Source organism: Sanguibacter suaedae, assembly GCF_016342785.1.
GTDB classification, from domain to species: domain Bacteria; phylum Actinomycetota; class Actinomycetes; order Actinomycetales; family Cellulomonadaceae; genus Sanguibacter; species Sanguibacter suaedae.
In genome coordinates, this window is sequence record NZ_JAEINH010000001.1 from 1 (window position 1) to 112,437 (window position 112,437).

The 112,437-nt window shown below is 72.2% G+C and carries 110 protein-coding genes, 1 tRNA gene and 1 riboswitch (1 of these 112 only partly in view); of the genes, 54 read left to right on the forward strand and 57 right to left on the reverse strand.

What is annotated here, in order from left to right:
• Positions 1–40 precede the first annotated feature (40 nt).
• From JAV76_RS00005 to JAV76_RS00020, 4 genes are all read right to left on the reverse strand, one after another.
• Complete coding sequence (locus JAV76_RS00005) at positions 41–772, reverse strand: efflux RND transporter periplasmic adaptor subunit (protein ID WP_198731974.1); 732 nt, start codon at positions 770–772, stop codon at positions 41–43.
• The gene (locus JAV76_RS00010) at positions 769–2,577 is read right to left on the reverse strand and encodes a glycosyltransferase family 2 protein (protein WP_307843926.1); all 1,809 of its coding nucleotides are present in this window, start codon (positions 2,575–2,577) and stop codon (positions 769–771) included. Before JAV76_RS00010 ends, JAV76_RS00005 begins: the two co-directional genes overlap by 4 nt.
• 511 nt (positions 2,578–3,088) lie before the next feature.
• Positions 3,089–4,012, reverse strand: coding sequence for an LLM class F420-dependent oxidoreductase (locus JAV76_RS00015; protein ID WP_198731975.1), 924 nt, complete (start codon positions 4,010–4,012; stop codon positions 3,089–3,091).
• Positions 4,013–4,052: 40 nt separating this feature from the next.
• Complete coding sequence (locus tag JAV76_RS00020; RefSeq protein WP_198731976.1) at positions 4,053–5,345, reverse strand: hypothetical protein; 1,293 nt, start codon at positions 5,343–5,345, stop codon at positions 4,053–4,055.
• A 107-nt stretch (positions 5,346–5,452) separates the two neighbouring features.
• Between JAV76_RS00020 and JAV76_RS00025 the strand changes: the two genes are divergently transcribed.
• Positions 5,453–6,967, forward strand: coding sequence for a dihydrolipoyl dehydrogenase family protein (locus tag JAV76_RS00025; RefSeq protein WP_198731977.1), 1,515 nt, complete (start codon positions 5,453–5,455; stop codon positions 6,965–6,967).
• Between the two features lie 6 nt (positions 6,968–6,973).
• On the opposite strand, the gene JAV76_RS00030 is transcribed toward JAV76_RS00025, so the two are convergent.
• The 3 genes from JAV76_RS00030 to JAV76_RS00040 all read right to left on the reverse strand — a co-directional run bounded on the left by JAV76_RS00030 (position 6,974) and on the right by JAV76_RS00040 (position 9,457).
• Positions 6,974–7,987, reverse strand: a complete 1,014-nt coding sequence (locus JAV76_RS00030) for a glycine betaine ABC transporter substrate-binding protein (RefSeq protein WP_198731978.1) — start codon at positions 7,985–7,987, stop codon at positions 6,974–6,976.
• Between the two features lie 97 nt (positions 7,988–8,084).
• On the reverse strand, positions 8,085–8,795 hold the full coding sequence (locus JAV76_RS00035; RefSeq protein WP_198731979.1) for an ABC transporter permease: 711 nt from the start codon (positions 8,793–8,795) through the stop codon (positions 8,085–8,087).
• The gene (locus JAV76_RS00040; RefSeq protein ID WP_198731980.1) at positions 8,795–9,457 is read right to left on the reverse strand and encodes an ABC transporter permease; all 663 of its coding nucleotides are present in this window, start codon (positions 9,455–9,457) and stop codon (positions 8,795–8,797) included. The genes JAV76_RS00035 and JAV76_RS00040 overlap by 1 nt, the downstream gene beginning before the upstream one ends.
• 66 nt (positions 9,458–9,523) lie before the next feature.
• Between JAV76_RS00040 and JAV76_RS00045 the strand changes: the two genes are divergently transcribed.
• Positions 9,524–10,546, forward strand: coding sequence for an ABC transporter ATP-binding protein (locus JAV76_RS00045; protein WP_198731981.1), 1,023 nt, complete (start codon positions 9,524–9,526; stop codon positions 10,544–10,546).
• A gap of 80 nt (positions 10,547–10,626) precedes the next feature.
• The gene (locus JAV76_RS00050) at positions 10,627–11,586 is read left to right on the forward strand and encodes a DUF2207 family protein (RefSeq protein ID WP_198731982.1); all 960 of its coding nucleotides are present in this window, start codon (positions 10,627–10,629) and stop codon (positions 11,584–11,586) included.
• 7 nt (positions 11,587–11,593) lie between these two features.
• Here the strand turns inward: JAV76_RS00050 and JAV76_RS00055 are convergent, their stop codons facing one another.
• On the reverse strand, positions 11,594–12,175 hold the full coding sequence (locus JAV76_RS00055) for a WHG domain-containing protein (protein WP_198731983.1): 582 nt from the start codon (positions 12,173–12,175) through the stop codon (positions 11,594–11,596).
• A 54-nt stretch (positions 12,176–12,229) separates the two neighbouring features.
• Here JAV76_RS00055 and JAV76_RS00060 point away from each other — a divergent pair, with 54 nt between their 5' ends.
• Positions 12,230–12,673 carry a DoxX family protein gene (locus JAV76_RS00060; protein ID WP_198731984.1) on the forward strand — a complete coding sequence of 148 codons (444 nt, stop codon included), beginning with the start codon at positions 12,230–12,232 and terminating at the stop codon, positions 12,671–12,673.
• A gap of 22 nt (positions 12,674–12,695) precedes the next feature.
• Here the strand turns inward: JAV76_RS00060 and JAV76_RS00065 are convergent, their stop codons facing one another.
• Both JAV76_RS00065 and JAV76_RS00070 read right to left on the reverse strand, forming a co-directional pair.
• Complete coding sequence (locus JAV76_RS00065; RefSeq protein WP_198731985.1) at positions 12,696–13,361, reverse strand: 8-oxoguanine DNA glycosylase OGG fold protein; 666 nt, start codon at positions 13,359–13,361, stop codon at positions 12,696–12,698.
• Between the two features lie 313 nt (positions 13,362–13,674).
• Positions 13,675–14,151 carry a hypothetical protein gene (locus JAV76_RS00070; protein WP_198731986.1) on the reverse strand — a complete coding sequence of 159 codons (477 nt, stop codon included), beginning with the start codon at positions 14,149–14,151 and terminating at the stop codon, positions 13,675–13,677.
• Between the two features lie 77 nt (positions 14,152–14,228).
• On the opposite strand from JAV76_RS00070, the gene JAV76_RS00075 reads away from it, so the two are divergent.
• Positions 14,229–16,736, forward strand: coding sequence for a DUF4268 domain-containing protein (locus JAV76_RS00075; RefSeq protein ID WP_230401672.1), 2,508 nt, complete (start codon positions 14,229–14,231; stop codon positions 16,734–16,736).
• A gap of 38 nt (positions 16,737–16,774) precedes the next feature.
• Here JAV76_RS00075 and JAV76_RS00080 read toward each other — a convergent pair whose 3' ends face one another.
• The 3 genes from JAV76_RS00080 to JAV76_RS00090 all read right to left on the reverse strand — a co-directional run bounded on the left by JAV76_RS00080 (position 16,775) and on the right by JAV76_RS00090 (position 18,908).
• Entirely contained in the window at positions 16,775–17,686 is a 912-nt protein-coding gene (locus tag JAV76_RS00080) for a hypothetical protein (protein ID WP_230401673.1), read from the reverse strand.
• Positions 17,625–18,596, reverse strand: a complete 972-nt coding sequence (locus JAV76_RS15170) for a type IV toxin-antitoxin system AbiEi family antitoxin (RefSeq protein WP_198731988.1) — start codon at positions 18,594–18,596, stop codon at positions 17,625–17,627. Before JAV76_RS15170 ends, JAV76_RS00080 begins: the two co-directional genes overlap by 62 nt.
• A 225-nt stretch (positions 18,597–18,821) precedes the next feature.
• Positions 18,822–18,908, reverse strand: a tRNA-Ser gene (locus JAV76_RS00090).
• Between the two features lie 226 nt (positions 18,909–19,134).
• Here JAV76_RS00090 and JAV76_RS00095 point away from each other — a divergent pair.
• From JAV76_RS00095 to JAV76_RS00105, 3 genes are all read left to right on the forward strand, one after another.
• Positions 19,135–20,772, forward strand: coding sequence for a family 43 glycosylhydrolase (locus tag JAV76_RS00095; protein WP_198731989.1), 1,638 nt, complete (start codon positions 19,135–19,137; stop codon positions 20,770–20,772).
• A 223-nt stretch (positions 20,773–20,995) separates the two neighbouring features.
• Positions 20,996–22,792, forward strand: coding sequence for an arabinan endo-1,5-alpha-L-arabinosidase (locus JAV76_RS00100; RefSeq protein ID WP_198731990.1), 1,797 nt, complete (start codon positions 20,996–20,998; stop codon positions 22,790–22,792).
• A gap of 91 nt (positions 22,793–22,883) precedes the next feature.
• The gene (locus JAV76_RS00105) at positions 22,884–23,750 is read left to right on the forward strand and encodes an NAD-dependent protein deacetylase (protein WP_198731991.1); all 867 of its coding nucleotides are present in this window, start codon (positions 22,884–22,886) and stop codon (positions 23,748–23,750) included.
• Here the strand turns inward: JAV76_RS00105 and tadA are convergent.
• Positions 23,722–24,183, reverse strand: coding sequence for a tRNA adenosine(34) deaminase TadA (tadA, locus tag JAV76_RS00110; protein WP_230401674.1), 462 nt, complete (start codon positions 24,181–24,183; stop codon positions 23,722–23,724). The two genes, JAV76_RS00105 and tadA, sit on opposite strands and share 29 nt — an antisense overlap.
• Positions 24,184–24,227: 44 nt before the next feature.
• Between tadA and upp the strand changes: the two genes are divergently transcribed.
• Positions 24,228–24,866: a uracil phosphoribosyltransferase gene (gene upp / locus JAV76_RS00115; RefSeq protein WP_198731992.1), complete on the forward strand. Its 639-nt coding sequence runs from the start codon at positions 24,228–24,230 to the stop codon at positions 24,864–24,866.
• Positions 24,867–24,897: 31 nt separating this feature from the next.
• Here the strand turns inward: upp and JAV76_RS00120 are convergent, their stop codons facing one another.
• On the reverse strand, positions 24,898–29,328 hold the full coding sequence (locus JAV76_RS00120; RefSeq protein WP_198731993.1) for a sigma-70 family RNA polymerase sigma factor: 4,431 nt from the start codon (positions 29,326–29,328) through the stop codon (positions 24,898–24,900).
• Between the two features lie 197 nt (positions 29,329–29,525).
• Here JAV76_RS00120 and JAV76_RS00125 point away from each other — a divergent pair, with 197 nt between their 5' ends.
• Positions 29,526–30,293, forward strand: coding sequence for a hypothetical protein (locus tag JAV76_RS00125; RefSeq protein ID WP_198731994.1), 768 nt, complete (start codon positions 29,526–29,528; stop codon positions 30,291–30,293).
• Positions 30,294–30,315: 22 nt separating this feature from the next.
• Here the strand turns inward: JAV76_RS00125 and JAV76_RS00130 are convergent, their stop codons facing one another.
• Positions 30,316–30,621 (reverse strand): DUF1540 domain-containing protein, encoded by a 306-nt coding sequence (locus JAV76_RS00130; RefSeq protein WP_198731995.1) that lies wholly within the window; start codon positions 30,619–30,621, stop codon positions 30,316–30,318.
• 258 nt (positions 30,622–30,879) lie between these two features.
• Between JAV76_RS00130 and JAV76_RS00135 the strand changes: the two genes are divergently transcribed.
• Positions 30,880–31,632, forward strand: a complete 753-nt coding sequence (locus tag JAV76_RS00135; RefSeq protein ID WP_198731996.1) for a phosphotransferase — start codon at positions 30,880–30,882, stop codon at positions 31,630–31,632.
• 45 nt (positions 31,633–31,677) lie between these two features.
• Here the strand turns inward: JAV76_RS00135 and JAV76_RS00140 are convergent, their stop codons facing one another.
• The 4 genes from JAV76_RS00140 to dnaK form a co-directional block, all read right to left on the reverse strand.
• On the reverse strand, positions 31,678–32,151 hold the full coding sequence (locus JAV76_RS00140) for a heat shock protein transcriptional repressor HspR (protein WP_307843927.1): 474 nt from the start codon (positions 32,149–32,151) through the stop codon (positions 31,678–31,680).
• A 3-nt stretch (positions 32,152–32,154) separates the two neighbouring features.
• Positions 32,155–33,168, reverse strand: coding sequence for a DnaJ C-terminal domain-containing protein (locus JAV76_RS00145; protein WP_198731997.1), 1,014 nt, complete (start codon positions 33,166–33,168; stop codon positions 32,155–32,157).
• A 156-nt stretch (positions 33,169–33,324) separates the two neighbouring features.
• Positions 33,325–33,909: a nucleotide exchange factor GrpE gene (locus tag JAV76_RS00150; protein WP_198731998.1), complete on the reverse strand. Its 585-nt coding sequence runs from the start codon at positions 33,907–33,909 to the stop codon at positions 33,325–33,327.
• Positions 33,906–35,774: a molecular chaperone DnaK gene (gene dnaK / locus JAV76_RS00155; protein ID WP_198731999.1), complete on the reverse strand. Its 1,869-nt coding sequence runs from the start codon at positions 35,772–35,774 to the stop codon at positions 33,906–33,908. The genes JAV76_RS00150 and dnaK overlap by 4 nt, the downstream gene beginning before the upstream one ends.
• Before the next feature lie 272 nt (positions 35,775–36,046).
• Here dnaK and JAV76_RS00160 point away from each other — a divergent pair, with 272 nt between their 5' ends.
• Positions 36,047–36,895: a hypothetical protein gene (locus JAV76_RS00160; RefSeq protein WP_198732000.1), complete on the forward strand. Its 849-nt coding sequence runs from the start codon at positions 36,047–36,049 to the stop codon at positions 36,893–36,895.
• A 65-nt stretch (positions 36,896–36,960) separates the two neighbouring features.
• Here JAV76_RS00160 and JAV76_RS00165 read toward each other — a convergent pair whose 3' ends face one another.
• Complete coding sequence (locus JAV76_RS00165) at positions 36,961–37,572, reverse strand: hypothetical protein (protein ID WP_198732001.1); 612 nt, start codon at positions 37,570–37,572, stop codon at positions 36,961–36,963.
• Positions 37,573–37,654: 82 nt separating this feature from the next.
• Between JAV76_RS00165 and JAV76_RS00170 the strand changes: the two genes are divergently transcribed.
• A complete protein-coding gene (locus JAV76_RS00170) occupies positions 37,655–38,059 on the forward strand; it encodes a GNAT family N-acetyltransferase (RefSeq protein ID WP_198732002.1) in 405 nt (134 codons plus the stop codon).
• A 68-nt stretch (positions 38,060–38,127) separates the two neighbouring features.
• Here the strand turns inward: JAV76_RS00170 and JAV76_RS00175 are convergent, their stop codons facing one another.
• From JAV76_RS00175 to JAV76_RS00185, 3 genes are all read right to left on the reverse strand, one after another.
• A complete protein-coding gene (locus JAV76_RS00175; protein WP_198732003.1) occupies positions 38,128–38,886 on the reverse strand; it encodes a hypothetical protein in 759 nt (252 codons plus the stop codon).
• Positions 38,887–38,960: 74 nt separating this feature from the next.
• Positions 38,961–39,419: a hypothetical protein gene (locus tag JAV76_RS00180; protein ID WP_198732004.1), complete on the reverse strand. Its 459-nt coding sequence runs from the start codon at positions 39,417–39,419 to the stop codon at positions 38,961–38,963.
• A gap of 132 nt (positions 39,420–39,551) precedes the next feature.
• Complete coding sequence (locus JAV76_RS00185) at positions 39,552–40,487, reverse strand: mechanosensitive ion channel family protein (protein WP_198732005.1); 936 nt, start codon at positions 40,485–40,487, stop codon at positions 39,552–39,554.
• Between the two features lie 95 nt (positions 40,488–40,582).
• Between JAV76_RS00185 and JAV76_RS00190 the strand changes: the two genes are divergently transcribed.
• The 6 genes from JAV76_RS00190 (at position 40,583) to JAV76_RS00215 (ending at position 45,341) form a co-directional block, all read left to right on the forward strand.
• On the forward strand, positions 40,583–41,101 hold the full coding sequence (locus JAV76_RS00190) for a MarR family winged helix-turn-helix transcriptional regulator (RefSeq protein WP_198732006.1): 519 nt from the start codon (positions 40,583–40,585) through the stop codon (positions 41,099–41,101).
• A gap of 10 nt (positions 41,102–41,111) precedes the next feature.
• Positions 41,112–41,555, forward strand: a complete 444-nt coding sequence (locus JAV76_RS00195; protein ID WP_198732007.1) for a DoxX family protein — start codon at positions 41,112–41,114, stop codon at positions 41,553–41,555.
• Between the two features lie 176 nt (positions 41,556–41,731).
• Positions 41,732–42,424, forward strand: coding sequence for a hypothetical protein (locus tag JAV76_RS00200; protein WP_198732008.1), 693 nt, complete (start codon positions 41,732–41,734; stop codon positions 42,422–42,424).
• A gap of 150 nt (positions 42,425–42,574) precedes the next feature.
• Positions 42,575–42,877, forward strand: a complete 303-nt coding sequence (locus JAV76_RS00205) for a GlsB/YeaQ/YmgE family stress response membrane protein (RefSeq protein WP_307843928.1) — start codon at positions 42,575–42,577, stop codon at positions 42,875–42,877.
• A gap of 127 nt (positions 42,878–43,004) precedes the next feature.
• Complete coding sequence (locus JAV76_RS00210; RefSeq protein ID WP_198732010.1) at positions 43,005–44,120, forward strand: GNAT family N-acetyltransferase; 1,116 nt, start codon at positions 43,005–43,007, stop codon at positions 44,118–44,120.
• Between the two features lie 261 nt (positions 44,121–44,381).
• On the forward strand, positions 44,382–45,341 hold the full coding sequence (locus JAV76_RS00215; RefSeq protein ID WP_198732011.1) for a hypothetical protein: 960 nt from the start codon (positions 44,382–44,384) through the stop codon (positions 45,339–45,341).
• 150 nt (positions 45,342–45,491) lie between these two features.
• Here JAV76_RS00215 and JAV76_RS00220 read toward each other — a convergent pair whose 3' ends face one another.
• The 5 genes from JAV76_RS00220 to JAV76_RS00240 all read right to left on the reverse strand — a co-directional run bounded on the left by JAV76_RS00220 (position 45,492) and on the right by JAV76_RS00240 (position 49,627).
• On the reverse strand, positions 45,492–46,016 hold the full coding sequence (locus tag JAV76_RS00220) for a GNAT family N-acetyltransferase (protein ID WP_198732012.1): 525 nt from the start codon (positions 46,014–46,016) through the stop codon (positions 45,492–45,494).
• A 42-nt stretch (positions 46,017–46,058) separates the two neighbouring features.
• Entirely contained in the window at positions 46,059–46,874 is an 816-nt protein-coding gene (locus JAV76_RS00225; RefSeq protein ID WP_198732013.1) for a PP2C family protein-serine/threonine phosphatase, read from the reverse strand.
• On the reverse strand, positions 46,871–48,214 hold the full coding sequence (locus JAV76_RS00230) for an RDD family protein (protein ID WP_198732014.1): 1,344 nt from the start codon (positions 48,212–48,214) through the stop codon (positions 46,871–46,873). Before JAV76_RS00230 ends, JAV76_RS00225 begins: the two co-directional genes overlap by 4 nt.
• A 55-nt stretch (positions 48,215–48,269) precedes the next feature.
• Positions 48,270–49,076 carry a cytochrome c oxidase assembly protein gene (locus JAV76_RS00235; RefSeq protein WP_198732015.1) on the reverse strand — a complete coding sequence of 269 codons (807 nt, stop codon included), beginning with the start codon at positions 49,074–49,076 and terminating at the stop codon, positions 48,270–48,272.
• Positions 49,077–49,144: 68 nt separating this feature from the next.
• Complete coding sequence (locus tag JAV76_RS00240) at positions 49,145–49,627, reverse strand: DUF2243 domain-containing protein (protein WP_198732016.1); 483 nt, start codon at positions 49,625–49,627, stop codon at positions 49,145–49,147.
• Between the two features lie 212 nt (positions 49,628–49,839).
• On the opposite strand from JAV76_RS00240, the gene JAV76_RS00245 reads away from it, so the two are divergent.
• The 6 genes from JAV76_RS00245 (at position 49,840) to JAV76_RS00270 (ending at position 54,457) form a co-directional block, all read left to right on the forward strand.
• Positions 49,840–50,115: an SAV_915 family protein gene (locus JAV76_RS00245; protein ID WP_198732017.1), complete on the forward strand. Its 276-nt coding sequence runs from the start codon at positions 49,840–49,842 to the stop codon at positions 50,113–50,115.
• A gap of 8 nt (positions 50,116–50,123) precedes the next feature.
• Positions 50,124–50,408: a hypothetical protein gene (locus JAV76_RS00250; RefSeq protein ID WP_198732018.1), complete on the forward strand. Its 285-nt coding sequence runs from the start codon at positions 50,124–50,126 to the stop codon at positions 50,406–50,408.
• Positions 50,408–51,634, forward strand: a complete 1,227-nt coding sequence (locus JAV76_RS00255) for a hypothetical protein (RefSeq protein WP_198732019.1) — start codon at positions 50,408–50,410, stop codon at positions 51,632–51,634. The genes JAV76_RS00250 and JAV76_RS00255 overlap by 1 nt, the downstream gene beginning before the upstream one ends.
• Positions 51,634–52,521 carry a hypothetical protein gene (locus JAV76_RS00260; protein WP_198732020.1) on the forward strand — a complete coding sequence of 296 codons (888 nt, stop codon included), beginning with the start codon at positions 51,634–51,636 and terminating at the stop codon, positions 52,519–52,521. The genes JAV76_RS00255 and JAV76_RS00260 overlap by 1 nt, the downstream gene beginning before the upstream one ends.
• A 141-nt stretch (positions 52,522–52,662) precedes the next feature.
• Positions 52,663–53,712 (forward strand): bile acid:sodium symporter family protein, encoded by a 1,050-nt coding sequence (locus tag JAV76_RS00265; RefSeq protein WP_307843929.1) that lies wholly within the window; start codon positions 52,663–52,665, stop codon positions 53,710–53,712.
• A 100-nt stretch (positions 53,713–53,812) separates the two neighbouring features.
• The gene (locus tag JAV76_RS00270; protein WP_198732021.1) at positions 53,813–54,457 is read left to right on the forward strand and encodes a hypothetical protein; all 645 of its coding nucleotides are present in this window, start codon (positions 53,813–53,815) and stop codon (positions 54,455–54,457) included.
• Here JAV76_RS00270 and JAV76_RS00275 read toward each other — a convergent pair.
• From JAV76_RS00275 to JAV76_RS00295, 5 genes are all read right to left on the reverse strand, one after another.
• The gene (locus JAV76_RS00275) at positions 54,454–54,861 is read right to left on the reverse strand and encodes a YbaB/EbfC family nucleoid-associated protein (protein WP_198732022.1); all 408 of its coding nucleotides are present in this window, start codon (positions 54,859–54,861) and stop codon (positions 54,454–54,456) included. The genes JAV76_RS00270 and JAV76_RS00275 overlap by 4 nt on opposite strands.
• Positions 54,858–55,784, reverse strand: coding sequence for a WXG100 family type VII secretion target (locus tag JAV76_RS00280; protein ID WP_198732023.1), 927 nt, complete (start codon positions 55,782–55,784; stop codon positions 54,858–54,860). The genes JAV76_RS00275 and JAV76_RS00280 overlap by 4 nt, the downstream gene beginning before the upstream one ends.
• On the reverse strand, positions 55,781–56,101 hold the full coding sequence (locus tag JAV76_RS00285) for a type VII secretion target (RefSeq protein ID WP_198732024.1): 321 nt from the start codon (positions 56,099–56,101) through the stop codon (positions 55,781–55,783). The genes JAV76_RS00280 and JAV76_RS00285 overlap by 4 nt, the downstream gene beginning before the upstream one ends.
• Positions 56,098–56,463, reverse strand: a complete 366-nt coding sequence (locus JAV76_RS00290; protein WP_198732025.1) for a YbaB/EbfC family nucleoid-associated protein — start codon at positions 56,461–56,463, stop codon at positions 56,098–56,100. The genes JAV76_RS00285 and JAV76_RS00290 overlap by 4 nt, the downstream gene beginning before the upstream one ends.
• A 124-nt stretch (positions 56,464–56,587) precedes the next feature.
• Positions 56,588–56,845 carry a DUF4235 domain-containing protein gene (locus JAV76_RS00295; protein ID WP_198732026.1) on the reverse strand — a complete coding sequence of 86 codons (258 nt, stop codon included), beginning with the start codon at positions 56,843–56,845 and terminating at the stop codon, positions 56,588–56,590.
• Between the two features lie 99 nt (positions 56,846–56,944).
• Positions 56,945–57,047: riboswitch (TPP riboswitch) on the forward strand.
• Positions 57,048–57,102: 55 nt separating this feature from the next.
• On the opposite strand from JAV76_RS00295, the gene JAV76_RS00300 reads away from it, so the two are divergent.
• From JAV76_RS00300 to JAV76_RS00310, 3 genes are read left to right on the forward strand one after another with little or no spacing between them, the layout of a single operon-like run.
• Positions 57,103–58,191, forward strand: coding sequence for a thiamine ABC transporter substrate-binding protein (locus JAV76_RS00300; RefSeq protein WP_198732027.1), 1,089 nt, complete (start codon positions 57,103–57,105; stop codon positions 58,189–58,191).
• Positions 58,155–59,864, forward strand: a complete 1,710-nt coding sequence (locus JAV76_RS00305) for an ABC transporter permease (protein ID WP_372402926.1) — start codon at positions 58,155–58,157, stop codon at positions 59,862–59,864. Before JAV76_RS00300 ends, JAV76_RS00305 begins: the two co-directional genes overlap by 37 nt.
• Positions 59,864–60,907, forward strand: a complete 1,044-nt coding sequence (locus JAV76_RS00310; RefSeq protein ID WP_198732028.1) for an ABC transporter ATP-binding protein — start codon at positions 59,864–59,866, stop codon at positions 60,905–60,907. The genes JAV76_RS00305 and JAV76_RS00310 overlap by 1 nt, the downstream gene beginning before the upstream one ends.
• Before the next feature lie 53 nt (positions 60,908–60,960).
• Here the strand turns inward: JAV76_RS00310 and JAV76_RS00315 are convergent, their stop codons facing one another.
• Positions 60,961–61,473, reverse strand: a complete 513-nt coding sequence (locus tag JAV76_RS00315) for an ASCH domain-containing protein (RefSeq protein ID WP_198732029.1) — start codon at positions 61,471–61,473, stop codon at positions 60,961–60,963.
• A gap of 94 nt (positions 61,474–61,567) precedes the next feature.
• Between JAV76_RS00315 and JAV76_RS00320 the strand changes: the two genes are divergently transcribed.
• Positions 61,568–62,989: a serine hydrolase gene (locus JAV76_RS00320; RefSeq protein WP_198732030.1), complete on the forward strand. Its 1,422-nt coding sequence runs from the start codon at positions 61,568–61,570 to the stop codon at positions 62,987–62,989.
• Between the two features lie 42 nt (positions 62,990–63,031).
• Here the strand turns inward: JAV76_RS00320 and JAV76_RS00325 are convergent, their stop codons facing one another.
• The gene (locus tag JAV76_RS00325; RefSeq protein ID WP_198732031.1) at positions 63,032–65,116 is read right to left on the reverse strand and encodes a beta-galactosidase; all 2,085 of its coding nucleotides are present in this window, start codon (positions 65,114–65,116) and stop codon (positions 63,032–63,034) included.
• 227 nt (positions 65,117–65,343) lie between these two features.
• Between JAV76_RS00325 and JAV76_RS00330 the strand changes: the two genes are divergently transcribed.
• The 5 genes from JAV76_RS00330 to JAV76_RS00350 all read left to right on the forward strand — a co-directional run bounded on the left by JAV76_RS00330 (position 65,344) and on the right by JAV76_RS00350 (position 70,700).
• Positions 65,344–66,645: an ABC transporter substrate-binding protein gene (locus JAV76_RS00330; RefSeq protein ID WP_198732032.1), complete on the forward strand. Its 1,302-nt coding sequence runs from the start codon at positions 65,344–65,346 to the stop codon at positions 66,643–66,645.
• 86 nt (positions 66,646–66,731) lie between these two features.
• Entirely contained in the window at positions 66,732–67,676 is a 945-nt protein-coding gene (locus JAV76_RS00335; RefSeq protein ID WP_372402927.1) for a carbohydrate ABC transporter permease, read from the forward strand.
• Between the two features lies 1 nt (position 67,677).
• The gene (locus tag JAV76_RS00340) at positions 67,678–68,592 is read left to right on the forward strand and encodes a carbohydrate ABC transporter permease (RefSeq protein WP_198732033.1); all 915 of its coding nucleotides are present in this window, start codon (positions 67,678–67,680) and stop codon (positions 68,590–68,592) included.
• 69 nt (positions 68,593–68,661) lie between these two features.
• Positions 68,662–69,675, forward strand: a complete 1,014-nt coding sequence (locus JAV76_RS00345; RefSeq protein WP_198732034.1) for a LacI family DNA-binding transcriptional regulator — start codon at positions 68,662–68,664, stop codon at positions 69,673–69,675.
• Between the two features lie 146 nt (positions 69,676–69,821).
• Positions 69,822–70,700 (forward strand): hypothetical protein, encoded by an 879-nt coding sequence (locus JAV76_RS00350; protein WP_198732035.1) that lies wholly within the window; start codon positions 69,822–69,824, stop codon positions 70,698–70,700.
• 37 nt (positions 70,701–70,737) lie between these two features.
• On the opposite strand, the gene JAV76_RS00355 is transcribed toward JAV76_RS00350, so the two are convergent.
• The 4 genes from JAV76_RS00355 to JAV76_RS00370 all read right to left on the reverse strand — a co-directional run bounded on the left by JAV76_RS00355 (position 70,738) and on the right by JAV76_RS00370 (position 73,741).
• The gene (locus tag JAV76_RS00355; protein ID WP_198732404.1) at positions 70,738–71,631 is read right to left on the reverse strand and encodes a VOC family protein; all 894 of its coding nucleotides are present in this window, start codon (positions 71,629–71,631) and stop codon (positions 70,738–70,740) included.
• 174 nt (positions 71,632–71,805) lie between these two features.
• Positions 71,806–72,357, reverse strand: a complete 552-nt coding sequence (locus JAV76_RS00360) for a pyridoxamine 5'-phosphate oxidase family protein (RefSeq protein ID WP_198732036.1) — start codon at positions 72,355–72,357, stop codon at positions 71,806–71,808.
• 47 nt (positions 72,358–72,404) lie between these two features.
• Positions 72,405–73,073 carry a maleylpyruvate isomerase family mycothiol-dependent enzyme gene (locus tag JAV76_RS00365; protein ID WP_198732037.1) on the reverse strand — a complete coding sequence of 223 codons (669 nt, stop codon included), beginning with the start codon at positions 73,071–73,073 and terminating at the stop codon, positions 72,405–72,407.
• Entirely contained in the window at positions 73,070–73,741 is a 672-nt protein-coding gene (locus JAV76_RS00370) for a maleylpyruvate isomerase family mycothiol-dependent enzyme (protein ID WP_198732038.1), read from the reverse strand. Before JAV76_RS00370 ends, JAV76_RS00365 begins: the two co-directional genes overlap by 4 nt.
• 89 nt (positions 73,742–73,830) lie before the next feature.
• Here JAV76_RS00370 and JAV76_RS00375 point away from each other — a divergent pair, with 89 nt between their 5' ends.
• The 4 genes from JAV76_RS00375 to JAV76_RS00390 are packed head-to-tail and all read left to right on the forward strand — an operon-like array spanning position 73,831 to position 76,708.
• Positions 73,831–74,544, forward strand: a complete 714-nt coding sequence (locus tag JAV76_RS00375) for a winged helix-turn-helix transcriptional regulator (protein ID WP_198732039.1) — start codon at positions 73,831–73,833, stop codon at positions 74,542–74,544.
• 9 nt (positions 74,545–74,553) lie between these two features.
• Positions 74,554–75,786 (forward strand): molybdopterin molybdotransferase MoeA, encoded by a 1,233-nt coding sequence (locus JAV76_RS00380; RefSeq protein WP_198732040.1) that lies wholly within the window; start codon positions 74,554–74,556, stop codon positions 75,784–75,786.
• Positions 75,783–76,409, forward strand: a complete 627-nt coding sequence (gene mobA, locus JAV76_RS00385) for a molybdenum cofactor guanylyltransferase (protein WP_198732041.1) — start codon at positions 75,783–75,785, stop codon at positions 76,407–76,409. Before JAV76_RS00380 ends, mobA begins: the two co-directional genes overlap by 4 nt.
• A complete protein-coding gene (locus JAV76_RS00390; protein ID WP_198732042.1) occupies positions 76,406–76,708 on the forward strand; it encodes a DUF6457 domain-containing protein in 303 nt (100 codons plus the stop codon). The genes mobA and JAV76_RS00390 overlap by 4 nt, the downstream gene beginning before the upstream one ends.
• A gap of 33 nt (positions 76,709–76,741) precedes the next feature.
• Here the strand turns inward: JAV76_RS00390 and JAV76_RS00395 are convergent, their stop codons facing one another.
• Both JAV76_RS00395 and JAV76_RS00400 read right to left on the reverse strand, forming a co-directional pair.
• Positions 76,742–79,114, reverse strand: coding sequence for an ATP-binding cassette domain-containing protein (locus tag JAV76_RS00395; RefSeq protein WP_198732043.1), 2,373 nt, complete (start codon positions 79,112–79,114; stop codon positions 76,742–76,744).
• 69 nt (positions 79,115–79,183) lie between these two features.
• The gene (locus tag JAV76_RS00400) at positions 79,184–79,996 is read right to left on the reverse strand and encodes a CPBP family intramembrane glutamic endopeptidase (RefSeq protein ID WP_198732044.1); all 813 of its coding nucleotides are present in this window, start codon (positions 79,994–79,996) and stop codon (positions 79,184–79,186) included.
• 116 nt (positions 79,997–80,112) lie between these two features.
• Here JAV76_RS00400 and JAV76_RS00405 point away from each other — a divergent pair, with 116 nt between their 5' ends.
• Complete coding sequence (locus JAV76_RS00405) at positions 80,113–81,918, forward strand: SpoIIE family protein phosphatase (protein WP_230401675.1); 1,806 nt, start codon at positions 80,113–80,115, stop codon at positions 81,916–81,918.
• Positions 81,915–83,198 carry an APC family permease gene (locus tag JAV76_RS00410; RefSeq protein WP_198732045.1) on the forward strand — a complete coding sequence of 428 codons (1,284 nt, stop codon included), beginning with the start codon at positions 81,915–81,917 and terminating at the stop codon, positions 83,196–83,198. The genes JAV76_RS00405 and JAV76_RS00410 overlap by 4 nt, the downstream gene beginning before the upstream one ends.
• Here the strand turns inward: JAV76_RS00410 and JAV76_RS00415 are convergent.
• From JAV76_RS00415 to JAV76_RS00430, 4 genes are all read right to left on the reverse strand, one after another.
• On the reverse strand, positions 83,128–83,502 hold the full coding sequence (locus JAV76_RS00415; RefSeq protein ID WP_198732046.1) for a GntR family transcriptional regulator: 375 nt from the start codon (positions 83,500–83,502) through the stop codon (positions 83,128–83,130). The genes JAV76_RS00410 and JAV76_RS00415 overlap by 71 nt on opposite strands.
• A complete protein-coding gene (locus tag JAV76_RS00420; RefSeq protein WP_198732047.1) occupies positions 83,499–84,452 on the reverse strand; it encodes a hypothetical protein in 954 nt (317 codons plus the stop codon). The genes JAV76_RS00415 and JAV76_RS00420 overlap by 4 nt, the downstream gene beginning before the upstream one ends.
• A 74-nt stretch (positions 84,453–84,526) precedes the next feature.
• Positions 84,527–86,470 (reverse strand): sigma-70 family RNA polymerase sigma factor, encoded by a 1,944-nt coding sequence (locus JAV76_RS00425; protein WP_198732048.1) that lies wholly within the window; start codon positions 86,468–86,470, stop codon positions 84,527–84,529.
• Positions 86,471–86,597: 127 nt separating this feature from the next.
• Entirely contained in the window at positions 86,598–87,920 is a 1,323-nt protein-coding gene (locus tag JAV76_RS00430; RefSeq protein ID WP_198732049.1) for an MFS transporter, read from the reverse strand.
• Between the two features lie 144 nt (positions 87,921–88,064).
• On the opposite strand from JAV76_RS00430, the gene JAV76_RS00435 reads away from it, so the two are divergent.
• The gene (locus tag JAV76_RS00435; protein ID WP_198732050.1) at positions 88,065–89,000 is read left to right on the forward strand and encodes a 1-phosphofructokinase family hexose kinase; all 936 of its coding nucleotides are present in this window, start codon (positions 88,065–88,067) and stop codon (positions 88,998–89,000) included.
• Between the two features lie 43 nt (positions 89,001–89,043).
• Positions 89,044–89,811, forward strand: coding sequence for a 5'/3'-nucleotidase SurE (gene surE, locus JAV76_RS00440; RefSeq protein ID WP_198732051.1), 768 nt, complete (start codon positions 89,044–89,046; stop codon positions 89,809–89,811).
• A gap of 78 nt (positions 89,812–89,889) precedes the next feature.
• Here surE and JAV76_RS00445 read toward each other — a convergent pair whose 3' ends face one another.
• Entirely contained in the window at positions 89,890–90,552 is a 663-nt protein-coding gene (locus JAV76_RS00445) for a DsbA family oxidoreductase (protein ID WP_198732052.1), read from the reverse strand.
• A gap of 61 nt (positions 90,553–90,613) precedes the next feature.
• Here JAV76_RS00445 and JAV76_RS00450 point away from each other — a divergent pair, with 61 nt between their 5' ends.
• Positions 90,614–91,099, forward strand: a complete 486-nt coding sequence (locus tag JAV76_RS00450) for a DoxX family protein (protein WP_230401676.1) — start codon at positions 90,614–90,616, stop codon at positions 91,097–91,099.
• Here JAV76_RS00450 and JAV76_RS00455 read toward each other — a convergent pair.
• Positions 91,090–91,767, reverse strand: a complete 678-nt coding sequence (locus JAV76_RS00455) for a DUF2510 domain-containing protein (protein ID WP_198732053.1) — start codon at positions 91,765–91,767, stop codon at positions 91,090–91,092. The genes JAV76_RS00450 and JAV76_RS00455 overlap by 10 nt on opposite strands.
• Positions 91,768–91,967: 200 nt before the next feature.
• On the opposite strand from JAV76_RS00455, the gene JAV76_RS00460 reads away from it, so the two are divergent.
• The 4 genes from JAV76_RS00460 to JAV76_RS00475 all read left to right on the forward strand — a co-directional run bounded on the left by JAV76_RS00460 (position 91,968) and on the right by JAV76_RS00475 (position 94,824).
• Entirely contained in the window at positions 91,968–92,654 is a 687-nt protein-coding gene (locus JAV76_RS00460) for a biliverdin-producing heme oxygenase (protein ID WP_198732054.1), read from the forward strand.
• A 106-nt stretch (positions 92,655–92,760) separates the two neighbouring features.
• The gene (locus JAV76_RS00465) at positions 92,761–93,384 is read left to right on the forward strand and encodes an AIM24 family protein (protein ID WP_307843930.1); all 624 of its coding nucleotides are present in this window, start codon (positions 92,761–92,763) and stop codon (positions 93,382–93,384) included.
• 1 nt (position 93,385) lies between these two features.
• Positions 93,386–94,060, forward strand: a complete 675-nt coding sequence (locus JAV76_RS00470) for an AIM24 family protein (protein ID WP_198732055.1) — start codon at positions 93,386–93,388, stop codon at positions 94,058–94,060.
• 11 nt (positions 94,061–94,071) lie between these two features.
• Positions 94,072–94,824, forward strand: coding sequence for an AIM24 family protein (locus JAV76_RS00475; RefSeq protein WP_198732056.1), 753 nt, complete (start codon positions 94,072–94,074; stop codon positions 94,822–94,824).
• A gap of 31 nt (positions 94,825–94,855) precedes the next feature.
• Here the strand turns inward: JAV76_RS00475 and JAV76_RS00480 are convergent, their stop codons facing one another.
• Positions 94,856–95,035 carry a hypothetical protein gene (locus tag JAV76_RS00480; protein ID WP_198732057.1) on the reverse strand — a complete coding sequence of 60 codons (180 nt, stop codon included), beginning with the start codon at positions 95,033–95,035 and terminating at the stop codon, positions 94,856–94,858.
• 227 nt (positions 95,036–95,262) lie between these two features.
• Between JAV76_RS00480 and JAV76_RS00485 the strand changes: the two genes are divergently transcribed.
• On the forward strand, positions 95,263–96,819 hold the full coding sequence (locus tag JAV76_RS00485) for a LamG domain-containing protein (protein WP_198732058.1): 1,557 nt from the start codon (positions 95,263–95,265) through the stop codon (positions 96,817–96,819).
• Positions 96,820–96,916: 97 nt separating this feature from the next.
• On the opposite strand, the gene JAV76_RS00490 is transcribed toward JAV76_RS00485, so the two are convergent.
• The 3 genes from JAV76_RS00490 to JAV76_RS00500 are packed head-to-tail and all read right to left on the reverse strand — an operon-like array spanning position 96,917 to position 102,569.
• A complete protein-coding gene (locus tag JAV76_RS00490; RefSeq protein ID WP_198732059.1) occupies positions 96,917–100,399 on the reverse strand; it encodes an ATP-binding protein in 3,483 nt (1,160 codons plus the stop codon).
• Positions 100,399–101,013, reverse strand: a complete 615-nt coding sequence (locus JAV76_RS00495; RefSeq protein ID WP_198732060.1) for a DUF4194 domain-containing protein — start codon at positions 101,011–101,013, stop codon at positions 100,399–100,401. Before JAV76_RS00495 ends, JAV76_RS00490 begins: the two co-directional genes overlap by 1 nt.
• The gene (locus tag JAV76_RS00500) at positions 101,010–102,569 is read right to left on the reverse strand and encodes a DUF3375 domain-containing protein (RefSeq protein WP_198732061.1); all 1,560 of its coding nucleotides are present in this window, start codon (positions 102,567–102,569) and stop codon (positions 101,010–101,012) included. Before JAV76_RS00500 ends, JAV76_RS00495 begins: the two co-directional genes overlap by 4 nt.
• Positions 102,570–102,749: 180 nt before the next feature.
• Between JAV76_RS00500 and JAV76_RS00505 the strand changes: the two genes are divergently transcribed.
• Complete coding sequence (locus JAV76_RS00505) at positions 102,750–104,045, forward strand: ADP-ribosylglycohydrolase family protein (protein ID WP_198732062.1); 1,296 nt, start codon at positions 102,750–102,752, stop codon at positions 104,043–104,045.
• 43 nt (positions 104,046–104,088) lie between these two features.
• Here JAV76_RS00505 and JAV76_RS00510 read toward each other — a convergent pair whose 3' ends face one another.
• Positions 104,089–104,238: a hypothetical protein gene (locus JAV76_RS00510; protein ID WP_198732063.1), complete on the reverse strand. Its 150-nt coding sequence runs from the start codon at positions 104,236–104,238 to the stop codon at positions 104,089–104,091.
• A gap of 112 nt (positions 104,239–104,350) precedes the next feature.
• Entirely contained in the window at positions 104,351–105,232 is an 882-nt protein-coding gene (locus JAV76_RS00515; protein ID WP_198732064.1) for a manganese catalase, read from the reverse strand.
• 268 nt (positions 105,233–105,500) lie between these two features.
• Here JAV76_RS00515 and JAV76_RS00520 point away from each other — a divergent pair, with 268 nt between their 5' ends.
• The 5 genes from JAV76_RS00520 (at position 105,501) to JAV76_RS00540 (ending at position 109,760) form a co-directional block, all read left to right on the forward strand.
• Complete coding sequence (locus JAV76_RS00520) at positions 105,501–105,650, forward strand: hypothetical protein (RefSeq protein ID WP_198732065.1); 150 nt, start codon at positions 105,501–105,503, stop codon at positions 105,648–105,650.
• Between the two features lie 70 nt (positions 105,651–105,720).
• A complete protein-coding gene (locus JAV76_RS00525) occupies positions 105,721–106,971 on the forward strand; it encodes a zinc-dependent alcohol dehydrogenase (RefSeq protein ID WP_198732066.1) in 1,251 nt (416 codons plus the stop codon).
• The gene (locus JAV76_RS00530) at positions 106,968–108,044 is read left to right on the forward strand and encodes an NAD-dependent epimerase/dehydratase family protein (RefSeq protein WP_198732067.1); all 1,077 of its coding nucleotides are present in this window, start codon (positions 106,968–106,970) and stop codon (positions 108,042–108,044) included. Before JAV76_RS00525 ends, JAV76_RS00530 begins: the two co-directional genes overlap by 4 nt.
• Before the next feature lie 250 nt (positions 108,045–108,294).
• On the forward strand, positions 108,295–108,906 hold the full coding sequence (locus JAV76_RS00535; protein WP_198732068.1) for a DUF6318 family protein: 612 nt from the start codon (positions 108,295–108,297) through the stop codon (positions 108,904–108,906).
• A 5-nt stretch (positions 108,907–108,911) separates the two neighbouring features.
• On the forward strand, positions 108,912–109,760 hold the full coding sequence (locus JAV76_RS00540) for a PKD domain-containing protein (RefSeq protein ID WP_198732069.1): 849 nt from the start codon (positions 108,912–108,914) through the stop codon (positions 109,758–109,760).
• On the opposite strand, the gene JAV76_RS00545 is transcribed toward JAV76_RS00540, so the two are convergent.
• The 3 genes from JAV76_RS00545 to JAV76_RS00555 form a co-directional block, all read right to left on the reverse strand.
• A complete protein-coding gene (locus JAV76_RS00545) occupies positions 109,754–110,698 on the reverse strand; it encodes an HNH endonuclease (RefSeq protein WP_198732070.1) in 945 nt (314 codons plus the stop codon). The two genes, JAV76_RS00540 and JAV76_RS00545, sit on opposite strands and share 7 nt — an antisense overlap.
• A 101-nt stretch (positions 110,699–110,799) precedes the next feature.
• A complete protein-coding gene (locus JAV76_RS00550) occupies positions 110,800–111,198 on the reverse strand; it encodes a hypothetical protein (protein WP_198732071.1) in 399 nt (132 codons plus the stop codon).
• Between the two features lie 437 nt (positions 111,199–111,635).
• Positions 111,636–112,437, reverse strand: the 3' portion of a protein-coding gene (locus JAV76_RS00555) for an alpha/beta fold hydrolase (RefSeq protein WP_198732072.1). The gene runs 47 nt beyond the window's last position; the window shows 802 of its 849 coding nt (coding positions 48–849); its start codon lies off the right edge, out of view; the stop codon is at positions 111,636–111,638.

Sequence of the window (112,437 nt, forward strand, 5' to 3'; positions counted from 1 at the left end):
GCCGCCGTGGCCGTGCGGAGCGTGGGACGTGTCGTGAGCATCAGACCCCGATCTTGCGGAGGAAGGCGGTGGCGCTCTCCTCGAGGCCGGCCATGATCCCGTCGTCGCGGAGCTCGACGCTCGCGACGACGGGCGCGCCGGGCATCATGAGCCCGTTGCTGTTCCCGCGGACGAGCTCGTCGCTGGTGACGCGGATCATGGACTCGGCGCGTCCTGCGGTGGTCCGCACGTCGATGCGGTCCACGGTCCCGACGATCTCCTGCTGGTCGGGCAGCACGACCGTGACCGTCGCGCCGGTCTCGATGCGCTCGTAGTCCGTGGGGTCCAGGGAGAACTCGGCGCTCACGTAGAGCGAGTCCTCGCGCTCGACGGTGGCGAGGACGGCCCCGGCCTGGACGAACGCTCCCTGGTCGGCGACGAGGTCGGTGACGATGCCGGACTCGGGTGCCACGAAGGTCATGGTGCCGTCGGTCTCGACGCTGAAGGGTGCGGCGTCGGCGCGGACGAGCCCGATGGCGAGGTCGTGGGCGAGCGCCTGGCTCTGGACGGAGACGATGGCGTCACCGGCGGTGACGGTGTCGCCTTCCTGGACGAACTGCTCGACGACGGTCCCTGCGTAGTCGGTGCCGACCTGGACCTCGAGGGCGGCGATGGAGGCGCTGGCGGAGGACACCTGGGTGATGCGCCGGTTGAGGACGATCGTGAAGGCGGCGACGACCGCCAGGACGAGGACGAGGCCGATGGCCACGCGCAGACGGTTGGGCCAGGTCATCGGGCACCTCCGGTGGGGGAAAGGTCGGACGAGGCCGTGGCCTCGGTGGGGGCGGGTCGGTCGCCGAGGACGCGGCGGGCGCGGCGCGACGCGCGCTTCTCGGCGCGGGCGGCCTGGGCGATCTCGCGGGCCTCGCGAGTCGCGGAGAGCAGGAAACCACCGAGGATCAGGGTGTTGGTGGCGTTCCAGGCGAGCGCGAGGCTGAAGGTCCCGTCGTTCCAGTCCTTCCAGCCGCCGACGGCGGTGGTGAGGAGCAGGAACCAGAAGAACAGCACCTGCGGGACCATGTAGTTGAACGGTGAGGTGGCGCGGCCGGCGCGGCCGGTGACGTGCCAGCTCTGCTCCTTGCGGCAGATCGCGTTCCACAGGGCCTTCGTGTAGATGGGGAAGGACACGGTGGCGAGCATGAGGACCTCCCACCGGAAGGATCCGAGCGTGAAGAACGCGATGGCGATCTGCATGACGTAGAACCCGGCGTAGTAGAGGAACCAGGTCCCGGTCCCGATGGTGAGGTTCATCGGGGTGAGGTCGAAGAAGATCTGCAGCGGTGGCACGAGGAGCAGGAGGAGCGGGCAGATTCCGGCGAGGTAGTGGGTCGCGGTGACCGTGTACTGGAGCCGCTGGTCCATGGTGAGGTTGCGTCGCGGGGACAGCGGGTTGTGCTGGAGCATGATCTCGAACCCGCCGGTGGCCCAGCGCAGCTGCTGCTTGGCGTAGGCCTCGACGGTCTCGGGGGTGTCCCCGACGGCGAGCTCCATGGGGATGTAGATGGAGCGCCAGCCGCGTTCGTGGAGCATGAGCGACGTCCACACGTCCTCGGACTTGGAGTCGGTGTGCATGCCGCCGATGTCGTTGATGGCCTTGCGGCGGAAGATGACGTTGGTCCCGACGCAGAACGCGGCGTTGAACCTGTTGCGGCCCGGCTGGATGAACCGGTAAAAGACGGCCTGCATGTAGCCGGCGCCGCGGGAGATGACGTTGTTGAGGTTGCCATACACCTGGGGTGTCTGGACGAAGGCGACGCGCTCGTCGACGAAGAAGGGCACGGTCTCGACGAGGAAGCTCGGCTTGGGCACGAAGTCGGCGTCGAAGATGACGAAGTAGTCGCCGCGGCTCAGGGCGAGGGCGTGGTTGACGTTCCCGGCCTTGGCGCCGTTGCTGGACAGGCGGCGCACGTAGCGGGCGCCGAGCTCTGCGGCGAGGTCGCGGACGTCGTCGGACCGGCCGTCGTCGAGGACCCACACGGTGTGCCGTCCGCGCATGGCGACGGCTGCGGTGACGGTCTTGCGGATGGTCTCGAGCGGCTCGCCGTAGGTGGTGATGAAGACGTCGACGACGACGGGCTTGTCCTGGAGGAACAGCGTCCAGTCCTGGGGCCGGTCCTCGGTGCCGTCGCGGATGATGTCCGCGACGTCGTGGAGGCGGTCCTGCGCGTGGTAGAAGGCGAAGTCCCGAGGGTTGTAGCTGCTCGAGAGGATGGTCCACATGGCGAGGAGCGCCTGGACCACGAGGATGGTCTCCGCGGTGATGACGAGCGCGTAGGGCAGCGGGTCGCCGATGTTGCGCGGGTTGAGGAGGAAGACGGAGTAGGCGAGGACGCCGAGGGTCGCGAGGAGCACGAGCATCATGAGCGACGGCGAGTGTCCGCCGGGCGCGGTGGTGCTGTCCTCGGGCGCGGCGGAGCTGGGCTGGGCGTCGTCGACACCGAGGGCGACCCGGAGACGCTCCTGGTCGGCCATGGTCTTGGACGTCAGCTCGCTGCGGCGCGGCGTGACGACGAGTCTTTCGAATTCTGAGATGGCCACTGTGGCCCCCCTGACTGGATCGGGCTCCCGGGGGAGCGAGACAGCGGGTGGGGACGGCGGCGGCACTGGCGACGTCTGGACGGCGGGGGGCGCTTCCCGGTCTTGCGGATCGGCGCCCGACCGCGTGCGGTCGAGGGTGAACTTGCGGACGGATGGCCCGGACGGAGTGCGCCCTGAGCCGGACCACTTCAACGTAGCCGCGTTATTCGCGGCGATCTCCGGGACAGCATGTGACGACGCGCACGTGGAGCACAAGGGGGTGCTCCTGTTAACCTTCGCCCGCTCCGAGCCACCTGGTCACCCGCTGGCGGCGCTCCCGGGGCCGGTCGTGAACACGATTCCAGGGGCAGTGACCAGGGACTTCACCCGGATGAAAAAGGGCCCGGGTCCGCTGCTCCGCGGACCCGGGCCCACCCTCGACGGGGCCTTGAAGGCGTTCTCATGACTGACAGGATTTACGTGGTGTTCACGTGATGATGTGGAAAACCGTCCACCTGATGGACTGGTGACGTCATCCCAGCTGTGGTATGACGCTCTCCGCGACGAGGTCGAGATGCTCGAGGTCGGCCAGATCGAGCACCTGGAGATAGACGCGCGACGCCCCCTGGGCGGCGACGCGACGCAGCGTCTCGGCCGCCTCGTCGACCGTCCCGGCGACCCCGTGCTCGCGGAGCTCCTGCGGGTCCCGCCCGATGGCCTCCGCGCGACGCACGAACTCGGCCTCGTCCCGTCCGACGCACAGGACGAGCGCGGCGGAGTACACGAGCTCGTCGGCGGGCCGCCCCGCCTCCTCGCACACCGCCCGGACGCGCCCGAACATGCCGCCGATCTCGTCGATCTCGGGGAACGCCGCGTTGTACTCCGTCGCGAAGCGGGCGGCGAGCGCCGGGGTGCGGCGCGGTCCGTTGCCGCCGACGATGACGGGCACGCGCGGCTGGACGGGCTTGGGCAGGGCCGGGGAGTCGGTGAGCGTGTAGTGGGTCCCCTCGAAGGTGTATCTCTCCCCCACGGGTGTGCCCCACAGGCCGGTGATGACCTCGAGCTGTTCCTCGAGGATCCCGAACCGCTTGGCGGGGAACGGCACGCCGTAGGCCTCGTGCTCGCGGGCGAACCACCCGGCGCCGAGACCGAGCTCGGCGCGGCCGCCGCTCATCTGGTCGACCTGGGCGACCTGCACGGCGAGCAGACCGGGGTGGCGGAACGTCGCGGACGTGACGAGGGTGCCGAGCTTGATGGTGCTGGTCTCGCGGGCGAGCCCGGCGAGGGTGAGCCAGGCGTCGGTGGGGCCGGGGAGGCCTTCGCCGTCGCCCATGGCGAGGAAGTGGTCGGAGCGGAAGAACGCGTCGAACCCGAGGCGCTCGGTGGCCTGGGCGACGGCGAGGAGCTGGTCGTACGTGGCGCCCTGCTGGGGCTCGGTGAAGATCCTGAGGTCCATGGCTCCACCCTAGGCACGCCGGGCGGGGTGCGCCGCGTGCTCAGCGGGGGTCGAGGCCTCGCATGCGTCGGGGGACGGCCATGTCGGCGACCGTGACGACGGCCGCCACCACGCCGGCCCAGCCGGCGGCGCGGCGCACGAGGTGGGTGCCCCTGCCCGTGCGGGCCGTTGCACCACCCGTCGTCGTCCCCGGGTGCCGCAGGAGCACGGCGGCCGCCGCGACGGACAGCGCGAGCTCGGCGGCGGACAGCACCCAGTAGGCGGCGGGGCGGTGGATCCACAGGCGCTGGAGGTCGTTGAGGCGCCCGGGTTCCGTGGGGTCGGTGGTGAGGGTGGACCACACGGTCCGGGCGAACGGCTGCGGCTCGACGCGCCGGGCTCCGGGGAGCTCGGCGGCGCTGAGCCACCCCTCGGCGACCTCGGCGGCCTCCTCGGGCAGGCCGAGGATGCGCAGGACGGTGGTGAAGGGGTCGTCGGCGTCGGGAGCGCGGAGGAGCCGGGCGAGGGCGACCGCCTCCTCCTGACCGAGACCGAAGGCCTCGACGATCGCGTCGGTGTCGGCCTGGGGCGGTTCGAACCGGTCGAACACGAGGGAGAACACCTCGGCGTCAGGGGCCTGCCCGGCGGACGGGTCCACGCGGGACCATGCGGGTCCCCACTCGTGGGCGGCGACGACCTCACCGTCGCGGACCACCCCGAGGCGCCGCCACGGGCCGTGCCGCTCCAGTCCGAGGGTGGGTGTGCTCGACGTGTAGGCGGCGACGTCGGCGAGGTCCGCGGACGGGTCGACGCCCGCCACGACGGACACGCCGTCGACCTGCGCGAACCACAGCGCCTCCTGGGTGAGGTGCGCGAGGTGGGGTGCGTCGGTGGAGCGCAGGCCGGCGCTCACCACGGCGCCGCACCGGCTCTCGATGACGAGCCCGATCTCCTCCGCGCCGGGCGTCTCGGCGGGGATGTCGAAGTCCTCGCCGACGAGGCACTCGACGTCGATGGCACGCGACAGGTACGTGGCGACGTCCTCGCCGGGGAGCGTGGGGAACGGACCACGGACGGGGTTCTCGTCGGGCGCCCAGCGCAGGACACGCCCGTCGTTCCAGCCGACCGTGCGGGCGACGACCCAGCCGGGGGCACCCAGGACGGCCCCGTCGATGGCCTCGGCGGGGACACCGAGCTGGACGAGGACGTCGGACACCTCCTCGACGGTGGCGGCCGGCACGTGCCGGATGGCCTCGTCGGACAGACGCCGTTCACCGCGCGGGTCGCGGGGAGCGACCGCGATGTACATGGGGACGAGCGTCAGCAGGTCGGGGTCGGTGGAGACGTCGTGCATGAGACGAGTCTCACACAGGGTGGGCCGCGAGGGGCAAAGGTCCCGGTCAGGGCGCGGCGCGCGTCGTCCGCGGTGCGGCTCGCGCCACGCGCGAGCACCATGGGTGCATGACACACGAGGCACGGACGGACCAGACCGACGAGCTCACCTACGACGTGGTCGTCGTCGGGGCGGGAGCCGTCGGCGAGAACGCGGCGGACAGGGCGGGGCGCACGGGGCTGAGCGTCGCCGTCGTCGAGGACGAGCTGGTGGGTGGGGAGTGCTCGTACTGGGCGTGCATGCCGTCCAAGGCGCTGCTGCGGCCGGGCGCGGTGCTCGAGGCGGCGCGGCGCGTGCCCGGGGCCGCGGGGCTCGTGCCGCAGGACCGCGTCCCGCGGGTCGACGTCGCGTCGACCCTCGGACGGCGCGACTCCTTCGCGTCGCAGTGGGACGACGCGAGCCAGGTCGAGTGGCTCGACGGCGCGGGCATCACGCTGGTGCGGGGGCGTGCCCGCCTCGTCGGACCGCGACGGCTCGAGGTCACCGGGGCCGACGGCAGCACGCGCACGCTCGTGGCGCGGTGCGCGGTGGTCCTCGCGACGGGGAGCGTCCCCACCATCCCCGACGTCGACGGCCTCGCTGCTGCCCTGCCGTGGACGAGCCGGGAGGCCACGGCGGCGCAGGACGTCCCGCGGCGCCTGGCGATCATCGGTGGCGGGGTGGTGGCCGTGGAGATGGCCACGGCGTTCAGCGACCTCGGGAGCGCGGTGACGCTGCTCGTGCGGGGCGACCGCCTGCTGCCGGGCACGGAACCGTTCGTGAGCGACGCCCTCGTCGCGTCGCTGCGCGACCTGGGGGTCGACGTCCGGCTGGGCACGCAGGCCACCTCGGTGCGGCGCGAGACGACGGCGGAGGCCGGGCCCGCCGGGGAGGTGCACCTGCGGCTCGACGGGTCGGGGTCGGTGCTCGTGGCCGACGAGGTCCTCGTCGCAGCGGGTCGCCGGCCGGCGACCGCGGGCCTGGGGCTGGACACGGTGGGGCTGACCGCGGACGACCCCGACGCCGGTCCGCACCTCGAGGTGGACGACGCGATGCAGGTGCAGGGCGTCGACGGCGGGTGGCTCTTCGCAGCTGGTGACGCCGCGGGGCGTGTAGCGACCACGCACCAGGGCAAGTACGAGGCGCGCGTCGTCGGCGACGTCATCGCGGCCCGCTTCGGGGACTCCGACGAGGCGGCGGAGGACGGCGCAAGGGCGTGGTCGAGGTTCCGGGCGACGGCGGACCACGAGGCCGTCCCCCAGGTCGTGTTCACACGCCCCGAGGTGGCGGCGGTGGGGCTCACGGAGGCCGCGGCCCGCGATGCCGGGTACACGGTGCGCACGGTGCGGTACGACCTCGGCTCGGTGGCGGGCACGGCCGTCAACGGCGACGGGACGGAGGGCACGGCGCAGCTGGTCCTCGACGAGGACCGCGGCGTGGTGCTGGGTGCGACGTTCGTGGGCCCGGACGTCGCCGAGCTCCTCCACGCGGCGACGATCGCCGTCGTCGGGCAGGTCCCGCTCGACCGGCTGTGGCACGCCGTGCCCGCCTACCCCACGGTCTCCGAGGTGTGGTTGAGACTCCTGGAGACCGCGGGGCTCTGAGCCGGGTCAGCCGAGGGCGGAGTCCGACGAGAAGACGAGGCCCAGGGTGATGGTCCCGTCGGCCAGCGCCTGCTTGGTGAGGGGGCCTCCGGCGTCGAGCGACGTGAACTCCGCGACGTCGATGCCGTAGGTCTCCTCGAGACCGAGCCCGCAGAAGGTGCGCTCGGGGCACTCCGGCGGGCCGCCCAGGACGATCCCGCCGCAGCTCGCGGCGAGGTCGGAGAGGGTCGCGACGTCGTGCTCCTCCGCGAAACCGGCGGTGACCGCGAAGGCGTTCTGGTTCTGCGCGTCGGACGGGGTGCCGACGGCGATCCCTGCGGCGTCGGTGAGGAGGGTCAACCCGGACATCGTCGCGGTGAGGTCCGTCGTGGCGACCGTCTCGGCGTCGGGGCCGTTCTCCCGGAGGTTGAGGAACTCGGTGAGGGTGCTCACGTACTCGGGGACGACGGTGACGGCGCCCGACTCGAGGTCCGCGAGGTACAGCTCCCGGTTCCCGACGTCCTGGACGGTGGCGTCGAACCCGGCGCTGTCGAGGACCTCGGCGTAGATGGCGGCGAGGGTGGCGCCCTCGGTGAAGTTCTGCGACCCGACGACGACGGACGCACCGCCGCCGACGTCGGCCGGGGAGTCGAGGCCCTGCTCGGCGACGAACGCCTCCGCGGCCTGCGCGGACGTCTGGCGGTCCACCTCGACGGCGGCGTTGAGCGCCACGAGCGCGGGGGTGTCGAGGACGGCGGAGACGGTGTCGAGGACCTCGAGCAGCTCGGGGTTCTCGGCGACGGCCTCGGCGTTCACGGCAGGGATGACGTTCTCGGGGTTCTGGAGGTTCATGTCGTCCTCGAGGGCGACGAGGCCCTCGCCGGGCACCGCCTCGCAGGTCTCGAGGTCCGAACCGCCCGCGGACGCGGTGGTGGGTGCGGGGCCGCCGGAGGAGCCGGGGTCGCCGCAGGAGGACAGGACGAGCGCGAGCCCCAGGGCCGCGGACGCGACCGCGAGGGACTGTGGACGGTGGGTGCGCATGATGGCTCCAGACGTGAGGTCGACGACTCGTATTCGATCCTGGTCCACCCTCGTCGGCAACCGGTGGAGGGCGCGCGGAGGACCGCGGTGTGCGACGTCACGCGACGCGGACGCCTCGCAGGGGCCTGGGCGTCACGACGCGCTGGGCGACGGCGAGCACTCCTTCGAGGAGGAGGCAGAGGACGGCGATGAGGATTCCGCCGGCGATGACCTGCCCGTACCGCTGCAGCCCGAAGCCCTGGACGACGACCGTGCCGAGCCCGCCGCCGCCGACGAGGGCGGCGAGGGGGATGGTCGCGACGACCTGCACGGCGGCGGTGCGCAGCCCGGCTGCGACGAGCGGCAGCGCCAGGGGCAGCTCCACGGACGTCAGGACGCGCAGGCCGGACATGCCCATGCCACGGGCCGCGTCGCGGACGTCGGGCGGCACGCCGCGGACCCCGGCGTAGGTGTTGGCGAGGATGACGGGCAGCGCGAAGATCGCGGCCGCGAGGACGGTGGGCCGGTTGCCGAAGCCGACGCCCGTCGTCGCGAAGATGGTGAGGAGCGCGAAGGTGGGCAGCGCGCGGGAGACGTTCGCCGCGAGGACCGCGGCCGGGCCCGCCTGGATGCGGGGCCGCCTGCCCGTCGTCGACCCCTGCTCGCGGTGGCCGAGCCACACGCCGAGCGGGAGAGCGACGAGCGCCGCGAGCAGGACGGCGACGAGCGTCATGGTGAGGTGCTCGACGGTGCGGTCGAGGATGCCACCGCCACGCGTCCAGTTCCACGGGTCGTTGAGCCACACGACGGCTGCTGAGACGTCGTCCATCAGCGTCCCCTCGCCCAGGGCGTGAGCGCTCGTCCGAGGAGCGTGAGGAGGAGGTCGAGGACGAGCGCGAGGGCCAGGCACAGGAGGGTCGCGGTCATGATCTGCGCCCGGTAGCCGCTACCGAGGCCACGCACCATGAGCTGCCCCAGCCCCCCGTACCCGATGACCACGCCGACGGTCGCGAGCGCCACCGTGCTCACCGTCGCGAGGCGGACGCCGGTGAGGACGCTGGGCAGGGCGTTGGGCAGCTCGACGGTGAAGAGCGTCCGGGCCCGGCTGTACCCGAGGCCCCGTGCCGCGTCCGTGACGTCCGGGTCTACCCCGCGCAGACCCACGAGGGTGTTGCGGACCACGAGGAGCAGCGCGTAGAGCACGAGGCCGAGGAGGACGGTGCTGCGGCGGTCGCGGAGCAGCGGGTAGACGACGGCGAAGAGGGCGAGCGACGGGATGGTGTACAGCACCCCCGTCGTGCCCAGGAGGGGGCCCGCGAGGCGGGGGCGCAGGTGCGCGAGGGCCGCGAGCGGGACGGCGACGAGGACCGCGATGAGCACGGCCAGGACTGTCAGGGAGGTGTGCTGGCCGAGGGCCCGGAGGATCTCCGAGGAGTTGTCCTGGACGTACGACCAGGACAGCCAGGGGTTGGCGGGGGGCTCGGGTTCCACCCCAGGAGGCTATCGGGGTGCTCTGGTGACGGCGCGCGCAGGGTGGCCCACGGGTAGTGTCGCCGCATGGCTCCCACCACGGACTCCGACTCCTCGACGGCGGAGCCGCTCATCCGTTTCCGTGCCGCGCGCAAGGAGTTCGCCAGCGGCGCGGTGGCCGTGGAGGGCCTGGACCTCGACGTCCTGCCCCACGAGCTCCTCGCCCTCGTCGGGCCGTCCGGGTGCGGCAAGTCGACCACGCTGCGCATGGTGAACCGCCTCGTCGAACCGTCGTCCGGTCAGGTGCTCCTCGAGGGCGAGGACGTCATGAGCGTCGACGCCGTGGCCCTGCGGCGCCGCATCGGGTACGTCATCCAGCACGTCGGGCTCTTCCCCCACCGCACGGTCACGCAGAACGTCACCACCGTCCCGCGCCTCCTCGGGTGGGACAAGCGCCGCGCGGCCGCGCGCGTCGAGGAGCTCCTCGACCTCGTCGGTCTCGACCCCGCGACGTACGGCCGCCGCTACCCGCACGAGCTGTCCGGCGGCGAGCGCCAACGCGTCGGGGTGGCGCGGGCGCTGGCCGTCGACCCGCCGGTGCTCCTCATGGACGAGCCCTTCGGGGCCGTGGACCCGGAGGGTCGCCGCCGCCTCCAGGTCGAGTTCCGCCGCATCCAGCAGACCCTCGGGACGACGGTCATGCTCGTCACGCACGACATCGACGAGGCCGTGAGCCTTGCAGACCGCGTGGTCGTGCTCAGCCGGGGCGGCGTGGTCGAGCAGGTCGCCGACCCGGTGACCCTCCTCGCGCGGCCGGCGAACGCGTTCGTGGAGCAGTTCATCGGTACCGGGCGGGAGACGCGGCTCCTCGGGTTCGGGCGCGTGGAGCGGCGGGACCTCGAGGCGGTCGACGGCGGGTTCGGGCTCGTGAAGGACGGTGCGGCTGCGGGGTCGGTCGCGCTCGGGGCGTCGCTGGACGACGCGCTCGCGGCGCTCTCGGGTGCGGGGCCTGCGGGAGTCACGGTCGTGGACGACGGTGGCGCGGTCGTCGGGCGCCTCACCGCGGACGGCCTCCTCGCCGCCCTGCGCCGGGTGACCTCCCCCTCCTGAGGGTTGTCCCGCGCGGCGGGTCACCTGGGCGTCGACCTCCCGTCACCTCCCGTTCGTGGGCGCGTGGTGTGCTGTGCCCGATGACAGCGTCGGAGGGTTCCGGGATCGGGGTCGCCGTCCTGCTGGTGGCGGTGGGGTTCGTCCTCACGACGGTGCACCTGGTCGTCCAGGACCGTGGACGTCACGCCCCACCCGGGAGGTACGCGCCCGAGCGGCGGGTGCCTCCCGAGGGTGTGAGTGTCCTCGTCGCGGCGCACTGCGCGGGGATGCGCGCCCGGAGCACGAGCGCCCAGCTGGTGGACCTCGTCCAGCGCGGAGCCCTGGACCTGGGCCGGGACGACGACGGCTGGTGGGTCGAGGTCCGTGACGTGGACGGGTTGGACCACGTGGAGGGCAGCTTCGTGACGGCCCTGGTGGGTGTGCCCGCCTCCGCGGGGATGCGGGCGCGGGTGTCGCGGTCGGACGGGGCGCTGCGGCATCGGGTCCGGACCGTCCAGGCGTTGGTGAACGACGTCGTCGTGCGGGACGGTCTGCGGGCCGTGGTGCCGCTGCCCGTCCACCGGTGGCCGTTGCTCGCCGGGCTGGTCGCGCTCACGCTCGTGGCGATCCGACGGGTCGCGGAGCACCCGCAGACGGCGTTCGCGGTGGTGTCGCTGGCGATCATGACGGTCGTGGTGCTCCTGCCGCCCCGGCACCGGTGGCACGCGCTCACCGACACGGGCATGGCGGTGCGGGAGCAGGTCCTGGGGATCGACCGGTTCCTCACGCCTGGGGGCTGGGTGTCCCTCGTCGACCCGCCTGCGCCTCCGAGCCCGGAGCAGCTGCGGGCGCTCCTCCCCTGGGCCGTCGTCGTCGGCCTGGAGCGGCACACGGCAGGCGTGCTGCCCGACGACGGTCCCCTCAAGGACTTCATCGCGGAGTTCGCAGCACGACCCACGAGCGATGCCGACAGCGACCACGTCCCCGGCGACGCGTGGGACCGCGTCGCCACCGGTGGCAGCCCCGCTCTGCACGACGGGGCGACCTACGCGAAGGACTGAGCGCTCGTCAGGTCTCGTCGGACCGTTCCGCGAAGAGGACCCGCGCGGCGCGGCGCGTCAGGTCCCCGACGTCCGCGCCCGGGTGGGTGGCGCGGAGGGCTCCCGACATGACGAGCGTGGCGAGGCCGTGGACGAGCGCGAAGGCTGCCAGCGGTGCATCGGCAGACCGGGGCTCGACGGTCCCGGTGCCGTCGAGGAGGACCTGCCCCGCGGCGGTGCGAGCGGCCTCGAGGTCAGGGTCCCGCGGGTCGGTGCGCGAGCTGTCGAACATCACGGCGTAGTGACCGCGCCCGGCCCCGGTGGCGAACTCCACGTACGCGACGGCCGTCTCCAGGAACGTCGGCGCTGATCGCATCGCGCGCTCGAGCCGGACGAATCCTTCGGTCGCGAGGGCGGTCAGCAGCCCGCGCCGGTCCCGGAAGTGGTGCGCGGGCGCCGCGTGGGAGACACCGGCCCGTCGGGCCAGGCCACGGAGGGTGAGCGCATCAGGTCCGTCGGCTGCGACGACGGATGCGGCCTCGCTCAGCAGCACCGCTCGCAGGTCGCCGTGGTGGTAGGGCACGGTCCATGCTAACCGCAATCTTGTCATTGACAAGATGGTCGGCGGCGCAGAGGATCGAGTCCCGACCCTGGAGGAGTCCACGTGGCACCGTTCGTCGCCCTCGTCGTCACGACCTGCATCGCGCGCGCGTTGGGCGCAGGGGTCCCGAGCCTGAGCACCCTGAGCTCGTGGTCCACGGCCACCGCGGTGGGTGTCGCCGCGATGTTCACCCTCGCCTCAACCGCGCACTTCCGCCAGCCCCGTCGCGCTGGGCTCGTCGCCATCGTCCCGACAGGGGTTCCCCGCCCCGAGCTCGCGGTGACCGTCACGGGCGTCCTCGAGATCGTCGGTGCGCTCGGGGTGCTCGTGCCGGCCACGCGCACCGTCGCAGCCGTCTGCCTCGCACTCCTGCTCGTCGCGATGTTCCCGGCCAACGTCCGGGCGGCGTCGGGGCCCGTCCACCCGTCCGCACCGACGACGCCCCTGGCTCTGCGGACCGCGCTCCAGGTCGTCTTCATCACGGCGTGCGTGGTCGCCGCGACCTGAGTCGGACCTCAGCAGGCCATGCCTACCGTGCCAGCCGGAGGATGCGTTCCTCGACCTCCACCGGGGCCAGTCCGCTCGACGTCGCCCAGCCGGCCACCATCTCGACGTACCGGGCGTAGTCGTCGGGGTGGTCGCCCCGGACCGAGATGGCGTGGACGGCGAGCCACCTGCTGATCCTCGGGTCGAGGACCGGAGCAGCGAATTGCGACCGCGCCTCACCCCGAGCGGTGATCAGGGATATCCACACGGTGATGAATGCGGGACCGAACCTGTCGACCTTTCCCTCCCTCGCATTCAGGAATAGCCTCGCCGCCACGGCGCCCTTCTTCAGCGCGATGTCAGCAGATTCTCGGAGGCGGCGGCGGACGTCCACCCGGACGAGCTCCTCCTTGGGGCGCTTGGACCCGGTGAGGATCCTCGCCGTCCGGAAGGGGCCGTGCCCCGAGGGGCCGTGGCCCCACATCATCGCGACGGTGAACGCCCCGGTCACGTCGCCCGGCAGCAGGTCACGGACGAGCCGTGCCGCGTCCGTCCGGTCCAGCTCGGCGGGCAGGTCGTCGAGCACGAGGGCGTTCTGGTCGAGGTGTCCCGTCCACTCCCGCCAGCGCTCCCTCTGATAGCAGAAAGCACGGTCCGCAGCGCTCTCCTCCTCGAGGAGAGCGGCGAGCGAAGAGGGCGGGGAGAGCATTCCTCGACAGTCCCACACGCACCTGTCGGCTCCACGCACCTTCCGGGGTGAATGTTCCCGCAGGGACTCGTTGTCCGGGATTCCTGCATTCTTCACCCGCTGCAGGCTGAGAACGAGGTGGGCGCCCATCGCGCCCGCAGCGCGAGGGCACCTCACGGACCCGGCCCGGCTCGAACGGGCAGCCACCCTCTCCGACTGCGGGCTGAGTGCGCCTTTACCGGATGGGCGCACCTTGGGCGAGGTAGGACGAGGCTACCCGTCCCCTTCCACGATGTCGCTGGCATATTCGATCACGCAGCCATGCAGATCTCCACTAAAGGACATGCCTCGGCCGTCCGAGCTGGGCGCCCAGGATGCACGACACGGTCAATGAGACTCCCAGCAGGAGCCAGAGCGCAGAGACGAGTGCACCGACGGCAAGCCCGACGTTCACGACGAGCGCGACCCACAGCACCCAGGACGCCGTATCAGGCTGGCGCCCAGGATCGAAGGATCCCTTCATCACCACGATCGCCGCCGACGCGAGGACCAGCCCTGAAAGAAGCCCGACGACGGTCACGACCCCAGAGAGCTGAGGCTGCGGCTCTCCGTCGAACGCGCGCATCGACGCGGCGAAACCACCTACGACGACGACCAGGCCGACTACATAGAGAGCTTCCAGTCCGAGAATCACGGAGGTGACTCGTCGCACGGTCTTCTCGTGGACCACGAGCACTCCGATCGGTGTGACGACTCGAGGCACCCCTCTCCTGAGGAGGCTGGCGACCTCTGTGGCCGGCAGCCACGCCACCGGCAGTGCCAACGGTAACGCTACGGTGAGGCAGTCACAGGTCGGGCACAAGGCGGGGGTCACACGTGGTCAAAGCGATGGAGACGAGCCTCGCCGGGATGCTCGAGGGCAAGAAGCAGTACCAGGTCCCGCTGTACCAGCGGGTCTACTCCTGGGGCGCGAAGCATCTTGACCAGCTCTGGGACGACGTCGTCGAGCTCGCGGCGACGCGGCGCGAGGCGCCGGGGTCGAACCACTTCATCGGGTCGCTCGTGCTGGCCACCAGCCCTGACTTCAACGCCGTCGGACTGGCCAAGCTGCTCGTCGTCGACGGCCAGCAGCGCCTGACCACGCTCACCCTTCTCCTCGCAGCGCTGCGCGACCACCTCGCCGAGACCGGCCGCACCGACCGGGCCGAAGGCATCCACGCCCAGTACCTCGTGAACGTCTACGACACCGGCAAGCCGACCAAGGTGCTACCCACCCAGGCCGACCGGGACGCGTACAAGGCGGTGCTGACGTCATCCCCCGAGGCCGGCGGGTCCGATGCGATCGGGACCGCCTACAACCACTTCCGAGCCAAGCTCGCCCTGGCGGACGGCCCCGACGACCCTCGCGATCTCGACGAGATCGAGAACGCCGTCGTCCACGGACTGACCGTCGTCGTGGTGACCGCGGAACCGGGCGACAACGCGCACCGCATCTTCGAGTCGCTCAACAACACCGGTCTCCAGCTCAGCCAGTCCGACCTCCTGAAGAACTACCTCTTCATGCGGCTCGGGCCGCGCTCCGAGGACGTCTACGACGCCGTGTGGCTGCCGCTCGAGAAGAAGCTCTCCTCCGACAACCTGGAGCTGCTCTTCTGGCTCGACCTCGCCCGACGCGACGAGCGGGTCAAGCAGTCCGACACCTACGCCGGACAGCAGAAGCGGCTGGAGAAGCTCACCACGCCCGACCAGATCGAGTCCGAGGTCCGACGCATCGCTGCTCTCGGTGACGTCCTGGCCACGATCCTCGATCCCTCCCGGGAGACCGACCCGGCCATCCGAACGCGTCTCGACCACATCAGGGCGTGGGGCTCGACCACCGCTTACCCGGTCGTCATGGCGATCCTTGCACGCCGAGCCGCAGGCACAGCGACACCCACCCAGGCCGCTCACGCGCTCCTGACGCTCGAGTCGTACTTCGTGCGTCGCATCGTCGCCGGGCGAGCGACCACCGGACTCAACCGCACCCTCCTCCTAGCAGTGAACATCGTCGCCGACGCCGAAGCGGTCGACATCGCACTGAGGGACTATCTGTCCCGTGGGCGCAAGCACTTCGCCACCGACACGCAGGTGCGCGCGGCCGTCGGAGCAGTGCCCTTCTACTGGCAGGGCCGTGCCTCGCAGAAGAAGCTCATCCTGCGGTGGCTCGAGGAGTCCTACGCCTCCAAGGAAGCCGTGGACCCCACGAACCTCACCATCGAGCACGTGCTGCCGCAGACGTTGACCGACACGGTGCGCCGGGACTTCGCCGCCGGGCTTTCCGACGACGCCGACGTGACCGCCGAGCACGAACGCCTCGTCCACACGATCGGCAACCTGACGCTCACCGCCTACAACAGCGAGCTGAGCAACCGCCCCTTCGCCGAGAAGCGGGCCATGCTCGGGGAGTCCGGGCTCCGCATGAACCAGGAGATTGCCGCTCACGAGACATGGAGCCTGACCGAGATCCACGCACGTGGTGCCGCGTTGGCCGAGAAGATCATCTCCCTGTGGCCCGGACCGGACGAGACGCTCACGAGCACCGGCGACGAGGAGTCGTCGGAGACCGGCCGCATCGTCTCCTCGATCGTCGCCGAGATCCCCGCAGGGCGTTGGACCTCCTACGGTGAGGTCGCGCTCATCGCAGGCTCCTACCCCCAGCCCGTCGCGGCGATCATCACCACCCGCCTCATGCACGGGTTCTGGCGGGTGCTCCAGCGCGGCGGGACCATCTCTCCCGGGTTCCGCTGGCCGGACCCGGATCGCGCCGACGACCCCCGCACCTACCTGGAATCCGAGGGCCTGACCTTCGACGACGACGGACGCGCGGATCCTGCGCAGTTCGTCGCCGCCCGTGAGCTCGCAAAGCTCGCCGGCCTCGAGGTCGGCGACACGCCCTCCTGGCGCACATCGAGCACCAGACCGCTGCTGGCACAGCGCCAGGCGTTCTTCGAGACCGTCCGCGAGCTCGGCACGTCCACCGGAACCCTCATCACGTCATGGCCCAAGGGCTCGACGCAGGACTCGGTAGGCGTCGCCATCGGTCTGCCCGGGTGCAGCGTCGCCCTGTCCCTCGCCACCCGTGAGCCTGCCGTCTCGTGCGCCTTCTACGTCCGCGACGACAAGGACCTCTTCGCTCACCTTCACCGACACCGCGAAGAGATCGAAGCTTCGCTCGGCGCCCACCTGGAGTGGCGCGACAACCCCGAGCACAAGGCGAGCCAAGCGATCCTGCGGCACGACGGCGACTGGCGCGACGCGGCCGTGGGGCCGGACCTCGCACAGTGGTTGGTCCGCACCACCGAGACCTTCGCGGCAATCTTCGCCGCGTACGTGCAGGAATACCGTCAGCACACCTGAGTCCTCGTGGTTGCGTGAGGACTCCGCGCTCTTACCACTCAGCGAAGAGTGGGACCATCAATGCCACGCCGAAGAGCCAGGACCCTCTCGTCGAGACGACCGGTCCGGGGTCCTCGAGGCAAGGCACGACGTGGTGCCAGATCCGTCGCGAGAAGGTCGTCGTCGACCGACTGCCACAGCCTGCGAAGCTCAGCGTGCCGGTTTGCCCCGATCACTGACATCGCGTCTCGGGCCAAGAGCTCGACCGCACCGAGCGCCGGGTCGAAGTCCGCGGCCTCCAGCACACCAGCGGCTGCTGCATCGTTGTCATCCGGCTCATAGAGTCGATCAATCACCTGAGGTGACTGCTCGTACCAGGACATCACCGTGCCGAGGTCTCGACCGTCCTTCGACTCGTGGTGAGCGCGCCTGTCCACCCAAGCCTTCAGCTTGAGCGCGGCATAGCCTGCCGGCGTCGGGAGCCGAACAGCAGCTCCGCCCGCGAGCGTGACCCGACTCGCGGCAGCGAACACCTCCTGGAAGCCGAAGACGCTCATCATGCTGGTCTCGTGAGGAAGTCGAACCTCTCCCACCGGCTCTTCGACATCGCCGAAGGGAACGAGATCCACCAGAGTTCCCGCGACCCGATACCTGATGTTCGATCCCGAGCCCGCGACACTCTCCAGCCTCGACGTGAGCGCCCGGTACTGCTCCCAGCCCTTCACCCCGAAGGCCAGATCCAGATCACCCGTGGCGGTGAGCTGCTCACTCATACCCAGTGCCGCATGCAAGACGTCCCGACAAACCGCGCCCACGACCATCACGCCAGAGTCGGGGTCCACGAGAGGCCAGAGCGTTCTGAGCACCTCGCCGGCAGCGTGCTCCAGGTGCACCGCTGCGACGTCTACGTCATACAAGACGTTCTCGCAGGTGTGAGGCGACTTCTCGTTGACGGGGCTCTCCGGAAGCAAGAAGATCCGCGTACACCAAGAGCTCGGGTGCTGTCAACACCTTCCCTCGCCCGTCGTCGCCCGAGTTCTCGGCCGACGTCCAGAAGCGTCGTCTCACCACGATGTTCGCCACCTCACCGTTCACTATCTGCGGTGTGCGCCATCGAGATGCCATGACCGCCTTGGCATCGACTCTCTCGACGTAGATGGTCATCCCCTTCCCGTTGATACCTTCTGCTGCATACACGCCGCTGGCATGGACGACATGCCCCGCCTCGGCCCATACCTCCGGGGTCGGATCTCCCACGAAGCTCGCGAGCTCGAGCCTTCGGCCCAATCCTGCCGGGAAGGCCGTCGCCCACTGGTCCAAGAGCTCACCCCGCCGGGTCAGGCGGGTCCGCCCGACCGTCAGATGGCGTTCCTCGTCGAGCGCGGAGAGCGTGCCCTGCGCGGAACCGACGGACACCCCAGCAGTCGCTGCCAGCACGCGCACGGATTCGTGCAACAGCTCCGGCCACTGGAGCAGGCAGAAGACGACCTTGGCGCGGGCAGCACTCATGAGGTTCGACGACGTCGGAGCCGAGCGGAGGCCCCGAGCCGCCGGCGGGCGCCTACCCCGCACGTCCACGAGCAACCCAGGCGCACGCGCGTAGACGGTTCCGAGAGCATCGGCGCCCGCTGCTCCCGCTCGGCGAATGCTGGCCGTGGCCGCGGGCGAGAGGCGTTCCGCCAAGATGAACGCACCCTTCTGGATGCGTGCTGGTACGTCCCTCGTGCCGGTCGTCCACACAGCGGGCCAGTCGTACGTCTGACCGTCGAGCTCTACGAGGACCGTGCTGTCACTGATCCGCAGCGTGACATGGTTCTCGCGGGCGCTCTCGACTATCTGAGCTGCCAGATCCTGGCGCCCTCTCCCCGGTGCGGTGTCCACACGAGGACCGTACAGTATTTTTGAACGTTCAGCATTCCTGAACGTTCAAGAATCTTGAACGCCACGCGACGGCATCTGTCTCGACACAAGTTCGGCAGATCGCACGCACCCGTCGGCAACGACCGACGCCCACAGCGGTCAGACACGACAGAACCCCTGCGCCAGGCCCTCTTGGGCCCCGAACAGGGGTTCTCGTCGTACATGGGCCTGAGACAGACCCGAGAGCGGTAGCGGTGAGATTCGAACTCACGGTGGACTTTCACCCACACACGCTTTCGAGGCGTGCTCCTTAGGCCGCTCGGACACGCTACCTCGCCCAGAAGAGTACCTGGCGAACCGTCGAAGCTCCCAATCGGACGCCCCCTTGCCCGTTTCGGATCCGTTCGCTAGGTTCGTCCCCACGTTCTACATCGATGCACACTGGGCAGGTGTGCGTCAGTCCACCCATCGAGCCCAGTCAACGGCGACTGGCATCGAGCACGGACCGACGGTCCGATGCGCGACGCCTTCTCGGCGAACGAGAGAACAGGACCCACCAGTGAGACCCATCAGACAGCACATCCCTGCTCGCCCGGGCACGGCACGTCCGTCCCGACGCGCCGGCTTCCGCACGGCAGCGAGCATCGCGCTCGCCGCCTGCCTCGCGCTCGGCGCGACCGCGACCACCACCGCGGCGACCGCTGCCGTCGCGCCCGCGACCCAGCCCGTGAGCGCGACCGCAACGGTCACCACCGGGGTACCCGCACCGACCGCCGCGAGCGCGCCCGACGCCGCCCTCGCGGGTGGCACCCAGGGCACCAAGCCCCAGGCCGCCGCAGCGGCGGCGCGGATCGCCGAGCAGATGGCCGCCCTGCCCGTCACCGGTGACACCACGCCCATCCACGACCCGGCGCTCATCGTCGCCAGGGACGGCACGTGGTGGGTGTACGGGACCGGCCGTGTGAAGCGCGAGAACGGTGGCACCATCCAGATGTGGTCGTCGTCCGACGGCGGCACCACGTGGCGGTACCGCGGCACCGTGTGGAACAAGATCCCCACGTGGATCGACCAGCACTTCGCCGGGGGTGAGCTCCCGGAGAACCTCTGGGCGCCGGAGGTCTACGAGCACGGCGGCACCTACTACCTGTACTACTCGGCGTCCCGGTTCGGCACCAACACGTCCGTCACGGCGCTGGCCACGAACACGACGCTCGACCCGAACGACCCCGCGTACCGGTGGGTCGACCAGGGCCTCGTGGTCGCGTCCCCGGCCACGGGCCTGCCCGGCGGCGCGAACTTCAACGCGATCGACGCGGGCATCGTCGAGTCGGGCGGCAAGCCGTACATGTCGATCGGGTCGTTCTTCGACGGGATCTTCCTCGTGCCGCTCCAGTGGCCCAGCGGGAAGGTCGCCGTCGCCGACTGGGCGCCGCAGACCGTGCAGCTCGCGCACCGTCGCGTCAGCGGCAACCCCATCGAGGCCCCGTACATCAAGGAGCGCGGCGGGTACTTCTACCTCTTCACGTCGTTCGACTCGTGCTGCAAGGGCACCAGCTCCACCTACAAGATCGCCGTCGGACGCTCGCGCTCCGTGACGGGCCCGTACCTGGACCGCTCCGGGAAGTCCATGCTCAACGGTGGCGGCACCATCCTCCTCCAGAGCTCCGGGACACGGATCGGCCCCGGTGGGCAGTCCGTGTTCGGTGACGACCTCGCGTACCACTACTACGACTCCACCAAGAACGGCACACCCACCCTGGCCATCGACCGCATGACGTGGACCAACGGGTGGCCCACCATCGGCGCCCAGACGTCCGGGACCAGCACCCTGCGCAACGTCCACACGGGCACCTGCCTCGACGTCGCCGCGGCGACGGCCGGCACCCCTGCGACCGCGTGGTCGTGCAACGGCCTCGCCAACCAGCGCTGGACCGCCACGGCCTCCGACGAGCTGCGGGTCTTCGGATCCCTGTGCCTCGACGCGAAGGACCGCCGGACCACTCCCGGCACCGCCGTCATCGTGTGGAGCTGCACGGGCGGCACCAATCAGAAGTGGGTGGCCCAGCCGGACGGCACCATCCGCGGTACCCAGTCGGGGCTCTGCCTCGACGTCTCCGGATGGGGAACCACCAACGGCACACCCATGCAGCTGTGGACCTGCACCGGTGCTGCCAACCAGCGGTTCACGCGCTCCTGACCGCACGCACACCTGAGCCGCTCGACCGGATCGAGGGCCGCGAGACCGACCAGAACGTCGGCCCCGCGGCCCTTGACCGTCTTCACCCACTCCGACTACCTTCCTTACATCGTTGTAGTACATCGATGTATGACAACCCGGTCAACGACGACTGGCGCGGCGCCGCACGGCACCGCGTCTCTCGCACACCACCACGAGAGACCACGAGAGAGCAGGACCACCAGTGAAGAGAACTCCCGGACGAGGACGGTTCGCAAGGCCCACGAGCATCCTCGCGGCACTCTGCCTCGGGCTGACCACGGCCGGCGCGGCACTCGCCCCCGCCACCGCCGCACCAGCCCCGCAGACGGCCACCGCACCCACCGCCCTCAGCACACCCACGGCGCCGAGCGTCGACCAGGTCGACGCGCCCGGCGGGAAGTCCGTCGTCGGTAAGACCTCCCCCATCCACGACCCCGCGCTGATCATCGACGACGACGGCACCTGGTACGTGTACTCCACCGGGCGCATCAACCGGGAGAACGGCGGCACCATCCAGATCGCCGCGTCGCACGACGACGGCACCACCTGGGAGTACGTCGGCACCGTGTGGGACGAGATCCCCGCGTGGATCGACGAGCACTTCGCCGGCGGCGAGCTCCCCGAGAACCTGTGGGCACCCGAGATCTACGAGAACGACGGCACCTACTACCTGTACTACTCCGCGTCGGGCTTCGGGACCGCCAACTCGCTCACCGCGCTCGCCACCAACACGACGCTCGACCCCGAGGACCCCGACTACGAGTGGGTCGACCAGGGCCTCGTCGTGTCCTCCCCCGTGGTGGGCCTCGACCCGACCAACCCCGACAAGACGTTCAACGCGATCGACGCGGGCATCGTCGAGGACGCCGACGGGCGCCCCTACATGTCCATCGGGTCGTTCTGGTACGGGATCTTCCTGGTTCCCCTCGAGTGGCCCAGCGGCAAGCCCGTCGCCGACTGGCAGTCGCAGACCGTGAACATCGCCGACCGGTTCGTCGCCGGCAACCCCATCGAGGCGCCGTACATCTACCCGCACGACGGGTACTACTACCTCTTCGTGTCGTTCGACTCCTGCTGCCAGGGCGGCGACTCCACCTACAAGGTGGCCGTCGGGCGCTCCGAGTCCGTGACCGGCCCGTACCTCGACAAGGACGGCCGGGACATGTTCGGCGGTGGTGGCACCGTCATCCTCGACGCGCACGGCGCCATGACCGGGCCGGGCGGTCAGTCCGTGTTCGACGACTACCTCGCGTTCCACTACTACGACGGCTCCAACGAGGCCATCCCCTACTTCCCGACGCTCGGCCTCCACAAGATCGACTGGGTCGACGGGTGGCCCGTCATCGACCAGTCGGTCGACCTCCCCGCCGTCGCGGCGCAGCCCGCCGATGCCGCGGTGACGGTGGACGACGTCGCGTCGTTCACCGCGGTCGCGACCGGCACGCCCTCGCCGGTCGCCGTGTGGCAGTGGTCCCTCGACGGGGCCACGTGGGTGGACGTCGACGAGCAGCCCGTCACCACGCGCGACGCCACCGGCGCCGCGACCTCGACGCTCGAGATCACCGACCTCGATACCGACGCCGACGGCCTCCTCGTGCGCGCCACCTTCCACAACGCGCACGGCACCGCGACCACCGAACCCGCGACGCTCACCATCACGGCCGAGCCCGGTGACGGCGGCACCGACCCCGAGGTCCCCGCCGAGCCGGGCACGCCCACAGAGCCCGGCACACCGGCTGAGCCCGGTGACGGCGGCACAGGTTCCGGCACCGGAGGTGCGGGCGGTGGCACGGTCACCGCACCGGTCCCCGGCGGCACGGGCGGCACGACGGGCGGGTCGACTGGCGACTCGACGTCGGGCAGCACCGGCTCCACGGGCGACCTGGCTCGCACCGGGTCCGACGTGGCGCTCCTCGTGCTCACCGGCCTCGGGCTGGCGGGCGCCGGGACGGCGACCGTCCTGGCCGTGCGCCGCGCACGGCAGCGCGCGGAGGTCTGACCTCTCAGGAGACCAGGCCGCGCAGCACAGTGACCGACGACGCACCCCGGGAGCCCGCCCAGGCGCCCGGGGTGCGTCGTACTGTGAAGGGATGACCAGCACCACCGTCGAGGACCTCGTCGACCTCCTCCGCGGACGCCGCACGCTCGCCCTCACCGGCGCGGGGATGTCCACCGACTCCGGCATCCCCGACTACCGCGGTCCCGGGTCGCCGCCCCGCACCCCCATGACGTACCAGCAGTTCATCGGCGACGAGGCGTTCAGGCGCCACTACTGGGCGCGCAACCACGTGGGGTGGCGGCACGTGCGCCGCGCGCAGCCCAACGCCGGGCACCGCGCGCTCGCCGAGCTCGAGCGGGCGGGCGTCGTGTCCGGGATCCTCACGCAGAACGTCGACCTCCTCCACCGGGAGGCGGGCAGCCGCGCCCTCGTGGACCTGCACGGCAGCTACGACCGCGTGGTGTGCCTCGACTGCGGGCACCTCGTGTCCCGGGAGTCCCTCGCGGAGCGGCTCGACGCCGCCAACCCGGGCTTCGTGGAGTCCGTGGGGAACGTCGCGGACATCGAGATCGCGCCCGACGCCGACGCCGTCATCGAGACCACCGCCGGGTTCCAGCCCGTGGCCTGCGAGGTGTGCGGCGGGGTCCTCAAGCCGGACATCGTCTACTTCGGGGAGTCGGTCCCCAAGGAGCGCGTGACCCGAGCGTTCGCGATGCTCGACGACGCCGACGCGCTCCTCGTCGCCGGGTCGTCCCTCACCGTCCACTCCGGACTGCGGTTCGTGCGGCACGCCGCGAAGACCGGGAAGCCCGTGGCCATCGTCAACCGGGGTGCGACGCGCGGCGACGACCTCGCCACGGTGCGCCTCGACGCGGGCACCTCCGAGACGCTCACCGCCCTGGTGGACGCGCTCGTCGGCAGCGCTCCGCTCAGCGGTGCTCCGCGAAGAACTCCCTGAGCAGCGCGGCACACTCGTCCTCCTGGACGCCACCGAGGACCTCGACGCGGTGGTTCATGCGACGGTCGCGGACGACGTCCCACACCGAGCCCGTCGCCCCCGCCTTGTCGTCCCACGCACCCAGCACGAGGCGGGGGACGCGCGCGAGGAGGATCGCACCCGCGCACATCGCGCACGGCTCCAGAGTGACGACGAGCGTGCAGCCCGCCAGGCGCCACTCGCCGAGGGCCGCCGCGGCCTCGCGGAGGGCGAGGACCTCGGCGTGCGCCGTCGGGTCCCCCGTCTCCTCACGACGGTTGCGCCCGCGCCCCACCACCGTCCCGTCCGGGCCGACGACGACCGCACCGACCGGCACGTCGCCCGTGCCGACCGCGAGACGCGCCTCGCCCAGGGCGAGGTCCATCGCCCACCGGTACCGCCCGTCGTCGTGCATGCGCGCCAGTATGGCAGCGGTGGTGAGCGCGGTACCGTAGGCCCATGCGCCTGCACGTCGCCGACCACCCGCTGGTCGCCCACAAGCTCACCGTCCTCCGCGACCAGGAGACGTCGTCGCCGACGTTCCGGCTCCTCGTCGACGAGCTCGTCACGCTCCTCGCGTACGAGGCCACCCGCGAGGTGAGCACGGAGAGCCACACCATCCGCACGCCCGTCGCCGAGACCGTCGGGACGCGCATCGCGGACCCCCGCCCCCTCGTCGTCCCCATCCTGCGGGCAGGCCTGGGGATGCTCGACGGTATGACGCGCCTGCTGCCCACCGCCGAGGTCGGCTTCCTCGGGATGCAGCGCAACGAGGAGACCCTCGAGGCCATCACGTACGCCAACCGCCTGCCCGACGACCTCACCGGTCGCCAGTGCTTCCTCCTCGACCCCATGCTCGCCACCGGCGGCACCCTCGTCGCGGCCATCGACTTCCTCTTCGAGCGTGGAGCCCGCGACGTCACCGCCGTGTGCCTCCTCGCCGCGCCCGAGGGCCTCGAGGTCCTCGAGAAGGCCGTCGGCGACCGCGTGGACGTCAAGGTCGTCGTCGCCGCCGTCGACGAGCGCCTCGACGAGAACGCCTACATCGTCCCCGGGCTCGGGGATGCAGGAGACCGCCTCTACGGCGTCGTCGACTGACGCCGGCCCTGTCGACCGGATCTCCGGAGCCCTACTCCCGCACGGTGACGGAGACCATGCCCAGCAGGTAGGCGTCGTTGCCGGCCGTGAAGCACAGGTTCGCGCGCTCGCCCGACACCTGCACAGGCAGGAACGTCTTCGCGTCGACCCCGAGCGAGTTGCGGAATCCGCCCTGCACGCCGGTGGCCGTGGAGTCGAAGGCGTTCTGCGGGCTTCCCCCGGTGCCGTTGCCGGTCATCGGCGTGAGGGCACGGCCGTCGACGAACACGGAGTCGCCCGTCCGTCCGCGGTCCCCGTCCCAGGCCACCGCACCGACCACCATGGTCCGGTTCGCCGGGGCCCCCAACCAGAGGTCCGGTCCGCTGGTCGCACCGAGGACGCTGAGCGACCCCTGGAACAGGGTCACCGATGCCTGAGGCAGGCTCGGGTGCTCGTAGACGACGGTGAGCGTCCAACCGCCGTGCAGCCCGTTCCCCGCCTGTGCCCCCGTGAGCCGGGGCAGGGCGATGTCCGCCACCGACCACTCCCCGGCCCCCAGAGCCTTCACCGTCGACGTCACGTCCGCGTGGGTCTGGTACGTGACGAGCCCGGCACGGTCGGTGACGACCGTCGTCGCGGCGCTCGTCACGTCCGTGTAGAGACCACCGGGCCCGCGCAGGCGCGCGGTGCCCTCAGCCCCGTCGAAGGCGCCCGACGCAGGACGCGACGCCGACCAGCTGAGCGTGGCTCGGTGGACCGTCGAGCCAGCGGGAACATCGAGGACGGCGGTGGACGACCACCGGGTGCTCGTCTCCCCACCGACGGCAGGGGCCTTGTCGACCGGCCGCATGGTGCTCGAGTTGTTGTCGAGGCTCCCACCGAAGCTGTCGATGCTCGCGCACTGGGCTCCCGGACCGGATCCCGCCGAGGGAACACAGGTGAGGAGCGGCGCACCGACGTGGACGGCAGCGGTCCGTCCCTGCCAGGTGCCGGTCTGCGCCAGGCCGTCCACCGTCTCGGGTGACACCGTGAACGTCTGCGACGCCGACGCCCCCACCCGGGTGACAGGGTCGACGGCCGTGACCTCGACGGCCACGTCCGTCCCCTGGGCGGGCGCCGTGCCGCTGAGGACGAGGTCGACCTCCGCCGTCGCTCCGACCGCGAGGTCCGGCAGGGGGCAGGTGACGACCGCACCGCTCGTCGTGCAGGACCCGTCGGCCGTCGAGCCGGTGATGCCCGCCGGGAGGGTGGCGGTGATCGTGACGCCCACCAACGGCGAGGTCCCGTCGTTCCGGGCGACGAGCGGGACCGTCACCACGCCGTCGAGCGTCACCTCCTCGTCGGCGGCGAGAGTGATCGACGGCGCGAGGGCCGCTGTCTGCGGCTGGGCGACAGGACCACCCGTCCCACCGATGGCACCGGTCGTGTGGAGGACGAGGGCACGGACCGTCGGGGCGGGCCGCGTCATGACGCGCAGGGGCGCGTCACCGACGGGGGTGCCGAGTGTGGTGGCGAGGTAGGTCGCGGCGCCCGCCCCGGGGGTCGGGTCGAGGTCGAGCCCTCCGGCGCGGAGCACCGTCGGCGCACCGGCCGAGGCCGCGGACGCGGAGACCGCGACCGGTCCGCCCGCGGGCAGCGCGAGGCTCGCGTCGACCCCACCGGGGCCGGTGAGCACCGTGACGGTGCCGTGCGGTGTGCCGGGCACGGAGTGCACCACCACGAGACTCCATGTGGCGCCCGGTGCGACGGTGCTGCCGGCGGTGGGCGCCAGGGTCCAGCGCCCGGTCCCAGGGTGCGCAGCGACCAGGTCGGTGACGTCGACGCTCGACCACACGCCTCCCGTGGTCGGGTCGGCGACGGGTGCGCCGTCCACGGGCGTGGTCGCGACGGGCCCGGCGTCGGTGCGCAGCTCGAGGGCGGCCCCGCCGCCCGCAGCCAGCGGTGCGGTCGGCGCGAACCACGCGAGCTCGGCGTGCCGCACGGTGCCGGCGGGCGGCGCGGTGAGCGTCAACGGCGCCCCGACCTCGCCCGCGACGTGCGCGGTGCGCAACGGTCCGTCGAGCACGGTCCGGGCGGAGAGCCCGGACGCAGAGGTCGCCAGATTCGACGGGGAGGACGACGCGCCCGGTACTCCGTCCGTCGTCCACGTCGTGGTGGTGCCGAGGGTGGCCGCGGTGGCTGCGCCGGCGTCCACGGCGACGGGCAGGAGGAGGTCGGCGGTCGCGTCGCCGGCGAGCGCCGGACGGGAGCACGTGGCCGTCCCGGCGGCGGCGGTGCATGCCCACCCCGGTGTCGAACCGGGCGCGGTGGGAAGCCTGGTGCCCGAGGTGCGCCAGTCGAGGCCCGACACGTCCGGGAGCGGCAGCGAGACGGTGACGTCTGCGGCCTCCACCTCGCCCGAGTTCCCCACGGAGACGGCCACGTGCCCGTCGGTCCCGGCGACGAGCGACGCCACGGGCCGCGCGGACGCCACGAGCTTCGCGGGTGCGGCGGCGACCTCCTGGTCGAACGTCCACGGGTCACCGACGGGGACACCGCGGTGGAGGAGCTGAGCTGTGAGCTGCACTGTGGTGCTGCGGGCCGCGAAGAACGTCAGGGCGATCGTCGTCGACGACCGTGGGGCGAGGGAGTCGACGTCGCAGCGCACCACTGCTCCGCCGGGCAGGGCGCCCGACGGGGCGGGCCCGGTCCGCGGGCTGCACGACCACCCGTCGCCCCGGGTCACCGGGAGCCGCGGGCCGAAGACGCCCTGCGAACCCAGGTCGTCGGGTCGGAAGACGAGACCCGGCGGGACGAGGATGTCGAGGGACAGGCCCGTGACGGCCGTCCCCGCGTCGTTGCGCACCCCGAACTCGAGCGTCGTGTCGGCACGCGCCACGAAGGAGGGCAGGGAGAGGTCGACGCCGAGGTCGGCCGCCAGCACCGGTGGGACGGGCGTCGGAGGGGTCGGCGGTGTCGGGACGGTCGGGGTCGGGTCCGTCGGGGTCGGAGCTGTCGGGCCGGGGGCGCCCGGGTCCGCGGGAATCGGGTCGCCGGGTGCAGGGTCCCCCGGGGTGGTGTCGCCCGGGGCTCCGGCCACCGGGTCGCCGGGGACCGTGGCGTCGCCGGGGACCGGGCCGGTGCCCTCGCCGGGTCCGGGGAGGACTGCTGGGACGTTCGTGGGATCGCTCGGATCCGTCGTCTCGTCAGGTCCCGCGGCACCGACGTCCGCGCCTTCGGTGTCCGTGGTCCCGGTCGAGGTGTCGTCGGACGGCTCGTCGGAGCCTGTGCCGTCCGACGACGGGTCCGCCGAGCCGGAGTCGTCGCCGTCCCCGGTGGGGCTGTCCGTCGCGTCGGCCGTGACGCTCGCGACGGGGCGTGGCTCGTCGCCCCCGACGACGCCGAGGAGCGCAGCGACGCCGAACCCGGCGGACACCACGAGCACGGTCGCGCCGGCCGCGACGAGGGCAGGAGCGCCGGCGATCGCCGCGGCGATGCCGCCCGACGCCGCCGCACCGGACGCTGCGGTCGCCGCACCCGCGCCCGCGGCACCTGTTCCGGCAGCACCCGCGCCGCTCGTCGAACCGGCCGCACCCGCGGACCCGCCCGTCGCGCCGCCACCGGACGCCGCAGCCCCCGTGGACGCCGTACCTGTGGTCACGTCCGTCGCGCCCGCTGCGAGGCCCGCGCCCCACGTGGGGAGCGCGGTGCCGAGTACTCCGAGGCCCGCCAGGCCGAGGACGAGGGGCGCGATGACGGCCCGCATGCCGTGCGACACGTCGTCGAGCTCGAGGATGAGCCCGCGGCAGTCGCCGCAGTCCGCGAGGTGCGACTCGACCGTCGCCGTCTCCCGCTTGGCGAGACCGCCGCGCACGTAGGACCCGAGCAGCGGGTTCGCCCGCTCGCACGCCTCCGACGGGGCGTGCCGCAGGTGCTGCTGCAGGTACGCCTGCCGCAGCCCCTCACGGGCGCGGTACGCGAGGGCCGCCGTGCTGTTCGCGGTGAGGCCGAGGATCGGCGCGATCTGCGCCGGGGGCAGGTTCTCGATCTCCGAGTACCAGAGGACCGCCTGCCACCGCTCGGGGAGGGATGAGTAGGCGCGCGCCACCGTGGACCGCTCGAAGCCCTCGAGGGCGGGTTCCTCCGTGGACGCCATGGGGCCGAACGCCGACTCGAACTCCGCCATGTCGTCGCTGGGCTGCGTGCGTCGCTCACCGTTGACGGACTCGTACGCCAGGCGACGGACCACCGTGAACAGGTACGCGCGGAACGCCAGGTCCGGGCCGCGCCCGTCACGGAGGACCGCGAGGACCTTGGTGAAGGACTCCGACACGACGTCGTCCGCGGACGCCTGCGAGGACACGTACTGGCGGGCGACCGTGCGGGCCGCACCGGCGTGCCGCTCGTAGAGCACGCCGAAGGCACCCGTGTCGCCGCCGCGGACCGCCGTGATGAGCTCCGCATCCGACGACGACGGACCCCACGTGTGGTGGTTCGTGTCCACGGCACCTGCTCTCGTCGTCAGCCGTGGTGAATCCTGCCCCACGCCCCGGGGCACGTCCAGGCTCACGGGCGCCTTTCAACCGGTCGCGGAGCAGGTCCGTCCGGTTCGCCCCGGAAAAGGACGACGACGAGAAACTCCCCGTGATTTCTCACCCGGTTCTCGCGTCATGAAGATCGACCCCACCCCTCTCTTCCCATGTGACAGACCTCCTGCAGGGCGCCAAGACGCCCCCCGAAGCGCTCAGGGAACAGTGGCGCGCCGCAAGCATCCGCTCCGTCTGGGCCCACCCGGACGACTGGTACCACCCTGCCGTCGACGCGATCGTCGAGGCCGTCGTCGACGGCCACTCCCCCGTTGCGGCGTGCGAGCGCCTCGGTGCGTCCCGCAGCGCCGCCGGGTGCGGCATCACGGAAGCGATCGACGACCTCGCCTGCCTGTGGGCGACGATCGGCGGCAACCCGCCCATCGAGGCCGTCCGCGCGCTGAGCACCGGGTGGGCCGAGAACGAGGCGTCGACCGCGGTCACCCCCACGTGGGTGGACGCGGAGACCGGGCTCAACACCGTCGGCTACCTCGCCGTGCGGCTGCGCGAGGCGTACGGCATCGCGCGCCGCAAGCGCCAGATGCCGCGTGACGGGTTCGCCCTCGCGGTCATCGACGTCTCCCTCGAGGAGCTCGCCGGGTGGCAGCGCGTCGCCCGGTCCGCGTCGATGGGCCAGATCCTCCGTGACACCTTCGGGGACGGTCACCCGATGGCGTCGCTCGGCGGCGGGACGTTCGTCGCGCTGTGCACGCGGGACAACCAGCTGCCGGCGCTCCTCAACGACCTGCGGATCCTCATGGACCAGGACTCGCGGCGCTACGGGCTGAGCGCCGCGGTCCGCCAGCCGGCGCGGATCTGGCTCGAGTCGCTGCCGCAGACGGCCGAGGGCGCCACCCAGCTCCTGGCGCACCTGCGGCACTAGGCCGGGGCGCGCCAGGAAGGGTTCAGCGAGGCGCGTAGGTGAGGCAGTCCGCGAGGTCCTCCTTGGCGGCACCGGCACCGATGCGCACGGAGTCGGCGTGACACTCGAGGGACTCGTTGTGCACGCACTCCCCACGCTGGCAGGCGCCCACCTGGGCGACGACCTTGTCGAGGCCGCCCTTCGTGGACAGCGGGATGAACGTGGCGCACTCGGCCGAGCCCGTGTGACCGGCGACCGTGACGGCGCCGGCGTGGCACCCGTCGTGGTTGTAGCCGCAGGACTCGACGGTGCAGTCGGAGACGTGGGGAAGGTCGAGCAGCGAGGTCATGGTTCCTCCAACGGTGCGACGGTGCACGCGAGGTCACGTGCCTTTGTTCGACCGTAGACCCGGGACCGAATTCCTGTACAGCAAGGAAGGCCTGGCTCACAAGAATGCGACGACGCATTCTTTACGACATTGATCTGTCGCATAAAAGGTCTTTCCCGTGGTGAGGGCACCGTGTCCCGTGCCGCCGCGACCGCTCGGCACCGGCCGGGCGAACCCGACAACTGGTGCGTCCGTCCCACCCCCGCTACCGTGGCGGGTATGGATGCCGACGCCCACTCCGACCAGGGCGGCGACTCCGGCCCCACCGAGCCCGACGCGACGCCGCAGGTCCTCGACGACGCGCACCTCCTCGTCCACGGCCGCACCGCGGACGTGTACCTCCTCGACGACACCCACGTGGTGCGGCGCCTCCACAGCCGGGACAGCACGTTCCCCAACCTCGAGGTGCTCCGGTACCTGGGGGAGGTCGGCTTCCCGACGGCCCGGCTCGTCGACGTCGACGGCCCGGACATCGTCATGGAACGCCTGCACGGGCCCACGCTCCTCCAGGCGCTCGACGCGGAGGAGATCTCGCTGAACGACGGGGCACAGGTGGTCGTTGACCTCCACACCCGGCTCCACGAGATCGCTCCGCCGCCCGAGGCGCTCACGTCCGGTGCGGCCGCCGAGGGCGACAGCATCCTGCACCTCGACCTGCACCCGGCGAACATCATGATGACGCCCGACGGCCCGTACCTGCTCGACTGGGACTCCGCGGCGTACGGTCCTGCCGGGGTCGATCTCGCGACCACGGCCCTCGTGTTCGCGGAGGTCGCCGCCGACGACAACGACTACGCCCGGGCGGCGCACGCGTTGTTGCGGGCGTTCCTGCACAAGGTGGGCGCGGGCGTCGGTGAGCACCTCGACGCCGCCGTGACCGCGCGCCTGGCGAACCCGTGCCTCGATCCCGACGAGGTCGCGCTCATCCCCGACGCGCGGGCGGTCGTCGAGCGCGAGCTCGCGCGCCTCTAGACCGCGCGACCGACAGACCAGGCGACACCGCGGGGTGGTGCGCTCTCAGCGCTGGGGGCGCCACACGACGAGCGCGGCGCGCTCCGCGGGCGTCGTCTCGCCCTGCGCGCGGCCCCGGGCCCCGCGGCGCGTACGCTGACCGGCACGCACGGCGACGACGTCGCCCGACAGGGCGGCGGTGAAGATCCGGGACCCCGGCTCTGCGGCTGCCGCGAGGAGCTCGACGCGGTGCTCGAGGCGCCGCACCTCGGACTCGAGGGCGAGGATGCGCCGGATGCCCGCGAGGTTGATGCCCTCTTCCTGGCTGAGGCGCTGCACCTCGATGAGCTGCACGACGTCGCGTCGGGAGTAGCGCCGTCCGCGACCGCTGGTGCGGCTCGGTGTGACGAGCCCCAGGCGGTCGTACTGGCGGAGGGTCTGCGGGTGCATGCCGGCCAGCTCGGCGGCACGCGAGATGACGAACACGGGCTCGTCGTCCCGTGACCAGTCGGCGTCGAGCCTCACGTCACGCCCCGCCACCGGTCACTCCTTCGCCCGGGCGACCAGGTCGGCGCGGACGTCCTCGCCGGCCGTCGCCTCGGCGAACTGGGCGACCGCCTCGCGGGCCGCCTTGGAGAGCTTCTGCGGGACGGCGACCTGCACGGTGACGAGGAGGTCGCCGGTGCCCTTGGACGTCTTCACGCCGTGGCCCTTGACCCGCAGGACCCGGCCGGACGGCGTGCCCTCGGGGACACGCACCCGGACGGGCGTCCCGGCGAGCGTGGGGATCTCGAGCTGGGTGCCGAGGACGGCCTCGTCGAACGTCACGGGGACGGTGACGCGGAGGTTGGCGCCGTCGATCGAGAAGACGGGGTGCGGCGTGACGGTGACGGTGATGACGAGGTCACCGGCGGGGCCGCCCCCGGCGCCGGGGCGCCCCTTGCCGCGCAGGCGGATCTTCTGGCCGTCGCGGACACCGGCGGGGATGCGCGCGGTGACGCTGCGTCCCTCGACGCTCAGGGTGACGGTGCACCCCTCGACGGCCTCACGGAACGGGAGGGTCGTGGTCGCGGAGAGGTCCTGCCCGGTCTGGGGGCGGGCGTTGGGGCGGAACCCGGCGGGCCCGCCTGCACCTGCGGGGCCTGCGCCGGCCCCGAACATGGAGGACAGGATGTCCTCGAAGCCGTTGGGCATCCCGCCGCCGCCGGTCGAGTACTGGGTGCGCTGCTGGCCGCCGAACATGCCGCCGAACATGTCCTCGAACCCGGCGGCTCCCCCGGCACCGGGGCGGCCGGACCCGGCGGAGAAGCGGGCGCCGCCGCCTGCCATGGCGCGGATGGCGTCGTACTGCTGGCGCTGCTCGGGGTCGGAGAGCACGGAGTAGGCCTCGCCGACCTCCTTGAAGCGGGTCTCGGACGCGCTGTCGCCGGAGTTCTGGTCCGGGTGGTACTTGCGCGCCAGCTTGCGGTACGCCTTCTTCAGGGTCGCGTCGTCGGCGTCCTTGGAGACGCCGAGCGCGGCGTAGAAGTCCTTCTCGATCCAGTCCTGACCGGTCACGGCGCCGACCTCCGTCGTCTGTGGTCCAGGGGTTCGTCACCCGGAGCTGCGTAGTTCGATGTGCTGCGTGGTGGTGCTGATGGTGTGTGTGCTGCTGGTGGTGCCACGAGGTGCGCCCGGGGACCCGCTGGTGCGGGTCCCCGGGCGTGGGTCACCTCAGGACTCGGGGCCGACGACGGCGACGCGCGCCGCCCGGACCACGCGGTCCCCGATGCGGTACCCGACCTCGATGACGTGCTGCACCGTGGTGGTGTCGGCGTCGGCGGAGGTCTGGTGCATGAGGGCCTCGTGCACCGCGGGGTCGAACTCCTCGCCGGTCTCGCCGTAGGACTCGACGCCGAACCGGGTGAGGGTCGACGTGAGCTTCTCGGAGATCGCCTCGAAGGGTCCGCCGGCGAGGTCGCCGGCCTGCTTGGCACGGTGGACGTCGTCGAGGACGGGGAGGAGCGCGACGAGGACGTCCTCGACGCCGCGGGCACGTGCGGCCTCCTGCTCGCGCTTGGCGCGCTTGGAGAAGTTCACGTACTCGGCGTTGAGCCGCTGGAGATCGCCGAGGCGCTCGGCGGACTCCGCCTGCGCCTTCTCGAGCTCGGTGGGCTCGGGGGCGCCGCCCTCCGGGGTGGTGGCCCCGGAGGTGTCGGCGTCCACGTCGAAGGCCTCGGCGGACGGCTCGAAGTCGAGGTTCTCGAGCGGGTCGACCTCGGGGTTGTCGCCCGGGCCGTTCTCGTTCGGGGTGCTCACTTCTTCTCGTCCTCGTCGTCGACGATCTCGGCGTCCACGACGTCCTCGTCCGACGCACCGGAGGCGTCGTCGGGCGCGGCGCCGCCCTCGGGTGCGGCGTCACCGGCGGCGTCCTGCTGCGCGTAGAGCGCCTCGCCGATCTTCTGGGCGACGGTGCTGAGGGTCTCCTGCTTGGCCTTGACCTCGGCGATGTCGGTGCCCTCGAGCGCGGTCTTGAGCTCGTCGACGGCGGTCTGGACCTCGGTGCGGACGTCCTCGGACAGCTTGTCCTCGTTGTCCTTGAGGAGCTTCTCCGTGGAGTACGCGAAGCCCTCGGCCTGGTTGCGGGTCTCGGCCTCCTCGCGGCGCGCCTTGTCCTCGGCGGCGTGCTCCTCGGCCTCCCGGACCATGCGGTCGATGTCCTCCTTCGGCAGCGCGGAGCCACCGGTGATGGTCATCGACTGCTCCTTGCCGGTGCCGCGGTCCTTGGCGCCGACGTGCACGATGCCGTTGGCGTCGATGTCGAAGGTCACCTCGATCTGCGGGACGCCGCGCGGTGCGGGGGCGATGCCGGTGAGCTCGAAGGTGCCGAGCGGCTTGTTGTCGCGAGCGAACTCGCGCTCACCCTGGAACACCTGGATGAGGACGGACGGCTGGTTGTCGTCGGCCGTGGAGAAGATCTCGCTGCGCTTGGTGGGGATGGCCGTGTTGCGCTCGATGAGCTTGGTCATGACCCCGCCCTTGGTCTCGATGCCGAGGGACAGCGGCGTGACGTCGATGAGGAGGACGTCCTTGCGCTCACCCTTGATGACACCGGCCTGGAGGGCTGCACCGACGGCGACGACCTCGTCGGGGTTGACGCCCTTGTTGGGCTCGCGGCCCCCGGTGAGCTCCTTGACGACCTCGGTGACGGCGGGCATGCGGGTGGAGCCGCCGACGAGGACGACGTGGTCGATGTCGCCGAGCGAGATCCCGGCGTCACGGATGACGGCGTGGAAGGGGGCCTTGGTCCGGTCGATGAGGTCCTGCGTCATCTGCTGGAACTGGGCGCGGGTGAGCTTGGAGTCCAGGTGGATGGGCCCGTTCTCGCTCATGGAGAGGTACTGCATGGAGATGTTGGTGCTCGTCGCGGACGAGAGCTCCTTCTTGGCCTGCTCCGCGGCCTCGCGCAGACGCTGGAGGGCGATCTTGTCCTTGGAGAGGTCCACGCCGGAGGTGTTCTTGACCTCCTTGATGAGGTGCTCGACGATCCGGTTGTCCCAGTCGTCACCACCGAGGCGGTTGTCACCGGAGGTGGCGCGCACCTGGATGGTGGAGAAGTCGTCCTCGTCCTTGCCGACCTCGAGGAGCGACACGTCGAAGGTCCCGCCACCGAGGTCGAAGACGAGGATGAGCTCGTCCTCCTTGCCCTTCTCGAGCCCGTAGGCGAGTGCGGCTGCGGTGGGCTCGTTGACGATGCGCAGGACGTTGAGGCCGGCGACCTGCCCGGCGTCCTTGGTGGCCTGGCGCTCGGCGTCGTTGAAGTACGCCGGGACGGTGATGACGGCGTCGGTGACGGGCTCGCCCAGGTACTCCTCGGCGTCGCGCTTGAGCTTGCCGAGGACGCGGGCGCTGATCTCCTGCGCCGTGTACTTCTTGTCGTCGACGCCCACGGTCCAGTCGGTGCCCATGTGGCGCTTGACGGAGCTGATGGTGCGGTCGACGTTCGTCACGGCCTGGCGCTTGGCGATCTCGCCGACCAGGACCTCTCCGTTCTTGGAGAACGCGACGACGGACGGGGTGGTGCGAGCGCCCTCGGCGTTCGCGATGACGGTGGGTTCTCCACCCTCGAGGACCGAGACGACGGAGTTGGTGGTCCCGAGGTCGATACCGACTGCACGTGCCATGTGAGGTGCCTTTCAGAGAGCGGTCTCAGGGCTCGCGCCCTGGTGACGGTCCGCCCGACGTCGTTCCCGACGTCCGGCGTGGTGTTGAGCCTGCTTGACTCAAGTCTGCGCCTCGCCGGAGCGGAGCGCAAGCCACGAGGGCTGAAGTTGAGTCTGATGGGCTCAACCCTTGGGTGGGGACGAGGTATTCCCGCGTTCGGATCGGGACAAGGTACGCCCCAGCCGACGCGCGGACCGCTCATGATCGAGGTGCGCATGCCGACGGGAATCCTGTGGAGGAACACGTCGTCGAGGAACAGCCAGAAGTCGTCGACGAGGCCGTCGACGCCATACACGAACGTGACCGCGACGGCGATGCCCCGGTCCTGGACCAGCTCGTCGGCGAGGTGGCGTGGCGGCTCCTCACGTCCTGCCCGGCACGAGGCTCGTCGCTCACCCTGCGCGCTGCACAAGAACTCGATCGCCGCGGTGACCGAGCCGGTGCGCGGCTGCTCCTCCGCGCCGTCGCGCGGGTCGCCCCCGACCAGGCCCTCCACGACGCGGAGAGACGGCTCCGCCCTCCCGGTGCGGTGCGCCGCCGCGTCAAGGTCGTCGCATCCATCGCGCTCACCATCAGCCTCCTCGTGGGCGGAGCGATGGCCGCGGTGGTCGCGGGCGCCGAGGATGTGGCCCTCGTGCTCATGGGAGCGACCCACGGCCCTGTCCTGGTGGCCCGGATCATGTGGGTGCAGCGCGTCCGGCTCCCTGGACTGACGCTGCAGGAGAGCCGCTTCTGGCGTTCCCTCGGCGTGCTGCGTCCCGGTGACGCCAGCGACCTCCCGGAACTCGGGGACGGGCGCCTGCGGCGGGCGACCACCGATCTCAAATCGCCCCGGGCGCAACGCCGTCCGTCAGATGCGGAGAAGCCGGACGTCTCCGGGTGGATCGGCCTGGCGGGCGTCATCGGTGCGGTGCTCGGCCCTGTCTGCGGCCTGGCGATCCCAGGCCTCACACCAGGCGGCTTCCTCGCCCTCATGCCGGTCGGGGCCGTCGTCGCCGCGCTGGCGATCTGGGCCGTCCTCCGGTCCCGCGCGAACGATGCCGACCGTCACCCGTCATCGCGCCACGATCACAGCCGTTAGCACCCGCGCATGAGCACGCCGATCACCGTCGGGACGTGGCCGGGCGGTGCCGCGCGGCTGGACGCTCAGTGCGGGGCGGGTGCCCGCAGCCCGAGGGAGCGCAGCTCGAGGGCCGCGAGCGCCCGCACGACGTCGGGGTCCTTGGTGCGCCACGCGTCGGCGGGGTCGTCGCTGATGCGGGCGAGGGCGCGGACGGGCTGCTTGGCGAGGGCTCGCAGGGCGAAGAGGTCGAGGTCGGCTGCGTTGTCGAGGATGCGTCGGGCTGCGCGGGCGCGGCTCACGAAGCGGGCGCGCGCAATGAACCAGACGGCGACGACGAGGAGGATCGGGACGGCCGCGATGGTGAGACCGAGGAGCATGGCGAGCTGCATCGCTCCTTCCTGGACCTCCACGCCTGCCTGGGAGATGGAGTCGGCGGCGTTCCCGGCCGCCGTGAAGGGTGTGCGGGCCTCGTCGCCGACGAGAGGCACGCGGGCGACGGTGTCACCCGCGGAGCTCAGCCCGTCGGACAGGGACGTCCCGGCGTCCTCGAGGGTCCGGCCGGGCCCGGCGAGCACGGCGACGGTGTCGTGCACCCACCTCCCCGCACGCACCCAGGTGATCACCCACGCGATCACGAGGAGGTCGGCGAGGACCTGGAACATGCGACGGCGGGGTGTCTGCGCGTAGAGGGTCACGCGAGCATCCTGGCGTGCGGAAGCCCGGAGTGCGAGGCAACGTGCTGTGTCTACAGCCAGTGGCCCGCGAGACACTCATCGCATGACCCCTGAGATCGAGCTGTCTCCGCGCGGACCCCTCACCGACACCGAGCTCGAGACCTTGCACGCCGCCGCGTTCGCGCACCCGGTCACGGACACACCGTGGCGGCAGCGCCTCGAGGACCGCAGCATCGCGTGGATCACCGCGCGGCAGGACAGCCGGCTCGTCGGGTTCGTCAACGTCGTCGGTGACGGGGGTGCGCACGCGATCCTCCTCGACACCTGCGTCGCCCCGGACTTCCAGGCACGTGGGGTGGGCCGGGCGCTCGTCGGCGCCGCCGTCGACGAGGCACGACGGCTCGGTTGCGAGTGGGTGCACGCCGACTACGAACCACACCTCGTGGACTTCTACGAGAAGTCGTGCGGCATGCGCCCCACGGAAGCCGGGCTCGTCAGGCTCCGCTGATCGGCGCTCGCTGCCCAGCTGGGACCGTAGGCGACGTCACCCCCGTTCCCCCGGATCGAGCTGGCCCGTCAGCCACACGCTGCGATGATCACGGGATCCGCCGCAACGCCGAGATCGACGTGCGCCTGCCCATCTCGGAACGTCACGGCATGGGTGTCCTGACGTAACGGGAAGTGCCTCTCGAGCGGGTGGGACTCGACGATGACGGCAAGAGGCGAACCTGGCACGGCTCGATAGATCCCCAGCATGCCATTGAAGAGGAACTGATTCTCGGTCATGACCACGGCGCACCCTCCTGGTCCGCGCTCGACCACGACCTCGTCCTCAGCGGACAGCAGCGCGCTCCCGAGCAGCGCGCACGTGGCCGACAACGCCATGAATCCTGCCGCGACTGCCAGCAAAGCTGGATGTCGCCCGACGGGCTGCTCCGGCTCGTCGCGCGCCCGCCGTCGGCGGACGACGAGGACCACGACCAGGACGATGAGGATCGCGACCGGCCCCTGCCACGACGGAATCACGGACACCAGCGGGAACGCGAGGAGGAGCATCACGACCACGATCCAAGGAATCGTCTGAGCCATGCTTGCTAGGGCGACGCCTCCCACGAGGCCTGCGCAGAGCCCGAGCTCTACGCGCGACAGCCGTCCAGGTGCCCGGAGCGAGAGCCGTCCCGCGGCACCGAGGACCACGGCAACGGACCCACCGACAACCGTCGTCCACGGAGGCTCGACGATGCGCTCGTCCACGATCAGCACCACCCTCCCGGAGAAGACGTCGATACCGACGACAGCCACGAAGAAGGCGGCGGCGAGAACCGAGGCGACCAACCCGAGCCAGGTACGCCACCCGGAGCGGGCAGCAGGACCGGCATCGGGGGTCGGGGGCACCGGGGGCTGCCGTATCAGGCCGGCTGCGCGAAGGTGGCGTAGGGGGCGACGTGCACGCCCTCGCTCACGAGCCGCTCGTCGTCCCCGCCGTCCGTCAGACCCAGGTCGGCGCCGTAGGCGGACGACATCGAGAAGACGCTGAAGCCGGCGTGGAAGTCACGGCCGATGTCGCTCGGGGTGCTCGTCAGTCCACGTGCGGCGAGGTCCGCGAGGACGTCGTCGAGGAACCGGCCCGTGAGGTGGACACCGTCGTACGTGGCCTCGTCGCCCTCGCCGTACCCGACGGCGACCGCCTCCACGGTCCGGTCCGGCGCGTAGTGGACCACGAGGTTGGTCGGTGGGCCGTACGCGACCTTGCGCGCGAGCGCGCCGGCGTCCGACGGGCCGGTGACGCGCTCGACGGCGTCCCGGGCGTCGCCGATCCGCACGGCCTCGCCACCGACGCCGACCCCGATACCGGGCAGGATCTCCATGCCTGGAGCCTACCCGGGGCGCCACGACCGGCTCGGGTTGTGGTCGCAGATCGCGTCAGGCGACACCAGTCCGGTGTCGGTAGACGATGCCCCGACCACATGGCGATGCTCTTGGCACTTGGGAGACACGTCCTAGGTGTCCTGGCGCGACCCGTCGCCGTCCTGGCCGGACCTGCTCTCGATCGCCGTCAGCAGGTCAGCCGACGGCTGCAGGACCCTGATGTCGGCGGGCATGTCCACGCCCGCCTCGGTGAGGGCACCTGCGACCGACTCGATGACCCGGTCACGGGTCTCGAGCGCGTCGAGCTGGCGGGCGCCGGACCAGAACCGCAGGTCGAAGTTGATGGTCGACGCGGCGAGCTCGGTCAGCAGGCACTGGGGAGCCGGCTCGGCCGCCACCCCGGGCACCTGGCGGACCGCGTCGAGCACGACGGTCCTGGCCCGGGCCAGGTCGGTCGCGTAGTCGACGCCGATGACCACCGTCGTGCGGATGTGCGCGTACCCGGTCTGCACGGCGAGGACCTCGCCGTGCACGGTGCTGTTGGGGACCAGGACGCGGCGCCCGTCGAACGTCCGCACCACCGTCTCGCGGAGGTTGACCTCCTCCACGGTGCCCTGGATGTCACCGACGGCGATCTGGTCGCCCGCTCTGAACGGTTCCCGGACGAGGATCAGCAGACCCGTGAAGAGGTTCGCGAGGACGTTCTGGAACGCGATGCCGATCGCCACCGACACGATCCCCAGGCCACCGAGGACATCCACGGGGCGCACGCTCGGGAACGCGACGGTCAGACCAGCACCGACCGCGAACGCCCCGAGGACGAAGGCCGCGATCGAGGAGAAGACCCGCGCGTAGGAGCGCGTGTGTCTGCGGGCCAGCCACCAGCGCACCACCATGCGCAACGCCCTCGCCAGGAGGAGCCCGACGAGGATGACACCCGCCCCGAGGAGGAGCTGCTCGGGTTCGACGGGCGGCAGGTCGAGCCCCGCCTCCTCGAGACCGGGCACCACACCGTCCCCCTCCGCGGCGACGAGCGCCCAGCGGGACGACAGGCCGACGAGAATCATCCGCCCAGTCTCCCCCACCTGGACGAATCCGACTTCTTGACATCGCGCCCTGTGGCGGTACCGTTTATTTGAGACCTCAAGTAAAGGAGTGGTCGATGTCGGAGACGAGCGAGCTGCCCACCACACCGCGCTGGTTGGACGACCAGGAGATGGAGGCCTGGCTGCGCGTGCTGCGGCTCGTCATGCTCCTGCCCGGCACGCTCGATCGCCAGCTCCGCCGCGACTCGGGCCTCATGCACTCGTCGTACATGATCCTCGCGACCCTGTCCGACGCACTCGACACCTCCATGCAGATGACAGACCTCGCCCGCAAGACCGCCACGTCGGCCAGCCGCCTCTCCCACGCCGTCGCCGCCCTGGAGCAGCACGGCTGGGTCGCCCGCCACCGCGCACCTGAGGACCGGCGCAGGCAGATCGCCACGCTCACCGACGCCGGGAAGCAGGTCCTCGTGCGGACCGCACCCGGGCACGTCGAGCAGGTCCGGACCACCGTCCTCGACCCGCTCGACCCCCACGAGGTCCAGCAGCTCTCCGCGCTGCTGGCGAAGATCGTCGGCCCCCTCGAGGCCGACGCCACCGAGAACGACCCCACCCGCCCCGCACCACCACCCTGAGGAGAACCCTGTGCACACCCTTCTTCACCCTGCCCGCACCACGCCTGTCCTCGCCGACATCGCGCTGCTCGTCACCCGGGTGCTCCTCGGCGTCGTGCTCATCGCCCACGGCTGGCAGAAGTTCAACGAGTACACGATCGACGGCACCACCGAGTCGTTCGACGGCATGGGCATCCCCGCCCCCGCGGCGGCAGCCGTCTTCGCGACCTTCGTGGAGCTCGTCGGCGGGATCGCCCTCGTCATCGGGCTGCTGACGCCCGTGTTCGCGGCCCTCGCCACCCTCAACTTCATCGGCGCGATCGTCTTCGTCCACGCAGGCAACGGCATCTTCGTCGACCAGGGCGGCTCCGAGCTCGTCCTCGCCCTCATCGCCGGCCTTGTCATCCTCATCGCTCTCGGCGCCGGACGCATCAGCGTCGACCACCTCATCACCAGGCGCTCCCGCACCGCCTGAGCGCCGGACCCGAGACCTCCACCCAGAGCGTCGATCTCTCCCGCGAGCGCACGACGGCACACCTCTGCTGCGTGAGGAGATCCTCACGTCGTCCCCGCTCCCGCCGATGCGTCTCCATGGAGCGCCCGCGCCGGGGAGCTCCGCAGAGATGGCGATGACAGTACGCACGAGGTGACATGGGGAACGACAGCGAGAGGACGGCCAGGACCGGCTGGGAGTGGCAGGACGGGACGCTCTACCGACGGCAACGGCGGCGGTGGGTTCCGCGAGCCGTGCTGCACGGCGTCGAGGTGCTGGCCCTTCTGCTGCTCCCTGCGGCCGTCCTGGTCCCGGCGGTCCAGGCGCTGGCCGAGGCGTCATGGAGCTGGTCCTCCGAGACCTGCGTCGCGACACGCGGCGGGGAGTCGTCGTGCGGCGGGGCCTGGGTGTTTCTGGTCATCGGCTCGGCACTCCTCGCAGGGTGGATCGCGGCTCTGGTCATGGCGGTACGAGCCTCCGACGCGCAGCGCAAGCAGATCGCGACTCCGCTCCATCTCGACGCACGCCTCCTGCACGCCACCATCCCAGAGACGCTCCTGCACGGTCCGGCCCGGATCAGCATCCGATGGGAGGACGTCCTGACGATCGAGCCACCCGCGCACGGCGCCGACACCCTGCTGGTGCGTCTCGTCCCAGGCGCCGAGGTGATCGCGCGGGACAGGGTCGCGCGTAAGAAACCGCTGGTGGGAGACGGGTCGTTCGTGACGATCGAGTGCGGAGAGACGGCCGTGGACGCTCCGGTCCTGCGCTACTTCCTCAGTGACATCAGCAGGTGGGGACTCGCGACCCAGGCCGGCGCCGACCACGCCCTCCGGGTCGCGGGAGTCTAGACGTACCTCGCAACTCCGGCCATACCGCACGATGTGCTCTTATTCACATACCCGGGGCACAGCGAGCGCGCGCGCCCAACCCGGGACGGTGCGAGAGTTCACCCGGGCAACCGCCCTCTTGACCCGGTTCCATCAGAAATGGGCAGTCACGTGACCACAGATTCGCTCGTCGGCCTCCTCTCCTGGATCATCATCGGCCTCGTCGCCGGTGCCATCGCCCGTGCAGTCCTCCCCGGCCGCGCCGGTGGCGGATGGCTCACCAGCCTCGTCGTCGGCGTCGTCGGCGCCATCGTCGGCGGCTACATCGGCCGCCACTACTTCGGTGCCTCCACCAACGAGAGCATCTTCGACATCGGCACCTGGCTGTGGGCCTTCCTGGGTTCGCTCCTGGTCCTCGCCATCGTCGGCCTCGTCGCCGGCGGGCGCTCGCGCCGCAGCCGCAGCCGCGCCTAGGGCTCACGCCCTCCCCGAACCGACGGCCGTCGCTCCTCCCCCCTGGGAGCGGTGGCCGTCGCCATGCCCACGGCGGCAGCCGACAAATCCGTTGCCCCGACCCGACCGCGGCTGCCAGGGTGACGGCATGACGACCTGGTCCGTGGCCATCATGCCGCTCCCCGACTCCCCCGACGCGCCCGACGCGTGGGCCCTGCACGGCGTCGCGCGCATCGACGCCCGGACCCAGCGCGACCTCTGGGGCTACGCCGACCTCTCCTACCCCGCCCCCGTGCTCCTCGGTGAGCTGCGGTCCCAGGAGCACACCGAGCGCATCGTCCTCGTCGCCACCGCGCACCCCACGCCGGAGGCGCCCGCCGAGTCGGACGTCGTCGGCGTCGCGCAGCTCCGCCTCGACCGGCAGGGCAACACCCACCGAGCCTGGGTGAGCGTCCTCGTCGACCCCGACCACCGCAGGCAGGGCGTCGGACAGGCACTGCTCGACGCCGCCGAGGCCGTCGCACGCGAGCGCGGGCGGACGGTCCTGCAGACCGAGACCGAGCATCGTGGCGAACCCGCCGCCGACGCGCCGCACGCCATGGCACCGCCCACGGGGAGCGGCCGGATCGACGGCGCGAGCACCGCCGCGATGTTCGCGCGCGACCGCGGGTACGTCCTCGAGCAGGGGATGCGGTACAGCGTCCTGCACCTGCCCGTCGCCGCGGCCCTGGTGGACCGGTTGCACACCGACGCCCTGCAGCGCGCCGGTGACGAGTACACGGTGGTCACCTGGGTCGACCGGTGCCCGGACGACCTCGTCGACGACCTGGCCCGGCTCGTCACGCGCATGTCCACTGATGCACCCAACGCCGGGCTCGACGTGGTCGAGGACCCGTGGGACGCGGCGCGCGTGCGGGCCGAGGAGGCGACCTACGCGGCCACCGGACGTGGCTCCGTCACCTGCGCCGTGCAGCACGTCCCGACCGGCAAGCTCGTCGCGTACTCGGAGATCGTCCACTCCCTCCAGGACCGGGACTTCGCGTTCCAGGCGAACACCCTGGTGCTCCGCGAGCACCGCGGCCACCGCCTGGGGATGCTCGTCAAGGCCGCGAACCTCCGCGAGCTCGCGCGACTGCGCCCCGAGCTCCGGCGCATCCACACGTGGAACGCCGAGGAGAACCGGCACATGCTGAGCATCAACGAAGCCCTCGGCTTCCGCGGTGCCGGCGTGTGCGCGCTGTGGCAGAAGCGGGATGTCGGCTGACGACCCTGGCCCGTGCGAGCAGCGTCGGGAGCCCGTCCCCAGGCCGACGAGTTCGGTGGTTCCAGTCGAGCTCGTCATCCGAGATCACCGAACTCGACTGGTATGACCGAACTCGCGCGTCGGTCATGGTGCCGGGAGAACCTGGCTCAGGAACACGTCGGGACCGGCTGACGTGTGGCGCGGAACCGTGGGCTGCGAGCTCGGGACAGCACTCGTCGTCCACAGCCACGGCTGCCACGGCTGCCACGCCAACGTCGACGCATGGTTGTCGTCGACGATTCCCGCATGCCGCGTCGACCCGTGGCGCCTCCGACCGTGCACCTCGCCCGCGACGTCACCGCAGCGCACGCCCGGTCTCTCGTACGCGACGGTGCGTGGCTGCGCGTCCGTCCGGGCGCGTACATCGATGCACCTCGCGGAGACGCCCCTCCCGGTGACACCCGGAGGGCCGTCGCTCTGGCCCGGACGACGGCCCTCGCCCGGCAGTCCGCACGGTCTCCGACGTTCAGCCACACGTCGGCAGCGCTCCTCTGGGGCCTCCCCCTCGTGCCCGGTGACCGGCGCATCCACGTGGTCCAGGAGTCCCGTCCCGGAAGCTCCGGTGACGCCGGGGTGGTCCGACACCGCATCGTCCTGCCCGGCACGCACCGCACCCACCACCGCGGACTGGCCGTGACGACGCTCGAACGGACCGTCGTCGACTGCCTCCGCTCCCTGCCGCCGCTCCCCGGCCTCGTCATCGCGGACGCCGCCCTCCACGTGGGAGCCGACCGCGACACCTGCGCGCGCATGCTCGACGCCATGGCCGGGACCCGCGGCATCGTCAAGGCACGCGAGCTGCTGGCCCTGGCCGATGGCGGCTCCGAGTCGCCAGGGGAGACGAGGGTGCGGTTCGAGGCGCTGCGCATCGGGCTGCCGGTCCCCGAGACCCAGGTGTGCGTGCAGACCGGCCGGTCGACCTGGTGGGCGGACCTCGGCTGGGTGCCGTGGCGGCTGCTCGTCGAGTACGACGGGCGGGATAAGTACGACGGCGCCACGACCGAGGCTCTCCTGCGGGAACGTCGCCGCCAGGATGCGCTCGAGGACTCGGGGTGGCACGTGGTCCGGGTCATGAAGGAGGACCTTCGAGATCCGGCCCTGCTGCGTCACCGGCTCCTGCGCCATGTGCCCGCCGACGCGAGAGCCGCGCTCGTCGCCCGTCGGACGCTCAACAGCCGGTGAACCCGCACAGTCTCGGGCGACGAGTTCGGCACTTCCAGTCGAGTGCGGTAGTTCTGATCACCGATCTCGACTGGAAGTACCGAACTCGACAAGGTCGGCGACGCCGGGCCGGGGCCGGGGCGGCAGACCTGACAGCCGGCTCTGAGCCGATCAGCTCGCGGTGGTGCCGGCCGGGACGGTGCCCTCGTCCGTGCCGACCACCGTGCTGCGGCGCTCGAGGAGGACGACGTCCTTCCACACCCCGTCGAGGCACCCCACCCGTTCCTGGGTGCCGACGACCCGGAAGCCGTGGCGGGAGTGGAGGGCGAGGCTCGCGGCGTTCTCGGGGAAGATCCCTGCGCGCACGGTCCAGATTCCCGCCGCCTCGGACGCCTCGACGAACCGGCCGAGGAGCGCCGCCCCCACACCCCGACCGCGAGCCGCGGCGGCGACGTAGAGGCTGACCTCCACGACCCCCGCGTACACGCACCGCGAGCTCGTGGGGCTCGCCGCCACCCACCCGAGGACCCGCGCGTCGTCCTCGGCGACGAGGCGCAGGGTGGGAAGGTGCGCAGCGTCCCACGTCGCCCAACCAGGGACCTGCGTCTCGAACGTCGCGCTCCGCGTCGCGATGCCCTCGGCGTAGACGTCGAGGACCGCGTCTGCGTGCTCGTCGGTCATGGGGACGATGCGCATGGTTCTCCTCAAGGTCGCACCGGCGGTGCCGGGCTGGCGCGGTCAGCGGGTCGGGACGGTGTCCTCGTCCGGATCGCCGGCAATGAGGTCCTCCGGGTCACGGTCGGTGGGGACGGGGCCACCAGGACCGCTCCGGACGACGTCGACGACCACCGCCGTGATGTTGTCGCGGCCCCGCTCGGCGAGGGCCGCGCGGACCAGCGCGTGCGCGGCGTCCTGGGGGTCGTCGTAGGCGAGGAGGAGCGCCTGCACACGGGCGTCGGAGAGCTCACCGGTGAGACCGTCGGAGCACGCGAGGTACCGGTCCCCGGGGACGGCGGGCACGGTCCACACGTCGGGTTCGGCGTCGGCGGTGGGGCTGATGGCCCGGGTGATGATGTTGCGCTCCGGGTGGGTGGGGACGTCCTCGGGTCGGATGGTGCCGGCGTCGAGGAGCTCCTGGACGGTGGAGTGGTCCTTGCTCAGCTGGTCCAGGAGTCCCCCGCTGAGGCGGTAGGTGCGGGAGTCGCCGATGTTCACGACGACGAGGGCCGGGTCGTCGCCGACGGCGCTCATCGCGACGCCCGTGAGGGTGGAACCGCCGGACGACCCTGCCGTGCGGAAGTACTCGATGATCGCCTGGCGTGCGGCGACGACGGCCGCCCGGACGTCGTCCTCCCCCACGACGGCGCGCTCGACGTACGGGGAGAACGCGTCGACGACGAGCGCGGCAGCGACGTCTCCTGCGGCGTGCCCGCCCATCCCGTCGGCGACGAGGAAGAACGGTGGTGTGGCGAGGAGGGCGTCCTCGTTGTGGCGGCGCACGTGGCCCCGGTCCGTCGCCGCACCCCATCGTGCGACGAAGGTCGTGCCTGTCATCGCGAGCCCCGGAGGATCGTGTCCCCGGCCTCGTCGTAGCCGCTCGCCGCCGTCCGCGGGCGGGTCACGGTGAACCAGTGGTCGCCGACGGTCACGGTGCTGCCGAACGGCGCGAGGACGGCCTCGCCGGCGGGGAGGGGCACCTGGTCACCGTCGGCGCCGACCACGGTGGACCCGTTGGTGGACCACAGGTCCGTGACGCGCAGGCCGGTCTCCTCGACGACGAACTCGAGGTGGGTCTTGGACACGGTGCGCGTGGTGTCGGGGACGGTGATGGCGGTCCCGCCGTCGGCCCCGCCGGTACCTTCGGGGAGCTGGGGTCGGCGTCCGATGACGCCGCGGCCGGTGATGTCCTCGACGTCCCCGGTATCGAAGGTGAGCTGGGCGCTCGCCACCGCGGGTGTGGGCGCGCTCGGCGTCCCGGGTCGCCGCGTGCGCGCGACGGTGACCCGCGTCTCCTCGAGGTCGTCGACCGGTCCGTCGGCGGGTGCCGCGCCGGGGACGGCGTGAGGATGCCCGTCGAGCAGGGGCACGGGCCGGTGCGACGCCGATGTCGCCCCAGGGCCGGGGTGCGGCGTCCCGAGCCCGGGCACACCGGCCTCCGCGGCACCCGGCGGTGGGGGCGGGACAGGCGGGCCGCCGAGCGGGCTCACGGGGCCGCCACCGTCAGGACCACCGGCGGCGTGCGGGTGCAGCGGGGAACCGTCCATGGACACGAGGACGGGGACGTCGGCGAACTGCGACGCCGGGCCCTGCCCGTCGGCGTCGTCGTGCGCGGGCTTCGACCGCCGGGCGGGCAGCGTCCGGGTGCGCGCGTCGGGCAGGACGGCAGGGTCGCGGCCGGCGACGACGTCGAGGAGGACGACGTCCGTCATGGTGTCGTACCAGGTGCGGCGGTCGCCGCGCGGGTTGCGCAGCACCTGCACCACGCCCGTGACCCACCCGACGAGGACCGCACCGCCGAGGACGGCGGCGAAGAACCGCGGCCACGTTCCCCCGAAGCCGGGCACCGCACCGGTGCGCACGTCGACGAGCCGCAGGCCCATGGCCCGCTTGCCGGGCGACGCCCCGGTGCGGGCGTAGGAGAGACCGATGGTCACCAGGCCTGCCGTCCACCCGAGGGCGAGGACGGACCCGACGACGACGAGGACGGCGACGTCCTGGACCAGCCCCACCTGGATGCACCCCACCGCGGCGCCGGACGGGATGGCCGACAGGAGGGAGTCGACAACAGCCGCGCCGACCCGTCGGCCGGGCTCCGCCGGTCGGCACCCGGCGAGCGCCGACGCCCCAGGAGCACCTGCGCCCGCGGGGGGCGGTGGGGGCGGGACGAACGACATGGCGGGCTCCTCGGGCGGGTGGTCAGGGGGAACTCTACCCACGCTCCGGGGCGTCTCATGCCGGGGCGTGGAGCACCTCGCTGGGCATGCGCCTCGAGCCCACCCGTCGTCGAGCGTGCGCCCGCCCCCGGGCCCACCACGCGAAGAGTGCGACGGCGAGCGCGACCTCCGCCACGTCGCCCCCGTAGTACATGAGCTGTGCTGCCTGCTGGGCCTGCTCGACGTCCTGGTGCGCACCCACGGGCAGCTCGCCGGCGCGCGCGTAGAGGAGCTTGGCGAGCGCGGCGTGGACACCGCCGGCGACGACGAGGACGACGAGGCGGGTGCGCATCCCTGGCCGCGCGGGCGCAGGGTCAGGGCCGACGACGGCCCACGCGAAGAGGCACCCGGCGGCCACGAAGTGCACGTGCACGAGGTGATGGAGCAGCGGGTGGGTGGCCGTCGCGGCGTAGAGGGGCGTGAGATACAGGGCGGCGAGGCCGCCGATGTGGAGGACGGCCGCCGTGGCCGGGTGGGAGAGGACGTGGAGCGGGCGGCTGCGCAGGACGCGTGCGGTGACGTGTCGGGCGCGGGGCGGGACCACACCGAGGAGCGCCGCCACGGGTGAGGCCATGACGAGGGCGATCGGTGCGTACATCCCGAGGAGCAGGTGCTGGGTCATGTGCCCTCGGGCGTCGTGGTGCGCCCACGCGTCGACGGGCGGGCTGAGGGCCGCCGCCGCGAGGAGGAGCCCCGATGCGAACCACGCCACGCGTCGGGCGGCTCGCCGGGCGGGCCCACGGCGCAGCGCGACGAGGAACAGGGTGAGCGGGACGACGACCAGGAGGACGGGCAGGACCCAGCCGGCGGCGGTGGTGTCCATGGGAGCGGCGCCGTGGGCGGACACCGGTCCGAGCCCGACGACCGCGCAGGGTGCGATGCCGGGCGGGTTCACGTGCGTCGGCGTCGGGCACGGACCGCGAGGACCGCGCCGACGACGAGGAGGACGACGCCCGCCGCGTTCCACGCGACGTCGTAGGGCAGGAGGTCGACGTCGTACCGGACCTCGTGGAGGCCCAGCACCTTGTGGTTGACGACGCCGTCGAACACCTGGAACGCCCCTGCACCGAGGAAGAACCCGGACCAGGCCCGGGTGCGGTCGAGGGCGCGCTCGGCCCGGACGTCGGCCAGCACGAAGAACCCCGCGACGAGGACCACGAGCTCGGCGGTGTGCAGGAGGCCGTCGCTGAGCAGCGCCACGTCGGGCGTGGACCGGTCGTAGAAGTGGTGCCAGCCGAGGAGCTGGTGGAAGACGATCTCGTCGACCGCGGCCATGACCGCGATCCCCAGGAGCAGCCCCGCGAGGCGGGACCGACGCGGGTCCTGCGTCGTCCCTGCCCGTGTGTCTCCTCCGGGTACCGCCGACGTGCTCATCCTGCGTCCTTCCCGTGGTCGCCCCGCCGTGTTCCACACCAGCCTCGTGCCGGGGGCTGTGGTGGCGCCGGCCCCGTTCTCGCAACGCTAACGAAGGTGCTGGTGGGGCGCCTCCCGGGCCGCCCACCCGGGTTGTCCACAGGTCGCCGCGGCGCAGGGCAGACGTTCGGTAGCGTCACCCCTCGCCAGCCCCCACCGCCGAGAGGGAGACCGTGACCCCCGCCGACCTCCCCCCTGTCGTCTACGTCCCGTGCTTCGCGGACGACGACGGGCAGGTGACCGCCGTCCAGCTGCGCACCACGGCCGACGGGCGCACCGCGCTCCTCGCCTACTCGGCGCTGGACCGGCTCAAGGCGGGCGCGGGCGACGTCCCGTGGGTGCTGCTCACCATCGAGGACCTGCAGCGCGTCCACGACCGGGAACCGTACGACGTCCTCTACATGGACCTGCGCATCCCCGAGCACGCCCGTGCGGCGGTGACACGATGACCGGCGAGGTGGCAGTCGACCCCGAGGCGCTCGACCACCTCGCAGCCCGGCTGGAGAACGCTGCCTCGGACCTTCGTGACAGCGGCAGCAGCACACCGGCCGTGTCGCTGAGCGGCCTTGGCGCATCGGCGCTGACCGCGCTCGACCACCTCGCGACGAACGCCGCGAATCTCTGCGAGATCCTCGAGGGCGCCGCGGCGGGCGTCCGGGAGACCCGGGACGAGTACGTCGTGACGGACGACGCCTGGGCGGCGTCGCTGCAGTCCCTCGGGAAGAGGGTGGGGAACCGCTGATGGCCGTCTCCACCGTCCTGCCGGGAGACCCGGACGTGCTGACCGCCGTCTCCTCGTGGTTGCGTGACGACCTCGCCGTCACTCTCACCGACACGGAGAGCACCCTGCAGACGGCCCGGTACGACGACGGGGGCTGGGAGGGTGACGCCGGTGACGCCTTCCGGTCACGTATGGGCAGCGCGTACACGCTCACCGCGACCCTCCATGACGCCGCCGCGTCGACAGCGACCGCGATCGACCTGTTCGCCGCAGCGTTGCGCGCTGCCCAGATCGACCTCGACGCGGCACGGGCTGCCGCGGTCGCGTCGGGCCTCACCGTGACGACGACGGAGATCCTCGAACCGGCGCAGCTCCTCTTTCCGCCACATCTCCCGGTGTCGTACTGGACGCTCCCCGTGATGCCCGTCGTCGACGGCGGCGCCTACGACGCGGCACGCGCCGCCTACGAGGTGAACGCCGCGCTGTGGAGCGCGTACGGCGACGCAGCAGAGGAGGTTGCCCGGATCCTCGCGACCCTCGAGGGCGACGAGTCCGTCCTCGACACCCGCGTCGCCGACGCCCTCGCGCTCGTGAGCATCCCCGTGGCGAGCATGTTCCTGCCGACGTTCCTGAAAGCGAACGGCGCGGCGCGGGGCGCCGCCCTCTCGGCCCGGGCTGCCGACGTGGCACACGCGGCGCAGGTGGTGGAGGCCCGGACCACCGCACCGGGTGCGACGCTCAACCCGGCCCAGTTCTACGACGACCTCGACGGCGCCGCAGCCCTGCGATCCCAGTCAGCCGGCCTCATGGACGACGCAGCGAGAGCAGCAAAGGCTGGCAAAGCCCTCAGCCACGGCGCGAACGGTCTCCTCACCGGAGCAGCCATCTGGATGGACGTCCGAGCGGGCGAGAGCGTCACGCAGGCGGTGACGTCGAACACCGTGGGCCTCGCTACGTCGGCGCTGGCGACCTACGGAGTCTCGTACATGTCCACCATGGCTGCTGGTGCGGCGATCGGGACGGCGATACCGGTTCCGATCATCGGGACGGTGGCAGGCATGGTGATCGGTGCCGGGGTGGGCATCATCGCCTCTGGTGCCATCGACTCCATGTTCGAGAACGGTCCTGATCTCTTCAAGGCGGCCTCCGCAGGCCTAGAGGACCTCAAGGACGTCGGTGAGTCGCTCAGCTCTCTGGCGGACAGTGCGGGCGACGGCCTCCACGACCTCTACGACAGGTTCTTCTGATGCAGATGCCGCTCCTCGCGCCCGCACCCCGGCGGCGGGCTGCGACGAGAGCGCTCGTCCGACACCCCAGGATGATCCCCTACACGTCGGTGCCGTTCGGTCTGCTCATCATGGGGTTCGGAGTCGCCTTCGCCAGCTCGGCAACCGTGCCAGGCACGGTGCTGGTGTCGTGGGGGTGGATCAGCATGGGACTCAGCCCCTTCATGAGCGGCATACTCCTGGCGTTGCGACTCCCGTCCCCGCCGTCGCCCCGCGTCCGCCGCGTCGACGGTGCGGGCGTCACGGAGATCCGTGAGTCCCCGCTCCTCCTCGTCGAGCTCAGCCTCAACGCCGTCGGTCTCGGGCTGGGGTTCCTGGGCGGAGCCTTGCTCGCGGCTGAGGCCGCGCACCAGGCCGGCACGATCACCCTGGCCGTCATCTGCGCCACGCTCCTGCTGGGTACGGGGTTGCTCGTCCTGAGCCCGGGCAGGCAGAACTTCGTCCGACTCTCCCGCACGGGGGTCGATCTCTCGCGAGAGGGGCAGAGGATGTCGTTCGCCTGGCACGACCTCCTCGACGTGACGCCGATCGTCGGGCCCGAGCACGTGTACCTCACGCTCGCCCAGAACGCGGTGATGCACCGGAGTCACGCGCCCTACCTGGACTTCCCGCAGTCCGACGAGCTCAGAGAGCCAGGGCCGCACCTCATCGCGGACTCGGCGACCACCAGGGACATGTGGCTCGACGGCCTCACTCTCGCCAAGGTCATCGCCCACTACGCCCGGTCTCGCGACGCACGCCTCGAGCTCGGGACCTCCGCCAGCCTCGCCACCATCGAACGCATCCGCGCACAAGCCCTCATCGACGACGGCACCATCCCCGGCACCCACAGCGCCTACCTCACCTGACCCCGACGGCGGGTCCGGCGGGTCCGGCGCGGCCCTCGGTGGCGGTGCCACGTGCGCCGTCGCGTCGACGCCGTCCGGCAGGGATGCGACCCTGTACTCCGTGCGACAGTGCTCCAGCCCGGCCCCCAGCGACGGCGCCCCGTGAACGCCCCCGATCCGGCGACGCCCGACGTGCCCGACCTTCCCGAGGCACCTCGGCGCAGCTGGGCGCGCAGGGTGGTCGCCCGTGCGGACCTGTTCATCCTCGCCCTGCTGGCGGCCGTCGTCGTCGCGTCGTTCCTGCCCGTGCGCGGCGAGGCCGCCGAGATCCTGCGGTACGTCGTGGTCGCTGCCGTGGCATGGCTGTTCTTCCTCTACGGCGTGCGTCTCAAGACGTCCGAGGCCGTCGCCGCGCTGCGCGACTGGAAGCTCCACGGGAGCGTCCTGGCCACCACGTACCTCGTGTTCCCCGTCCTCGGGCTCGCCGCACAGCTCCTCGCACCGGCAGTCATCCCCACCGAGCTCGCCCATGGTGTCCTGTTCCTCACGCTCCTGCCGTCGACCGTGCAGTCGTCCATCGCGTTCGTGTCGATCGCGCGCGGGAACGTCGCCGGGGCGGTCGTCGCCGCGTCGTTCTCCAACCTCGTGGGCGTGGTCGTCACACCCCTCCTCGTGGCGCTCCTCCTCGGCGGGACCGTGGGGTTCTCGGCGGACTCGATCGTGAAGATCGCCCTGCAGCTCCTCGCGCCGTTCGTCGCCGGGCAGCTCCTGCGCCGGTGGCTCGCCCCGTGGGTGCTGCGGCACAAGCAGCTCACCACGGTCACCGACCGCGGCTCGGTGGTGCTCGTCGTCTACTCCGCGTTCAGCCAGGGCGTCGTCGACGGCATCTGGACGACGGTGTCCGTCGGGTCGCTCGTCGCGCTGATCGTCCTCAGCGCCGTCATGCTCACCGCTGTCCTGTGGGCGACGTGGGCGGGCGGCAAGGCCGCCGGGTTCTCCCGCGAGGACCGCGTGGTGCTGCTCATGTGCGGGTCCAAGAAGTCCCTCGCGAGCGGCGTCCCCATGGCGACGGTCCTGCTCCCGGCCGCGACGCTCGGCTTCATGGTCCTGCCCCTCATGATCTTCCACCAGATCCAGCTGCTCGTGTGCGCCGTCGTGGCCCGGCGCCTCGGTGACAAGCCCGACGTGCCAGTCACCGCACCCACCCCCTGAGGGGCGCGCCCCAGCGCGCGAGCCGCCACAGTGCGGCGAGCGCCACGACCGGGGACCTCGCCCCATGTGCACGGAGGGCCGCTACCCCTAGTCTGTGCGGGTGCTCACCCGGTCCCCCTCCGTCCAGTCCCGTCCCCTCGCCGTCGACGCCCCGGTCGTGGTGCTCCGCCCTCTCTGGGTCAGGGCGTCCCTCACCGTCCTGCTCCTCACCTTCCCCGCGCTCCTCGTGCGCGCCGTCGTCGACCCCGGCGCCTTCGGTGAAGGCCTCACCGGGATCCTCCAGCGCGTCCTCGCCACGGGCCTCGCCCTCACCGCCGTGGTCCTCGCACTCGGCCTCTGGCGGGCCCGGCTCACCGTGACGCCGACGTCCGTGACGCGCCTCCCGGCCTTCGCTGACACCCGCTCCGTGACGTTCGCGGACGCCGCCCGCGTCCAGGTGGCACCGCTGCTCGACGCGACCCGGGACAACCCCGGTGCGCTCCCCACCGTCACCGTGACGTCCCGGACCGGGCTGCGCATCACGTCCAGGCCGGACCGCCGGGAGGTCGACGTGCTCCTCGCGCGCCTGGCCAGGTGGACGACGGAACGCCCCGAGCTCGTCAAGGATGCCCACACGGAGAGGTTCCTCGCCGCGTACAGGCGCAGCACGCGCCTGGGGTCCGGGACGACGCTCCTCAGGGCCATCCCCGTGGGGCGCACCGTCGTGGCGGGAACAGGAGTCGACGCGACCGAGGTGAGCGCCTAGGTCCTGCCCGGCCCGTCCGCGGGGGCCTCGCCGTCCCCGGCGAACGTTCTCGCGTACTCCGCGGTGAGCGATCTCCCGAGCGCGGTGGGTCGGCCGTGCTCGTCGAGGGACGCCTCGACGACCGCGTCGCGCAGGAGGGCGCGGGCCTCGCGGACGGTGGCCATGAGCAACCGCGAGAGCGCGGGCGCACCGGTGCGCATCGCCGCGTCGGTGAGCTCGACGTCGCGCAGCAGGCCCGAGTGGTCGACGACGACGCGCAGCTCCCCGCGCGGGGACCAGCGCTCCACACGGATGGCCTCGACGCGGTGCTGCAGAGCGAGGGCGGCCGCCTCCTGGCGGCGGGCCTGCGCGACCCACGAGTCGATCTGCGCGAGGGCGGCGGTGTGCGCGTCGGACGGGCTCATCGGCCTGCCTCCTTCGATCCGTCGGCCTGGTTCTGCATGTCTCCGCCGATCCCGAAGGTGTCCTGCGTCTTCGGGATCATGTCGGGGACGAGCTCCGGGGACTCCCACGGCGGCCGGGGCACGGGGAGGTCGGGCAGGGTCGGCAGGTCGAGGCGCGGCTTGGACCGCAGGAGCGCGACCACCTCGGCCGCGGCCCGGTTGGTGCCGGCCACCCCGGTGCCGACGGTCTCGACGAGCGCCGCGAGCTCGTCCATGGCCGTCGTGAGGTCCTTGAGCCACTCGGACACCCGGGTGACCCACTTGGTGACGGCGGTGCACGCCTGCGGCACCACCCAGGACGCACCGACGCCCACGGTGCACGCCACCTGCGCCACCCAGGCGATGAGCTTCGCGACGAGGTCGGCGATGAGGTCCCGCACGATGCCGCGGACCGCGGCGACGACGCCGCTCGCGACGGACAGGGCGTCACCGGTCCCCCGGCAGATGTCCGCGACGGCCCGGAGCTCCTCGGCGAAGGTGTCCGCGAAGGTGCGGTAGCTGTCGGCGGCGGCACCTGTCCAGTCCGTTCCGGTGCCCCGCTGCGCGGTCGTGTACTGCTCGGCGACGTCGGTGAGCCGCCGGGAGACGTTGAACCACGTCTCGGCGAACATCTGGACCTCGCCCGGGTCGCCCGCGAGGGAGTCGAGCATCTCCGGGAGGGGGTGGACGTGCTCCATGAGGAAGGAGGCGGCGCTGGCCAGCAGCTCGCCGATGGGGTCGATCGCGTAGGACACGACGTCGACGGTCGTCGCCAGGCCGGAGAGCGACGCCCCGAGCCAGTCGCCCCGCTGGGCCGCCGCGACTGCGCTCATCGCGGGGTCGAGCATGCGCACGCCGGCCTGCATGGACACGGTCGGCGACGACCCGAGGAGCTCCTCGCTCACAGGTCGCTCTGGAAGCGGGTCATGCCGGTCGCGGTGGCCGCGTCCGTGGCCTCGTACGTCGTGACCGTCGTCCCGAGGTTGTCGGCGACGGCCCCCATGACCTCACGGACGGCGTTCACCCCGGCGATCCCGTCGTTCTGCACGAGGGCCATGGGGCCCATGAGGATGGGCGAGCAGAGGATGCCGTACGCGAAGCTCGGGGCGGTGACCTGGGAGATGGCCCGTGCCGCGGCGTCGAGCTCCTCCGCGAGGAACCGCACGGTGTCCTCGTGATGCCGCAGCGCGTCGAGGTCGACGCGTACCTCCTCGTCGCTCACGGACGTCCCCGGACGAGGCGGTCGGCGAGGTCGAGCACCTCGGTGCTCTCGGCGGGGGGACGGGGTGGCTCGGTGTCGGGGACGATCTCACGGGCTTGGGCGCGCAGGTCCGACTGGGCGTCGGCGACGGCCCCGAGGATCGCGTCGCGGAGGCCGTCCTTGCCGAGGTCCATCGCGGAGGGTGGGACGCGGACGTCCTGCACGAGGCCCCGGTGGTCCACCTCGGCGGTGACCCCGCCGGCGGAGCGCCCCGTCCCGCGCAGGTCCTCGATCTCGGCGGACGCCCGACGGGCGCGCGCGGCAGCGCGGTGGGCCTGGGCGAGCGCCGCCTCCACCTGCCCCGCCAGCTCCTGCTCGGTCACCGCACCGCTCCGTCCTGCGCCTCACGTGTCGACCCCGAGGGTACCCAACGAGGGCGCGTGGCCCGATGGGGAGCGCTCCCCCGGCGCGCCGCGCGGCGGCGCGGGCACCGGGGTGCGGCTGCCGTCAGTGGTGCTGGATCCTGCGGGTGACCTTCGCGGTGCCGCGACCGGCGGCGTACCGGGTGAGGGCCGCGGTGGCACCCGACACGGCGGCGAAGGTCACGACGCTCACGAGCGTCGCGTCGTCGTCGTCGATCATGCTCGGCGGCTTGCCCGTCGCCTTCTGCCAGATGGCCTTCACGGCGCGGTGGGCGAGCCACCCCGCCCCGAAGGACACGACGAGCGTCGCGAGCTTCTCAGGGATCGACTGGTCATCTGCCACGGTGTCCTCCACGTCTGGTCGGTCCCGCCCAACCTAGCCGCAGGTCGGTGACGTCGCACGTCACGACGCCCTGGCGCCCTCGGGCGCGTGTAAACTCGCCGGGAACGACAGGGGAGCGCCCAGGCGCTGAGAGTGCGGACCACCGCAGACCCTCGAACCTGATCCGGTCAGCACCGGCGTAGGGAGTCGGGCCATCTCGCCACGTGCATTCGTGGAACCCCTCCTCAGGCTTGACGGTCCACAGGAGGACGCAGGACATGCAGCACCGCACACAGCAGAACCGCACCACCGGGGCCCGCAGGCGCCCCGCCGTCGCGCTCGTCGCGCTCGGCACCACCCTGGCGCTCGCCGGGTGCGCGACCGCGTCGGACGACAGCACCGACGGGGCAGGGGGCGAGGGCACGGTCGACGTCGTCGTCCACGACTCGTTCGTCATCAGCGACGAGGCCAAGGCCGCCTTCGAGGAGGAGACCGGCCTCACCATGAACGTCATCACCACCGGTGACGGCGGGGCGCTCGCGAACAAGCTCGTGCTCACCAAGGACTCGCCGCTGGGCGACGTGGCGTTCGGCATCGACAGCTCGTTCGCGTCGCGCGCCGTCGACGAGGGCGTCTTCGAGCCCTACACCTCCCCCGTGCAGCCGGCGCTGTCCGAGGAGCTCGCCGCGGACGACTCCGGCGCCCTCACCGCCATCGACTACGGCGACGTGTGCCTGAACATCGACGACTCGTGGTTCGAGTCGAACGGCGTCCTCGAGCCCGTGAGCCTCGAGGACCTCACGAAGCCCGAGTACGCGGACCTCACCGTCGTCACCAACCCCGCCACCTCGAGCCCGGGCCTCGCGTTCCTCTTCGCGACGGTCGGCGAGTTCGGCGAGGACGGGTACCTCGACTACTGGCAGAGCCTGTCCGACAACGGCCTCAAGGTCGTCGAGGGCTGGGAGGACGCCTACTACGTGGACTTCACGACGTCCGGCGGCGACCGGCCCATCGTGCTGTCCTACGCCTCGTCCCCGGCCTTCACCGTGAGCGAGGACGGCAGCAGCACCACCACGTCTGCGCTCCTCGACACGTGCTTCCGACAGGTCGAGTACGCGGGCGTCCTCAGCGGCGCCGACAACCCCGAGGGCGGGCAGCAGGTCATCGACTTCCTGCTCGGCGAGCAGTTCCAGTCGGAGATCCCCACCGGCATGTACGTGTACCCCGTGAACGAGGACGCCGAGATCCCCGGGGAGTGGACGGACTTCGCCCCCGTGCCCGACGCCCCCGTCGAGCTCGACCCCGCCGAGATCTCGGAGAACCGCGAGGCGTGGATCAAGGACTGGACCGCGTCGGTGATCGGTTGACGACCGCCGGGCGCACCGGGTGGCGGGCCACCGCCGCCTGGGCGCTCGCCGCGGGGGTGCCCCTCGCGTTCCTCGGCCTGTTCTTCGCGTGGCCGGTGGCCACGCTCGTCGGACGCGGCTTCGTCGCGGACGGCGCGCTGGACCTCACCGGCTTCCGGGAGGTGTTCACCGAGCCACGCACGTGGCGGATCATCGGTCTCACCCTGGGGCAGGCCCTCGTCGGCAGCGTCCTGTCCCTGCTCCTCGGGATCCCCGGCGCGTACGTCCTCTACCGGTGCACCTTCCCGGGGCGCACGCTGGTCCGGGCGCTGGTCACCGTGCCGTTCGTGCTGCCCACCGTCGTGGTGGGCGTGGCGTTCCGCGCGCTGCTCGCCGAGTCCGGTCCGCTCGGCGGCCTCGGGCTCGACGGGACGTTCGCGGCGATCGTGCTCGCGCTCGTCTTCTTCAACTACTCCGTGGTGGTGCGCACCGTCGGCGGGCTGTGGGAGCACCTGGACCCACGGGCCGAGCAGGCGGCACGGGCCCTCGGCGCGAGCCCGGCACGGGCCTTCCGCACCGTGACGCTGCCCGCGCTGGCGCCCGCCATCACGTCGGCGGGTGCCGTGGTCTTCCTGTTCTGCGCGACGGCGTTCGGGGTGGTCCTCGTCCTCGGCGGTCAGCGGTACGCGACGGTCGAGACGGAGATCTGGATGCAGACCGTCCAGTTCCTCGACCTGCGCACCGCGGCGGTGCTGTCCGTCGTGCAGCTCGTCATCGTCACCGCGGCCCTGTGGGCCGCCGCCCGCGCGCGGTCCCGTCGCGAGCACGCCCTCGCCCTGTCCCCCGCGACACGGTCGTCGCGCCCGTTGCGCCGCACCGACGCCCTCCCGGTGGCTGTCACCGCCGCCGTGGTCACGCTGCTCCTCGCGTGGCCGCTGGGCAACCTCGTGCTCCAGTCGCTGCGCACACCCGACGGGTGGGGGCTGGGCAACTACGTCGCACTGGGCACCACCGGCGGGCGCAACGCCCTCACCGTGACCGTGTGGGAGGCGACCGCGACGTCGTTGCGCACGGCCGCCCTGGCCGCCGCCGTCGCGGTCGTCGTCGGGGGGCTCGTCGCGCTCGTCGTGTCCCGCCGACCCCGCTCCCCGCACGCCCGGCGCGCCGTGTCCGTCCTCGACGCCGTCGTCATGCTGCCGCTCGGGGTGTCGGCCGTGACCGTCGGGTTCGGGTTCCTCATCACCCTCGACCGGCCGCTCGGGCTCGACGTGGACCTGCGGACGTCCGGGCTGCTCGTGCCCCTCGCGCAGGCCGTCGTCGCGACCCCCCTCGTGGTGCGCACCGTCCTGCCAGTGCTGCGGGCCGTGGACCCGCGCCAGCGCGAGGTCGCCGCGACCCTCGGTGCCTCGCCCGGGCGCGTGCTCGCCACCGTCGACTGGCCCGTCGCCGCGCGCTCCCTGGGGCTCGCCGTCGGGTTCGCGTTCGCCGTGTCGCTCGGGGAGTTCGGTGCCACGTCGTTCCTCGCCCGGCCGGACACGGCGACCCTGCCGATCGTCATCTTCCGGCTCATCGGGCGGCCCGGGGCGGAGAACTACGGCATGGCGCTCGCGGCGTCCGTGGTGCTCGCCGTCGTCACCGCGACCGTCATGCTGGTCGCCGAGCGCCTGCGCGGCGAGAGGACAGGAGAGTTCTGATGGGACCGAGCACCGAGGGCCTCGTGGTCGACGCCGTGAGCGTCACCTACCCGGCCGCCGGGCGGCGCGACGAGGGGGCGCGCACGGCCGTCGACCACGTCTCCCTCACCGTGGGGCACGGTGAGGTCGTGGCCCTCCTGGGGCCCAGCGGGTGCGGCAAGTCGAGCCTGCTGCGCGCCGTCGCCGGCCTCGAGCCCGTCGCGACGGGCCGCGTCGTGTGGGACGGCGACGACGTGGCGGGCCGCCCTGTGCACGAGCGCGGCTTCGGTCTGATGTTCCAGGACGGACAGCTCTTCGCACACCTCGACGTCGCGGGCAACGTCGCGTACGGGCTGCGCAACCGCAACGTCCCGCGCGAGGAGCGGCGGACGCGCGTCGCGGAGCTCCTCGAGCTCGTGGGCCTGCCGGGCAGCGGCGACCGGTCCGTCTCCACGATGTCCGGCGGCGAGCGCCAGCGCGTCGCCCTCGCACGCGCCCTAGCACCGCAGCCGCGGCTGCTGCTCCTCGACGAGCCGCTGTCCGCCCTCGACCGCGCCCTGCGCGAGCGCCTCGCCACGGACCTGCGCGGCGTCCTCGCCGCGACGGGCACGACCGCGCTGTTCGTCACGCACGACCACGACGAGGCGTTCGCCGTCGCGGACCGCGTCGCCGTCATGGCGCGGGGCACCCTCCTCCAGGTGAACACGCCCGCCGCTCTCTGGGCTGCGCCCGCCGACCGGGAGGTGGCGACCTTCCTCGGGTACCAGGCATTCGTCCCCGGTACGGCCGGGGAGCCGTCCGTCGCCGTCGCCCCGGACGGGCTGGTCCTCGACGACGGCTCGGCCGGGCCAACGCCACCGACCGGGCGGTGGGCTGCAACCGTCGTCGGAAGCGCGTTCCGGCGAGGACGCACCGAGGTGACGGTGGACGTGGACCTGGGCGAGGGCACGGTGCGCTGCACGGCGGTCACGCCCTCAGGACCGCCGGTCGTCGGCGAGGTCCGGCCCGGGGCGAGCGTCCACGTCGTCCTCGACGAGTCCCGCACGGCCACGCTCGCCGGCTGACCTGGCGGAAGGTCCGGCGCGCATCCCGGCGGAGGGACCGTCGACCGTTCGGGTCAGGCGCGGTCGGCGACCTCGGGCGGCCACACGACGCTGAACCGTTCGAGGACGATCTCGTCGTCCTCGGACCACACCGCGCCCCGGGCCGCGCAGGTGCGCTCCCAGTACCGGCGGTGCTCCACCCGCCAGCTGGCGAGGGTGCGGTCGTCCTCGCCCTCGTCGTGCGCGAACGCCGCGTCGACGCTCCCGAACGTGCCGATGCGCAGCTCGGTGCTGCGCAGCACCGCACGCGGCGCACCGGCACCGTCGCACACCACCCAGTGCGACCCGACGCGGGGCAGCGGGTCGTCGCGGTGGGCGAACTCCGCGACGAGCTCGGCCGTGGCCCGCTTGGTGCCGTCGAGCACGAGACCGAGGAGCTCGTCGGCGAGCTCTGCGGAGTCACCGAAGCGTTCGACCGTGCGGTCCCGGCACGCGGCGACGGCCCGTGGGCGCGCTGCCGCGTACTCCCGCCACATGGCCTCGGCGGCGTCGGTGTCGAGCGGGGCCGGGGGCGTTCTGCTGTCCATGCGCAGATGTTCTCAGACCCCCGCGCACATCCGCACGGCGCGCGGGGACGAACCGCGCGGATGCGCGCGAGCCGGGCGTTGCTAGGGTCGTCGCATGCGCGCCACACCACCGTCCGGCCCCTCCTCCCGACGACGGCCCGGACGGTGGTGGACGCTCGCGAGCGTCCTCACCGTCTCCGCCCTGGCGCTCTCCGGCTGCTCCGACGGGGACGCCACCGCGCCCTCGACGCAGACGCAGAGCCCCACCGAGACCCCCGGGACGACCACTCTCCCCACGGGAGTCCTCGGTGAGCGGACCGCGTGGGTCCTCGACCAGATCGACGGCGACTTGGCGTCGGTCGACGTCGTGCGGTCCTTGCTGTCGGAGGAGATGCTCGCGGCGGCGGAGCCCTCCGAGCTCGTCGCGATCTTCGAGCAGCTCGCGCTCAGCGGCCCGTGGACGCCGGTCGCGTCGGAGGACGACGGGACGCACGCCCTCGTCACCGTGCGCGGTGAGGACGGGACCTTCCTCGACGTCCAGGTGGTCGTCGACGAGCAGGACCTCATCGCCGGTCTGCTCTTCACCCCCGGCCACGACCCGGAGCGTCCCCCCGCAGCCGACTGGGACGAGCTCGACGGCATGCTCGAGGACTTCACCGGCGCGGACGCCGCCCTGCGGGTAGCCACCCTCGAGGACGACGGGACGTGCGCGCCGGTCCACGAGTCGGGCTCCACGTCGGACGCCCTGCCCATGGGGTCCGTGTTCAAGCTGTACGTGCTCGGTGCGGTCGTCGACGCAGTCGAGGGGGGCACCCTCACCTGGGACACGATGCTCGTGCTCACCGACGACGTGAAGTCGTTGCCGTCGGGCACGCTGCAGGACGAGCCGGCGGGCACGGAGGTCCGCGTCCAGGACGCGGCGGCCGCGATGATCTCCGCGAGCGACAACACGGCGACCGACCTCCTCATGGCGACGGTAGGCCGGGAGGCGGTCGAGGCGGCGATGGTGGGCATGGGGCACCACGCCCCGGCCCTGAACTCGCCGTTCCTGTCGACGCGCGACCTCTTCTGGCTCGGGTGGGGCGGGGCGCCGCTCGAGGGTGCGTGGTCGGACCTCGACGACGCGGAGCAGCTGGCGGTCCTCGAGCAGGCGCCGGCGGGCATCCTCGACATCGACCCGGCGACCGTCACGGACCCGGTGTGGCAGGACGGCCTCGACTGGTTCGCGACGTCCGACGACCTGTGCGCCGCGCACCACGCCCTCCAGGAGATGGCCGGGACGGACGCGGGCGCTCCCGTCCGCGACATCCTGTCGGCCAACCCGGGGATCGACGTCGAGACGGACACCTGGCCGTACGTCGCGTTCAAGGGTGGCAGCGCGCCCGGCGTGCTGGCCGGCTCCTGGTACGCGGAGAACACCGACGGCGAGCCGTACCTCGTGACCCTCCAGCTGGTGTCCGACCAGCCTGCGGCCGTCGCGGACGTCAGCGGGTTCGCAGGGATCGCGGAGGACGCGCTGCGCCTCGCCGCGCAGTGACGCGCGAGGGCGCACCGGGAGGACCGGTGCGCCCTCGGGAGGTCACCGCCGGACGGTGCGGATGACGCGCGAGCCGCCTGCGGGGACGACGTGACTGTCCTGCACCTCGCCGCCCGTCGGTGCGGCGCCGGTCGGCACGACCACGCCCGGGAGGGGCACGGTGACCGCCTCGTCCGTGTGGTTGAGGACGAACGTGTAGTCCGTCGTGCCGTCGGGCGTGGTGCGGCGCACCGTCTCGACGTCCGACGGGAGGGCGCGGTCGGGCGAGAGCCCGGCGTCCACGTACACCTCGTCGAGGAACGCGGTGAGCCCCTCGCCCGTGAGCCGGGTGGACACGTACCAGGCGGCGCCGTCCCCGAAGGAGTTCCGGGTGACCGCGGCCTGCCCGGCGGCCGGGCCGCCCTCGGTGCCCGACGCGTACGTCGAGACGACAGTGGCCTCGCGCACCGCGAGGTCGTCGGCCCACACGTCGGCGGTGACGCCCTCGAGGGCACCGCCCGACAGGCGCACCGTCTCGCCCTCGCGCAGCGGCAGGAACTCGTCCACGCCCACCCCGAGGACGTCGTCGAGCGACGCGAGGAACCCACCTGGACGCACCGCGTCGTGCTCGTCGACCACGCCCGAGAAGAACGACACGGCGAGCGTGCCGCCCGCCGACACGTACTCCCGGAGGTTCTGCGCGGCGGCGTCGGTGAGCAGGTACGACGCCGGGGCGAGGACCAGCCGGTACCCCGACAGGTCGGCCGTGGGGTGGACGACGTCGGTGGCGATCTTGTCGCGCCACAGCTGGTCGTAGAACGCGGTGATGCGCTCGCGGTGGGAGACGTCCTCGCTGGGGCGCCACTCGAGGTCCTGCGCCCAGAAGCTCTCCCAGTCCCAGAGGATCGCGACGTCGGGCCGGACCGTGGACCCCATGACCTCGGTGAGGCCGCCGAGGGTGGCCCCGAGCTCGGTGACCTCGCGGAACACGCGGCTCGACGCACCGGCGTGGGGCAGCATCGCCGAGTGGAACTTCTCCGCGCCCGAGCGGGAGGCGCGCCACTGGAAGAAGAGGATGGCGTCGGCGCCGCGGCCCATGTGGGACAGGGCGTTGCGGGCCATCTCGCCGCGCCGCTTGGCGACGTTGCGCGGCTGCCAGTTCACGCCCGACGTGGAGTGCTCCATGAGGATCCACGGCTTGCCGCCGGCGAGGGACCGGGTGAGGTCGGCGTCGAGGGCGAGGGTCACCTGGTTCCGCGGGTCGGCAGCGGTGAGGTAATGGTCGTTGCTCACGAGGTCGACCTCGGCGGCCCAGCGCCACAGGTCCATGGACGGGCACGACGTCGCCATGAAGTTCGTGGTCACGGGGATGCCGGGGGCGAGCTCGTGGAGGATGTCCCGCTCGGCGGTGAAGCACTCGAGGAGCGCGTCCGACGTGAAGCGGGCGAAGTCGAGCCGCTGGGCGGGGTTGACGACGCTCGCGGAGGCGGCGGGCGCACCGATGTGCTCCCAGTCGCCGTAGGACTGGCCCCAGAACGCGGTGCCCCAGGCGGTGTTCAGGGCGTCGAGCGTGCCGTAGCGGGCCCGGAGCCAGCGACGGAACGCGCGGACGCTGTGCTCGTCGTAGCTGTCGGAGACGGGGGCGCCGTACTCGTTGTGGACGTGCCACAGCGCCAGGGCGGGGTGCTTGCCGAACCGCTCGGCGAGCGCCCGGGTGATCCGCGCGCAGGCCTCGCGGTAGGCGGGTGACGAGGGGCTGGGCATACCGCGGGACCCGTGGCCGAGGGTGACGCCGTCGCGGGTGACGACGCGGGAGTCGGGGTGCGCGGCGTAGAACCAGGCGGGCGGGGCTGCGGTGGGTGTGCCGAGGTCGACGCGGATGCCGGCGGAGTGGAGGAGGTCGAGGAGGCGGTCGAGCCAGTCGAGGTCGAACCGGCCGGGCTCGGGCTCGAGGCGCGCCCAGGAGAAGATGCCGACGCTCACGAGGTTGACGCCGGCCTCGCGCATGAGGACGACGTCCTCCTTCCACACGTCCTCGGGCCACTGCTCGGGGTTGTAGTCCCCGCCGTAGCAGACGGCCTCGACGCCGGGCAGCCAGCCCGTGGGGGCTGCGGTCCGGGAGGACGGGTGGGTGGGTGTCTCGCTCATGACGCTCCTTGCCGATGTCGGCACTCGCTCGCGGGCTGCGCACACCGCTGTGCACGCTCACAGGCTCCGTCGGCACTGTGCAACAACGAGATAACACTACTTTTCTACGGTTGACAAACGTCCTCAGGGTGCCGGTACTGTGACCGGTCACAGCACATCGTCGTTCTGACGCACGGCGCCGTGCACGCCTCCGCAACGATGCGGTGGTCACCGACCAAGGAGGAACCATGCGCCTCACCGCAGGCACCCGCCTCGCCGCAGCCACCACCGCGGCAGCACTCACCTTCGGCCTCGCCGCCTGCTCGGGCGACGACTCGAGCGACGGCCCCGTCTCCCTGACCTTCTGGACGTGGGCCCCCGAGATGGAGGCCGTCGTCGACATCTGGAACGAGCAGAACCCCGACATCCAGGTGACGGTGAACAAGCAGGACGGCGGCGACGCCGCGGTCACCAAGCTCCTCACCGCCATCAAGGCCGGCTCAGGTGCCCCCGACCTCATGCAGGCCGAGTACCAGGCGATCCCGACGATGGTCTCCTCCGACGCCCTGGCCGACATCTCCGACGTCCTCGCCGACGATGTCGCCGGGCACTTCCCCGAGGGCGTCTGGAACGCCGTGACCCTCGGCTCCGACGCCGTGTACGCCGTGCCGCAGGACTCCGGGCCCATGCAGTTCTACTACCGCGCCGACGTCTTCGCCGAGCTCGGCCTCGAGGTCCCGACCACGTGGGACGAGTACGCCGACGTCGCCGCGCAGGTCCGCGCCGCCGACCCGTCGAAGTACCTCGGGACGTTCTCCGCCACCGACGCGGGCTGGTTCACGGGCCTCGCGCAGCAGGCCGGCGCGTCCTGGTGGAGCATAGACGGCGACTCGTGGGAGGTGTCCGTCGACGACGAGCCCACGCTCCGCGTCGCCGAGTACTGGGGCGGCCTCGTCGAGGAGGGCGTCATCGACAACAAGCCGATGTACACGCCCGAGTGGAACGCCGCGCTCAACGACGGCAGCCAGATCGGGTGGCTCAGCGCCGTCTGGGCACCGGGCGTCCTCGCCGGGAACGCCCCCGACACCGCGGGCCTGTGGGAGATGGCACCCATGCCGCAGTGGGACGCCGACGAGCCCGCCACCGGGAACTGGGGCGGTTCGGCCACGGCCGTGACCACCCAGTCCGAGCACCCGGAGGAGGCCGCGGAGTTCGTCACGTGGCTCAACACCTCACCCGAGGGTGTCGAGGCGCTGGCCGACATCTCCGGCATCTACCCCGCCGACTCCGCGGGCCAGGAGGCCCTGGGCGACTCCCCCGAGTTCTTCTCCAACCAGGAGGACTTCTACGAGATCGCCGCGCAGACCGCCTCGACGGCCGGCTCGTTCACGTACGGTCCCAACGTCAACGTCGCCTACTCGGCGTACAACGACCAGTTCGGGAAGGCCGCCGAGGCCCGCTCGAAGGCCGACTTCGTCGCCGCCGTCGAGACCATGCAGGAGACCACACGCAGCAACCTCGTGGACTCCGGCTTCTCCGTGGCGGACTGACCTCCACCTCACCTCCGGCCACCAGACCGGCGGGGCGCGGCACCCTTCCCCCGAGCGCCGCGTCCCGCCCCCACCCCTGGAGCACCATGCCCACGTCCCCGTCCCCAGCCCCCGTCCGCCGCCGCCGTGCGCAGCGCGGGCTCGCCGGCGCCCCCTGGATGTTCCTGGGGCCCGCCATCACGCTCTTCACGCTCTTCATGGCGCTGCCCATCGGGTACGCCGCCTACCTGAGCCTGCGCACGGTGAAGGTCAGCGGGCTGGGCCTCGGGTCCGGCGCCCGCACCGAGGTGTGGGCAGGGCTCGAGAACTACGGCCGCGCCCTCGCCGACTCCGAGTTCCTGGCCAGCGTCGGGCGCGTGGGCCTGTACGGCCTGGTGCTCGTCCCCACGATGATCGTCCTCGCGCTCCTCTTCGCCCTGCTCCTCGACTCGCGCGGGGCGCGCGCCACGGGCTTCTCGCGGATCTCGATCTTCCTGCCGTACGCGGTGCCCGCCGTGATCTCGTCGCTGCTGTGGGGGTTCCTGTACCTGCCCGCGGTGAGCCCGTTCTACTACGTCTTCGAGCAGCTGGGCTGGGACGCCCCGACGTTGCTGTCGTCGCGGTGGATCCTCTTCGCGATCGCGAACATCGCCCTGTGGGGTGGTGTGGGCTTCAACATGATCGTCATCTACACGGCCCTCAAGGCGATCCCCACGGACATCTACGAGGCTGCCCGCATCGACGGCGCGACGGAGCGGATGATCGCCCTGCGCATCAAGGTCCCGATCGTGCTGCCGTCGCTCATCATGACGTTCGTCTTCTCCATGATCGCCACGCTCCAGGTGTTCGCGGAACCGGTGACGCTGCGGCCGCTGACCAACACCATCTCCACCACGTGGTCCCCCCTCATGAAGGTGTACCGCGACGCGTTCACGCGGGACGACATCTACTCGGCCGCGGCCACGTCGATCATCATCGCCGCCGCGACCTTCATCCTCTCGTTCGGGTTCCTGCGCCTCGTGCAGAACCGCGCCTTCAACCAGGAGAAGTGACATGAGCGACCTCCTCGACCGGTCAGCGCCCGGGACCCCGATCGCCGCCCCGTCCGGCAAGGGCGGCGACCGCCGCGGCCGGGGGCACGACCGTCCCAGCTGGGCGGCCACCGGCATCCTGCTCATCGGGGCGCTCTACTGCCTCCTGCCCGTGGTGTGGGTGCTCGTCGCGTCGAGCAAGAGCGCGGCGGAGCTGTTCTCCACGTTCACGTTCGCCCCGTCGACGTTCCTCCTGGACAACGTCGCCGACCTCGCCGCCTACCGCGGCGGCCTGTTCTGGCGGTGGATGGCGAACACCGCCCTCTACGCGGGCGTCGGGGCGCTGCTGTCGACGATCGTGTCGGCGATGGCCGGGTACGGCCTGGCGAAGTACTCGTTCACCGGCAAGAAGGTCGTGTTCAACACGCTCCTCGCCGGGGTCCTCGTGCCCGCCGTCGTCCTCGCCATCCCGCAGTACCTGCTCTTCGCGCAGGTGGGGCTCACCAACACGTACTGGGCGGTGCTCCTGCCGAGCATCATCAGCCCGTACGGCATCTACCTGGCGCGCATCTACGCGGCGGCGGCCGTCCCGGACGACGTGGTCGAGGCCGCCCGCACGGACGGCGCCAAGGAGCTGAAGATCTTCCGCTCCATCGCGGTCCCCATGATGGCCCCGGGCCTGGTGACGGTGTTCCTCTTCCAGTTCGTCGGCATCTGGAACAACTACATGCTGCCGTACATCATGCTCGGCGACGACAAGCTGTTCCCCCTCACCGTGGGCCTGTCGGGCCTGCTCAACCAGGGGGCGTCGCAGCCCGCCATGTACACGTCCGTCATCACGGGTGCGCTGCTGTCGATCATCCCCCTCATCGCCCTGTTCCTCACGCTGCAGCGCTACTGGCAGGTCGACCTGGCCGCCGGCGCGGTGAAGAGCTGACGGTGGGTGCGGGGGCGGAGCCGGGGCGCGCGTCGTCCTGGCCTAGAGTCGGGGATCGTGGAGCCTGAGATGGAAGCTGGGACGGGACGCAAGCGTCCGACGATCCGCGACGTCGCGGCCGCGGCCGGGGTGTCGCGCGGGACGGTGTCGCGGGTCATCAACGGCGGTCACTGGGTGTCGCCGGAGGCGCTGGCCGCCGTGGAGGAGGCCATCCGCACCACCGGGTACTCCATGAACCAGCACGCGCGGTCGCTCGCGACGGGCCGCTCGAACTCGGTGGCGTTCCTCCTCACGGAGCCGCAGCACCTGCTGTTCGAGGACCCGAACTTCTCCATCCTCCTGCGGGGCGCCGCTGAGGCGTTGGCGCGGCGGAAGATGCCGCTGCTCCTCATGGTCGCGGGCACCCCGGAGGAGCGGCGCACCATCACGGAGTACATCACCGCGGGCCACGTCGACGGGGTGCTCCTCATCTCGTCGCACCAGGGCAACCCGATGGTGAAGTCGCTGCTGTCGCACGCGGTGCCGACCATCGCGTGCGGCGTGCCCATGGGGTACGAGGACGCCGTCGGGTTCGTGTCGGCGGACGACGCGGGTGGGGCGCGGAAGATGACCGAGCACCTGCTGTCCCGCGGTCGCACGCGGATCGCGACGGTCACCGGTCCGATGGACACCCCGGGCGGCACGATGCGCCTGCGCGGGTTCCGCGACGCCCTGGGCGACCTCTACGACCCTGCGCTCGTGGCGCACGCCGACTACACGCGCCAGGGCGGCAAGGACGCCATGCACGGTCTCCTCGCGGAGCACCCGGACATCGACGGGGTGTTCGTCGCGTCGGACCTCATGGCAGCCGGGGCGATGAGCGCCATCCGCGAGACGGGGCGCACCATCCCGGGCGACGTGTCCGTCGGCGGCTTCGACGACTCCGGCCTCGCCGCGACCCTGGATCCGCCGCTCACCACCATGCGCCAGCCGTTCGAGCGCATCAGCTCCGAGATGGTGCGCCTGCTCCTCGAGGTCATCGACGGCCAGGACCCCGCCGCCGTGACGCTCCCGACGTCCCTCGTGGAGCGCGAGAGCACCTAGCTCCCCTTCGGCACTCAGGCCGAGCGGCATGATGCGACGTATGGCCCGGTTTCCCGCGCCTCCCGTGCCAGGGGCCCTCGCGTGAGGGCTAGGGTGGGTGCCGCCTTCCCGGTCGGGCAAGGGTGTCGACGAGGAAGGTGCGTGGGATGAGCAGGACGACGACGACGAGGACCGCGGTCCGCGGGATCGTGGCAGCGACGGCTCTCGCCGTGCTTCTCGGGGCGTGCTCCGACAGCGAGACGCCCGCCCCGGCGGCCTCTTCCTCGGCCCCGTCGGAGAGCGCGAGCGCCGCCGAGGACACCGGGACCGACGCCTGCCCCGACCAGAACTCCATCACGGACGCCGCCGAGATGGAGACTTTCGCGACCGTCGGGGAGGTCACCGCGGCACAGGACGAGGGTGCCGCCGTCCACGGCCTCACGTGGCGCCACTACCTCCCGCTCACTGTGACGAACCCGCTCGACGCCGCCTGCCGGATCAACGTCGTGGTCTCCGTGACCGGGAGCGACGACGGCTACATGGACGGCGGCGGGACCGTGGTGCTCGAGCCGGGCCAGACGGCGGAGCTGCAGATCTTCGACCTGGACTCGGAGTTCACGTTCGACGGCGACTCCGAGGCTGCCGCCCCGACCGAGACCCTGGCGGCGACGGTGCACCAGGTGAGCACCGCCCCCGTGACCCACCACTACGACGCGGATGTCGAGTTCGGGGAGATCACGGGCGAGGGCGCAGCCGCTGTGCTCCCGGTGACGGTCACGAAGAACGGGGTCCTGGACGACGCCCCGGAGGGCGCGGGCGACGACATCCTCTTCATCGAGGGGCTCGACGGCTCAGGGTCGGTGGTCGGCAGGTTCGTCGCCACCCCCGACGGGTCGCTCGAGGTCGGCGGCACGGCCACGTACGACGTCCCGGCCACGCTCGCCGGGAACGGCGACGGCAACGGGTTCGCCTACCAGCCCCTGAGCGCGACGGAGGACATCGTCGAGTACCGCGTGGTCCTCTACCGACCCTCGCTCCTCAGGTAGGACCTCGCGCCCCCGGGGCGCGCGTGCCGCCCGTCCCTCAGGCTCCGACGGACACCGCGAGGCGGTTGCGCCAGGGGTCGTCGAACCTCAGGACGGCGTCGGGGGTGCCGGCACCGTCGACCTCGGCGCGGACGCCGTGGTGGGCGAGGCGGTCCGTGAGGGCGGCGACGTCGTCGGCGGTGGGGACCACGAGGGACACCTCGCCGAGGCCGAGGGTCACGGCGCGCGGCCCGGCGCCCATGGACCGCCACGTGTTCATCGCCATGTGGTGGTGGTAGCCGCCCGCGGACACGAACAGGGCGCTCGGCATCTCGGCGGTCGCCGCGAAGCCCAGGGTGTCCACGTAGAAGCGGCGGGCCGACTCCACGTCGCCCACCTGGAGGTGGACGTGCCCGACGGTCGCCGCCGAGGCCTGGGGGGCGTCGGCCGCGGCCGTGGTGAGGTGCTCCTGGACGAACGCGTTCGGGTCGAGGGGCAGGCTGTCCATGACGACGCAGTCACCGTCCCAGCGCCACTGGTCGCGCGGCCGGTCGACGTAGAGCTCGATGCCGTTGCCCTCCGGGTCGTCGAGGTAGAACGCCTCGGAGACGAGGTGGTCGGCGCTGCCCGTGTAGAGGGGTGCGGCGTGCTGGGCGACGCGGAGCATCGTCGCCGCGAGGTCGGTGCGGGTCTCGAAGAGGATCGCCGTGTGGAAGAGCCCCGCGGAGCCGCGCTGCGGCGCCGGCATGTCGGGCGCGTGCCGCAGGACGACGAGCGGCGTGGTCCCCCGGCCCAGGGTGACGACGCCGTCGCGGCGGTCCCCCGCGGCGGACGTGGCGCCCGGTGCGGCGTCGACCACGTCGAGCGCGATGGCCGTCGTGTAGAAGGCGACCATGGCGTCGAGGTCACGGACGTACAGGGTCACGGCGTCCATGGTGGTGGCGGCGGCCATGAGGTCGCCCGACGGCGTGCGAGGCGTCGGTGTGGCATCGAGGGCGGCGGCGCCGTTCGTGGCGCCGGGGACGATCATGGTGCGGCTCATGGGGACTCCTTCGGTGGAGCAACCAGTTCACCATTCAATAGTTGAGACGTCAAGCATTATGCTCGAGGCCGAGCCGGCGACCCGTCAGAGCCCGGGCAGCCCGGGCAGCCCGTCGATGCTCGTCGCGTTCTTCTGCGACCGGTACTCGGCCAACCCGTCCACGCCCTTCTTCTCGGCGGACTGACGCAGGAGGTCGCGCTCCTGGGTCACGACGTCCATGACCGGCACGCCCCAGCCGCACGAGTCGCTCACCCGGTCGACGTCGACGGTGATCACCGCGCGGGTGCTCACGTGCGAGGGGTGCAGTGCGACGACCTCCTCGAAGGCCGAGGTCCCCGGGAGGTGGACGTGCCCGAGGCCGTGCAGCCGCACGATCCGTGGGCGCTGGTCGAACGACGTGAACATGATGCAGATGCGACCGTTCTCACGCAGGTGGGCGATGGTCTCCACCCCACTGCCCGTGAGGTCCACCCAGCCCACGCGCCGCGGGCCCAGGACCGAGAACGAGTCCGCGCCCCGGGGCGAGACGTTGATGTGGCCGTCGGCCGCCAGCGGCGCGGTCGAGACGAACCACATCGGCTGCGCCGCGATCCAGCGCCGCAACGTGTCGTCGATCTCCTCGAAGAGCTTGCCCATGCCTGGACCCTAGCGGAGGGCCGTGCCGCAGTGAACGACGCGGCCGGTCATCGGGCCGCGGCCTCGATGTTCCGGCGCACCACCGGCACACCGGGCCCGTCGAGCTCGTCGAGGTACGCCTCACGCCCGGCCATGGCCATGACGAGGGCGAGCGTCGACCCGGTCACCAGCGGGCCGGAACCCGCCACGAACGGGCCGTCGTCGGCGCGCAGCTCGACGCCGGCGGCCATGGTGCGGCTGTTCACGGCGAAGTTCTCCCGAACATAGAAGTCGGCGACCGCGGTGAGCGCGTCGACCCCCGGCGTGCGGGCGATGCCGAGGGGGCGCCGGACGTCCTGGGCGTGGACGAGCACCTCGCCCAGGTAGGCGGCGGTGTGACCCGTGGGCGCCACCGTGCTGGTGACGACGGCACGGAACCGCTCGAAGGTCTCCGCGGGCGTCGCGCCGCGGTGCTCGGTCATGCGCCGCTGGTTGTGCACGTCGGTGCGGAAGCGCGCACCCACGATGCTCCGCAGCCACGCCCACCGGCCGGTGCTCGCCGCCGCGACGAGGTGCGCGACGACCTCCTCGACGTCCCACCGCCCGCACAGGGTGGCGTGCCGCCACTGCTCGGGCACCAGGTCGGCGAGGTCCTCCGCGAGCGCGGCGCGCTCCTCGTGGACGAACGCCCAGAGCTCGGTGTCGCTGCGGACCGGTCCGCCCGTCGTGCCGCTCATCGGTCACCCTCCTGCTGGGTCGTCGGGACGGGCTGTGCAGCGAGCACGAGGCGGGGCGCGCCCGGCCCGTCGAACCTCTCCTGCGGCACGGGGCGCCCGGAGACGGCGAGGAGCAGGTCGACCGCGTCGGCCGCCACGCCCTCTCCCGTTCCCCACGACTCGCCGGTGCTGCGGTCGACGAGGCGCAGCCCGGCGGCGCGCTCGCGCCCGCCCCCGAAAGTGACGGGGGTGCGGAGCTGGTAGGCGAGGGCCTGCGTGACGGCCCGCGCCGGGTAGGCGCCGGGGATGCCGAGGGGACGTCGGACGTCCTCGCCGTGGACGACGGCCTCGACGAGCCGGGTGGCGAGGTTCACGGGAGGGGTCCGGGTGAGGTCCACCGCGTCCCGGAGCGCGCCGAGCGTGGCCCGCGGGTCGTCGCGCTTGTGCCGGGCGATCCCCCGCGCGTTGGCGCGGTCGAAGTCCATGTGTGCGGCGAGGAGGTCGCGGACGAAGGAGACCCGCCCCGTGCGGGCGGTGTCGACGAGGTGCGCGACGACGTCGTGCACGTCCCAGCCGGGGCAGAGCGAGGGCGTGCGCCACGCCGCGTCCGACACCCCGGTGAGGTCGTCGAGGAGCCGTCGGCGTTCCGCGTGGACGTCCTCCCAGACCGTTGCTGCCCCTGCTCGCATGTCGTCTCCGTCTCTGGCGGGTCCGGCCACCGGGATCGGCGCTACGAACACTGAAGCAGACGCTACTGCAATCGTAGTACGATCTGTCAATGGCTTCTCGGCGGACGTACGGCTCCTACGACGACGGCTGCGCCGCCGCCCACGCGCTCGACCTCGTCGGCGAGCGGTGGACGCTCATCGTGGTCCGCGAGCTCCTCCTCGGCCCCAAGCGGTTCACCGACCTCCAGCGGGACGTCCTCGGGATCGGGCCGGCCGTCCTCACCCAGCGCCTGCACGACCTCGAGGACGTCGGGGTCGTCGACCGTCGCCGGCTCCCCGGCCCCGGCCGGGTCGAGGCGTACGGGCTCACCGCATGGGGCCACGAGCTCGAGGCCGTGAACACCGCGCTCTCCCGCTGGGCCGTCGCGTCCCCCACGCTGCCGCTCGAGGCCGGGATGAGCCCCGACACCGTGGTCCTCGCGATGCGCGCCCACGCCCGCCCGGTCCCCGGGCGCGGCCGGCGGGTGGCGGGCGAGCCCGGCGCGGCGGAGGAGCGCGTCGCGCTCCACCTCACCGACTCCCGGCGCCCCGGCGCGGAGCCCGTGACGTACCTGGCGCGCCTGACCGACGACGCCACCACCGTCGTGCGGTCGCCGGATCCCGGGCCGGTCGACGCCGAGGCATGGGCGACCACGACGGACTGGAAGGCGTGCATCATCGGTGGCGCGCCCCTCGAGGGCCTCCCCGACGTCCGGACCACGGGTAGCCCAGCCGCGGTCCGCAGGCTGATCGACGCGACCTGCCTCCAGGTGCGTCGCCCCTAGGGTGGGTGCATGGCCTCCGCTCCGCTGCGCACCGTCCGAGAGCACCAGCAGCGCGCCCTCGCCCTGTGCTCCCCGCTGCCCGCCCACCGCATGCCGCTCGGCGACGCCCACGGGCTCGTCCTCGCCTCGCCCGTGGTGGCAGCCACGGACACCCCGCCGTTCGACAACTCCGCGATGGACGGCTTCGCGGTCCACGCCGGCGACGTCACGGGCGCCTCGCCCGACGCGCCCGTGACGCTCCGCGTGGTGGGCGACGTCCCCGCCGGGTCACCCACCGACCCGCCCCTCCGGCCCGGCGAGGCCGTCCGCATCATGACCGGGGCGCCCCTCCCGACGGACGCCACGGCCGTCGTGCCCGTCGAGCACACCGACGTGCCCACGGGTCCCGGCGACCTGCCCGCGCACGTCGCGGTCCGGGCGGCTGCCGCGCCCGGGGTCCACGTCCGCCGCGCCGGGGAGGACACCCGTGCCGGGGACGTCGTCCTCGACGAGGGTGCGGTCCTCACAGCGCGCGCCGTCGCGGCCGCCGCGAGCGCCGGCTGCCCCGAGGTGACCGTCCGTCCGCGCCCGTGCGTGGGGATCCTGTCGACGGGGACGGAGCTCGTCACCCCGGGGACGCCCCTGGAGCGCGGGCAGATCCCCGACTCCAACTCCTACCTCCTCGCGGCCGCCGTCGAGGAGGCCGGCGGGATCGCGGTGCGTGTGGGCGGGGTCGGCGACGACGCCGCGTCCTTCGCGGCCGCGCTCACCCAGCTCGCGGCGAGCGTCGACCTCGTGGTCACCACGGGTGGTGTGAGCGTCGGGGCGTTCGACGTGGTCCGCGAGGTCCTCGACGCCGCGGGGGACGTGGAGTTCGTGCCCGTGGCCATGCAGCCCGGCAAGCCCCAGGGTCTCGGCACGTGGCAGGGCACCCCCGTCATCACGCTGCCGGGCAACCCGGTGAGCGCGTTCGTGTCGTTCGAGGCGTTCGTGCGGCCCGTGCTGCGGCGCCTCGCGGGGCACGCCGACGAGCACCGCCCCACCGTGGTCCTGCGCGCCGTCGAGGGCTGGCGGTCGCCGCCCGGGCGCGAGCAGCACATGCCCGTGCGCACCGTCGACGGTGGCGTGGTCCCGGCCACCGGGCGCGGCTCCGGGTCGCACCTCGTGGCGAGCCTCGCGCTCGCCGACGGGCTGGCCGTGGTGCCCGCCGACACCACCGAGGTGGTGGCGGGCGACGACGTGACCGTGGTGCTCCTGCCGTGACGCACGACGCGGTGGTCCTCGCGGGTGGCCGGGGGCAGCGGATCGGCGGGGACAAGCCGGCCGTCGTGGTCGCCGGGCGGCGCCTGCTCGACCACGCCCTCGACGCGGTGCACGACGCGCGGGCCGTGGTGGTCGTCGGCCCGGAGGGCGTCCTGGGCGCGGGCGCCGCGACCCCGGGCATCGGGGTCACGCAGGAGGACCCGCCGTACGGCGGACCCGTGGCGGGGATCGCCGCGGGACTCGCGTGGCTCGACGAGCACGTGCCGCTCGACGCCGACCGCCCCGTGCTGCTCCTCGCGTGCGACGTCCCGTGGGCACGCCGGCTGGTGCCGCGTCTGCTCGACGCGTGGTCGGCGCGCACCGACGGCACCGAGGGCGTGCACGTCGAGGCGGACGGGCGCGCCCAGTGGCTCGTCGGCGTGTACTCGCGGGCGGCGCTGCGACGCGCGGTCCGCGGGGTGGTCGGCGAGCCGGGCGGTCTCCGGGACGCGCCGGTGCGCCGGCTCGTCGGGCACCTCGCGCTCGCCACGGTCGACGACCCGGACGGCCTGAGCCTCGACGTGGACACGTGGGACGATGTCGAGCGCACGGCTCGCCGCCTCGAGGAGGACTCCGCACCATGACCGACCTCACCACCCCCGGCACGGACGGCGCGACCGACCCAGCCGAATCGACCCTCCCCGCGTGGGTCGACGCCCTCGCCGCTGAGCTCGGCATCGATCCGGCCGTCGTCGACCTCAAGGGGGTCCTCGACGTGGCGCGCGACGCCGCGCACAACGTCGAGCGCCCGGCAGCCCCCCTGACGACGTTCATGGTCGGGTACGCGGCCGGGGTGAGCGGCCGGCCGGTCGCGGACGTCCTCGCGGTCGCGAGCGCTCTCGCGCTGCGCAGCGCGGACCAGCAGCCCGGCATCACCGGCTGACGGCCCGGCGGAGCAGCCCTCCCACCCGGCGCGTCAGCCGCCGACGTACGCCGCGAGGTGCTCCCCGGTGATCGTGGACCGCGCGGCCACGAGGTCCGCGGGCGTGCCCTCGAAGACGACGCGCCCGCCGTCGTGCCCGGCGCCGGGACCGAGGTCGATGATCCAGTCGGCGTGGGCCATGACGGCCTGGTGGTGCTCGACGACGACGACCGTCCTGCCGGAGTCGACGAGGCGGTCGAGGAGGCCCAGAAGGTTCTCCACGTCCGCGAGGTGCAGGCCCGTCGTGGGCTCGTCGAGGACGTAGACACCGCCGTCGCCCCCCATGTGGGTGGCGAGGCGCAGCCGCTGCCGCTCACCGCCCGACAGGGTGGTGAGCGGCTGGCCGAGGCGCAGGTACCCGAGGCCGACGTCGGCGAGCCGGTCGAGGACGGTCCGCGCGGCCGGGATGCGGGTCTCCCCAGACCCGAAGAGCTCGAGCGCCTCGGTGACGGGCATCTCGAGGACCTCGGCGATGTTCCTGCCGCCCAGCCGGTAGTCGAGGACCTCGGCCCGGAAGCGTCGGCCCTCGCACTCCTCGCACGTGGTGGCGACGGTCTCCATGACCCCGAGCTCGGTGTACACCACCCCGGCCCCGTTGCACGTGGGGCACGCGCCCTCGGAGTTGGCGCTGAACAGGGCGGGCTTGACGCCGTTGGCCTTGGCGAACGCCTTGCGGACGGGCTCGAGGAGACCCGTGTACGTGGCGGGGTTGGAGCGTCGGGAACCCCGGATGGCGCCCTGGTCCACGACCACCACACCGTCGCGGCGCGCGAGGTTCCCGTGGATGAGGGAGCTCTTGCCCGACCCGGCGACGCCGGTGACGACCGTGAGGACACCGGTGGGGACGTCCACGTCCACGTCCTGGAGGTTGTTCTGCCGTGCGCCCCGGATCTCGAGGGCACCCGTGGGTTCACGAACGGTGTCCTTGACCTTCGCGCGGTCGTCGAGGTGGCGCCCGGTGAGGGTGCCGCTGCTGCGCAGCCCGTCGACGGGGCCCTCGTAGCAGAGCGTCCCACCGGCGTTGCCGGCCCCGGGTCCGAGGTCGACGACGTGGTCGGCGATCTCGATCGTCTCCGGCTTGTGCTCGACGACGAGGACGGTGTTGCCCTTGTCCCGCAGCTGCAGGAGGAGGGCGTTCATGCGCTGCACGTCGTGCGGGTGCAGCCCGATGGTGGGCTCGTCGAAGATGTACGTGACGTCCGTGAGCGCGGACCCGAGGTGGCGGATCATCTTGGTGCGCTGCGACTCCCCGCCCGAGAGGGACCCTGCGGGCCGGTCGAGGGACAGGTACCCGAGGCCGATGTCGACGAACGAGTCGAGCGTCGCGGAGAGCGTGGACAGCAGGGGGGCGACGGACGGCTCGTCGAGGCCGCGCACCCACGCGGCGAGGTCGCTGATCTGCATTGCGCACGCCTCGGCGATGCTGATCCCGGCGACCTTCGAGGACCGCGCGCCCTCGTTGAGGCGGGTGCCGTCGCACTCCGGGCACCGCGTGAAGGTCACGGCCCGGTCGACGAAGGCCCGCACGTGCGGCTGCATCGCCTCGCGGTCCTTGGACAGGATGGACTTCTGCAGCTTGGGGATGAGCCCCTCGTAGGTGACGTTGATGCCGTCGGCCTTGATCTTGGTGGGTTCCTTGTGGAGGAGGTCGTCGAGCTCGCGCCTGGTGAAGTCGCGGATCGGCTTGTCGGGGTCGAAGAACCCGCTGTTCGAGTAGATCCGTCCGTACCAGCCGTCGGCGCTGTACCCGGGGATGGTGAAGGGCCCCTCGGCGAGGGACTTCGAGTCGTCGTACAGCTGGGTGAGGTCGATGTCCGTCACCCGGCCCGTGCCCTCGCACCGGGGGCACATGCCCCCGGTGACGGTGAACTCGCGACGCTCCTTGACGGACCGGCCGCCCGTCTCGAACGTCACCGCGCCCGCCCCGCTCATGGACGCCACGTTGAACGAGAACGCCTGCGGGGAGCCGACGTGCGGGTCCCCCAGCCGGCTGAACAGGATGCGCAGGAGGGCGTTCGCGTCGGTCGCGGTGCCCACCGTGGACCGCGGGTTGGCACCCATGCGCTCCTGGTCGACGACGATGGCCGTGGTGAGGCCCTCGAGGACGTCCACGTCGGGCCTGGACTGCGACGGCATGAAGCCCTGGAGGAACGCGCTGTACGTCTCGTTGATCATGCGCCGCGACTCCGCGGCGACGGTCGCGAACACCAGGGAGCTCTTCCCGGACCCGGACACCCCGGTGAAGACGGTGAGCCGTCGCTTGGGGATCTCGACGCTCACGTCGCGGAGGTTGTTCTCCCGCGCCCCCTGCACCCGCAGGACGTCGTGGCTGTCGGCGGCGTGGATCTCCTGCGCTCGGCTGGTCACCTCCTGATCGTGCCACCCCAGGCTCCACCTGCACAGGGTGCGTGCCCGGATGACCGTGCCCGGGCGACGTCAGTAGACGAAGATCGCGAACAGCTCCGGGACGTTCGCGTGGACGATCGCCATGAAGACGATCGCGTCGAACAGCAGGTGGACGATGAGCACGAGCGTGAGGGACCGGGTGCGCGTGAAGATCAGGCCCTGGAGCAGCGCGAACGGGATGGTGAGCGCGGGCCCCCACTCGCGGTAGCCGAGCTCCCAGAGGAACGACACGAAGATCGTGGCCTGCAGGAGGTTCGCCTGCCACGCCGGGAAGTGCCGCAGCAGCAGCGTGAAGCAGATGCAGATGAAGAACAGCTCGTCCCACGTGCCCACGGCGTTGACACCCACGAAGAACCGGGCGAGCTCGTCGCTCTCGGTGAGCGTCGGCCAGTTCTCGTACGCCCCGGACCGGATGAAGTAGAACGGCAGGATCGCCCATCCGAGGAGCGGGACGGCCACGAGGTACACCTTCTCGCTCCTGGGCCACCGCTCGCCGGTGCGCCACGGGAAGCGGATCGCCTTCCTGCGGAACACGAACCGGTCCACGAGGAAAGGGACGAGGACGGCGAGCGTCAGCGCCGTCCCGATCGCCACGAACCTCGGCCACGACACGTCGGCCTCCATCGAGGTGGTGCTCACGATCACGATGCCGAGCCCGATGAGCGACAGGTCACGACACAGGCCGCGGTCGACGAGGTAAGCACCCAGCAGGCTGAGCAGCAGGACCACGTACCCGTGGGGCCGCAGGTGCACCCCGAAGAGGAGGACGGCCGACGCGGAGACGCCGACCGCCGGCAGCAGCAGCCGGATCGAGGGACGGTGCAGGTCAGGTGTCGTGTCCACGCCCCAAGCATGCCGTGGGGCGGGCCGGACGTCGCGGCGGCGTCTTTGTGCACGGCCGCGGATCTTCTACACTCCACATCGTCGCCGACGCGCGCGGCACGAGAGCAAGGAACACCATGGTCGCCTCTCCCACGGACCGCGCGAGGGACGTTCTCGGACCGCAGCCCGCACCGGGCACCACCCCGCCGGACGAGGACGGCACCCGCACAGCGGTGCCCCAGCTCGAGGCGATGCCCACCGCGTACTTCACCCTCGACGCGTCGTGGCGCTTCACGTACGTCAACGCCGCCGGGGAACGCCTCCTGGCCTCCTCGCGCGACGACCTCGTCGGGGGGGTCGTGTGGGACCTGTTCCCGGAGGCCGTCGGCTCCGACTTCGAGACCTACTACCGCCGCGCGGTGCGCACCGGCCAGCCCGTGAGCTTCGAGGCGCACTACCCGGAACCGCTGGACATGACGTACGACGTGCACGCGTGGCCCGGCCCCGACGGGCTCGGCGTGTACTTCCAGGACATCACCGCACGCCGCCGCACGGAGCTGGCCGCCGAACGCCACGCCCGCCGTGACGCGTTGCTCTCCGAGGTCGGCACCTGCCTCTCCGGCACGCTCGACGCCACGCAGGCCCTCGACCGCCTCGCCGACGTCCTCGTCCCCACGCTCGCCGACTGGTGCGTCGTGACGCTCGTCGAGGACCACCCCGACGGCAACCCGCGCCGCCTCAGGGACATCGGGACCGCGCACCACGACGCGTCGGCCCGACCGCTCGTCGAGCGCTACGCGTCCCTGCGGGTCGCGGCCCTCACCGACGACTCCTTCGTCATGCGCACCCTCCGCCGTGGTGGGGTGACCCGCGTCCCCGGCAACGCCACCGACTCGATCCGGGCCGTCCTGCGGCCCGGCGAGGCACGGGACCTCATCACCGAGCTCGCCCCCGACACCGCCACCGTCCTCGCCCTCGAGGGCAGGGGGCGACCCACGGGGCTCATCACCCTCTTCAACGGCCCCGACCGCGGGCCGCTGCCCGACGACGACCTCGCCCTCGCGCAGGACGTCGCGGCCCGCGCCGGGCTGGCCCTCGACAACATGCGCCTCTACCGGCAGCAGCGCAGGCTCGCCGAGGGCCTGCAGAGGTCCCTGCTCACGGCACCGGTCCAGCCCGACCACCTGCAGATCTCCGTGCGGTACGTCCCCGCGACGGAGGCCGCCCAGGTGGGCGGCGACTGGTACGACGCGTTCCTGCAGCGCAGCGGTGACACCGTCCTCGTCATCGGGGACGTCGTCGGGCACGACATCGCCGCCGCCGCGAAGATGGGCGAGATCCGGTCCATGCTCCGCGGCATCGCCGTGGCCACCGGCGCCGGACCGGCCGAGCTCCTCCGCGAGGTCGACCTCACCCTCGAGACCCTCCGGTCTGAGGTGGTGGCCACCACCGTCGTCGCGCGCATCGAGCAGTCCGCGGAGCAGGAACCACGCAGCGAACGGACCGTCCGCTGGTCCAACGCCGGCCACCCACCGCCCATGGTCGTGCGCGCCGACGGGAAGGTGGAGGCACTCACCGCTGAACGGACGAACCTCCTCCTCGGCATCACGTCCGCCGCGCCGCGCACCGAGTCCACGGCGATCCTCGAGGCCGGGTCCACCGTCCTCTTCTACACGGACGGCCTCGTGGAGCGCCGCGACCGGTCCCTCGCCCTCGGCCAGGCGGCGCTCGTCACCGCGCTGGAGAGCGTCGCCGAGCTGGAGCTCGAGGACCTCTGCGACGAGGTCCTCCTCCGGATGCTCCCCCCCAACCGGCAGGACGACATCGCCATCGTCGCCGTGCGCCTCCACCCTCAGGACGGCCCACGTCCACCGGAGGCGGGCCCCAACGCGGTGCCCGACGACGTCCCCGACGACGTCCCCGACGACCCCACCGCCCCATGACGCTCCGCCGCTCCCTGGGGACGCCCGACGCCGTCGTCATCGGTCTGTCGTCCATGCTCGGTGCCGGTGTCTTCGCCGTCCTCGGCCCCGCGACGGCCTCCGCCGGCGCCGGGATCCTCGTCGCCCTCGCCGTCGCCGCCGTCGTCGCCCTGTGCAACGCCTGCTCCACCGCCCAGCTCGCCGCACAGCACCCCACCTCCGGGGGGACGTACGCATACGGGCGCGCACAGCTGGGGCCGTGGCCCGGGTTCGTCGCCGGGTGGTGCTTCGTCGTCGGCAAGACCGCGAGCTGCGCCGCCATGGCCCTCACGTTCGCCGCGTACACCGTCCCCGCGGACTGGCAGCGCCCGGCCGCCGCGCTCGCCGTTGTCGCGCTCGGTGCCGTGAACCTGCGGGGCATCACCCGGACGGCGCGGACCGCCCGGGTGATCCTCGTGGTCGTCCTCGCTGCCCTCGCCGTCGCGGTCGCGGCGGGCCTCACGGGGGCGACCTCCGGGGTCGAGACCTTCGGGACCTCCGGCACGTCCTGGTACGGGGTCCTCCAGGCCGCGGGGCTGCTGTTCTTCGCGTTCGCGGGGTACGCGCGTGTCGCGACGCTCGGCGAGGAGGTCCGCGACCCGCGACGGACCATCCCGCGCGCCGTCCTCGTCGCCCTCGGCCTCACCCTGGTGCTCTACGTCGTCGTGCTCCTCGCCGCACTGCGCACCCTCGGCGTCGACGCGCTGGGCGGCTCCGTCGCCCCCTTGGCCGACGTGGCCACCGCGCGCGGATGGGGCTGGGCCGTCCCGGTGCTCGCCGTCGGCGCGGCCGCCGCGTCCCTCGGCGCCCTGCTGGCGCTGCTCGCCGGGATCGGGCGGACCGCCCTCGCGATGGCCCGCGAGGGCGACCTGCCCCGCCCGCTGGCCGCCGTGCACCCGCGGTTCGGGGTCCCGCACCGTGCCGAGGTCGCCGTGGCCCTCGCCGCCGTCGCCCTCGTCCTCGTCGCCGACCTCCGCGAGGCCATCGGGTTCTCCTCCTTCGGGGTCCTGCTCTACTACCTCGTCGCGAACCTCTCCGCACTCACCCAGGCGCCCGAGAACCGGCTCTTCCCCCGCGCGCTCGGGGTGGTCGGTGCCGTCGGGTGCGTCACGCTCGTCGCCACGCTGCCCGTGGCCTCCGTGGTCGGCGGCGTGGTGCTCGTCGCGACGGGCGTCGTCTACCGGCTCGTCATCACCCGGGGATCGCGGGGTCGGGCGCCAGGAGAGCGGACCGGACGAGGTCCAGGACCTCGGCGTCGCTGATGCCCTCGGAGCGCGCCGTGGCGACGAGCTGACGCGCGACCTCGTGCGACCGGCCGGCCGGGCGCGTCGGTGCGGTCACGACGGTGCCGAGGCGACGACGGGTGCTGACGAGCCCTGCGGCCTCGAGCTCACGGTAAGCCCGCGCGACGGTGCCTCCCGCGATGCCGAGGTCGGCGGCCAAGGTACGCACGGTGGGCAGTCGGTCACCCTCGCTCAGCGCGCCTGCGGTGATCAGCGCACCGATCTGCGCGCGGATCTGCTCGTAGTGCGGGGTGCTGGAGTCCAGGTCGACGGCGATCCTCACGACGGGACCGCCACGGCGAGCGGGGAGGGCCGGTCACGCCGTCGTCCGAACAGCGGGGTGATGGTGACGATCAGGCCCGCCAGCAGGACGGTGACCGCCAGGACCACGAGCCCGGAGCCGAGGCGCTGCTGGCCCAGCGACTGATGGACCGTCCCCGCCACGTGCAGGACGCCAGCCACCGTGAGCGCGAGCGCCAGCTGCACGCCTCGAGCAACGTGTCCCGCGGAGCGGCGTCGCAGGTGCAGGTCCCACTCGGCGGAGACCCCGACGACCGCAGGACGCAGGGCGATCAGACGCAGCACCAGCTCGGTCGCGACGACCGTCACGATGATCGCCGTCCCGAGGAGCACCCCGTAGTACGACCCCGGATAGGGACCGATCTCCTGCGTGTCCAGGCCGACCGACCTGATCATGGTCCGAGGACCATCAGCGACCATCGCGAAGATCACGAGCAGCAGCACCCCTGCCCCGGCCCACAGGAGCACGAGCCGGCGCGGCCAGGCCGGAGCGACGTCGGCAGCTCCGCGTCGGGTCAGTTCCGCCTCACGGACGACGCCCGACGGCCGGGGCCACGTCAGCTGACCGACCGCCTGCGCGACCAGCAGCGAGACTGCGCCGAGGATGGGCAACAGGGCCAGGACCCTTCCGTCCCGCCAGGGCACGACACCGAGCACCGCACCCCCGATCAACCACAGCAGGACCGCAGCCATCACGGCCGCCCCCACGACAGAGGCCAAGGTCGTGTGCCGGTTGGCCCTCGTGGCCGCCTGGGACGCCGTCGGGGTCCGACGGGCGTCCCAGAGCAGCACGGCCAGGACACCTGCCAGGACCAGGACGACCGACCCGAGATAGATCACCGCCGTCGTCCACGTGACGCATATGGACCCCGCCGTGACGCTGACGCACACGTTCCCACCGTCGAACCACACGTTGCCTCCCCTATTGATCATGATCAATGAACAATAGGGGGATTGCGAAGAGGAGGTCAATAGGCCCCGCGGGCAGAACGCGCCGCTCGCCGATGTCAGCCCGCGTCGCGGTACGCGCGGCCCGCCTCGGTGGGCGTCGTCGGGTCGGTGTACAACCCGTACGGGACGGAGTCGTCGACGGCGGGCAGCCCGAACCAGGCGTAGCGCTCGACGAACGGGCGCTGCTCCATGCCCGCAGTGGTGCCCTCGATGAACGTGGTGAGCTGCGGGCCCGTGGGGTACGTGCGCTCGGCGCCGAAGCCCATGAGCCCGTACTCGGTGACCCACACGGGCAGGCCGTAGCGGGCGTGCACGGCGTCGACGTACCCGAGGAACTGGTCCACCGCGGCGGGCGAGAAGTCGGAGCCGTACCAGTGGAGGGTGATGAAGTCGACGCGCATCCCCTGCTCCTGCGCACCGGTCATGAACCGGTCGAGCCACCCGCCCGGGGTGTCCGCGCCCCACGCCATCGCGGGGCTGCCCAGCCGCAGGCCGGTCGCCTCGAGCCGCGGCCACGCCGCGAGCGCCTCCTCGACGCTCATGCCGGACTGCTCGGCGAGGTCGGGCTCGTTGAACCCGAGGAGCACCTCGCCCTCGGACGCGGCCTTCGCGAGGGTCTCGTCGGTGACGGCGTCACGCCCCCAGATCATGGGGACGAACTCCGCGCCGGGCGGGGCGGGCATGGTGTCGTCCGAGGGAGACCAGTTGTAGTACCAGGAGGCGCCGACGTCGTCGAGGGCACCGGTGACCCCGGACCACTCCCACGTGGCGACGCCCTTCTTGGCCGACGACGCGGCGGGCGCGGGCGCGGGTGCGGGGGCGGCCTCCACGGGAGGCGCGGGGGGTTGTTCGGCCTCCGGGACGGGGACCACCTCGGGAGCCTCCGGTGTCTCCGGCGCCTCGGTCGGTGCAGGCTTCGGAACGCCGGTGGGGGCGGGAGCCTCGGTCGCGTCCAGGGAGGGCGCCGGTGACGTCGAGGCGTCCTGCGCCGCGGTGGTCATGGGCGCGGGCGGCTCCGCACGCTGCACGGCGACCGCCGTCCCGCCCCCGGCGACGACGGCCACGGTGACGGCCGCGACGAGCGCCTTGGTCGTCGTCGAGACACCTGCTGCGGTTCCCGTGCCCGGCAGGCCCTGCATGCCCACCGTCCTGGTGGCGCCGTCGGGCCCGGCGAGGACGCTCGCCCACGACACACCGTCGGCGGGGGCGGTGCCGCCGAGTGCGTCGACGAGGATCTCGTCCCCGAGCGCGAGCGGGACGGGCACGAGCGCGAGACCCGCGAGGAGGCGCTCTGCGGGCACCAGACCCGACCCTGCGGAGCCGCAGTCCCGGCAGCCGCGCACGTGCCGCACCACGCGCTTGCGCAGCAGCGCGTCGGGCCGCCCGTCCCAGCGGGCCGTGAGGTCGTCGAGCCCGCCGCACGAGGACGAGGCGCCGAGGACCCGCACGACGGTGCGCGCCTCGTCGAGACGCTTCTTCATGCGTTGGACACGCACGGCGGTGTGCGCGCGGCTCACGCCCGTGGCGCGCACGAGGTCGTCGCGCGTGAGGTGCCCGGAGGTCTCGAGCCACCACAGGGAGAGGAGCTCGCGGGTCTCGTCGTCGAGCCACCGGGTGGCCTCCGCGACCTCGCGGCGCTGGCCCGTGAGCTCGAGGCGCGCGACGGTGACGTCGGCGAAGTCCGCAGCGGGGTCCTGCACCTCGTCCACGGGGAGGGCCTGCGGCGCCGTGGCGCGGGTGCGCGAGCGCTCGCGCACCTGACGGACGGTGATCGCGGCGAGCCACGCCCGGAACGACGCGGGCTCGCGCAGGTCACCGAGGCCGCGCAGCACCCGGAGCATCGTGTCCTGCACGACGTCGTCGACGTCCGCGTGCCCGCGCAGGGCTCGGCCCACGATGGAGTAGACGAGGGGCAGGCTCACGGCGACAAGCCGGTCGACCGCCTCGGGGTCACCGGCGCGGGCCGCCACCACGGTCGCCGTATCGGTCGAGAACACCATCGCTCGGACCTCCTGTGTCGTCGAGGATCGTACGTGCCGGCACGGACCGGTCACGCACAGGGAGACGGCGCAGGTGCGGGCGGATAACAGGAATGCGCGACACCGGACGGCGGGAGGCGACGCCGGGTCAGCGCTCGCGCGACCGCCAGGCCCGCCACGCCTCGGCGACGGGCGGCACGACGATCCCCTGCTCGGCGAGGTCCCGGCGGACGCCGCGCCGGGACACCAGGAGCCCGACGCACGCCACCACCCAGGGGACGGCGACCACGGACATGGCGACCCGGAAGTCGTCGAGGGTGTACTCGCCCGAGGGGCGCACGGCGTCGAGGACGAGCCCGATCGCGAAGATCGTCACGAGCGCCCCCACGAAGGCCCCCATGTTCGCGAGCCCGGTGGCGGCCCCGAGGCGCTCGGGCGGGTTGGAGGTCCGCACGAAGTCGAAACCGATCATGGACCCCGGGCCGCCGATCGCCAGGGCCGCCACGAAGAGCACGAGGACCCACAGGGGGCGCGGCGTCGACGGGACGAGGACCATGATCCAGCCCAGCGCACCGATCACGGAGATGCCGAGCACCAGCCACGAGCGGCGCAACGGGTGACGGGCGGTGAGCTCACCCAGGACGGGACCGGCGACGATGCCCACGACGACGCTCAGGGACAGCAGCGCCCCGGCGGTGCCGGGCGTGACGCCCTGCCCGAGGACGAGGAACGGGTAACCCCACAGGAGCACGAACGCGTTGAGGCCGTAGGCGGCGATCATGTGGGAGAAGAACCCGAGCCACGTGCCGTGCGTCCGGGCGGCGGCCCGGAGCTGGCCCTTGCCGGGCGGCCCGGGCGACGGGGACGGGACGGCGGGCGTGGCGCCCGGGCTGTCGCGCACCACGGCCCACACGAGGACCGAGACCACGCCACCGGCGCAAGCGAGGACCACGAAGGCCGTGGTCCACGTGGTGCCGTGGAGGAGCACCACGAAGGGCACGGCCGACACGATCTGCCCGAGCTGCCCGAGGAGCCCCGTGAGCTGGGTGACGACGGGCACCCGCCGCGGCGCGAACCACGACGGCACCAGGCGCAGGAGCGACACGAACGTCGTGGCGTCCCCGGCGCCGATGAGGACGCGCGCGGCGAGCGCGAGGGGCACCGTGTCCGCGAGCGCCATGCCGAGCTGCCCGGCGGCCATGAGGGCAGCTCCCCCGGCGACGAGGCGGCGGGGGCCGAGACGGTCGAGGAGCACGCCGACGGGGATCTGGGCGGAGGCGTACACCGCGATCTGGACGACGGTGAACGTGGAGAGCACTGCTGCGGTGACGTCGAACCGGTCGACGGCGTCGAGGCCGGCGACACCCAGGGACGTGCGGTGCACGACGGCGACGACGTACGCGACGATGGCCGTCCCCCAGACGAGGAGGGCGCGGCCGAGGGGCCCGGGCGACGTGTCGGTGGGTGTCACCAGCGGTCCTGGGTGGTGCGTGTCGGTCGCTCGTGGCGCATGCTGCCATCGTCCCAGGGACGGGGCGCGGGCGCGGCTCGACGTGCCCGGGGCGGCCGTCGTCCCGGATGTGACCCTGGCCTCGTCCGTCTACGCTCGGTGGGCATGGGAACCCCGACTCGACGCCCGCGGGTGTGCGTCCTCGCGCTCATGCCGCTGCTCACCGTGACGATCGAGGCGGCGAGCCGCCCCGGTGACACGGAGGTCCACGTCCATGCGGGCGGGCAGGGGCCGTGGTTGGCGCGGATGGCGCACTCGCTCGGCGTCGACGTGGTGCTGTGCGGGCCGTTCGGCGGGGAGAACGGGGCGCTCGTGGAGCACCTGGTCCGTGAGGAGGGCATCGTGGTGCGCGCGACCCCGGGCAGGGGCACGGGCGCGTACGTCCACGACCGCCGGGAGGGCGACCGTGACGAGCTGGCGTCGGTGCGGCCCGTCACCCTGGACCGCCACGAGCTGGACGACCTGTACAGCGCGACCCTCGTCGAGGCGCTCGAGGCCGACGTCCTGGTCCTCACCGGCGACGACGCGGGCCTGGTCCCGGCGTCGTTCCTGGGGCGCATCGCCGGTGACGCGCGGGCTGCGGGGATCACGGTGGTGTCGGACCTCTCGGGCGACCAGGCGGCGGCCGTGGCGGACGTCGAGGGGACGATCCTCAAGATGAGCCACTCCGAGCTGGCCGAGGGCGGCTTCGCATCGGGCACGGAGGTCGAGGAGCTCGTCGAGGGCGCACGGGGGCTGCTGCGCCGCGGTGCGGCGGTCGTCATGGTGTCCCGGGCCGACGAGCCGTCGCTCGCGGTCACGGGCGACCGCGTGGTGGAGGTGTCCGTCCCCGACGTGTCGCCGGCGGACCACCGCGGCGCGGGCGACTCCATGACGGCGGGCATCAGCGTGGGCCTCGCCCGCGGCGACGCCCTGGAGGACGCGCTGCGCCTGGGGGCGGCGGCGGGCGTGCTCAACGCGACGCGGCACGGGCTCGGCACGGGCGGCGGGGACGACGTCGACCGTCTCGCGGGGCACGTGACGGTGACCCCACGGGACTGACGACGACCGAGACGGTACGGACAGGGACGACGGACGGAGAACCATGCGTGCACTCATCACCAACGACGACGGCATCGACTCACGGGGACTGACGGTCCTCGCGGAGGTCGCGGCGGCGGCAGGGTTCGAGGTGGTCGTCGCCGCGCCCGCGCGGGAGGCGTCGGGCGCCAGCGCGTCGCTCATCGGCTACGAGGCGACGGGCGACGAGCTGCTCTACGAGGAGCGGACGCCGCCCGGGCTCGCCGACGGGATCCCGTCGTTCGCGGTGCAGGCGGCGCCGGCCCTCATCACGTTCGTCGGGGCCAACGGGGCGTTCGGTCCCGCCCCCGACCTCGTGCTGTCCGGGGTCAACCGGGGGGCGAACGTCGGGAACGCGGTGCTCCACTCCGGGACCGTGGGTGCCGCCCTGTCGGCGATGACCCACGGCATCCCGGGCGTCGCGGTGTCCCTGGACGCCGACGACCCGCAGCACTGGGCGACGGCGTCGCAGGTCACGGCCCGGGTGGTCGACTGGGTCCTGCCGCGCCTCACCGGGGACGAGGAGTGGCGGCCCGGGGTCGTCAACGTCAACGTCCCCGACGTGCCCGCCGAGGAGCTCCGCGGGGTGCGCAGGGCGCCCCTCGCGTCGTTCGGCGCGGTCCGTGGCCGCGTCTACGAGGCGGACGGCGGGCGGCTGACCCCGGTGTTCGGTGACAGCACCGCGCCGGACGAGCCCGGGTCGGACGCCCAGCTGCTCACCGAGGGATGGGCGACGGTGACGATGCTCCGCTCCCCCTGGTTCGACGCGGACGCGGCGCTGCCCGGGGACTGAGGGACGTCGCACACCCCGTCGACGCAGACGGGCGCGTCGGCGCCCAGCATCGTCAGGGGCGCCGGGGCGGGGGCGGCCTCACGCATCGACGGCTCGCTCGGTCGTCGCGCGCTCGAGGACGTCAAGGAGGACGGCGGGCTCCTGCGCGCCGCTCACCCCGTACCGGCTGTCCACCACGAAGAACGGCACGCCCTGGATCCCGTATGCGCGGGCCTGCGCGATGTCGACGGCCACGTCCTCGGCGTGCCGGCCGCTCTCGAGGGCCTCGCGGGTGTCCTCCGCGTCGAGCCCCACCTCGGCGGCGAGCTCCACGAGCGTGTCGAGGTCACCCACGTGCCGGCCCTCGGTGAAGTAGGCGCGCAGCAGCCTCTCCTTCATCTCGCCCTGGAGGCCGTGCGCCTTGGCGTGGTGGAGCAGCTCGTGCCCCTTGAGGGTCTTCGTGTGGTGCAGGGCGTCGAAGTCGTAGTCGAGGCCCACGGACCGGGCGATGCCGGTGACCTGCTCGAGCATCGTGGCCACCTGGTCGCGCGGCATGCCCTTGTGGTGGGCGAGGAAGTCGACGGTGGACCCGGCGAAGTCCACGGGCGTGTCCGGGGAGAGCTCGAACGAGTGGTACTCGACCTCGACGTCCGTCCCGGTGCGCTCACGGAACGTCGCCGCGGCCTCCTCGAGGCGGCGCTTGCCGATGTAGCACCAGGGGCACGCGATGTCGGACCAGACGTCGACCTTGAGAGCGTTCATACGCGTGCCAACCCCGCTGGTCGGCGCGCCATTCCCGGTGGCCCGGGGCCATACTCTGGAGATGCCTCACGACGCCCACCCTCAGGCCCAGCCGCCCGACGCACCACCTGCCGACGGACCTCTCCCCAGGACGTCCACGCGGCGCACGGTGGGCAGGCTCGCCCTCGGGGCGTTCCTGCTCTTCGCCGGGATCAGCCACCTCACGTGGAGCCGCGAGGAGTTCCTCGCGCAGGTCCCGCCGTGGGTGCCCGTCGACGGCGACACCGTGGTGATCGTGTCGGGCATCGTGGAGGTGAGCCTCGGTGGAGCGCTGCTCCTGCTCCCCGGCCGCCGCGTGGCGGTCGGCTGGGTCGTGGCCGCCTTCTTCGTGGCGATCTTCCCCGGGAACATCTCCCAGTACGTGACGCGCACCGACGGCTTCGGTCTCGATACGGACGCCGCACGGGCGACCCGCCTCGCGTTCCAGCCGCTCCTCGTCCTCTGGGCGCTGTGGTCGACCGGTGCGTGGCGTGACCGTCGCGCGCTGCGCGGCCAGCTCTACCGGTAGCGGAGGTACACCTCGCCCGCGGCGTCGAGCGTCGCGACGAGGTCGACGCTCTGCGTCGTGCCGTCGGCCCACTCGCCCTCACCACGGCACTCGATGATCACCGCGGGCTCCGCGGAACCGGTCGGCCGCTCGACCGTCGACAGGTTGTCCTCCACGAGCTCCACGCCCTCGACCGCGACCAGCCGGCTCTCGTCGGGGTCGTCCGCGAAGACGTACACGAAGTCCTCGACGAGCTCCTCGCAGCCGTACCCCTCGTCGAAGAGGTCGGCAACGTCCTCCGCGACGGCCCCCTCGGCGGGCTCGCCCGCACCCGCCCAGATCCCGATCCCCACGACGACGGCGATGGCGACGAGCCCACCCACGATGAACAGGCCCACACCACCCTGGGGCTGCTCCGGCTCCTGCTGCTGCTGTGCGCCTGCACCGTAGGCGCCGTGGTGGGCGGCATAGGACGCGGACTGGTGCGGCTGCTTCGCGTAGCCGCCCTGGGCCGCATACCCGGCCTGGCCGTACCCCGCGCCGGCCCCCTGGGCCTGCCCGCCCGACGCGTCCTGGGCCGGTGCGGCACCCGGCGCGGGCTGGGTGTGGACGGTCCACGCTGCCCCGTCGAAGTACCGCAGCTGCTGGGGCTGCTGAGGGTCGGGGTACCAGCCGGCGGGGGCGCTCATGGTCATGCTCCTGTGACGTTCGGTGCGCGACGCGCAGCACGCACGCGTGCTGGATCCATCGGCGGGTTCGCCACGAATCCTCATCCCTCGGCGCACACGCGCGCAAGCCGCCGCGCCCCCGCGGTGCGGTCTGTCCCCAGATGTCCCCCGGCCCCACGCGGGGGACGCCCGTCGGTCCCGGCGTCGGTTAGCGTGGCGCCATGACCGCACCGACCCTCGAGGGGAGCGCCCTCGAGGGCGAGCCGCTCTCCGTGCACCTGCGGACCGCGACCCGCACCCAGCACGAGGAGGCCGAGGGCACGTCGTTCATCGGGTCCCTCATGGCCGGCGACCTCGACGTCGCCGCCTACGCCGACCTCGCGGCACAGCACCACGCCATCTACTCGGCCCTCGAGGCCGCGGAGCCCTTCCTCCGGGCGGACCGCCACGGGGCGCGCCTCGTCTTCGGCGAGCTCCCCCGCGTCAGGGCGCTCGAGGCGGACCTCACGACGCTCGTCGGCCCCTCGTGGCGCGACGAGGTCCGCACCCTCCCGGCCACCGAGCGCTACGCGGCCCGCCTCCGCGACGTCGCGGGCACCTGGGTGGGCGGGTACGCGGCCCACGCCTACACCCGCTACCTCGGGGACCTCTCGGGCGGGCTCGCCGTCAAGGCGATCCTCCAGCGCACCTACCGTGTCCCCGACGAGGCCGTGAACTTCTACACGTTCCCCGGCATCGCCAAGCCCAAGCTCTTCAAGGACGAGTACCGCAGGCGCCTCGACGCCCTGCCCCTCGACACCGACGAGCGGGAGCGCGTCGCCGACGAGGCCCGCACCGCGTTCCGGCTCAACACCGACCTCTTCCGCGAGCTCGCCGAGGTCCACCTCCCCACCCCGCAGGACCCCTGAGGGCGGGCTGCCGGGCGATGGGGAGAACTCTCCACCACGCGGGCGCCCGTCTCTGGCAGGATCACCCCGGGCGGACCACCCGCCCCACCAGAACAGGAGGACGTCCGTGGCTCAGCTGAGGATGCAAGGCCATCGGGTCCTGGTGGCCGACCTGACGGGGGACACCGTCCGGGCGATCACCGGGTCGATGGTCGCGTACGAGGGCAAGGTCGCCTTCAAGAGCGCCGGGATGGGCGGCGGCGACGGCTTCAAGGCCGCACTCAAGCGCAAGGTCACCGGCGAGTCCATCTCGCTCATGGAGATGTCCGGCACCGGCACCGTGTACCTCGCGGTCGACGCCCAGGACATCACCATCGTCGAGCTCACCAACGACGTCATGAACGTCGAGGCGTCCCAGCTCCTCGCGCTCGCCGGGGACCTGCGGACCGACGTGAAGTTCTCCGGGCTTCGCGGCGCGACGTCCGGGCAGGGTCTGTTCACCACCACGGTGAGCGGCACCGGTCACGTGGCGCTCCTGTCGGCCGGCGGGCCGCTCATCGCCCTCGAGGTCACCCCCCAGTACCCGCTCGTCGCGGACCCCGACGCCTTCGTGGCGTTCCGCGGAGCGCTCAACCAGTCGTTCGTCACGGACGTCACCTGGCGGTCCGCCCTCGGCGGCGGCAACGGCGAGGCCTTCTCGCTGCGGTTCGACGGCCAGGGCGTCGTGTACATCCAGCCAGAGGAGCGCTGACATGACCATGGAGCTCGTGAACAGCAAGGTCCTCAAGGTGGGCGTCCAGCACGGCCAGACGGTCACGGCCCGCAAGGGCTCGATGCTCTACTACAAGGGCGACGTGACCTTCACCCCGCACTCGATGGGCGGTGGCGGCGGCATGCCCGGGTTCAGCGGCGTCGCCGGGATGGCGGGACGCATGATGCAGGGCGAGCACGTGGCCCTCATGGTCGCCCAGGGCGCGGGAGAGGTCTTCTACGGCCTCGAGGGCCTCTACGTGGAGATCATCCCCCTCGACGGGTCGTCGATGCTCACCGTGGAGGCCGACCGTCTCCTCGCCTACGAGGGTCACGTCCAGACCTCGATCGTGCCCCTCACCTCCCAGGGCGGCATCCGCGGCGCCGTGCGGGGTGCCATGACCGGCCAGGGGATGTTCACCACGCAGGTCAGCGGTCAGGGCACCGTCGCCGTCCTCTCCCACGGCGGGTGCTTCCCCCTGCAGGTCGGCGGGTACGGCGGCGAGGTCGTCGTCGACCCGCAGGCCTATGTGGGGCACCTGGGGAACATCACCGTGGACCTCTCCGCGAGCGTCGGGTTCCGCGACGTCGTCGGGCGCGGCTCCGGTGAGGCCACCCAGCTGAAGATGTCCGGCCAGGGCACCGTGTGGGTCCAGGCGTCCGAGAAGAAGTTCTGAGGAGGGCCACCATGAGCATCCAGATCCACACCCCCGCATCCCTCCCGTCGAACGACAACGTCCCCGACAACGACTACGCGTTCAGCATCGAGCTCGCGGGCACCCCGTGGTTCACGTCCAAGGGCGCGATGATCGCCTACTACGGGACCGTCCAGTTCGAGCCGCTGAGCCGCACCAGCCTCACCGGGCTCGTCGCCTCGCAGTTCTCCTCACCCCTGTACGCGAACGACTGGGTGATCGCCCAGGGGCACGGGAAGCTGATCCTCGGGGACCGCGGGTTCAACATCAACTCCTACGACCTCGACGACGCGAACCTCACCATCCGTGCGTCGAATCTCCTGGCGTTCGAGCCCGGCCTCGCCCTCAAGCAGTCGATCGTGCCCGGCTTCGTCACGCTCCTGGGCACCGGGAAGTTCCTCGCGTCGTCCAACGGCCAGGTGATGTTCGCCGAGCCGCCCCTGCGCATCGACCCGCAGGCTCTCGTGGGCTGGGCCGACTGCCCGTCGCCGTCGCACCACTTCGACGCCGGGTGGATGCACAACTTCCTCAGCGCCGCCGCCGGGTTCTTCGGGATGGCGTCCGGCGAGGAGCGCCAGTTCGACTTCACCGGTGCGGGCACGGTGCTCATCCAGTCGTCGGAGAAGGTCATCGACGACGCGCACCTCCTGCGCCACATCGAGTCGGAGACCCAGCCGCTGAGCCAGGCGTCGCTCCAGCAGCTGCACCGCTCCATCGGGGCCCGTCTCACGCAGGACGGCTACTGACGGGTTCCGTGGACCTGCATCGTCGAGCGGTCTAGGCCTGGGGCTGCGTCAGCTCGGGGCGACCGGCGGGGCCGGGCGCGGTCGTGAGCCGACGCGGACGCCGGTTCCCCGGTGCCCGACCTCCCAGCGCGACGATCCGTCGGATGAGGCGCTGCCGCGCGGCCTCGAGCTCGTCGTCGCCCGGGCAACGCTCCTCGTCACTGTCAGACATCAGCTTCTCGCTCCCCGCTCTACCTGGGCTCCTCACCCTCTGCGGCAGATCCTACCGACTGGTCAGGAGAAGCCCATGGGGAGGGGTGTCCACCGCGGAGCCGGGCGGAGGGGCGCGGGATGAGGCACACTACGACGCCGCAGCACCCCGACGCCGGTTAGCATCGCCTGGAGGGCCGGACATGTGCCCTCCATCACGTTTGCCCCCTCGATGATGAAGGATCGACCATGAAGATTCCCAAGTTCCTGGCCGCCGGGACGGCCACCGGACTGCTCCTGATGTCGATGGGGGCCGCGCCGGCTCTCGCGGCGCCCGTCGACACGGCGCCGATGGCCACCGCCGCCGTGGACCCCGGCCCCGCCGGCGACTTCTCCTGGAAGGGCTACAACTGGCAGAAGCGCAGCTACGGGGGCGGGCCGCACTTCAACGGCCAGTTCAGCGCTGCCAACGTGTCCGACCCGGACGCCAACGGTCACGTGAAGCTCTCGCTGACCAACCCGACGGGGAACGCCCCCGTGGCGTCCGAGATGATCTCCACGAAGCGCGGCTGGGGCTACGGCACGTACCAGACGACCGTGGAGAAGGACCTCTCCGCGATGCAGGACGAGACCGTGTGGGGCTGCCTCTTCACGTACGACCCCGCCGCGGCGCCCGGCCACACCGAGATCGACCTCTGCGAGACGTCCGCCTGGGGAGGTGGCCCGGCAGCGAACCCGTGGCCGATCCTGCAGGGCCACGGCTACTGGCACGACGACACGAAGGCGCCCGGCGTGGGCAGCAACGTGGTCAACTTCCCGGTGACGAACACCGCGAACCTCACGCACCGGATGGTGTGGGAGCCGGGGAAGATCACCTTCGAGACGTTCGCGGGCGAGGGCGCGGGCGGCGCGCTCCTCAAGCGGACCGTGCTCGACGGCCCCACCGTCCCCAAGCCGGCCAACGAGGCGATCCACTTCAACCTCTGGGCGATCGGGAGCGGAGGCGGCAACCCGAGCATCATGAAGCCCGAGACGGCGGTCCTCAAGGACTTCTCCTTCACGCCCCGCGGCTCGACCGCCCCCGTGCCCGTGACTCCGGCCCCAGCGCCGGCTCCTGCGCCCTCTCCTGCTCCTGCTCCCGTTCCGGCCCCCGCGCCCGTGACTGGGTGGTCCTCCACGGCCACGGCGACGGCAGCCCCCGTGGCCGGTAGGACCACCTCCGTGTCCGTCAAGATCACGGCGCCCGCGGGCCCGCAGACCAACAAGCTCGTCAACGTCGACGTCCGCAAGAACGGCACCAAGGTCGGCCAGGCGTTCGTCGAGGGCGTGGACCTCACCGGCACCACGACCAGGACCCTCACGCTTCCGGCACTTCCCGCCGGGGACTACGAGCTCGTCACCATGGTGTTCGACAACTCCTCGTGGAACTCCTGGGCGTACAGCAGCCCCGGGACGCCCCTGAAGGTGCCTGCGCCCGCTGCCGCGCCCAACGCCTGGGGATCGTCGGTCACCGTCCAGGGCAGGGCGGTCGCGGGCAAGACCACCCCGGCGCAGGTCAGGATCACGGCGCCCGCGGGCCCGCAGACCAACAAGCTCGTCAACGTCGATGTCCGCCGGAACGGCGTCAAGGTCGGCCAGGTCTTCGTCGAGCGCGCCACGCTCACCGGGACCACCACGAGGACGCTCACGCTGCCGGGCCTGCCCGCAGGCGACTACGAGCTCGTGACGATGGTGTTCAACGACTCGTCGTGGAACGCGTGGGCGTACAGCAGCCCCGGCGTGCCCTTCAAGGTCGCCGCCCGGTAGTCGCTGGAGAGCGACTGTCACACCAGAGGCCCGCCGGACCGCCGGCGGGGCCTCTGGTGTGTCAGTCCCGCACGGACGACGCCGGGACCGGCACGGCTCACCCGAGGTCGGACGCCTCCGGAGACCCGCCGAGCGAGGCGCCGAGAGCACCGACGAGGTGCTCGGCCCGCTTGGCCCGGTACTGGTCGATCGTCAGGGTCTGCAGGCGCGAGCCGCGCCCCGTCGGGTTGTCGACGTACCCCACCGCGGAGATGAACGGCTCGATGACGTGGATCTTCTGCAGGGGCGTGACGATGAGCAGCTGGAGCCCGAGGTTCCTGAACAGCTGCAGCGCGAACCGCGTGGACTCGTCCGACCCGCGCCCGAAGGCCTCGTCGATGACGACGAACCGGAACGCCTTGGACCGCACGGCACCCCAGTCGAGCTTGAACTGGTACGCCAGGGACGCGGCGAGGATCGTGTACGCGAGCTTCTCCTTCTGCCCGCCCGACTTCCCACCCGAGTCCGAGTAGTGCTCGTGCTCCACATCGTCCGCCCGCGAACGCTCGGACGCCGACAGCACGAACCAGTTGCGGACGTCCGTCACGCGGCGCGTCCACGCCTGGTCGGCCTCGGACTGCCCCTCGCGCCCCCGGAACCTCTCGACGATGGCCTTGACGCGCAGGAACCGCTGCTCCGAGTACTGCTCCGCGTCGTCCGCGTCGAGCGTGTCGCCCGTGCAGTCGCGCAGCTGGCTGCGGAAGTCGCGCACCTCCGTGTTCGGGGTGTTCTGGATCTCGAGGCGGATGTACCGGCCCGGGTTGTAGTCGATGGCGCGCAACGAGTCGTTGATGACGTCCACGCGGTCACGGATGAGGTCGGACTGCTTCTGCAGCTCGGCGCTGAAGTGGGCGATGTCGCGGATGGTGTTCGTGTTGAGGTAGTCCTTGAACTTCTCCTCGAAGCGCGGCAGGTCGTCGCGCTCCAGCCGGTGGAGGAGCTCCCGGTACTCCCCCGCGGCCCGCACGTCGTTGTCCACCTCGGACGTCTCCACGGGGAACTCGTTGCTGAAGGCCGTCATCTGCCGTGCGATGGACGTCGCCAGCTGGGCCTGCTCCCGGTGGAGCGCCTCCACGCTCGTCGTGAGGTCGGCGCGGACGACGGCCTCCGCCGCGTCGAACGACGCCAGGTCCTCCGCGTCACCGCCGGGGCCACCGGCCCCGCCGCCCTCGCTCCCCGCGCGCGCCCGGGCCGTCTCCACGAGGACGGCCATCGCCTCGAAGTGCTCGTGGGCGGTGGCGTTCCGCGGGTCTGCGAGGACCGCGAGGCACGCGTCTCGCTGTGCCCTCGCGGCGGCGAGCGCGTGCCGCTCACCGCCGTTGCGCCCGATGAGGGCGTCCCGCTCCTCGGTGAGGTCCGCGGTGCGGTGCACGATCTCCTCGAGCCGTTCCGCGATGTGCCCCAGCTCGGTGGAGTCCGACTCGATGCGGCGCTTCTCGGCGGTGCGCTCCGCGATCTCGTTGACGACGGCCTGCCAGTCGAGCTCCATGAAGTCCCGGAACATCTCGAGGCGGTTCAGGGCGTGCACGCGGTCCACGAGCTCGTCCTTCTCGGCGATGAGCGCGGCGCGCTGCTCCCCGAGGCGCGTGAGCCGCGCGTCGACGGCGGTGGCGCGCTCGAGGAGCGCGTCGACCTTCGCGGTGTTGCTCCAGCCGAGGACGTACCGGCTGCGGTCGTCGAGCCGGTCGCGGTCGTTCTTCTCGTGGTGCGAGGTCGAGTGCTTGATCTGCCCCTGGCGGGTGATGGCCCGCGTGGAGAGCTGGAAGTCCGCCATGGTCTCGACGCAGTCGTAGGAGGCGCGCCGCGCCAGCTCCCGGTCCAACCACTCCGTGAAGGGCGACTCCTTGATCTCCAGCATGTCGTAGAGCATGGGCCACTTGTCGCGCGCCGTGCGCTCCACGGCGCCCTTGAGCACCGCGGGGACGCGGTGGTACACGAGGCGCTGGCCGATGTGGTTCGCGTCGATCCACGTCGACACGGCCGCGTAGTGCTCCCCGGGGACCAGCAGGGACAGCGCGAAGCCGCGCAGCACGCGTTCCGCCGCTCCCTCCCACTCCTCGTTCTCCGGGCGCACCGCGACGAGCTCCCCGGCGAAGGGGAGCTCGGACTCCGCGAGGCCCAGGTCCTCGCAGAGCCGGCCCCGCAGGGCGAGGCTCGGCAGCGGGAGGCTCGTCGTGCGACCGCGGAGGCTCGCGATCTCGTCCGCCACCTCACGGCTCTCGACCTTCACGCCCCGCAGGGCGTAGTCGAGCTCCCCGATGGCCGTCTCGTGCTCGCCGAGCCGAGCGCTGGCGGACGCGAGCGCGATGCGCACGGACCGTCGCCGGTCCTCGAAGGCGTCCACGTCCGTGGCGGGCTCCAGGCCCGCCGTCCGGACGTACCCGGCGTACTCGGTCGCGCGCCGCTCGCGTTCCGCGCGCACCCCCTCGAGGCGGTGCACCTCGGACTCGAGGTGGGTGAGGCGGTCCCCGCCGTGCCCGGCGCGCTCGAGCTCGGTGCGACGGCGCTCGTCGTCGAGGCGGGAGATCTCGTCGCCGACGACGGCGAGCCGGGCGTCGCGGGCGGCCACCGACTCCTCGAGCGACTCGACGCGCACGGCCAGCGCCTCGGCCTTGCGGTGCGCGGTGTAGGCGCGCAGGGCGTCACGCTGCCCGCTCGCGGCGGCCGCCTGGGCGCCGAGCTCCGCGTGGGTGTCGCAGTCCGCGACGATGGGTGCGAGCGCCGTGATCTGCGCGGTGGCGCGGGTCACGGCGTCGTGGGCGCGGGTGAGGTCGTCGAAGTGCGCGACGAGGCGGTCCGTCCAGCGGGCTGCGTCGAAGGGCTCGAGCATGTGCTCGCGGACGAACTCGTTGAGGTCGCCCACGGACTTCATGGACACCGTCTGGTGGAACAGGTCCATGGCCTGGTCGGACTCGATGCCGAGGATCCGCCGGAAGTCCTTGCCGTACTCGGCGAACGTGTCGCGCACCTGCGCGCCCGACTCCCGCAGGCGTCGTCGCAGCAGCGCGACGTCCCCGTCGAACCGGGCGAAGTGCTCCGCGATGGACATCGACGACGTGGCCGTGACGTAGAAGCGGTTGGGCTGCCCCTGGTCGCCGTCCTTGAGCCAGAACACCTGAGCGAGGACGCCCCGCGCGTCGAAGCCACGGTTGGCGAACTCGCCGAGGATCACCGAGTACGTGCTGCCCTCGCGCAGCCCCACGGGGCGCGACGTGCCCGTCGCCTCGTCGCGCTCGGACTTGTAGTACCCGGCGACGTAGGAGCGCAGGGTGCGCTCGCGCGCCTCCGCGCCGGCCGCCTTGTTGTAGCTGATGCGGTGCGCCGGGAGCAGGAGCGTCGTGACGGCGTCGACGATCGTCGACTTGCCCGACCCGATGTCGCCCGTGAGGAGCGCGTTGCGTCCCTCGAGCTCGAAGGACCACGTGTGGCGGTCGAACGTCCCCCAGTTGAGGACCTCGAGCCGCTCGAGGCGGAACCCGGCGCGCTGCTCGACGTCGGCGTCCGCGTCGTGGAGCTCGACCGCGCTGAACAGACCCTGCATCACTCGACCGTCCCTGTCGTCGTCCCTGCCGCCAGCTCGGCGGCGTACTCCGCGAGGCGCGCGTCGAGCTCGGAGAGCCACTGCGCGTCGACGAAGGCCTTGAGGACGCGCCTCACCTCGTACGACCCGCCCGTCACCTGCCGCAGGAACCCGAGCTCCACGGCACGTCGCACGTGGGCGTCGACGCGGTCGACGATCCGGGCCTCGTTGGCCGCCGACGGCACGAACACGCGCAACATGTCGACGATCTCGTCGCGGTCGAGCACGAGCCGCGTGTCGCCACCCTCGGAGTCGAACTGGGCGAGGCGCTTGCGCAGCAGCGCGAGGAGGAGGCTCACCTCGAAGGGCAGCGCCCGCCTCGCGACGAGGCGCAGGGTGCCCTCCCTGTCCTCGTCGTCGTCGGGGAGCGCCTGGAGGTACGCGTAGCCCTCCGTGTCGTCGACCACCACGGTGAGCCCGATGGTCGCCACGTAGTCGCGGGCCTGCGCCTGGAGGTGCAGGAGGTCGTGCCACAGGGACTCGTGCGTGTCGCGGTACACGACGCCCTTCATGAGGGCCGTCACGACGTGGGAGAGCTGGGCCTCGGCACGGGGCGTGCGGGTGGGCTGGCTCATACGGTCTCCTCGTCGGTGCTGGTGGTGCCTGTGGTGCTGGTTCCGCGCGGGGCGGCGGGGTGGTCCGGGGCGGTGGGCTCCCCCGGGGGCGCCGCGGTGCGTCCGCCCACACGGGCGAAGGTCACCCGGGGCACGGTGGCGACGCGCTGCACGTCGCCCGACGCCCACGTCACCTCGTCGTGGTGCTCGGCGTCCACGACCACCTCGAAGTCGGGCGCCTCGAGCGACAGGTAGGTGACGAGCTCCGCGAGGCCCTGCTCCAGGGGGTGCTCCGCGACGACGTCGCGCAACGACACCTGCCCGTCGCGCTGCAGCCGACGCCGCACCCCGGTGGACAGGCGCTCGGGGTCCACGTGGACCTGCTCGAAGAGGATGCTCGTGTCGAAGTCCACGGCCCCGGGTTCCACGTGCTCGGAGTCGATGCGCTCGTGGGTGCGCGGCCGGAACAGGGGCCGCTCCATGGGCAGCACGACGTCGATCCCCAGCCCGTCGATCTCCGCGGTGAACGGCACCTCGTCCCGCGCGGGCGACAGGGTGCGCACGGTGAGGGCGTTCGACTCGATGCTGCGCAGGATGTCCATGACCCGTCGGTTCTCCACCCACACCTGGTCGTCGAGGAACCGCCGCAGCTGCTCGGACAGGACCCGCACCGTCGCCTGGGTCTGCTCGCCGGCGTCGAGCCAGTCGTAGTGGATGCGACGCAGCCGCCTGTCCCCGCCGCCGAGCGCGTCGAGCCCCTGCACCTTGGTGACGAGCTCCGTGAACTCCTCCTGCCGCTCCCGGGAGAGGAGGAAGTCGTAGAACGCGTGGAAGCTGCGCCCCTGGTCGGAGTCCGTGATGGCGTTCCGGGACCCCACCACCTGCTCGAGGAGATCACCCTTGGCGCCGTCCCACCCGGTGATGCGCTCGCGCATGTCCCGGTCCAGGGCGCGGAAGTTCGCCTCGACCTCCCGGAAGTCCGACAGGAGCTCGGCGGCCATGGCCGTGAGCTGCTGGTACCGGTCGCGCTGCGCGGCGTCGTCGAGGACGGCCACCCGCCCGTCGCGCACCTGGGCGATCTCGGCGTCGATCTCGGCGCGGCGCGCCTCGAGCTCCGCGAGGCGCGCCTCCGGGTCCGACTCGGTGCCGCGCGCGAGCTGGCGGAGCAGGTCGAAGACGGTCGCCAGGCGCGACTCGGTGCCGACGAACGCCCGCGACGACAGGGAGGCCACCCACCCGACGGCCTTCTCCACGGCGGGCGTCGCGTCGTAGTGCGCCTCGTCGGACCCGGGCCGGTAGTACTTGCGGAGCCAGCCCGCGTCCGGAGACGACCACGAGTCGAGGTACGCCTTGGGGGTGCGGGGATAGAGGGGCGGCGCGGCCGGGTCACGGCGCTCGGCGAGCGCGTAGAGCTCGTCGTCGAGGAGGGAGACGAGCTCGGGCTCGGCGATGGAGCGCACGTTCTGCTCGACGAACACGCGACCCAGGAAGCTCAGCACGAGGGGGGCGGTGTCGGCCCGGAGCAACCGCCAGGCGGCGCTGTCGCGGCGCAGCGCCTCGACGTCGTCGTGGTTCATCGATCTCTTCCGTCGCGGTCCTCGGGGCCACCCCGGCGGGGGCGGTCCTCAGGGTACGCGCTGGGCGGGGACGCACCGAAGTCCGCGGGCGGCGGCGCGGGGGCGCCCGCGGACGAACCGCAGGGTGAGATCACGGCGCGCGGACGGGACCCGACCGGTGACGGTCGATAGTGTGCTGGCATGCGCCCCGATCCCCTCGACCCCGGTGTCCTCGACCGCGCGTCGGGCGTCCTGCTCACGCAGGCCTGCGGGGACGCCCTGGGGGTGCCGTACGAGTTCGCGTGGCCGCCCGAGGGCGACGCCGAGATGCGCGGCGGAGGCCTGGGGCCCTACGCGCCCGGCGAGTGGAGCGACGACACCCAGATGGCGGTCTGCGTGGCCCGCGTCGCGGAGCTGGGCGAGGGCCTCACCGACGAGGACAGGCTCGACGAGGTGGCGGCCGCCTTCGAGGAGTGGTTCACGGGCGGGGCGAGCGACGTCGGCACCCAGACGGCCGCGATCCTCCGCGACGCCGCACGACGCGACGGACGCCCGGCAGCCCGCCTGCGGGCGGCCTCGGCCGCGCTCCACGCGGCGTCGGGCAGGACCGCCGGGAACGGCGCGCTCATGCGCACCGGCGCCGTCGGGCTCGTCGCCCTCGACGACCGTGACGAGACGGCCCGGGCGGCCCGCGCCGTCGCGGAGCTCACCCACGCGGACCCGCTCGCAGGGGAGTCGTGCGTCCTGTGGTCCGAGGCCGTCCGCGTCGCGGTGACCGAGGAGCGGCTCGACGTCCGCGCCGGCCTGGACCTCCTGCCGGCCGACCGTCGTCCCGCCTGGGAGGCGTGGATCACGGATGCCGAGCAGGACCGGCCGACGGCCGACCTGCGCACCAACGGCTTCACCGTGACGGCCTTCCAGGCCGCCTGGCACGCCGTGCGGCGCTCCCCGTACTTCTGCGCCGAGGAGTTCACCGAGTACGACGCGACCGTGTCCCACCTGCCCGACGCCCTGCACCGCGCCGTCCGCATCGGCGGCGACACGGACACCGTCGCCGCGATCGCCGGAGCGCTGCTCGGGGCCCGGCACGGCACCGCGTTCATCCCCCGGGAGTGGCAGCTCCTCGTCCACGGGTGGCCCGGCATGATGGGGCTCGACCTGTCCCGGCTGGGACGCGTCACCGCGCAGCGCGGGCTCGGCGCGGAGGACACCGGACAGACGTGCCCCGAGTGCGGCGTCCACGAACGGTTCACGGGCCGCGACCCCGGGCGGGTGTGCCGGTGGTGCGGCGTGTGGGTCACCGACGACGCCGGCCACCCCGTCATGCTCTACAACGCGAGCTTCGCCGGAGGGCTCGACGCGCGGCACACCGACGGGTCGCCCGCCGAGGACGTCCTCGCGACCGGGCTCGTGCGGATCGCCGGGCGACCGTACCGGGCGAGCGCGGACCGCTACGGCGGCACCCTCGTCGAACGCGTCGGGATACCCGAGGCCTGACGGGCGAGCCCGGGCGCGACGGCCGTCGGAGCGGGCGGGCGGGTCAGACGCTCGGCAGGCCCTGCACGACCACGAGGACCACGACGAGGACGACCTCGACACCGAAGAGCATCCACGCCCAGCGGCGCGTGGGGCGGCGGGGCGTCGGACGGCCGGCGGGCGGCTGGTCCTCCGGGGCGTCGGTGGTCGGCACACCCACCTATCGACCGGGGGACGCACCGACGTGAGCGGTGCGGGGGGGTGGTCCCAGGACGTGAGAAGGGCCGCGCACCGTGGTGCGCGGCCCTTCCGTCAGACGCTGACGGTCACTCCCAGGTGACCTTGTGCTGCGCCGCCCCCGCGAGGGTCGGCCCCGTGTTCGGCAGCTCGGTGGTCCCGTAGAACCGGGAGTCCGGGTGCGTGGGCGGCGGCATGGGGGCCGACGTCGTCGGGCCGTCGTGGTACGTGAACTCGCCCTTCCCGTCGGGCGACGGGCCGCTGGCCCACGACCCCTCCTTGGCGTGCTCGCCGTCGGAGAAGTTCAGGTACTGGTAGCTCACCTCGGTGAACTCCTTGGACTGCGGGAAGTTGTCCGGCACGGGCAGGCCCTCCAGTCCGTCGGCCTTGAGCTCCTCGATGGCGCGCAACCACTGGTTCTGGTGCATGGTGTCGCGGGCGAGGAGGAACGACAGGAGGTCGCGGACGCCCGAGTCGTTGGTCATGTGATAAAGGCGCGACACCTGGAGACGGCCCTGCATCTCGGCGTTCGCGTTGGCGTGGAAGTCGGCCATCATGTTGCCGCTCGCGGTGACGTACCCGGCGGTCCACGGGTTCCCGTTGGAGTCCACGGGGCGGGCGCCCGCACCCGCGACGATCGCGTGCTGGACGTCGGTGCCACCGATGATGGCGGCGACCGTCGGGTCGCTCTGCACGGCGTCCTCGGTGATGCCCAGCGGGGCCTTCTCGAGGAGCTGGGCGATCATCGTCGCCAGCATCTCGACGTGACCGATCTCCTCGGCACCGATACCGAACAGCAGGTCCCGGTACTTGCCGGGGATGTGCGCGTTCCACGACTGGAACCCGTACTGCATGGCGACGGTGATCTCACCGTACTGGCCACCCAGCACCTCTTGGAGCTTGCGGGCGTAGACGGCGTCAGGCTTGTCAGGTGTGGCCTTGAACTGCAGCTCTTGCTTGTGGAAGAACATCGACGCTCCCGGAGATCGTGTTGCTCAGGGTTGCCGCGGCTTCTTCACGGCGGGTTCCTCCCACTATCGACCGGGTGAAGGTGAGACGCATCTTGAGGGCCGGCGGCACGACGGCGCCCTTCGAGATGCGCGCCGTCGCAGACCGTTGCACGGTGGGTCAAGGCCCGACGTCGCACGGTGCGGTACTTCGCACGGCGGCGGCGACGCCTCGGACCATGGCCGGGCCGTCCCCGCACGGACCGGCACCCACACCCCAGGAGGTACTCCCATGAGCGACACGACGAGCACCAACCCGTCCGAGAAGCCGTACGACCCGGCGGAGGACCCGGACTCCGACCCGCAGAGCCTCGGGGCCAAGGAGCCCACGCAGCCCGACCAGGCCGAGGGCGACGACGACCCCGCCGAGTACACGAGCTGACACCTCACGCCCCAGGGCGTTGACGAGCAGGGGCTGAACCACCGACCGACGAGCAGCAGGAGGAGGAACCGTGCGCGCAGTGACATGGCAGGGCAAGGAGAAGGTCAGCGTCGAGGAGGTCCCCGACCCGAAGATCCTCGAGCCGACCGACGCGATCGTGCGCATCACGTCGACCGCGGTCTGCGGGTCCGACCTGCACCTGTACAGCGTCCTCGGCGCGTTCATCGACCCCGGTGACGTCCTGGGTCACGAGCCCATGGGCATCGTCGAGGAGACCGGCCCCGGCGTGACGCACATCCGCCCCGGCGACCGCGTGGTCATCCCCTTCAACATCGCGTGCGGCGGCTGCTGGATGTGCCAGCGGGGCCTGCAGACCCAGTGCGAGACCATGCAGGTGCGCGACCACGACAAGGGCGCGGCCCTCTTCGGGTACACCAAGCTCTACGGTCAGGTCCCTGGCGGACAGGCCCAGTTCCTCCGCGTGCCGCAGGCGCACTACGGGCCGGTCGTCGTCCCCGACGACGGGTCCCCCGACGAGCGCTACCTGTACCTCTCCGACGTGGTGCCCACCGCCTGGCAAGCCGTCGAGTACGCCGACGTGCCCCCGGGCGGGTCCGTGGCCGTCTTCGGGCTCGGACCCATCGGCCAGATGTCCGCCCGCATCGCCCGCCACCGGGGTGCCGAGCAGGTCATCGGGATCGACCTCGTGCCGGAGCGCCTCGAGATGGCACGCCGCCACGGCATCGACACCATCGACCTGCGGGAGGCGCCCGACGTCGCCGAGGCCGTCCGACAGCTCACCTCCGGGCGCGGCACCGACTCCGTCATCGACGCCGTCGGCATGGAGGCCCACGGGTCGCCCGTCGCCAAGGGCGTCCAGCTCGGTGCCGGCTACCTGCCCGACGCCCTCGCCCGGCCGATGATCGAGAAGATGGGGATCGACCGGCTCGCAGCGCTCCACGCGAGCATCTCCACCGTCCGCCGCGGCGGGACCGTGTCCATGTCCGGCGTGTACGGCGGCGCGGTCGACCCCATGCCTCTCATGGAGATGTTCGACAAGCAGCTCACGGTCCGCATGGGCCAGGCGAACGTCAAGCGGTGGATGGACGACGTCCTGCCCCTGGTGAGTGACTCCTCCGACCCGCTGGGCGTCCTGGACCTCGAGACGCACCGGCTGCCCCTCGAGGACGCCGCCCACGCGTACTCGATGTTCCAGAAGAAGGAGGACGGGTGCATCAAGGTGGTCCTCGACCCCATGATGCCCGCCTCGGCCGGCGCTGACGCTGCCGCGACCGAGCCCGCCGGGGCTCCCGCCCTGTGAAGGTCGTGGTCGTCGGGGCGACGGGGAACTGCGGCACGGCCGTCCTCCGGGCGCTGGCGGCCGAGCCCCGCGTGACGTCCGTCCTCGGCGTCGCGCGCAGGCTGCCCGACGTCGACACCGAGCCCTACCGCTCAGCCGGGTGGGCTCGGTACGACGTCGGGCACCGACCCCCCGGGGTCCCGGAGAGCGACCTCGTCGACGAGCTCGCGGACCTGTTCCGCGGCGCCGACGCCGTCATCCACCTCGCGTGGCTTCTCCAGCCCGACCGCGACCGTGCCCTCCTGCGGCGCGCCAACGTCGGCGGCTCGCAACGGGTCGCCGACGCGGTGGCCCGCGCGGGCGTGCCGCAGCTGGTCGTCGCGTCGTCCGTCGGGGCGTACAGCCCCGTGGCCGACGACGAGCCGCGCGACGAGTCGTGGCGCACCGGCGGGGTGCGCACCGCCCGGTACAGCGTGGACAAGACCGCCCAGGAGCGGGTCCTCGACCGGTTGGAGGCCGAGCACCCCGAGGTGACCGTCACGCGGTTGCGCCCCGCGCTCGTCTTCCAGGGCGATGCGGGGGCATCCGTCGGGCGGTACTTCCTCGGGCCCTTCGTGCCGCGATGGTTGCTGCGGCCCGGGACCCTGCCCGTGGTCCCGCTGCCCGCAGGTCTGCGGCTGCAGGCCGTGCACGCCGACGACCTCGCCCAGGCGTACCTCGCCGCGGTCCTCACGAAGGCCGGCGGGGCTTTCAACATCGCGACCGACCCCGTCCTGCGCACCGACGACCTCGCCCGCGTCCTCGGGCAGGGGCGGGTCGTCGAGCTCCCCGTGGCCCTCGTCCGGCGCGTCGTCGCCATCGCCTGGCTGCTGCGGCTCGTCCCCGTCGACGCCGGCTGGGTCGACATCGCCATGGGCGCCCCCGTCATGGACACGTCACGCGCGAGGACGGAGCTGGGCTGGCGTCCGACGCGATGCGCGGACGACGCCGCCCACGAGCTCCTCGAGGGCGTCGCCGACGGCCGAGGCATCGGCAGCATCCCCCTCCGCCCCCGCGGCGCCCCGGTGCTCCCGCAGCAGTCGGCAGACACCTGACCTGCCCCGACCGGCTGGGCCGACGGGGCGTGCGCTTGTGGACGATGCGGTGGCTCGAGCGCGCGCCCCGTCCACAAGAGCACGTCCCGTGAGCGCTTCAAGGCCTCTCTACCCTGCACCAGGGGTGTCTACGGGGTCGGTCAGGACTGATCGGACGGGTGTCCACCCAGAGGCTGTCTGCCCGGAGGTTGTCCACAGGCAGCGGGGCCTCTCCAGCGGTGCTTCCCCGTCACCCTCTAGGGTCCTGCGCATGAGTGTTCACAGCAGGACGATGCGCCCCGACCGACGATCTGCCGGTTGGGCCCTGCTCACGACGGCCGTCCTCGTCCTGGCCGGGTGTGCCGACGACCCCGCAGCCACACCCCGCGATGCCGATGCCGCGACGACGAGCACCGAGACGGCACCCGCCACACCCAAGCCCACCGAAGACCCCGCACCGACGCCCCCCGAACGCCCCGCCGCCATGAACGGCACCGACGACGAAGCCGCCAAAGCAGCAGCCATCTACTTCCTAGAACTCTACGAGTACACCCTTCAAACCAGGGAACTCGCGAAATGGGACGCGATCAGCGACCCAGCGTGCTCATTTTGCGCCAATGTTCGCGACAAGGTCATTGCCGACGAGGCGAAGAGCTTGGTTAGTTCGGGCATCAGAATCACTTGGGGCGATGAGATATCCGTCTCCAGACCGCAGGGCCCTACCCTCGTCAAGGCCATATTTCTTCTATCCCAAGATGCATCGACCACCGTCGACTCAAAAGGCGATGTGACCGACACCTTCGCCGCCGTTGAATACGAAGTGGCCGTCTATGTGCATCGGGACACGGACTGGCTTCTCTATGGGCTGGCCAAGGTGGAATGACCCTCATGAGCAGAACATTTGCCTCCATCCTCATGGTCACCTGCCTGCTCGCGATGAACAGCAGCGATGGGCCCCTGGACCTTCTAGACTTTCTGGCCACCGACGATAACATCGCGATATTAGGTTCGCATTCCGAATCTGAGAGCCCCGGCACCTCATCCCCAACAGCCCCCCGCGATCCGAATGTTCGGACCGTTCCGGCGGAGTGCGGCACGAGTGCACCGCCGGAGGCTGATGGTTCTCCGGCGTGCTACAACGCCGGTCGTGCCGAGTACGAGCAGTGCGACCCTGCGCTGGGGTTCGACTACAACCCGGTGATCATCGAGGCGCGCGCGGACGAGGCGTCCGAGTGGGAGGAGATCGGGGTCGACTACGTCCAGTGCGGTACCGCCCCCGGACAGGCACCGGTCACGGTGACGCAGGCGGACTTCCGATCGTTGCCATTGACGGCGTCCCCCGTGCAGGTCCAACCACCGACCCTGGTGTCGTTGGTGAACATCGCGACCATCACCTACACCGACAACACCCTCCAGATCCTCGACACCACGATCCTGGGCCAACCGGTGCGCGTGCGCGCCACACCGGCGACGTTCACGTGGGACTTCGGCGACGGGTCCACGCCCCTGGTCACCACGGACCCCGGCGCCCCGTACCCCGACCACACCGTCTCGCGCACCTACACGACCACCGGGACCTACACCATCACCTTGACCACCACATGGACCGGCGAGTACTCCCTCGACGCCGGAACCACCTACCAACCCATCCCCGGCACCGCCACCACAACGACCACCACCGACCCCCTCACCATCGAAGAACGCCGCACACTCCTCACCGACGACGACGGCTACTGACCGCCGGCACCCGACCTCGGAACGACCCCAATCCTCGATCCCGGTACGAACCGACGCTCACGGAACTGTTCGTACCGCCATGCCAACCGCGCGCGGTCCGGGCTGTCCTGGGCACGGCGGGGCACTACGAGCTCACGTCCGTGCATCGCCTGAATACCATGCTTGAGCATCGGTCCATCGATCTCGGCGAGCACCTCGGCGTCGATCTCGATGACGAGATCCGGGGTCACACCGAGCATGTTCTGGTCGTAGGCGGCGTGATGGATCTTGCACAGAGCAAGGCCGTTGTCGACGGTCGGGACACCGTCCTCGTGCCCGTCGGGAATCACGTGCGCGGCATCCAGCAACGAACCGTGCGCCAGGCGACACACGGCACACCGAGTCTCATAGGCGACCAAGACCCTCGTCCGGAATGCCGGCTGGTGAAGTCGTTGTCGGGCGAGGCGGTGGGCGTACGCACGTTGCGGCATGGTGAGGTTCCGCACGTCGGTCAAGAACGTGAAGGACTCGTCGAGCGCGATGAGGAACATGCCGTCCTCGGGCACGTCGTCGACCACGTACACGGGCATCACCGGGGTGTAGACGTTCTTGACCTCCTTGCGGAACAGGATGATGGGCATCCCGGTGTCCCGCGCGTTCCGCAGCTTCCGGTTGTCGCCACCCCACGGGTCGCCCTTGCGGTAGGCGTACCGCAGCAGGCCGTCGTCGGACTCGGCGTCGTCGTACGGTCCGTCCACGGACACGACGATCGACAAGGTCGACGCGAAGTCGCGCGGGTTGCGGATGCCCCGTGAAAAGTCGATCACCGGCAGGTCGTTGCCGTCGATGCGGAAGGACAGAAGCTCGTGCCGGAACAGGAACCCTCCGTTGCTCTCCGCACGCTCCCTTACCCAATCCATGATCCGCAGGCGAAGCGCTGACTCGACGACTGTGTCCATGTGCACAGCTCACCACCCCGCCGGCCTAGTGACAACGGGCTGGTGAGAACCGCCTGGGACAACTCACTCAGCACTCCGGCATCGGCCCCCTTACGTCCTGGTCAACGCGGTGCCGCACCGAGGAGTGCCCGCTCCGTCTCCGAGCCCGACGCCACCGAGAACAGCAGGTTCGCACCACCGACTCGCACGTCGATCACGCGAGCTCCGTCGAGGCGCTCGTGGTCGGTCGCGGTGACACGGCTGATCCGATCCAGCGGGATGACCGTGCGCGCGAGCGCGTGGGCCGGCTTCCGCCTCGGGGTGACGTGCTGGCCGCGGTGGACGACGTGGAGCTCGCGAGAATCACCGCAGACGACGGTGGCGTGGACGGTCGCCGGGGTGAGCACCTCGGTCACTCTCTCCACGAAACTCGGCGTGCGCAGGCGTGCGGGGCCGCGCCGCGAGACCCCCAGGAGCTGCGCACCAAAGTTGCGCCGGAGGACCGCGAGGTGCGCTGTCACGGGTGCCACGTCGTGGTCGCCCAGGGTCGCCGAGCGCCAACGGCGCCCGGTCGGACCGGCGCTCCTCCTCGACAGCCGCGCCCTCGTGCGCCCCGTGGCCGGTGAGGTAGCGGTTCCGCACCGGCTGCACCAAGAGGTCGACGGGGTGGTCGCGGTACAACGGAGGGATCTCGTCGGGCGATCTCACCTCGAGGACCCACGGACCGAACGCGTCGTACTGCGCAGACCTCACGCTCCTGACACTTCGCCTGGCGGCGGCAGCGGCCACCCGAGAGAGCCGCCACCCGCACGGGGCGTGCTCTCGTGGACGGGGCGTGCACCTGAGTGCACGCCCCGTCCACGAGAGCACGCCCCGTCGGGCAAGGACAGCCAGGGAGGGCAGGTGAGTCAGGAGACCTGGCCAGCCTCGCCGGCTCGGCCGGACGAGCCGGGGGCTGTCAGGCGTCGAGGAACGACGTGAGAGCCGCGTTCACCTCGTCGGCGTGGGTCCACAGGAGGCCGTGGGGCGCGCCCTCGACCTCGACGTAGGTGGCGTCCGGGACGGCCTCGTGGAAGGGGCGCCCGGTGGAGTCGATGGGGAGGATGCGGTCGGCGGTGCCGTGGAGGATGAGCGTGGGGAGGCCGGCCTCGCGGACGGCGACGACGTCGGCCCGGAAGTCCGTGAGCCATGCGGGGACCACGGCGTAGGCGGCGTCGGGGGCGCTGGCGGCCGCGGTGGCCCAGCTCGCACGGAGGGCCTCCTCGCTGATGCGCGACCCGAGGGTCTCGTCGAGGTTGTAGAAGTCGGAGAAGAAGTTGGTGAACCACGCGAACCTGTCGGCCCGGGCGGTGGCCGCGATGCCGTCGAAGACGTCCTGCGGGACGCCGACGGCGTTGTCGTCGGTCTTGAGGAGGAACGGCTCGAGGGAGGCGAGGAACGCGAGGCGTGCGACACGGCCGGTGCCGTAGGTGGAGACGTACCGGGCGAGCTCGCCGGTCCCCATCGAGAAGCCGACGAGGGTGACGTCGTGCAGGTCGAGGTGCTCCATGAGCGTGTTGAGGTCCGCGGCGAAGGTGTCGTAGTCGTAGCCGACGACGGGCTGGCTGGAGCGACCGAAGCCGCGGCGGTCGTAGGTGATGACGCGGTGGCCGGCCTCGAGGAGGACGCGGGTCTGGCGCTCCCAGGAGCGTCCGTCGAGGGGGTATCCGTGGATGAGGACGACGGGTGCGGCGTCGGCGGGCCCGTGGTCCTCGTAGTAG

Excerpts from the sequence above, each read along its gene's own strand:
- JAV76_RS00225 (WP_198732013.1), bottom strand. The coding sequence starts at position 46,874 with ATGACAGGCACGACCTTCGTCGCACGATGGGGTGCGGCGACGGACCGG.
- JAV76_RS00375 (WP_198732039.1), top strand. The coding sequence starts at position 73,831 with ATGGCTTCTCGGCGGACGTACGGCTCCTACGACGACGGCTGCGCCGCC.
- JAV76_RS00355 (WP_198732404.1), bottom strand. The coding sequence starts at position 71,631 with ATGGCCGCCGCCACCACCATGGACGCCGTGACCCTGTACGTCCGTGAC.
- JAV76_RS00180 (WP_198732004.1), bottom strand. The coding sequence starts at position 39,419 with ATGGAGATCCTGCCCGGTATCGGGGTCGGCGTCGGTGGCGAGGCCGTG.
- JAV76_RS00045 (WP_198731981.1), top strand. The coding sequence starts at position 9,524 with ATGGCTCCCACCACGGACTCCGACTCCTCGACGGCGGAGCCGCTCATC.
- JAV76_RS00260 (WP_198732020.1), top strand. The coding sequence starts at position 51,634 with ATGCAGATGCCGCTCCTCGCGCCCGCACCCCGGCGGCGGGCTGCGACG.
- JAV76_RS00455 (WP_198732053.1), bottom strand. The coding sequence starts at position 91,767 with ATGAGCGCCCCCGCCGGCTGGTACCCCGACCCTCAGCAGCCCCAGCAG.
- JAV76_RS00420 (WP_198732047.1), bottom strand. The coding sequence starts at position 84,452 with ATGATCAATAGGGGAGGCAACGTGTGGTTCGACGGTGGGAACGTGTGC.
- JAV76_RS00335 (WP_372402927.1), top strand. The coding sequence starts at position 66,732 with ATGCCCACGTCCCCGTCCCCAGCCCCCGTCCGCCGCCGCCGTGCGCAG.
- JAV76_RS00380 (WP_198732040.1), top strand. The coding sequence starts at position 74,554 with ATGGCCTCCGCTCCGCTGCGCACCGTCCGAGAGCACCAGCAGCGCGCC.
- surE (WP_198732051.1), top strand. The coding sequence starts at position 89,044 with ATGCGTGCACTCATCACCAACGACGACGGCATCGACTCACGGGGACTG.
- JAV76_RS00190 (WP_198732006.1), top strand. The coding sequence starts at position 40,583 with ATGTCGGAGACGAGCGAGCTGCCCACCACACCGCGCTGGTTGGACGAC.
- JAV76_RS00505 (WP_198732062.1), top strand. The coding sequence starts at position 102,750 with ATGCGCCCCGATCCCCTCGACCCCGGTGTCCTCGACCGCGCGTCGGGC.
- JAV76_RS00410 (WP_198732045.1), top strand. The coding sequence starts at position 81,915 with ATGACGCTCCGCCGCTCCCTGGGGACGCCCGACGCCGTCGTCATCGGT.
- JAV76_RS00320 (WP_198732030.1), top strand. The coding sequence starts at position 61,568 with ATGCGCGCCACACCACCGTCCGGCCCCTCCTCCCGACGACGGCCCGGA.
- JAV76_RS00360 (WP_198732036.1), bottom strand. The coding sequence starts at position 72,357 with ATGGGCAAGCTCTTCGAGGAGATCGACGACACGTTGCGGCGCTGGATC.
- dnaK (WP_198731999.1), bottom strand. The coding sequence starts at position 35,774 with ATGGCACGTGCAGTCGGTATCGACCTCGGGACCACCAACTCCGTCGTC.
- JAV76_RS00275 (WP_198732022.1), bottom strand. The coding sequence starts at position 54,861 with ATGAGCCCGTCCGACGCGCACACCGCCGCCCTCGCGCAGATCGACTCG.
- JAV76_RS00310 (WP_198732028.1), top strand. The coding sequence starts at position 59,864 with ATGGGACCGAGCACCGAGGGCCTCGTGGTCGACGCCGTGAGCGTCACC.
- JAV76_RS00485 (WP_198732058.1), top strand. The coding sequence starts at position 95,263 with ATGAAGATTCCCAAGTTCCTGGCCGCCGGGACGGCCACCGGACTGCTC.
- JAV76_RS00315 (WP_198732029.1), bottom strand. The coding sequence starts at position 61,473 with ATGGACAGCAGAACGCCCCCGGCCCCGCTCGACACCGACGCCGCCGAG.
- JAV76_RS00425 (WP_198732048.1), bottom strand. The coding sequence starts at position 86,470 with ATGGTGTTCTCGACCGATACGGCGACCGTGGTGGCGGCCCGCGCCGGT.
- JAV76_RS00185 (WP_198732005.1), bottom strand. The coding sequence starts at position 40,487 with ATGATTCTCGTCGGCCTGTCGTCCCGCTGGGCGCTCGTCGCCGCGGAG.
- JAV76_RS00210 (WP_198732010.1), top strand. The coding sequence starts at position 43,005 with ATGACGACCTGGTCCGTGGCCATCATGCCGCTCCCCGACTCCCCCGAC.
- JAV76_RS00495 (WP_198732060.1), bottom strand. The coding sequence starts at position 101,013 with ATGAGCCAGCCCACCCGCACGCCCCGTGCCGAGGCCCAGCTCTCCCAC.
- JAV76_RS00365 (WP_198732037.1), bottom strand. The coding sequence starts at position 73,073 with ATGAGCGGCACGACGGGCGGACCGGTCCGCAGCGACACCGAGCTCTGG.
- JAV76_RS00405 (WP_230401675.1), top strand. The coding sequence starts at position 80,113 with ATGGTCGCCTCTCCCACGGACCGCGCGAGGGACGTTCTCGGACCGCAG.
- JAV76_RS00005 (WP_198731974.1), bottom strand. The coding sequence starts at position 772 with ATGACCTGGCCCAACCGTCTGCGCGTGGCCATCGGCCTCGTCCTCGTC.
- JAV76_RS00330 (WP_198732032.1), top strand. The coding sequence starts at position 65,344 with ATGCGCCTCACCGCAGGCACCCGCCTCGCCGCAGCCACCACCGCGGCA.
- JAV76_RS00445 (WP_198732052.1), bottom strand. The coding sequence starts at position 90,552 with ATGAACGCTCTCAAGGTCGACGTCTGGTCCGACATCGCGTGCCCCTGG.
- JAV76_RS00065 (WP_198731985.1), bottom strand. The coding sequence starts at position 13,361 with ATGCTCTCCCCGCCCTCTTCGCTCGCCGCTCTCCTCGAGGAGGAGAGC.
- JAV76_RS00050 (WP_198731982.1), top strand. The coding sequence starts at position 10,627 with ATGACAGCGTCGGAGGGTTCCGGGATCGGGGTCGCCGTCCTGCTGGTG.
- tadA (WP_230401674.1), bottom strand. The coding sequence starts at position 24,183 with ATGCACGACGACGGGCGGTACCGGTGGGCGATGGACCTCGCCCTGGGC.
- JAV76_RS00390 (WP_198732042.1), top strand. The coding sequence starts at position 76,406 with ATGACCGACCTCACCACCCCCGGCACGGACGGCGCGACCGACCCAGCC.
- JAV76_RS00475 (WP_198732056.1), top strand. The coding sequence starts at position 94,072 with ATGAGCATCCAGATCCACACCCCCGCATCCCTCCCGTCGAACGACAAC.
- JAV76_RS00240 (WP_198732016.1), bottom strand. The coding sequence starts at position 49,627 with ATGAGCACGTCGGCGGTACCCGGAGGAGACACACGGGCAGGGACGACG.
- JAV76_RS00520 (WP_198732065.1), top strand. The coding sequence starts at position 105,501 with ATGAGCGACACGACGAGCACCAACCCGTCCGAGAAGCCGTACGACCCG.
- JAV76_RS00170 (WP_198732002.1), top strand. The coding sequence starts at position 37,655 with ATGACCCCTGAGATCGAGCTGTCTCCGCGCGGACCCCTCACCGACACC.
- JAV76_RS00075 (WP_230401672.1), top strand. The coding sequence starts at position 14,229 with ATGGAGACGAGCCTCGCCGGGATGCTCGAGGGCAAGAAGCAGTACCAG.
- JAV76_RS00300 (WP_198732027.1), top strand. The coding sequence starts at position 57,103 with ATGCAGCACCGCACACAGCAGAACCGCACCACCGGGGCCCGCAGGCGC.
- JAV76_RS00025 (WP_198731977.1), top strand. The coding sequence starts at position 5,453 with ATGACACACGAGGCACGGACGGACCAGACCGACGAGCTCACCTACGAC.
- JAV76_RS00460 (WP_198732054.1), top strand. The coding sequence starts at position 91,968 with ATGACCGCACCGACCCTCGAGGGGAGCGCCCTCGAGGGCGAGCCGCTC.
- JAV76_RS00480 (WP_198732057.1), bottom strand. The coding sequence starts at position 95,035 with ATGTCTGACAGTGACGAGGAGCGTTGCCCGGGCGACGACGAGCTCGAG.
- upp (WP_198731992.1), top strand. The coding sequence starts at position 24,228 with ATGCGCCTGCACGTCGCCGACCACCCGCTGGTCGCCCACAAGCTCACC.
- JAV76_RS00545 (WP_198732070.1), bottom strand. The coding sequence starts at position 110,698 with ATGGACACAGTCGTCGAGTCAGCGCTTCGCCTGCGGATCATGGATTGG.
- JAV76_RS00500 (WP_198732061.1), bottom strand. The coding sequence starts at position 102,569 with ATGAACCACGACGACGTCGAGGCGCTGCGCCGCGACAGCGCCGCCTGG.
- JAV76_RS00200 (WP_198732008.1), top strand. The coding sequence starts at position 41,732 with ATGGGGAACGACAGCGAGAGGACGGCCAGGACCGGCTGGGAGTGGCAG.
- JAV76_RS00220 (WP_198732012.1), bottom strand. The coding sequence starts at position 46,016 with ATGCGCATCGTCCCCATGACCGACGAGCACGCAGACGCGGTCCTCGAC.
- JAV76_RS00135 (WP_198731996.1), top strand. The coding sequence starts at position 30,880 with ATGGATGCCGACGCCCACTCCGACCAGGGCGGCGACTCCGGCCCCACC.
- JAV76_RS00215 (WP_198732011.1), top strand. The coding sequence starts at position 44,382 with ATGGTTGTCGTCGACGATTCCCGCATGCCGCGTCGACCCGTGGCGCCT.
- JAV76_RS00490 (WP_198732059.1), bottom strand. The coding sequence starts at position 100,399 with ATGCAGGGTCTGTTCAGCGCGGTCGAGCTCCACGACGCGGACGCCGAC.
- JAV76_RS00105 (WP_198731991.1), top strand. The coding sequence starts at position 22,884 with ATGACCAGCACCACCGTCGAGGACCTCGTCGACCTCCTCCGCGGACGC.
- JAV76_RS00370 (WP_198732038.1), bottom strand. The coding sequence starts at position 73,741 with ATGCGAGCAGGGGCAGCAACGGTCTGGGAGGACGTCCACGCGGAACGC.
- JAV76_RS00055 (WP_198731983.1), bottom strand. The coding sequence starts at position 12,175 with ATGACAAGATTGCGGTTAGCATGGACCGTGCCCTACCACCACGGCGAC.
- JAV76_RS00340 (WP_198732033.1), top strand. The coding sequence starts at position 67,678 with ATGAGCGACCTCCTCGACCGGTCAGCGCCCGGGACCCCGATCGCCGCC.
- JAV76_RS00015 (WP_198731975.1), bottom strand. The coding sequence starts at position 4,012 with ATGGACCTCAGGATCTTCACCGAGCCCCAGCAGGGCGCCACGTACGAC.
- JAV76_RS00470 (WP_198732055.1), top strand. The coding sequence starts at position 93,386 with ATGACCATGGAGCTCGTGAACAGCAAGGTCCTCAAGGTGGGCGTCCAG.
- JAV76_RS00325 (WP_198732031.1), bottom strand. The coding sequence starts at position 65,116 with ATGAGCGAGACACCCACCCACCCGTCCTCCCGGACCGCAGCCCCCACG.
- JAV76_RS00230 (WP_198732014.1), bottom strand. The coding sequence starts at position 48,214 with ATGTCGTTCGTCCCGCCCCCACCGCCCCCCGCGGGCGCAGGTGCTCCT.
- JAV76_RS00235 (WP_198732015.1), bottom strand. The coding sequence starts at position 49,076 with ATGGACACCACCGCCGCCGGCTGGGTCCTGCCCGTCCTCCTGGTCGTC.
- JAV76_RS00540 (WP_198732069.1), top strand. The coding sequence starts at position 108,912 with ATGAGCAGAACATTTGCCTCCATCCTCATGGTCACCTGCCTGCTCGCG.
- JAV76_RS00350 (WP_198732035.1), top strand. The coding sequence starts at position 69,822 with ATGAGCAGGACGACGACGACGAGGACCGCGGTCCGCGGGATCGTGGCA.
- JAV76_RS00345 (WP_198732034.1), top strand. The coding sequence starts at position 68,662 with ATGGAAGCTGGGACGGGACGCAAGCGTCCGACGATCCGCGACGTCGCG.
- JAV76_RS00030 (WP_198731978.1), bottom strand. The coding sequence starts at position 7,987 with ATGCGCACCCACCGTCCACAGTCCCTCGCGGTCGCGTCCGCGGCCCTG.
- JAV76_RS00450 (WP_230401676.1), top strand. The coding sequence starts at position 90,614 with ATGCCTCACGACGCCCACCCTCAGGCCCAGCCGCCCGACGCACCACCT.
- JAV76_RS00515 (WP_198732064.1), bottom strand. The coding sequence starts at position 105,232 with ATGTTCTTCCACAAGCAAGAGCTGCAGTTCAAGGCCACACCTGACAAG.
- JAV76_RS00535 (WP_198732068.1), top strand. The coding sequence starts at position 108,295 with ATGAGTGTTCACAGCAGGACGATGCGCCCCGACCGACGATCTGCCGGT.
- JAV76_RS00435 (WP_198732050.1), top strand. The coding sequence starts at position 88,065 with ATGGGAACCCCGACTCGACGCCCGCGGGTGTGCGTCCTCGCGCTCATG.
- JAV76_RS00020 (WP_198731976.1), bottom strand. The coding sequence starts at position 5,345 with ATGCACGACGTCTCCACCGACCCCGACCTGCTGACGCTCGTCCCCATG.
- JAV76_RS00035 (WP_198731979.1), bottom strand. The coding sequence starts at position 8,795 with ATGGACGACGTCTCAGCAGCCGTCGTGTGGCTCAACGACCCGTGGAAC.
- JAV76_RS00255 (WP_198732019.1), top strand. The coding sequence starts at position 50,408 with ATGGCCGTCTCCACCGTCCTGCCGGGAGACCCGGACGTGCTGACCGCC.
- JAV76_RS00130 (WP_198731995.1), bottom strand. The coding sequence starts at position 30,621 with ATGACCTCGCTGCTCGACCTTCCCCACGTCTCCGACTGCACCGTCGAG.